General features: G+C 36.0%; 118 protein-coding genes and 5 pseudogenes (1 of these 123 running past the window's edge). 28 read left to right on the forward strand and 95 right to left on the reverse strand.

Going from position 1 to position 115,343, the window contains the following annotated elements; all coding sequences use genetic code 11:
- Positions 1–398 precede the first annotated feature (398 nt).
- From LT143_RS06780 to LT143_RS06830, 11 genes are all read right to left on the reverse strand, one after another.
- Positions 399–758 carry a response regulator gene (locus LT143_RS06780; RefSeq protein WP_336296594.1) on the reverse strand — a complete coding sequence of 120 codons (360 nt, stop codon included), beginning with the start codon at positions 756–758 and terminating at the stop codon, positions 399–401.
- Between the two features lie 82 nt (positions 759–840).
- Entirely contained in the window at positions 841–1,128 is a 288-nt protein-coding gene (locus LT143_RS06785) for an STAS domain-containing protein (protein ID WP_246941562.1), read from the reverse strand.
- Between the two features lie 294 nt (positions 1,129–1,422).
- Positions 1,423–2,886 (reverse strand): SpoIIE family protein phosphatase, encoded by a 1,464-nt coding sequence (locus LT143_RS06790; protein WP_246941565.1) that lies wholly within the window; start codon positions 2,884–2,886, stop codon positions 1,423–1,425.
- Positions 2,887–2,896: 10 nt separating this feature from the next.
- On the reverse strand, positions 2,897–3,304 hold the full coding sequence (locus tag LT143_RS06795) for an ATP-binding protein (protein WP_246941567.1): 408 nt from the start codon (positions 3,302–3,304) through the stop codon (positions 2,897–2,899).
- A gap of 129 nt (positions 3,305–3,433) precedes the next feature.
- Positions 3,434–3,724, reverse strand: a complete 291-nt coding sequence (locus tag LT143_RS06800; protein WP_246941569.1) for a putative quinol monooxygenase — start codon at positions 3,722–3,724, stop codon at positions 3,434–3,436.
- Positions 3,725–3,736: 12 nt separating this feature from the next.
- Entirely contained in the window at positions 3,737–4,300 is a 564-nt protein-coding gene (locus LT143_RS06805) for a polysaccharide deacetylase family protein (RefSeq protein WP_246941572.1), read from the reverse strand.
- A gap of 100 nt (positions 4,301–4,400) precedes the next feature.
- Entirely contained in the window at positions 4,401–5,867 is a 1,467-nt protein-coding gene (dacB, locus tag LT143_RS06810; protein ID WP_246941574.1) for a D-alanyl-D-alanine carboxypeptidase/D-alanyl-D-alanine endopeptidase, read from the reverse strand.
- Between the two features lie 4 nt (positions 5,868–5,871).
- Positions 5,872–8,400: a helicase-related protein gene (locus LT143_RS06815; protein WP_246941576.1), complete on the reverse strand. Its 2,529-nt coding sequence runs from the start codon at positions 8,398–8,400 to the stop codon at positions 5,872–5,874.
- 75 nt (positions 8,401–8,475) lie between these two features.
- Entirely contained in the window at positions 8,476–8,664 is a 189-nt protein-coding gene (locus tag LT143_RS06820) for a hypothetical protein (RefSeq protein WP_246941578.1), read from the reverse strand.
- Between the two features lie 177 nt (positions 8,665–8,841).
- Positions 8,842–9,099, reverse strand: coding sequence for an OsmC family protein (locus LT143_RS06825; RefSeq protein ID WP_272495741.1), 258 nt, complete (start codon positions 9,097–9,099; stop codon positions 8,842–8,844).
- Between the two features lie 24 nt (positions 9,100–9,123).
- Positions 9,124–9,318, reverse strand: coding sequence for a hypothetical protein (locus LT143_RS06830; RefSeq protein WP_246941580.1), 195 nt, complete (start codon positions 9,316–9,318; stop codon positions 9,124–9,126).
- 130 nt (positions 9,319–9,448) lie between these two features.
- On the opposite strand from LT143_RS06830, the gene LT143_RS06835 reads away from it, so the two are divergent.
- A complete protein-coding gene (locus LT143_RS06835; RefSeq protein ID WP_246941582.1) occupies positions 9,449–9,769 on the forward strand; it encodes a hypothetical protein in 321 nt (106 codons plus the stop codon).
- A 62-nt stretch (positions 9,770–9,831) separates the two neighbouring features.
- Here LT143_RS06835 and LT143_RS06840 read toward each other — a convergent pair whose 3' ends face one another.
- Together LT143_RS06840 and LT143_RS06845 are read right to left on the reverse strand one after the other, a co-directional pair.
- Positions 9,832–10,602, reverse strand: a complete 771-nt coding sequence (locus LT143_RS06840; RefSeq protein WP_246941584.1) for a sporulation protein — start codon at positions 10,600–10,602, stop codon at positions 9,832–9,834.
- 40 nt (positions 10,603–10,642) lie between these two features.
- Positions 10,643–11,368: a CBS domain-containing protein gene (locus tag LT143_RS06845; protein WP_246941587.1), complete on the reverse strand. Its 726-nt coding sequence runs from the start codon at positions 11,366–11,368 to the stop codon at positions 10,643–10,645.
- Positions 11,369–11,509: 141 nt separating this feature from the next.
- Here LT143_RS06845 and LT143_RS06850 point away from each other — a divergent pair, with 141 nt between their 5' ends.
- The 3 genes from LT143_RS06850 to LT143_RS06860 all read left to right on the forward strand — a co-directional run bounded on the left by LT143_RS06850 (position 11,510) and on the right by LT143_RS06860 (position 14,715).
- Positions 11,510–12,280, forward strand: a complete 771-nt coding sequence (locus LT143_RS06850; protein WP_246941589.1) for an alpha/beta fold hydrolase — start codon at positions 11,510–11,512, stop codon at positions 12,278–12,280.
- Positions 12,281–12,636: 356 nt separating this feature from the next.
- A complete protein-coding gene (locus tag LT143_RS06855; RefSeq protein WP_418909819.1) occupies positions 12,637–13,671 on the forward strand; it encodes a CapA family protein in 1,035 nt (344 codons plus the stop codon).
- Positions 13,672–13,782: 111 nt separating this feature from the next.
- Entirely contained in the window at positions 13,783–14,715 is a 933-nt protein-coding gene (locus tag LT143_RS06860; RefSeq protein ID WP_246941593.1) for a 3'-5' exonuclease, read from the forward strand.
- A gap of 146 nt (positions 14,716–14,861) precedes the next feature.
- On the opposite strand, the gene LT143_RS06865 is transcribed toward LT143_RS06860, so the two are convergent.
- From LT143_RS06865 to LT143_RS06880, 4 genes are all read right to left on the reverse strand, one after another.
- Positions 14,862–15,461 (reverse strand): alpha/beta hydrolase, encoded by a 600-nt coding sequence (locus LT143_RS06865; protein WP_246941595.1) that lies wholly within the window; start codon positions 15,459–15,461, stop codon positions 14,862–14,864.
- Positions 15,462–15,480: 19 nt separating this feature from the next.
- Entirely contained in the window at positions 15,481–16,452 is a 972-nt protein-coding gene (locus LT143_RS06870; RefSeq protein WP_246941597.1) for a ring-cleaving dioxygenase, read from the reverse strand.
- A gap of 437 nt (positions 16,453–16,889) precedes the next feature.
- Positions 16,890–17,513, reverse strand: a complete 624-nt coding sequence (locus LT143_RS06875) for a CAP domain-containing protein (protein ID WP_246941599.1) — start codon at positions 17,511–17,513, stop codon at positions 16,890–16,892.
- Positions 17,514–17,646: 133 nt separating this feature from the next.
- A complete protein-coding gene (locus LT143_RS06880) occupies positions 17,647–17,808 on the reverse strand; it encodes an aspartyl-phosphate phosphatase Spo0E family protein (RefSeq protein WP_246941602.1) in 162 nt (53 codons plus the stop codon).
- A 253-nt stretch (positions 17,809–18,061) separates the two neighbouring features.
- On the opposite strand from LT143_RS06880, the gene LT143_RS06885 reads away from it, so the two are divergent.
- On the forward strand, positions 18,062–18,823 hold the full coding sequence (locus LT143_RS06885; protein ID WP_246941604.1) for a hypothetical protein: 762 nt from the start codon (positions 18,062–18,064) through the stop codon (positions 18,821–18,823).
- Between the two features lie 33 nt (positions 18,824–18,856).
- Here LT143_RS06885 and LT143_RS06890 read toward each other — a convergent pair whose 3' ends face one another.
- The 3 genes from LT143_RS06890 to LT143_RS06900 are packed head-to-tail and all read right to left on the reverse strand — an operon-like array spanning position 18,857 to position 20,611.
- Positions 18,857–19,195, reverse strand: a complete 339-nt coding sequence (locus tag LT143_RS06890; protein WP_246941606.1) for a nuclear transport factor 2 family protein — start codon at positions 19,193–19,195, stop codon at positions 18,857–18,859.
- Positions 19,196–19,230: 35 nt separating this feature from the next.
- Positions 19,231–19,719 (reverse strand): GNAT family N-acetyltransferase, encoded by a 489-nt coding sequence (locus LT143_RS06895; RefSeq protein WP_246941608.1) that lies wholly within the window; start codon positions 19,717–19,719, stop codon positions 19,231–19,233.
- Between the two features lie 13 nt (positions 19,720–19,732).
- Positions 19,733–20,611, reverse strand: coding sequence for an MYG1 family protein (locus LT143_RS06900; RefSeq protein WP_246941610.1), 879 nt, complete (start codon positions 20,609–20,611; stop codon positions 19,733–19,735).
- 147 nt (positions 20,612–20,758) lie between these two features.
- Between LT143_RS06900 and LT143_RS06905 the strand changes: the two genes are divergently transcribed.
- A complete protein-coding gene (locus LT143_RS06905; protein ID WP_246941612.1) occupies positions 20,759–21,010 on the forward strand; it encodes a transcriptional regulator SplA domain-containing protein in 252 nt (83 codons plus the stop codon).
- A gap of 177 nt (positions 21,011–21,187) precedes the next feature.
- Positions 21,188–23,002, forward strand: a complete 1,815-nt coding sequence (gene pepF / locus LT143_RS06910) for an oligoendopeptidase F (RefSeq protein WP_246941614.1) — start codon at positions 21,188–21,190, stop codon at positions 23,000–23,002.
- Positions 23,003–23,443: 441 nt separating this feature from the next.
- Here the strand turns inward: pepF and LT143_RS06915 are convergent, their stop codons facing one another.
- The 4 genes from LT143_RS06915 to LT143_RS06930 form a co-directional block, all read right to left on the reverse strand.
- Entirely contained in the window at positions 23,444–23,644 is a 201-nt protein-coding gene (locus tag LT143_RS06915; RefSeq protein ID WP_246941616.1) for a cold-inducible protein YdjO-related protein, read from the reverse strand.
- Between the two features lie 271 nt (positions 23,645–23,915).
- Positions 23,916–24,602, reverse strand: coding sequence for a DUF421 domain-containing protein (locus tag LT143_RS06920; protein ID WP_246941618.1), 687 nt, complete (start codon positions 24,600–24,602; stop codon positions 23,916–23,918).
- A gap of 178 nt (positions 24,603–24,780) precedes the next feature.
- Positions 24,781–25,017, reverse strand: coding sequence for a spore germination protein (locus LT143_RS06925; protein ID WP_246941620.1), 237 nt, complete (start codon positions 25,015–25,017; stop codon positions 24,781–24,783).
- Positions 25,018–25,179: 162 nt separating this feature from the next.
- Positions 25,180–26,502 carry a TrkH family potassium uptake protein gene (locus LT143_RS06930; RefSeq protein ID WP_246941621.1) on the reverse strand — a complete coding sequence of 441 codons (1,323 nt, stop codon included), beginning with the start codon at positions 26,500–26,502 and terminating at the stop codon, positions 25,180–25,182.
- A 182-nt stretch (positions 26,503–26,684) separates the two neighbouring features.
- Here LT143_RS06930 and LT143_RS20365 point away from each other — a divergent pair, with 182 nt between their 5' ends.
- Together LT143_RS20365 and LT143_RS06935 are read left to right on the forward strand one after the other, a co-directional pair.
- The gene (locus LT143_RS20365; protein ID WP_272495715.1) at positions 26,685–26,819 is read left to right on the forward strand and encodes a hypothetical protein; all 135 of its coding nucleotides are present in this window, start codon (positions 26,685–26,687) and stop codon (positions 26,817–26,819) included.
- 85 nt (positions 26,820–26,904) lie between these two features.
- Positions 26,905–27,354, forward strand: coding sequence for a cupredoxin domain-containing protein (locus LT143_RS06935; protein WP_246941623.1), 450 nt, complete (start codon positions 26,905–26,907; stop codon positions 27,352–27,354).
- A gap of 55 nt (positions 27,355–27,409) precedes the next feature.
- Here LT143_RS06935 and LT143_RS20370 read toward each other — a convergent pair whose 3' ends face one another.
- The 9 genes from LT143_RS20370 to LT143_RS06965 form a co-directional block, all read right to left on the reverse strand.
- The gene (locus LT143_RS20370; RefSeq protein ID WP_272495716.1) at positions 27,410–27,544 is read right to left on the reverse strand and encodes a hypothetical protein; all 135 of its coding nucleotides are present in this window, start codon (positions 27,542–27,544) and stop codon (positions 27,410–27,412) included.
- A 257-nt stretch (positions 27,545–27,801) separates the two neighbouring features.
- Positions 27,802–30,090 carry an RNA polymerase recycling motor HelD gene (gene helD / locus LT143_RS06940; protein WP_246941625.1) on the reverse strand — a complete coding sequence of 763 codons (2,289 nt, stop codon included), beginning with the start codon at positions 30,088–30,090 and terminating at the stop codon, positions 27,802–27,804.
- 44 nt (positions 30,091–30,134) lie between these two features.
- Positions 30,135–31,712 (reverse strand): peptide chain release factor 3, encoded by a 1,578-nt coding sequence (locus LT143_RS06945; RefSeq protein WP_246941627.1) that lies wholly within the window; start codon positions 31,710–31,712, stop codon positions 30,135–30,137.
- 306 nt (positions 31,713–32,018) lie between these two features.
- A complete protein-coding gene (locus LT143_RS06950) occupies positions 32,019–32,225 on the reverse strand; it encodes a DUF6501 family protein (RefSeq protein ID WP_246941629.1) in 207 nt (68 codons plus the stop codon).
- A 245-nt stretch (positions 32,226–32,470) separates the two neighbouring features.
- Complete coding sequence (locus LT143_RS20715; RefSeq protein WP_418909809.1) at positions 32,471–32,566, reverse strand: putative holin-like toxin; 96 nt, start codon at positions 32,564–32,566, stop codon at positions 32,471–32,473.
- Between the two features lie 118 nt (positions 32,567–32,684).
- Positions 32,685–33,086 (reverse strand): hypothetical protein, encoded by a 402-nt coding sequence (locus LT143_RS06955; RefSeq protein ID WP_246941630.1) that lies wholly within the window; start codon positions 33,084–33,086, stop codon positions 32,685–32,687.
- A 195-nt stretch (positions 33,087–33,281) separates the two neighbouring features.
- Positions 33,282–33,407: a hypothetical protein gene (locus LT143_RS20380; protein WP_272495718.1), complete on the reverse strand. Its 126-nt coding sequence runs from the start codon at positions 33,405–33,407 to the stop codon at positions 33,282–33,284.
- A gap of 298 nt (positions 33,408–33,705) precedes the next feature.
- Positions 33,706–34,695: a F510_1955 family glycosylhydrolase gene (locus LT143_RS06960; RefSeq protein ID WP_246941632.1), complete on the reverse strand. Its 990-nt coding sequence runs from the start codon at positions 34,693–34,695 to the stop codon at positions 33,706–33,708.
- A 150-nt stretch (positions 34,696–34,845) separates the two neighbouring features.
- Positions 34,846–36,057 (reverse strand): MFS transporter, encoded by a 1,212-nt coding sequence (locus tag LT143_RS06965; RefSeq protein ID WP_246941634.1) that lies wholly within the window; start codon positions 36,055–36,057, stop codon positions 34,846–34,848.
- A gap of 141 nt (positions 36,058–36,198) precedes the next feature.
- On the opposite strand from LT143_RS06965, the gene LT143_RS06970 reads away from it, so the two are divergent.
- Positions 36,199–37,563, forward strand: a complete 1,365-nt coding sequence (locus LT143_RS06970) for an MATE family efflux transporter (RefSeq protein ID WP_246941636.1) — start codon at positions 36,199–36,201, stop codon at positions 37,561–37,563.
- A gap of 181 nt (positions 37,564–37,744) precedes the next feature.
- Here LT143_RS06970 and LT143_RS06975 read toward each other — a convergent pair whose 3' ends face one another.
- The 11 genes from LT143_RS06975 to LT143_RS07025 form a co-directional block, all read right to left on the reverse strand.
- Positions 37,745–38,569 carry a deoxyribonuclease IV gene (locus LT143_RS06975; protein ID WP_246941638.1) on the reverse strand — a complete coding sequence of 275 codons (825 nt, stop codon included), beginning with the start codon at positions 38,567–38,569 and terminating at the stop codon, positions 37,745–37,747.
- 110 nt (positions 38,570–38,679) lie between these two features.
- On the reverse strand, positions 38,680–39,336 hold the full coding sequence (locus LT143_RS06980) for a hypothetical protein (RefSeq protein ID WP_246941640.1): 657 nt from the start codon (positions 39,334–39,336) through the stop codon (positions 38,680–38,682).
- Between the two features lie 23 nt (positions 39,337–39,359).
- Positions 39,360–40,136, reverse strand: coding sequence for a nucleotidyltransferase domain-containing protein (locus tag LT143_RS06985; protein WP_272495719.1), 777 nt, complete (start codon positions 40,134–40,136; stop codon positions 39,360–39,362).
- A gap of 27 nt (positions 40,137–40,163) precedes the next feature.
- Positions 40,164–41,234, reverse strand: a complete 1,071-nt coding sequence (locus tag LT143_RS06990) for an undecaprenyldiphospho-muramoylpentapeptide beta-N-acetylglucosaminyltransferase (protein ID WP_246941644.1) — start codon at positions 41,232–41,234, stop codon at positions 40,164–40,166.
- Positions 41,235–41,512: 278 nt separating this feature from the next.
- Entirely contained in the window at positions 41,513–42,220 is a 708-nt protein-coding gene (locus tag LT143_RS06995; protein ID WP_246941646.1) for a CAP domain-containing protein, read from the reverse strand.
- A 404-nt stretch (positions 42,221–42,624) separates the two neighbouring features.
- Positions 42,625–43,179, reverse strand: a complete 555-nt coding sequence (locus tag LT143_RS07000; protein WP_246941648.1) for a hypothetical protein — start codon at positions 43,177–43,179, stop codon at positions 42,625–42,627.
- Positions 43,163–43,558, reverse strand: coding sequence for a hypothetical protein (locus LT143_RS07005; protein WP_246941650.1), 396 nt, complete (start codon positions 43,556–43,558; stop codon positions 43,163–43,165). The genes LT143_RS07000 and LT143_RS07005 overlap by 17 nt, the downstream gene beginning before the upstream one ends.
- A gap of 259 nt (positions 43,559–43,817) precedes the next feature.
- Positions 43,818–44,843: a sporulation integral membrane protein YtvI gene (ytvI, locus tag LT143_RS07010; RefSeq protein ID WP_246941652.1), complete on the reverse strand. Its 1,026-nt coding sequence runs from the start codon at positions 44,841–44,843 to the stop codon at positions 43,818–43,820.
- Between the two features lie 144 nt (positions 44,844–44,987).
- Entirely contained in the window at positions 44,988–45,251 is a 264-nt protein-coding gene (locus LT143_RS07015; RefSeq protein WP_246941655.1) for a hypothetical protein, read from the reverse strand.
- The gene (gene bshB2, locus LT143_RS07020; protein ID WP_246941657.1) at positions 45,244–45,909 is read right to left on the reverse strand and encodes a bacillithiol biosynthesis deacetylase BshB2; all 666 of its coding nucleotides are present in this window, start codon (positions 45,907–45,909) and stop codon (positions 45,244–45,246) included. Before bshB2 ends, LT143_RS07015 begins: the two co-directional genes overlap by 8 nt.
- A 12-nt stretch (positions 45,910–45,921) precedes the next feature.
- Positions 45,922–46,266: a YojF family protein gene (locus LT143_RS07025; RefSeq protein ID WP_246941659.1), complete on the reverse strand. Its 345-nt coding sequence runs from the start codon at positions 46,264–46,266 to the stop codon at positions 45,922–45,924.
- Positions 46,267–46,345: 79 nt separating this feature from the next.
- Between LT143_RS07025 and LT143_RS07030 the strand changes: the two genes are divergently transcribed.
- On the forward strand, positions 46,346–46,600 hold the full coding sequence (locus LT143_RS07030) for a hypothetical protein (protein ID WP_246941661.1): 255 nt from the start codon (positions 46,346–46,348) through the stop codon (positions 46,598–46,600).
- A gap of 64 nt (positions 46,601–46,664) precedes the next feature.
- Here the strand turns inward: LT143_RS07030 and mutM are convergent, their stop codons facing one another.
- Entirely contained in the window at positions 46,665–47,474 is an 810-nt protein-coding gene (gene mutM / locus LT143_RS07035) for a bifunctional DNA-formamidopyrimidine glycosylase/DNA-(apurinic or apyrimidinic site) lyase (RefSeq protein ID WP_246941663.1), read from the reverse strand.
- A 150-nt stretch (positions 47,475–47,624) separates the two neighbouring features.
- Between mutM and LT143_RS20385 the strand changes: the two genes are divergently transcribed.
- Positions 47,625–47,753: a hypothetical protein gene (locus LT143_RS20385; protein ID WP_272495720.1), complete on the forward strand. Its 129-nt coding sequence runs from the start codon at positions 47,625–47,627 to the stop codon at positions 47,751–47,753.
- A 67-nt stretch (positions 47,754–47,820) separates the two neighbouring features.
- On the opposite strand, the gene LT143_RS07040 is transcribed toward LT143_RS20385, so the two are convergent.
- Positions 47,821–48,147 carry a hypothetical protein gene (locus LT143_RS07040; RefSeq protein WP_246941665.1) on the reverse strand — a complete coding sequence of 109 codons (327 nt, stop codon included), beginning with the start codon at positions 48,145–48,147 and terminating at the stop codon, positions 47,821–47,823.
- Positions 48,148–48,325: 178 nt separating this feature from the next.
- Between LT143_RS07040 and LT143_RS07045 the strand changes: the two genes are divergently transcribed.
- Complete coding sequence (locus tag LT143_RS07045; RefSeq protein ID WP_246941668.1) at positions 48,326–49,432, forward strand: DUF2515 family protein; 1,107 nt, start codon at positions 48,326–48,328, stop codon at positions 49,430–49,432.
- Between the two features lie 27 nt (positions 49,433–49,459).
- Here LT143_RS07045 and LT143_RS07050 read toward each other — a convergent pair whose 3' ends face one another.
- Positions 49,460–51,448 carry a penicillin-binding transpeptidase domain-containing protein gene (locus LT143_RS07050; RefSeq protein ID WP_246941670.1) on the reverse strand — a complete coding sequence of 663 codons (1,989 nt, stop codon included), beginning with the start codon at positions 51,446–51,448 and terminating at the stop codon, positions 49,460–49,462.
- 271 nt (positions 51,449–51,719) lie between these two features.
- A complete protein-coding gene (locus LT143_RS07055) occupies positions 51,720–51,902 on the reverse strand; it encodes a YozD family protein (protein WP_246941672.1) in 183 nt (60 codons plus the stop codon).
- 145 nt (positions 51,903–52,047) lie between these two features.
- Here LT143_RS07055 and LT143_RS07060 point away from each other — a divergent pair, with 145 nt between their 5' ends.
- Positions 52,048–52,227 carry a hypothetical protein gene (locus LT143_RS07060; RefSeq protein WP_246941675.1) on the forward strand — a complete coding sequence of 60 codons (180 nt, stop codon included), beginning with the start codon at positions 52,048–52,050 and terminating at the stop codon, positions 52,225–52,227.
- Here the strand turns inward: LT143_RS07060 and LT143_RS07065 are convergent.
- From LT143_RS07065 to LT143_RS20555, 3 genes are all read right to left on the reverse strand, one after another.
- Complete coding sequence (locus LT143_RS07065; protein ID WP_246941677.1) at positions 52,224–52,925, reverse strand: hypothetical protein; 702 nt, start codon at positions 52,923–52,925, stop codon at positions 52,224–52,226. The genes LT143_RS07060 and LT143_RS07065 overlap by 4 nt on opposite strands.
- A 174-nt stretch (positions 52,926–53,099) precedes the next feature.
- A complete protein-coding gene (locus LT143_RS07070; RefSeq protein ID WP_246941679.1) occupies positions 53,100–53,318 on the reverse strand; it encodes a YozE family protein in 219 nt (72 codons plus the stop codon).
- A gap of 116 nt (positions 53,319–53,434) precedes the next feature.
- On the reverse strand, positions 53,435–53,590 hold the full coding sequence (locus tag LT143_RS20555) for a VOC family protein (protein WP_336296595.1): 156 nt from the start codon (positions 53,588–53,590) through the stop codon (positions 53,435–53,437).
- 174 nt (positions 53,591–53,764) lie between these two features.
- Here LT143_RS20555 and LT143_RS07075 point away from each other — a divergent pair, with 174 nt between their 5' ends.
- Positions 53,765–54,823 carry an aromatic acid exporter family protein gene (locus tag LT143_RS07075; RefSeq protein WP_246941681.1) on the forward strand — a complete coding sequence of 353 codons (1,059 nt, stop codon included), beginning with the start codon at positions 53,765–53,767 and terminating at the stop codon, positions 54,821–54,823.
- Between the two features lie 176 nt (positions 54,824–54,999).
- The gene (locus tag LT143_RS07080) at positions 55,000–56,247 is read left to right on the forward strand and encodes an ATP-binding protein (protein ID WP_246941684.1); all 1,248 of its coding nucleotides are present in this window, start codon (positions 55,000–55,002) and stop codon (positions 56,245–56,247) included.
- 58 nt (positions 56,248–56,305) lie between these two features.
- On the opposite strand, the gene LT143_RS07085 is transcribed toward LT143_RS07080, so the two are convergent.
- From LT143_RS07085 to LT143_RS07100, 4 genes are read right to left on the reverse strand one after another with little or no spacing between them, the layout of a single operon-like run.
- Positions 56,306–57,049 (reverse strand): alpha/beta hydrolase, encoded by a 744-nt coding sequence (locus LT143_RS07085; protein ID WP_246941686.1) that lies wholly within the window; start codon positions 57,047–57,049, stop codon positions 56,306–56,308.
- 27 nt (positions 57,050–57,076) lie between these two features.
- Complete coding sequence (locus LT143_RS07090; RefSeq protein ID WP_246941689.1) at positions 57,077–57,811, reverse strand: LutC/YkgG family protein; 735 nt, start codon at positions 57,809–57,811, stop codon at positions 57,077–57,079.
- 3 nt (positions 57,812–57,814) lie between these two features.
- Positions 57,815–59,239, reverse strand: a complete 1,425-nt coding sequence (locus LT143_RS07095; protein ID WP_246941691.1) for a LutB/LldF family L-lactate oxidation iron-sulfur protein — start codon at positions 59,237–59,239, stop codon at positions 57,815–57,817.
- Positions 59,240–59,242: 3 nt separating this feature from the next.
- Positions 59,243–59,965, reverse strand: coding sequence for a (Fe-S)-binding protein (locus tag LT143_RS07100; protein WP_246941695.1), 723 nt, complete (start codon positions 59,963–59,965; stop codon positions 59,243–59,245).
- Between the two features lie 130 nt (positions 59,966–60,095).
- Between LT143_RS07100 and LT143_RS07105 the strand changes: the two genes are divergently transcribed.
- A complete protein-coding gene (locus tag LT143_RS07105; RefSeq protein WP_246941698.1) occupies positions 60,096–61,184 on the forward strand; it encodes an AI-2E family transporter in 1,089 nt (362 codons plus the stop codon).
- A 54-nt stretch (positions 61,185–61,238) separates the two neighbouring features.
- Here LT143_RS07105 and LT143_RS07110 read toward each other — a convergent pair.
- Positions 61,239–61,367 (reverse strand): annotated as a pseudogene (locus LT143_RS07110) (membrane protein insertase YidC); the annotation flags it as partial.
- Between the two features lie 85 nt (positions 61,368–61,452).
- On the opposite strand from LT143_RS07110, the gene LT143_RS07115 reads away from it, so the two are divergent.
- The 3 genes and pseudogenes from LT143_RS07115 to LT143_RS07125 all read left to right on the forward strand — a co-directional run bounded on the left by LT143_RS07115 (position 61,453) and on the right by LT143_RS07125 (position 65,473).
- A complete protein-coding gene (locus LT143_RS07115) occupies positions 61,453–61,605 on the forward strand; it encodes a hypothetical protein (protein WP_246941700.1) in 153 nt (50 codons plus the stop codon).
- Positions 61,606–62,218: 613 nt separating this feature from the next.
- The gene (gene katG, locus LT143_RS07120; RefSeq protein WP_246941703.1) at positions 62,219–64,405 is read left to right on the forward strand and encodes a catalase/peroxidase HPI; all 2,187 of its coding nucleotides are present in this window, start codon (positions 62,219–62,221) and stop codon (positions 64,403–64,405) included.
- A 294-nt stretch (positions 64,406–64,699) separates the two neighbouring features.
- A pseudogene (locus tag LT143_RS07125) lies at positions 64,700–65,473 on the forward strand (MBL fold metallo-hydrolase).
- Positions 65,474–65,982: 509 nt separating this feature from the next.
- On the opposite strand, the gene LT143_RS07130 reads toward LT143_RS07125, so the two are convergent.
- Positions 65,983–66,534 (reverse strand): CBO0543 family protein, encoded by a 552-nt coding sequence (locus LT143_RS07130; RefSeq protein ID WP_246941708.1) that lies wholly within the window; start codon positions 66,532–66,534, stop codon positions 65,983–65,985.
- A gap of 554 nt (positions 66,535–67,088) precedes the next feature.
- Here LT143_RS07130 and kynA point away from each other — a divergent pair.
- Positions 67,089–67,919, forward strand: coding sequence for a tryptophan 2,3-dioxygenase (gene kynA / locus LT143_RS07135; protein ID WP_246941712.1), 831 nt, complete (start codon positions 67,089–67,091; stop codon positions 67,917–67,919).
- A gap of 265 nt (positions 67,920–68,184) precedes the next feature.
- Here kynA and LT143_RS07140 read toward each other — a convergent pair whose 3' ends face one another.
- The 4 genes from LT143_RS07140 to LT143_RS07155 form a co-directional block, all read right to left on the reverse strand.
- A complete protein-coding gene (locus LT143_RS07140; protein ID WP_246941715.1) occupies positions 68,185–68,355 on the reverse strand; it encodes a XapX domain-containing protein in 171 nt (56 codons plus the stop codon).
- 13 nt (positions 68,356–68,368) lie between these two features.
- Entirely contained in the window at positions 68,369–69,040 is a 672-nt protein-coding gene (gene deoC / locus LT143_RS07145) for a deoxyribose-phosphate aldolase (RefSeq protein WP_246941719.1), read from the reverse strand.
- A gap of 42 nt (positions 69,041–69,082) precedes the next feature.
- A complete protein-coding gene (locus LT143_RS07150) occupies positions 69,083–70,297 on the reverse strand; it encodes a NupC/NupG family nucleoside CNT transporter (RefSeq protein WP_246941722.1) in 1,215 nt (404 codons plus the stop codon).
- Positions 70,298–70,500: 203 nt separating this feature from the next.
- A complete protein-coding gene (locus tag LT143_RS07155) occupies positions 70,501–71,445 on the reverse strand; it encodes a sugar-binding transcriptional regulator (RefSeq protein ID WP_246942471.1) in 945 nt (314 codons plus the stop codon).
- A 225-nt stretch (positions 71,446–71,670) separates the two neighbouring features.
- On the opposite strand from LT143_RS07155, the gene LT143_RS07160 reads away from it, so the two are divergent.
- Positions 71,671–72,777, forward strand: a complete 1,107-nt coding sequence (locus tag LT143_RS07160) for a CotS family spore coat protein (RefSeq protein WP_246941725.1) — start codon at positions 71,671–71,673, stop codon at positions 72,775–72,777.
- Complete coding sequence (locus LT143_RS07165; RefSeq protein ID WP_246941727.1) at positions 72,774–74,360, forward strand: glycosyltransferase family 4 protein; 1,587 nt, start codon at positions 72,774–72,776, stop codon at positions 74,358–74,360. Before LT143_RS07160 ends, LT143_RS07165 begins: the two co-directional genes overlap by 4 nt.
- 153 nt (positions 74,361–74,513) lie before the next feature.
- On the opposite strand, the gene LT143_RS07170 is transcribed toward LT143_RS07165, so the two are convergent.
- The 3 genes from LT143_RS07170 to LT143_RS07180 are packed head-to-tail and all read right to left on the reverse strand — an operon-like array spanning position 74,514 to position 77,921.
- Complete coding sequence (locus tag LT143_RS07170; protein ID WP_246941730.1) at positions 74,514–75,692, reverse strand: glycosyltransferase family 4 protein; 1,179 nt, start codon at positions 75,690–75,692, stop codon at positions 74,514–74,516.
- Position 75,693: 1 nt separating this feature from the next.
- Positions 75,694–76,644, reverse strand: coding sequence for an NAD-dependent epimerase/dehydratase family protein (locus LT143_RS07175; protein ID WP_246941732.1), 951 nt, complete (start codon positions 76,642–76,644; stop codon positions 75,694–75,696).
- On the reverse strand, positions 76,641–77,921 hold the full coding sequence (locus LT143_RS07180) for a UDP-glucose dehydrogenase family protein (protein ID WP_246941735.1): 1,281 nt from the start codon (positions 77,919–77,921) through the stop codon (positions 76,641–76,643). Before LT143_RS07180 ends, LT143_RS07175 begins: the two co-directional genes overlap by 4 nt.
- Positions 77,922–78,144: 223 nt before the next feature.
- On the opposite strand from LT143_RS07180, the gene LT143_RS07185 reads away from it, so the two are divergent.
- Entirely contained in the window at positions 78,145–78,975 is an 831-nt protein-coding gene (locus LT143_RS07185; RefSeq protein WP_246941738.1) for a UTP--glucose-1-phosphate uridylyltransferase, read from the forward strand.
- Between the two features lie 344 nt (positions 78,976–79,319).
- Here the strand turns inward: LT143_RS07185 and LT143_RS07190 are convergent, their stop codons facing one another.
- From LT143_RS07190 to LT143_RS07200, 3 genes are all read right to left on the reverse strand, one after another.
- A complete protein-coding gene (locus tag LT143_RS07190; RefSeq protein ID WP_246941741.1) occupies positions 79,320–80,405 on the reverse strand; it encodes a CotH kinase family protein in 1,086 nt (361 codons plus the stop codon).
- Positions 80,406–80,525: 120 nt separating this feature from the next.
- Positions 80,526–81,101: a hypothetical protein gene (locus tag LT143_RS07195; RefSeq protein WP_246941744.1), complete on the reverse strand. Its 576-nt coding sequence runs from the start codon at positions 81,099–81,101 to the stop codon at positions 80,526–80,528.
- 485 nt (positions 81,102–81,586) lie between these two features.
- Positions 81,587–82,174, reverse strand: coding sequence for a cell wall hydrolase (locus LT143_RS07200; RefSeq protein WP_246941747.1), 588 nt, complete (start codon positions 82,172–82,174; stop codon positions 81,587–81,589).
- 209 nt (positions 82,175–82,383) lie between these two features.
- Here LT143_RS07200 and mreBH point away from each other — a divergent pair, with 209 nt between their 5' ends.
- The gene (mreBH, locus tag LT143_RS07205; RefSeq protein WP_246941750.1) at positions 82,384–83,391 is read left to right on the forward strand and encodes a rod-share determining protein MreBH; all 1,008 of its coding nucleotides are present in this window, start codon (positions 82,384–82,386) and stop codon (positions 83,389–83,391) included.
- Between the two features lie 72 nt (positions 83,392–83,463).
- Here the strand turns inward: mreBH and LT143_RS07210 are convergent, their stop codons facing one another.
- The 3 genes from LT143_RS07210 to LT143_RS07220 form a co-directional block, all read right to left on the reverse strand.
- Entirely contained in the window at positions 83,464–83,883 is a 420-nt protein-coding gene (locus LT143_RS07210) for a universal stress protein (RefSeq protein ID WP_246941753.1), read from the reverse strand.
- Positions 83,884–83,896: 13 nt separating this feature from the next.
- Positions 83,897–85,345 (reverse strand): SulP family inorganic anion transporter, encoded by a 1,449-nt coding sequence (locus tag LT143_RS07215; RefSeq protein WP_246941756.1) that lies wholly within the window; start codon positions 85,343–85,345, stop codon positions 83,897–83,899.
- Positions 85,346–85,490: 145 nt separating this feature from the next.
- Entirely contained in the window at positions 85,491–86,228 is a 738-nt protein-coding gene (locus LT143_RS07220; protein WP_246941759.1) for an HAD family hydrolase, read from the reverse strand.
- A gap of 593 nt (positions 86,229–86,821) precedes the next feature.
- On the opposite strand from LT143_RS07220, the gene LT143_RS07225 reads away from it, so the two are divergent.
- The gene (locus LT143_RS07225) at positions 86,822–87,739 is read left to right on the forward strand and encodes a DMT family transporter (protein WP_246941761.1); all 918 of its coding nucleotides are present in this window, start codon (positions 86,822–86,824) and stop codon (positions 87,737–87,739) included.
- Between the two features lie 110 nt (positions 87,740–87,849).
- On the opposite strand, the gene LT143_RS07230 is transcribed toward LT143_RS07225, so the two are convergent.
- The 14 genes from LT143_RS07230 to LT143_RS07295 form a co-directional block, all read right to left on the reverse strand.
- The gene (locus LT143_RS07230; protein WP_246941763.1) at positions 87,850–88,467 is read right to left on the reverse strand and encodes a YesL family protein; all 618 of its coding nucleotides are present in this window, start codon (positions 88,465–88,467) and stop codon (positions 87,850–87,852) included.
- A gap of 93 nt (positions 88,468–88,560) precedes the next feature.
- Positions 88,561–89,202, reverse strand: coding sequence for a bifunctional 2-keto-4-hydroxyglutarate aldolase/2-keto-3-deoxy-6-phosphogluconate aldolase (locus tag LT143_RS07235; RefSeq protein WP_246941766.1), 642 nt, complete (start codon positions 89,200–89,202; stop codon positions 88,561–88,563).
- 4 nt (positions 89,203–89,206) lie between these two features.
- Positions 89,207–90,157 carry a sugar kinase gene (locus tag LT143_RS07240; RefSeq protein ID WP_246941769.1) on the reverse strand — a complete coding sequence of 317 codons (951 nt, stop codon included), beginning with the start codon at positions 90,155–90,157 and terminating at the stop codon, positions 89,207–89,209.
- A gap of 100 nt (positions 90,158–90,257) precedes the next feature.
- On the reverse strand, positions 90,258–91,301 hold the full coding sequence (gene uxuA, locus LT143_RS07245) for a mannonate dehydratase (protein ID WP_246941772.1): 1,044 nt from the start codon (positions 91,299–91,301) through the stop codon (positions 90,258–90,260).
- A 132-nt stretch (positions 91,302–91,433) separates the two neighbouring features.
- A complete protein-coding gene (locus LT143_RS07250; protein ID WP_246941775.1) occupies positions 91,434–91,751 on the reverse strand; it encodes a cupin domain-containing protein in 318 nt (105 codons plus the stop codon).
- Between the two features lie 20 nt (positions 91,752–91,771).
- Positions 91,772–94,069, reverse strand: coding sequence for a DUF4962 domain-containing protein (locus LT143_RS07255; protein WP_246941778.1), 2,298 nt, complete (start codon positions 94,067–94,069; stop codon positions 91,772–91,774).
- Between the two features lie 46 nt (positions 94,070–94,115).
- A complete protein-coding gene (locus LT143_RS07260) occupies positions 94,116–94,880 on the reverse strand; it encodes an SDR family NAD(P)-dependent oxidoreductase (RefSeq protein ID WP_246941781.1) in 765 nt (254 codons plus the stop codon).
- 263 nt (positions 94,881–95,143) lie between these two features.
- On the reverse strand, positions 95,144–97,663 hold the full coding sequence (locus LT143_RS07265; protein WP_246941784.1) for a DNRLRE domain-containing protein: 2,520 nt from the start codon (positions 97,661–97,663) through the stop codon (positions 95,144–95,146).
- 192 nt (positions 97,664–97,855) lie between these two features.
- Positions 97,856–99,688, reverse strand: a complete 1,833-nt coding sequence (locus LT143_RS07270; protein WP_246941787.1) for a cache domain-containing sensor histidine kinase — start codon at positions 99,686–99,688, stop codon at positions 97,856–97,858.
- On the reverse strand, positions 99,685–100,725 hold the full coding sequence (locus LT143_RS07275) for an AraC family transcriptional regulator (protein ID WP_246941789.1): 1,041 nt from the start codon (positions 100,723–100,725) through the stop codon (positions 99,685–99,687). The genes LT143_RS07270 and LT143_RS07275 overlap by 4 nt, the downstream gene beginning before the upstream one ends.
- 169 nt (positions 100,726–100,894) lie before the next feature.
- Complete coding sequence (locus tag LT143_RS07280) at positions 100,895–102,502, reverse strand: extracellular solute-binding protein (RefSeq protein WP_246941791.1); 1,608 nt, start codon at positions 102,500–102,502, stop codon at positions 100,895–100,897.
- 112 nt (positions 102,503–102,614) lie between these two features.
- On the reverse strand, positions 102,615–103,493 hold the full coding sequence (locus LT143_RS07285) for a carbohydrate ABC transporter permease (protein ID WP_246941794.1): 879 nt from the start codon (positions 103,491–103,493) through the stop codon (positions 102,615–102,617).
- Between the two features lie 12 nt (positions 103,494–103,505).
- A complete protein-coding gene (locus tag LT143_RS07290; RefSeq protein ID WP_246941795.1) occupies positions 103,506–104,477 on the reverse strand; it encodes an ABC transporter permease in 972 nt (323 codons plus the stop codon).
- A 188-nt stretch (positions 104,478–104,665) separates the two neighbouring features.
- Positions 104,666–105,904, reverse strand: a complete 1,239-nt coding sequence (locus tag LT143_RS07295) for an MFS transporter (protein WP_246941798.1) — start codon at positions 105,902–105,904, stop codon at positions 104,666–104,668.
- 377 nt (positions 105,905–106,281) lie between these two features.
- Here LT143_RS07295 and LT143_RS07300 point away from each other — a divergent pair, with 377 nt between their 5' ends.
- Both LT143_RS07300 and LT143_RS07305 read left to right on the forward strand, forming a co-directional pair.
- Positions 106,282–106,854 (forward strand): hypothetical protein, encoded by a 573-nt coding sequence (locus tag LT143_RS07300; RefSeq protein WP_246941801.1) that lies wholly within the window; start codon positions 106,282–106,284, stop codon positions 106,852–106,854.
- A gap of 150 nt (positions 106,855–107,004) precedes the next feature.
- Complete coding sequence (locus LT143_RS07305) at positions 107,005–107,175, forward strand: hypothetical protein (protein WP_246941804.1); 171 nt, start codon at positions 107,005–107,007, stop codon at positions 107,173–107,175.
- 169 nt (positions 107,176–107,344) lie between these two features.
- Here LT143_RS07305 and LT143_RS07310 read toward each other — a convergent pair.
- The 11 genes and pseudogenes from LT143_RS07310 to LT143_RS07360 all read right to left on the reverse strand — a co-directional run.
- A pseudogene (locus LT143_RS07310) lies at positions 107,345–107,518 on the reverse strand (YokU family protein); the annotation flags it as partial.
- Positions 107,519–107,531: 13 nt separating this feature from the next.
- Positions 107,532–107,660, reverse strand: a pseudogene (locus tag LT143_RS07315) (lysine 2,3-aminomutase); the annotation flags it as partial.
- Between the two features lie 147 nt (positions 107,661–107,807).
- Positions 107,808–108,096 (reverse strand): annotated as a pseudogene (locus LT143_RS07320) (HepT-like ribonuclease domain-containing protein).
- A gap of 13 nt (positions 108,097–108,109) precedes the next feature.
- Positions 108,110–108,418, reverse strand: a complete 309-nt coding sequence (locus LT143_RS07325; protein WP_246941809.1) for a nucleotidyltransferase family protein — start codon at positions 108,416–108,418, stop codon at positions 108,110–108,112.
- A gap of 167 nt (positions 108,419–108,585) precedes the next feature.
- Positions 108,586–108,873 (reverse strand): YokU family protein, encoded by a 288-nt coding sequence (locus tag LT143_RS07330; RefSeq protein ID WP_246941811.1) that lies wholly within the window; start codon positions 108,871–108,873, stop codon positions 108,586–108,588.
- Complete coding sequence (gene kamA, locus LT143_RS07335) at positions 108,866–110,275, reverse strand: lysine 2,3-aminomutase (RefSeq protein ID WP_246941813.1); 1,410 nt, start codon at positions 110,273–110,275, stop codon at positions 108,866–108,868. Before kamA ends, LT143_RS07330 begins: the two co-directional genes overlap by 8 nt.
- Before the next feature lie 187 nt (positions 110,276–110,462).
- The gene (gene ablB, locus LT143_RS07340) at positions 110,463–111,326 is read right to left on the reverse strand and encodes a putative beta-lysine N-acetyltransferase (RefSeq protein ID WP_246941815.1); all 864 of its coding nucleotides are present in this window, start codon (positions 111,324–111,326) and stop codon (positions 110,463–110,465) included.
- Positions 111,327–111,415: 89 nt separating this feature from the next.
- Entirely contained in the window at positions 111,416–112,618 is a 1,203-nt protein-coding gene (locus LT143_RS07345; RefSeq protein WP_246941818.1) for a Ger(x)C family spore germination protein, read from the reverse strand.
- A complete protein-coding gene (locus LT143_RS07350) occupies positions 112,615–114,210 on the reverse strand; it encodes a spore germination protein (RefSeq protein ID WP_246941820.1) in 1,596 nt (531 codons plus the stop codon). The genes LT143_RS07345 and LT143_RS07350 overlap by 4 nt, the downstream gene beginning before the upstream one ends.
- The gene (locus tag LT143_RS07355) at positions 114,194–115,318 is read right to left on the reverse strand and encodes a GerAB/ArcD/ProY family transporter (RefSeq protein ID WP_246941823.1); all 1,125 of its coding nucleotides are present in this window, start codon (positions 115,316–115,318) and stop codon (positions 114,194–114,196) included. The genes LT143_RS07350 and LT143_RS07355 overlap by 17 nt, the downstream gene beginning before the upstream one ends.
- Positions 115,315–115,343, reverse strand: the final stretch of a protein-coding gene (locus tag LT143_RS07360) for a hypothetical protein (RefSeq protein ID WP_246941825.1). The gene runs 220 nt beyond the window's last position; 29 of the gene's 249 nt are visible here — the last part of the coding sequence; its start codon lies off the right edge, out of view; its stop codon occupies positions 115,315–115,317. Before LT143_RS07360 ends, LT143_RS07355 begins: the two co-directional genes overlap by 4 nt.

Genomic DNA, 115,343 nt, shown 5'->3' on the forward strand with positions numbered 1-115,343 from the left:
AAGAGGTTGGGACATAACTAATTGTGACTTCCTCAAACACGAATATTTAAATGTTCATATATATTTGTTTTTGAATACTTTTGTTACTTATTAATCTGCTTACCTTGAAAAACAAATGCGTTCCATTGCGCTGCAGACCCTCGCTTTCCGCGGGGAGAAAGTCGAGCCTCCTCGGCTTCGCCTGCGGGGTCTCGACCCTTTCTCTTTTTCCCGCAGGAGTCGAGTGTCTTCCGCTTCATTTCACTAATTTATTAAATATAGTTTGCACTAACAAAAAAAAGACCCGAACTATAAAGTGAAAAATCCACTAAATAGTTTGGGTTTTTAATTAACTGGAATACTTATGTCCCAACCTCTCAGCATATTCTTTACGGAAGCAACAATCTATAAAAAGAACCTCATGGAAAAAGCTTCTTTAGTGCATCAGCAATTCGATCAGGAGTAAAAGGTTTAACAATAAAATCTTTAGCCCCCGCTTGTATTGCATCTACTACCATGGCTTGCTGCCCCATTGCGGAACACATAATAATTGTTGCCGTTGGATCAAATGCTTTTATTTCCCTCACAGCTTGTACACCATCCATAATAGGCATAGTTATATCCATTGTAACGAGGTCGGGTTTTAATTGCTTATACTGTTCAACAGCCTTAAGTCCATTCTCAGCTTCACCCACTACCTCGTGTCCCGCTTTTGTTACCATATCTCTCAATTGCATTCTCATAAATGCTGCATCATCTGTTATTAATACTTTTGCCACCGGTTACTCCCCCTCACCCTTAATCTACATATATAGGGAAATTATACTTAGACATCAATGAGTGGAAAATAGTCATCTATTCCTATTTCTCTTCTTGATGGATCTCAAATAATGTATGCAGCCGTGTAATTTGCAAGATATCCATAAGTTTCTCATTAACTTTAGTAAGTCTCAGGTTTTTCTCTTGGTTTATTACTTCATGGTACAGCACCATAAGTATGGATACACCTATACTATCCATATGAGTAACAAGGGAGAAATCAAGTTCAAGTCCTTCTTGATTATTTCTAAGCTCTTCAAGAAGGATTTCTTGGATCCTTCGTTGGTTTGTGTAATTGATATGAGATTCTTGTATTTGATATGTATTCATAACTGACCTTCCTTACAATAGCCTCTTTTCTAAAACTTTGTTGATTTTCAAGCTAATACTATTACCCTTTTTATTCTTATGGCTCTGTTAAAACTTGTTGTTGATTTTCGTTCCAGGACACTCGCTTTCCGTGGGCGAGTCCGGGAGCCTCCTCGGCGAAAACCGTGCCTGTGGAGTCTACAAGGACAAAGTGAACTTCCTTTGTCCGCGACCCGCTCTCCCACAGGAGTCTCGCGTCCTTCCACTTCAATCAACTCTGCTAAAAATCAACACTGTACTTTAACACAGCCATTCTTATAATAAATCAATATGAATGACACAAATATCATCCTTTGGCATATATTGATACTGATCTAATAGCATGTCCACCTTCTTTACCAGTAAGACTTCAGCTAAATCTTCTTTAGTCATCTGCATATGTTCTAGTAATCCGTCTGTGTATAGAACTATTTCTGAATTTACTTCATAAGGAATTATAGATGTCTCAAAGGAAACCTCCTCTAACATTCCAACTGGAATTGTAGTCGATGGAAGAAACAAGAAATCCTCATTATTTTTTATAATAAAGTCAGGATGACCAGCATTTACATACTCAATTTTCTTTTCTCTTGTATCAATCAAGAGATAAACGGCAGTAAAGTAGTATTTTGTCACTTCTAGATCAAGATCATCAGCAAACATATTAAAGATTAATTTATTTAACTGAGTCATAACTTCAGAAGGAGTATATATATCCCTTTGAAGTAACGAGACTATTTCAGTATGCAACGACATAGTCAACAAAGAGGATGAAATACCATGTCCCATAACATCAATGATAAAGACTCCATATAAACCCTCATAAATTTGAAACCATTTATAAAGATCTCCACCTAATTCATGTGAGGGTTTATAAAAGCCTGTAATCGTTATGTCTGTCTCTATAATTGGTTTACTTAGCAGTAATTGTTGGAGGTTCCTCGCAACCTTTAAGTCATTCTCTAGTTCCATCTCTAAAATTTTACGTGTTGTGATATCTCTTTGAATCCCAATAAAATATTCAGTCTTTCCATTTTGTGATGTAACCGGACTAATTGTAAGTTCATTCCAAAAAGTGGTACGGTCTTTCCGATAATTTAGTAATTCTTCATGAACACGAGTTTGACCGTTAATACTCTCTCTTATTTTATTAACCGTTTCGCAGTTAGTTCGTGGTCCTTGAAGAAGTCGGCAGTTTCGCCCTAGGACTTCTTTCTTCTGGTAGCCTGTCATTTTTGTAAATCCTTCATTAACATAGACTATTGGGTTATCTTCTAATTTAGGATCTGTAATTAGAATTCCCACTCCACTTTGATTCATTGCCTGAACTAACAACTCGTTATACTCTAGCAATTCTCCTTTTTCGTGTTCCCATATATACTCTTTTGTGAGATCCCTAAGAATAAGGTATAAATAATCCGTATTATCCTGTTGAATTAGCTTACAATTTACACTTAAAATAATTTCTTCTTCTCTGTCATTGAAGGCTCTAATCTTAATTACCTTAACTGTGCCTCGCATGACCTCTGGGAAAATTTCTAAGCAATACTCTAAGGAGTCTGACGTAAGCTTATTCTTATTATAGAAGTGATGCCCAATTAAGTCCTCCTTTTGTATTCCGAACATTTTTACACTCGTATCATTTGCATACACGTAAAAACCTTGAGAATCTAATATCATAATAGAATCTGGGGAATACTCAATTAATTCATTCACTAATTCCAATACTTTAAATTCCATGATCCTCACCCTATTTTAGTTGAAAAATTAATAACACGTTTCGTCCATTATCTGAATACTGAATCTCATCTGCACATTTCTTCATAATAGCTATTCCTCTACCACGAATTGAAGTAATATGTTGATGAAAATATTGATCAGGATCACCTATCATGTTAAGTCTACTCTTAAAATCAAAACCTACTCCATTATGCGTTAATTCCAAAATTAATTGTTTCTTCTTGATGATAATGGAGAGCGTAATTACTAGAGAATCGTTTGTCTTCTCAGTATGTTCAAACACATTATTGACTGCTTCTACAATTGAAATTATGACATAGTTTTTTAAGGTCGACGAATAGTTGTTTAAGAATTCTTCAAGATTCTTTAAAACTTCGTGAAATTTAGGATATGTTGAAAATGTATATTGAATGTCCATAAATTAAGTTGCACCTATTGGTTACCTTTTTCTCTAGTCTCCCTAATTACCAAATATTTTATGACCCGGTTTAAAAAACCTAACAAAAAAACTGAACGTGAGTAACACTCGTTCAGCTTCTTGTTTTAGTTATTGTTTAACAGCCTCATATTTAACCACTTGAGCTGGCTCTTGAAAATATTCTTTCGCCATCTTCCCAAATTCTTTAAAGTGAGGAGTGTTGAAGTGGAATGTAACAGCTTCTGCATCTTTCCATTCTTCTAACATTACAAATTTATTTGGTTTCGTCGTATCCTCATAGAGTTGATACGAGATATTCCCTTCTTCCGCCTGTGAATTTTCCACTAAGCTTACAACATCTCTTAAAAACTCATTGCGAGATGCTTCTTTCACAAAAATATGTGCGTGAATAACAATCATCCTTTTTCCCCCTTATGATATGAGTTCAAATTCATACCCTTGATTTCTAATTTCATCTATTAATTCTGGTAAGATCATGGTTGTTTGTTTTAACTCATGAAGTAAAATGATAGATCCTTCCTGTAGATGACTTATAATGTTTGTTTTAATACATGTTGGATTCTCCTGATGATTCCAATCATATGAAGTTAAATCCCACATTACAGGTGTAAGATTTAAATCATGAAGTATCTCCATCGTATCTTCATTATATTGTCCAAAGGGAGGTCTAAAGTATTTCACTTGTCCTCCTGTAATCGTTTCAATCTTCTCTACACTGCCTTGAATATGTCGATACTGCAACTCCTTCGTTAAAGAAGTCAAATTAGTATGGTTAGATGCATGAGAACCGATAAGATGACCGTCCTTCAACACACGTTTCCAAGGTCTTCCATTATATAATAACCTTGATTGCCAAAAGAATAAAGCCTTAACTTGCTTTTCCTTTAAAATGTCCAAGATGAGAGGTAAATGCTTTCCGGGCCCATCATCAAAGGTTAACATTACTTTTTTACCAGAAGGTTTTATTTGGTTCAAATTAATAAGCCACCGTTTATCTCCTAGATCGTACACGATCTCCTCTTTAACAACTCATGGGTTATTCATCATACTACTTATCTCCTGTCATTCCATCTGCTTAACTTTGGTTTACAAGAATCTCAATGAAACGATCTTCAAGCTGTTTGCCTTTATCTTCATCTACCAAGTTATTTAGAATGATACTAAACACATATTGTCTTTCTTCATCTATGTGCACATAACCGGATAAAGAGCTCACACTTGTTAACGTACCTGTCTTTGCTCTTACAACTGCTTCATGTTGTACCGTATTCATCCTGTGTAACAGAGTCCCCGCTAATAAACGGTCACTTGTACCTGCTAAGGGTAATGCTTGTAAGAAATCATCATACCATAATTCATTTTGAATGCCATGCAAAAGGCTAGTTAGGTCATTTGCTGAAACCAAATTTACGTGTGAAATCCCAGAACCATCCCTAAGAACCACCTTGGAGGGGTCTATACCCCATTTTTTTATTTGCTCTTTAACAACCTCTATACCCTTTTCCCAGCTGCCTTCACCTTTTTGAACTCTAGCCATTTCTTTTATCAAGACTTCTCCGTGTCCATTATTACTAAACTTTAAGAAAGGAATTAATAGTTCAGATAATGTCATAGATGAGTGAGAAAGTAAGAGGCTAGCGTTCTCCGGAGTTTCACCAAGCAGGATGTTACCTTTCAATATAATACCTTGTGCTTTAAGCAACTCATTCAAATGGTGAATAACATAATGACTAGGTTCCCAAACAGAAATCCATTCCTTTACCCGAACACCATTCTTAGGGATCACGCCCTCTATCATAATTGTATTCTCACCATGTTTCCTTGAGACCTCAAGCGTATTTTCTACATCATCTTTACCGGTGGAGGCTCGATTTTCAAGCTTTAGATAACTTGAAGAAGGTTTAATAGATACAGTAGGCGGTTCTCCGGCTTTAAGAGATGGCTTCACTTCTACAATGACTGTTCCCGCATCATAATCGTCATTTGGAGACAGATTAATAGCAGAAATTTGGGCTCCGTAATATGTAGTTTCATCACTCCATGGAAGATCAACTGAAAGCCTTACTTCATCAAACCATGAATCATCTCCAATAAGGTTCCCTTGTATTTCCGTTAATTCTTTTTCTTTAAGATCAGCAACCATTTGTTCAAGATCACTTGTCAGTAATGTTGGATCACCTTTTCCCTTAAAGTAGAGATTACCTTTTAAGATTCCTTGATTAATTGTACCGTCCATTAGCATTTCTGTATCAAAAGTATGATCTTTACCAAGCACAGATAAGGCGGAAGCCGCAGTAATAAGTTTTAAATTTGATGCAGGGCGGAGTCTAGTAGATCCATTGTGTTCATAAAGTATCTTACCAGTAGCTGAATCTCTAATACTGACACCTACAATGCCTCCTAAAATGGAGGAATCAGTTAATAAAAGTTGGTCAATCTTCTGGTTTAATGTTTGCTGCTCCTCACTAGCAAGTATGGATTGAGGAACACCAAATACTAATGAACTAATGACTATGAATAGGACAAGAATGTTTTTGAACATTTGATTATTCTCTCCTTTTTCGGTTATAGACCCTTTTATACTCATACCTTTTCTGATGACAAGAATCACAAATATGAAAAGTAAAAGCAGTAGGAAGAGCTGCCCCACAAATTCTGCATTTTCGTTGTTTAGTTTGTACATTTGTTCTTAGTGAATCATGAATTTTGTCACTTATCTCCATTCTGATTTTTTCCCAATAAGCGGTTTCAGTCCGTTGATCCAATTTATACAAAAACAATAAATGTAATCCAACAGCCTTGTACGACAGCTCTAATTCTTCTAGATTATCCAGCTTAATGACGGGCTCTGGAAGTTCTCCGCCCTCTACTATAGATTTCAGTTTTTCATACCACTGCTTGGCAAGTACTGGCTCATAGGAAGAGAACGGCAAATGTAAGAAGCCATATAAATCTTGAATTGACATACGTGCCTCAATCATTGTACCTTCCACCATTTGATAAAGTACACGTTCCTCAGCTAGGGTTGCTTTTTTCGTTCCATCTGGACTCTCATAGGAATCCCATAAATAAAAAAAGTCCCCAAGACTTCTGGAATACTTTTGGAATCGTTCAAGCACTTCAAACGTAGGAGCTATAGCAAATGTTTGTATCGGTTCATCCACTTGATTTAAAAGAGCTGACATCTGCCTTATGTCTTCTGAAAATGCTACTCTTCCTACATTATAGAGTCCCTTCCGTCCGGCTCTACCTGCTATTTGCTTTACTTCCTGAGATGTTAATCTTCTCCGTGTCGTTCCGTCAAATTTCTCATTTTCCAAGAAGACAATTCGTCGGATTGGTAGATTTAAACCCATTCCAATTGCATCTGTTGCAACTATTATTGAATTTATACCTTCAATAAACAACTGAATTTGCTTTCTTCTTGTTTCCGGTGGCATACTACCATAAATCATACTTACCTTTTTACCTTCCCTTTGTAGAAGCGAAGCTGTTTCTAGAACCCTTCTTCTTGAAAAGCATATAAGAGCATCGCCCTTTTTGGCGTACTTTAACTTAAATTCTTGATCTTCCACTTTCAAAGGAGTATCCCTTACATATTCCTTTATCGTGATATTAGATTTGCCAACTAGCTGTAAGATCATCGCTCTCATACTATAGCTTCCTATAATATGCACTTCTTTAGCATTGGCCTTTGTAATGGCCTTATACCATGCAAATCCGCGGTCCTTATCCGCAATCATTTGAGATTCGTCAATTACAACAATCTCATAAAAATCCTTTTCATGAAACATTTCCACGGTAGATGCAATATGGTGGGCACCTGGTATAATTTTTTCTTCTTCCCCTGTTTTTAATGAGCACGCGACTCCTTCGTTGTTTAACTTATCAAACACTTCAAGTGCTAATAATCGTAATGGAGCAAGGTACATTCCACTATTGGCAGACATCATTCTTTGCAAAGCCTGATAGGTTTTTCCTGTATTAGTTTCGCCTACATGTAGGGTAAAATGAATGTTACTGTTTAATGAAGAATTGTATACTTGACCAAATATATCTTCTAGCATACGAGCTTCCTCTTCTTTTTGTCGTTCTTGTTCAAGGAGCTCTTCTTTCATTTTAACTTCACGGAGATTAAGATCTCTAAAAAGGATTTCTTTATGTTGACCTTGATCAAATGGTATCTTTTCTAACTCTATTAAGTCCTCTACATATTCATCTAAGAGCTCATCAAATATCTCACTGCTAAAAGAGTGTAGTGTTTGTGCATAATAAACTCGTAATTTCTCAGGAGTAAGCAGTACACCATATCCTTTTTGGTACTTTTCTTTTACTTCACTAGAGAGGAGCGGAACAAGAAAAGAAGGTGAATAATTTAACATGTAGTCATACACTAACGTTCGATATTTATCCTCAGGGTCTACTTCAAACATATAGTCATATGCATTTCTTTGTAAGTTCTCTTCTAATTCTTGATACAGCAGTTTTTCAAAGGTCATTAATTTATGATCTAGGATATAGCTATTTTTGTGTATGTCCATGCTTATTTTTCTTGCCATAAAATAACGAACATTAATGTAGAACTCAATAAAGTGTTCTGTAAATAATTTGTCGAGTTCCTTTTCTAGCAACAAATTAGCATGATTCTTCAATTCGAGTTCTTGTCTCTTTTTTTCACGTTTAAAAAACGCTTCTCTAGCAGTTTTATAACGTGCTTCCCAATTTTCCTTATTGGTGCTAAAGACTTCATTAAGCCAAGACGTAACATCAAAGGCGTGATAATTTTTTATTTCTGTTCGAAATAATTGATTAATCTGTTTCCTACTTAGATTATCTATATCAAGTTGTTGATTATTTGATAAATATGATCTCTTTTCTTTCAGAGAAGTATGACTTGCCGCTATATTAACCCATACATTGCTCCATATTTGGACAATAATATGTTCACGATCAACTAAGTATTGTTCAAACGTTGGTACTGATTCAGACTTTTCTAGGTAGCGATTAAGATCCTCGTATACTTTTTCTTTCGTCTGATGAATAGCTCTACTATGCAGAGAAGATAAATTTGTCACAAGCCTAACCCCTATTTTAAAGAATATATATATAGTAGTGCCCTCAATAGAAGGATTTTACAAAAAAATGATATTTTATCTCTTACTCTGTTTCTGCTTCTTCATCACTTCATACGACTTTTCAATAATGTCTGTCAGTACATCTCCTTTATACACTCTACCGAACTTTAAGTTCTCCTGGTAATAGTCCACAATTTCGTCGAGTTTGTTTGAAGTTTCTTTCGATATTCTAACATTCAACTGCAATCTTTGAGCATCATTCATTGCTACATTCTTCCTTTCATGTGATATCTTTTTGCTAGCACTTTGCTATCTATATAATTATAGTGAAATAAATCATTCTTTCCAAGCATTTTTAATGATTATTGAAACTATACTAAAGGCATTTAGTAAAAAAAGTTTTCTTTTGCTATATAAAAAAAGCCTCTAAAATTGAGGCTTTTAAATCTCTTCGTCATACTCTTCTATGTGCCAAGTGTGTATAAATTCAACACTCCCTCTTAGCGTTTGGGCAACAGGGCAGCCCTTTTCAAATACTTGTAATGCCCGTTCCGCTGCATCTGTTTTTCCAATTGGTACTCTAACTTCATAATGGCACTCCATTTTTGTAATTTTTAACACTCCCTCTGGAGCTTCAATTGTGCCAACAATTGAGGTTTTTACCTTGTTAGGATAAGGTGGAATTTTACGCGCTGCCAGCGCGCCAGATAAAGTACCTGTAAGTCAGCCACCTGCAGCTGCAACTATGTGATCTAATGTGGATGGATATTCTTTCTCTGGTTTAAACCCATAAAAATCCTGTACTCCACCGTGTACACCATAATCAATAGGTTGAGCAAATTTGCCTATGTAAGCCAATCGATGAGGTGGTTTTTCTTGCGTAATAATGATTTTGGTCAGTTCTATTGGTCTACTCATGAGAACCCTCCTTATAATTTATTTATTCTATACACATGAGGAAAAAACCTGTAAGCAATTCCCTACATAAAAACATATGCAATTCTACAAGCTATTATTGAAAAGATATAGATAAAAGGAGTGGGCTTACATGAACATTTTAAATACTATCATTTCACTTTTAACAAATAGCAGCAGAGGAAATGATTGGATGAGCATGTTTACAAAAAAGACAAACCAGCGTTCAGGTTGGTCTATAGTTGGATATATTCTTATAGGTACGGCAATTGGGATGATTACCCGAAATTCAAACCGTACTCAAATCATGGATACGACAAAAGACTTTTTTGAACGAATTCAAACGCAAACAAAGGAAGCGTTGGAACCAAAGATTAATTTAGGCACAGTTGAATTTGGCGAAGAATTAACAAATTTCAAGACGGCCCCTGTACTTGAACCAAAGAAAGATTAATAAAAGGAAAAAGCTCATCTAAAATGATGAGCTTTTTTATGAGGTTGTATCGTAATGATCCTTTAAGAATATCGTTTAATCACATTCGCCAATTTAGATGTCATAGTTGGAATGTCACTTTGATTGACCGTCAATCGAACATTACTCTCGTCCATTTCAAAAGCTTCTGCTAAGAAGCTTCCTAGTCCTCTTGCTTTTCGATCAACCTGCAAGTATACTTCCACTTCCGAACTCGATTTTGGAATGAAGACAACTTCTAATTCATCTAGTTTTCCACGGAATGTCCCACTCGTTGGAATAAATTCAAATTCCTGAACAAACGCTTGAGAAGCTCTCAAATATCTAGGGGACTCTTCACACTCTACTTCTCGTAACCTAAAGCCAAGTTCCTGTACTGAATTTAAAACTGCTTTCATGACCATTAAAGGTTGTACGTCAATAAAGTCTTTATCAGTTGGATCAATCGCATTTTTTATATCAAGACCTGTATGTATCCAAACCCTTGTTTTCCCTTGAGTTACAGGGGTTATAAAAGGTAATGTGAATGTAAACGGAATTTCCTTTTTTTCATTTGGAGAAATTGTAAAATTCTCCAGCACTTTATATTTTCCAATCACGGCAGTTTGTAGATATTTCTTATCATCTGATTCCTTTACATACTGAGTTAATAATGAGAGGTAAATCTCATCAATAGGTTGCTCGATGTTCCCACCGACAACCTCGATGATTCCAGTGATTTCTTCACCAACTACGAACTGACTCTTTGAAAGTTTAGTATCGACCCTAGCTGCACCAATTCCTACACTTGCTAAAACCTTATTAAAAATAGACATTTGTCATCCTCCTATTTGTAAGTAAACATTCTCTAGAAAACTAGTCTAAAGTATAGTCAATTTCAATTAGATCCCACGCTGTAATTAGACCAAGTGGAGACTCATTTGGAGAGCCGTTCTCAGTTATAACAACAGCTTCTAGCGTTTGCTTTTCCTTGTGAGCTAACTCAAAGTAATCCTCTATCTCAAAAATATTAATTGACTTTGAAACAAATTTTAATGGGTGTTCCTTTTCAAATTGCATAATATCACTTACATGAATATCGGATAAGGTAACAATACTATTCACCATATTGGTGGCCATCCATTTAACAATAGATTCTGTTGTTAATAATCCTATACAAGTTTTCCCTTTATAGATTGGATATTGTGAGTAGGAGAACTCCTTAATACCTTGAATTACTTTGACAATTGTATCATCATACTGAAATGCGACAACTTGTTTAGTTGCGATGCTTAAAGCATGATTTGGCTTATTAAAGATTGCGGCAATTTTTTCAATATGATCCACTACATTGTCATGAGGCTCTGCAATATATTGGCCCACTTCTAACTTATCATGGACAAGTGCATTTCTTAACTTCGCATACTGTTCTAAATCATCTTTATATGTATCAATCATTTGATGACTCTTTGCACCTACTCTTACTAGAACAACAAATCGGTCATCTTTTATTTTTACAATTCTCTTTAAAGCATCGTGTATTTGATTAAAGGCCACTTCAAACCGTTCTGCCAGGTTGATGTCTTTACTTGACGTAATCATATTTTATCCCCCTTGCTTACTTCCATTATACAACGTTTTAGTCCCTCATCACTAGATTTTTGAGTTTAACAGGAAATTCATACATGTTATATAAACTGTAAGTAGTGTAAAACTATTAGAAAAATGAGGAGAAGTTATCCTATGAAATCAGTCATCATTAATCAAGAAAGAATGGCATATGAGGATATAGGAACGGGCGAACCTATATTGTTTATTCACCCGCCTGGTATGGGAAGAAAAGTGTTTGAAAAACAGAAACCATTATCAACAAAGTTTAGACTCATTCTTCCCGATTTAGTTGGACAAGGTGATAGTTCCTTTCATGAAGGTTCGGAAGTATCTGTAAAACGGTTCTCGGAAGATCTTGTATTCCTTATGGATGAGTTGCACATAAATAGCTGTATCATTTTTGGTTACTCAGCAGGTGGTATTATCTCACAATACTTAGCCATACATTTTCCTGAAAGAGTAAAGGCATTAATATTATCTGGGGCTTATCCAAATGTAAATAATTTTATATTTAAAACAGAACATAAACTAGGAATTTATGCCATTAAAAAAAATAAACATTTTATATCAAGTGTAATAGCTAAAAGTCATACAAAGGAAAAAGAGTTTCGTCTTGTGCTGAAAGAACATATGATGAAATCGAACGCAGATGTTTGGAAAGAATTTTATGAAGAATCACTCCATTTTAATTGTAAAGACCAAGTCAGAAATATCCAAGTATCTGTACTTCTTATATATGGAAGTAAAGCCGACCAGATTAATACACACATTAAATTTTATAAAAAGCATTTACCTAGTCATCAAATTCATGTCATTAAAGGAGAAACACACCAATTACCTACTCGTCGTTCGAGTGAAGTTAACGATCTCGTTACACAATTTTTAATGAATAGTTTAAATTGAAGGGTTCTGAGATTTTCTCAGAGCTTATTTTTTTCCTCCTTTTCAACATTCAGTTCTAGGCTGGGAACCGAATGAATACAAAAGTAAAGGATATTAATTATAGGCTCTTGCATAATTTGAGAAACAGCTCGAAACACTTGCATTATTTAGCTTTTTTTAGAATGTTTTGACTGCTTTTGTCACCATGAAGGGTTATAGGTATTTAATCCCGTATTACTACAATTAATATCCACCTTTTACTTAAAATGGAATTTAATTGGAGGACTATAATGCGGTCAGCAAAGCTTTTCTTACCTATATTTATTTTAATAATGATTAGTGGTTGTAGTGGCATTACCATTACTAGTATGGGAGAAATGGATCAAAATCGTTCTGAACAATTAATAGTTAAGAACCTCCCTAATACATATTATCCTGCGATTGAAAAGTCAACACCTCCTAAACCTGTCATTACCACACTTACGCTTAGCACGGCTGGAGACTTTACAATTGGCAGTGATGAAAGCTTTGGGTATAATCAGACATTTATTCATGAAGCAGATCGGAATGGACTTGAGTTTTTCGTAGAAAACATTAAAACACTTTTTAGTGAGGATGATTTCACGTCGGTAAACTTAGAGACAACTTTAACCAATTCTTCACAAAAAGCGCAGAAAAAATTTCGTTTTAAAGGTAATCCAGAATATACTGAGATCTTGTCTTTAGGTAGTATTGAGGCTGTCAACCTTGCAAATAATCATACGTACGATTATTTAGAAAAAGGCTATACTGACACAATTGAAAACCTAAATAAACATAATATCGGTCACTTTGGTAACGGTCAGAGCTATCGAACAACGATTAAGGATATTCAAATCGCAGCACTTGGTTACAATGGGTGGAATGATACAAAGGAAATAAGAGATCAGATACAAAAAGATATTCAGACCCACCGTGAGAAAGGCGCACAATTAATTATCGTCCATTTTCACTGGGGAGAAGAAAGAAGCTATGTTCCAAATTCAACTCAGACATCTCTTGGAAGATTTACGATAGACCAAGGGGCGGATTTAGTTGTAGGTCACCACCCACATGTGGTTCAAGGAATTGAAGAATATAATGGAAAATTTATTGTTTATAGCTTAGGAAACTTTATGTTTGGTGGGAATCGTAACCCATCTGACAAAGATACATTTGTATTTCAGCAGGTATTCCATTTTGAGGATGGAGAGCTACTTGACCAAAAAGAAATTAAGGTCATACCGTTTCGTATTTCCTCTACTACCGCAAGAAACAATTATCAACCAACTCCGCTTACAGGCGAAGAAGCAAAAAGAGTGTTATCCAAGATATATAAGTTATCAGCTCAAATAAGCGAACCAAAATGGATTGTTTCAGACACTTCTAATTAGGACAGATAATGTCAAAATTTCTACTAAGCATTATTGGACTAAGGAAAATATTTGTGTCTTCTTCTTTTATCAGTACTCCTTTATAATTTTGTTAAGGAAAGGAGGAGACAAATGGCTAAGATAAAACAATTTGTATTCTTTGATTTTGAAATGCTTTGTTCTAATCAAGGTATGCCTTTTGAAGACATGGAGGCTATTAGACTAGGTGCAGTGAAATATAATCTTCACACAGAAGAAATTGAATTATTTGATCGGTACATTAAACCAGTTAACAACTCTCCACTTAGTCCTTTCTGTAAAAGATTAACCGGGATTAACGATGATAATTTAAAGGATGCGTCTAAGTTTGACGTAGTTATGTTTGATTTTTTAGCCTGGGTAAATGGCATAAAGAAATCTCATTTTTATTCATGGTCACCAAGTGACTTAAGCCGTCTACAATATGACTCTGTACGACACCAACTACCAACTTCAATTTTCAAGAAAATAAATGAAAGATATACCGATTTTCAGGCAGTCGTAACAAAAAGAGTGACGAAAAATCCTTGTTCTGTTGAAAATGCTTTAAAATTATTTGAATTAGAATTTATCGGTGAACCCCATAATCCCATGTATGATGCCTTAAATACTTTTCGTGTATTTCAAGAATTCGAAACAAACAAGAGACTAACCGATCTAATTATGCTCAAACAATTTCTATTCAATGGTCAGTTACCAGAAGACCCTAAAAAGATTAATATACTAATAAAACAAATGTTACGTGAAGATATTGATCTGATAAATAGGGAACATCATGAATTTTTAAAGTTAAAAGATAGCTTAAAATTTTTAAAGAAGGTTAAAGGTATTATAAGTAAATACGAAAACATAGTTATTAACCGTTCTGGAATTTTTTCTATTGAACTAAGACATGATATCAGCCTATTCATAGAATGGTATCGTCAACTTCTATGTTCCTATGAAGAACACTTTCATTATGCCTCTCGTATAGTTATTTGGGACGAACAAATAACTAGAGGACTAAAACAATTATCTGCCCTATGAAGGTTGATTTACTTCTTCCTTCTACATATATAAGTTTTGAATACCATATCTATCGTTTTGAAAAAGAACAACATAAAAAAACCTTTTGTACAACAAAAGGCCTGATCAAAAAGGTTTATAAAGCAACAAAGTTTTTAGGGAAGAGCCTAAATATTTTGTTGATACCATTCCCTTGCTTGTTCAACTTCTTCTCTCGTTAATTCGTGTCCGCCTTCCCCCCAATGTTCTGTTACTTCTGCGTTCGCAGCTCTTAAAACTTCTGCTAGTTCTTTTGTTTCTGGTGCTGGAATTAAAGGATCGCGCTTCCCAGCTCCAATAAATATTGGAACTTCACTTAAATCTGGTAGGTTTATACCTCGAAGTGGAACCATCGCATGAAAAAGAATAGCTCCCCTTAATGCATTTTTATAATGATATAAAAGACTTGCCGCAATATTGGCTCCGTTAGAGTACCCGACTGCAATAACTTGATCACGGTCGAATCCATATGTTTTGGCGAACCCGTTAATTTCTTCATTTAGTTCTTTTGTTCGAAAAATTAAATCCTCTTCATCAAACACCCCTTCAGCTAAACGACGAAAGAACCTAGGCATTCCATTTTCCACTATATTTCCCCTGACCCCAAGAACAGAAGCATTCGGCGCAATCATTTCAGCTAGTGGTAGTAAGTCTCTTTCATTTCCACCAGTTCCGTGTAAAAGCAATATTGTTTGGGGTGATGTTCCTTTTTTAAAGACATGTTCCATCATTTATAACTCCTATTCTTTACTCTTTTGTATCAAGAGGTTTTAATTTTGCTTCTATTATATTTCGTTGATCCTCAAAATAAGGTGGCAACGCTAGTTTCTCACCTAAATGTTCAAAAGGCTCGTCACCTTCAAATCCAGGACCATCAGTAGCAAGTTCAAAAAGAATACCGTTTGGCTCTCTGAAATATAATGATTTGAAGTAGTATCGTTCTACAAACCCGGAGTTAGGTATTCTTTGATCTTTTAAGTACTTTACCCATTTATTTAATTCTTCCTCATCTTCTACTCTAAATGCCACGTGGTGGACACTGCCCCGCCCTGGACGTTCCATTGGCAAATCAGAGCGTTCTAGTAGATGAAGCTCTGCCCCAGTTCCACCCTCACCTGTCTCAAATACTGAAACTTCACTCCCATAAGCTGAGTAACCTCTTTTTTTGCGATAACCTAAAATGTCGGTCAATACTTTTGCTGTATGTTCCTTTTTACTTACGGTGAGTAAAACTGGGCCAAGCCCAACAATAGAATGTTCTGCTGGGACGGGACTGTTCTTCCAAGGGCGTCCTCCTCCAACTCCAACGTTTACCTCATCTGAAACAAGCATTAATCGTTGCCCTTCAAAGTCTGTAAAAGATAAGGTTGCACGACCAGTCTCATGTGAGATGTCTTCATGCTCTACACTTAATTCTTCAAATCTACTTTTCCAATAATGAAGAGATTGATCACTAGGTACTCGTAGTGAGGTTGAGGAAATACTGTTCGTTCCATAATAAGTGTGACCCGCTCTTGGTATTTCAAAAAATGTTAAATCAGTTCCCGGATTTCCTCTTTCATCTGCATAGAATAAATGGTAGACAGACGTATCATCTTGATTGACAGTCTTTTTTACTAATCTTAGTCCTAACGTTTTGGTATAAAAATCATAGTTTCTATTCGCATCTGCTGTGATGGCTGAAACATGATGCTGACCTTTAAGTGGTTTAAGATTCATGACTTATCCTCCCACAGAAAATAGTTTGAATTAAAGATATTTATATTTCTATTGTTGATGATTATTAAACTTTTTGCAACTATAACGATTTGTATTGGTTTTTTACATCCATAATTTCCATACGAGAATTAAGGGCTATATTCTTATTTGGTAAAGCTCGTTTACGAAAATCACAATCTATACAAAAACAGCCTTTGGAAAAAACTAGTTCTTGTCAACCTTTGAATAGGATGTTATATTAATTAAGCGATGAGCTGAATTGTGTAAGTCGATTAGACACTCGCATTTATGCGAAATGCACGATGTGGCGTGCAGTCTTTCGCCTCAATACGCAAAGACGTCTATATGACGTCTTTTTTATATTGAAATCCTTGCATTATTGATTCCCCTCAATAAAAAGGTTAAGCACTCCTTGATCAAGGAGTGCTTTTTATATTTTATCTAGCCTTTATAAACATTTGTACCCAAGCACTATGGTAAAATCCTACACCAATCGTATCAAATTCCGGTTTTAAGATATTTGCACGATGACCAGGTGAGTTCATCCATGCATTCATTACTTCTTGTGGTGTTTTTTGACCTTTTGCAATGTTTTCACCAGCTGCTGTATAACTAATTCCAAAAGTCTTCATCATCTGGAATGGAGATCCATAGTTAGGACTAGTGTGAGAGAAATAATTTGAATTAATCATATCCTCAGCTTTTTTATGGGCAACTGCTTTAAGATCAGCTCGGTGCGTTAACGGTTTTAGACCTTGTTTAGCACGTTCTTGGTTTACAAGTTGAACGACTTGATTCTCAAAAGAATTATGATTGGAAGCTGTTTCCTTTAATCGAATAACCTCGCCTACATGCATATTGGTTGGCTCAACATCAGGATTTAATCTCATTAATTCTTTATAATCTAACCCGTAGCGCTTGGCAATAAACCAAAAAGAGTCTCCTTTTGAAACTTTATAATGGGAAAAAGGTGGTTCTTTAAACATTTTAATCTGAGCGTTTGAATACACTGGAAATAGTAATAAACTCACAACCATTATTGCTAAAATTCGTCTTAACATTTTTTCCCTCCATTTTTCAAAGTAAGTTTTCCGACAAAACTTATTTTGTGGAGTTTTTAATTCTATCATTCAATTTTTTTCATTATTTTTGGGTAAAGGATTAAAAAAAGAAGAAGTCTATAACTTCTTCTACTTATCTTTGTGTAACTTTTATTAATTGTAGGAGATTTAATAACTGATCCAACTGTTGACTGGATTGAATCGTTTCATCATTGGTTAGTCCTTTTTCAACACCTAGTTGTGTCATTTCTGCTCTTTTCTTTTCAATCTCTTGTATAAGCTTCTCTTTATTCATGGATAACCCGTCCTTTTTTCGACTGCGCTATTTCATTATGACAATATTTGAGGCAATTGAAAATCAATTCGACGAAGGTTGTCATAAAAAGACAAAATTCCACCAATGACATTTCAATACAAATTTCTTGCACAAAGACATGTCGTCCACTCATACAATAGATTATTATACCAACACTGACTGTTTTCTTATAGGTAGCAACAAAGAGAGAATTCCCTTTAAAAATTATTACCACACAACAAGGAGTGAGCATATGAGAGCTTATGAAGATGAATTATCTCAACCACCTAAACTATTTACCTCCTCACTTGATCGTTCTCTTTCTAATCAAATTTTATATAAAACGAATTATATAAAAGAATATATGGAACAGCAAAAAGAGATGACTGAGACACTTTCTGCATCTATTTCCAGAGTAAATGATGATATTCATACTACAAAACTAGAACAACAAAATTTTTTTCACCATTTAGTTACAAAACAAGAAAACTCTAACATTCAACTACACAATCGCTTAGGTAACCAAGAAGAAACAAGTAAGTCCATTTTAGATAGAGTTGCTCACGTAGAACAACTTAGCCATGACCTACGAAAAAAAATGACGAATGATGAGCTTATGAATCAAGTTATATTTGATGGTCTTCATTCACAGGACCAAGTGTCAAAAGAGTTAGCCAATCACTTGAAGTCAAATGATCAAACCTTAGAATTTATTCATCAACAGCTAGTAAATCAGGAAGAGTTATGTAAAACACTTTCAGAAAAGCTCGAGATTCAAGAAGCTTTTCACCAAACAGTATTAGAACGCCTAGACAGTCAAGAAGCACTCACTCAAAAGATATCTAGGCAGTTAGAGCATATAAAAGGCGTTATTTTTGAGAGATTTTCTACTATTACTGAGAAATTAGAAAACAGTATTAAATATACTGCCAGCTTCTTTCTTCCTAAATCCGAAACAGCACAACTAAGTCAAGATGAAGTTGACCAAGTGAATAAAGAGTATACAAAACAATAAATCCGAGACAGTGTCTCGGATTTATTGTTTTGACTATTTTACAAACCAAACGTTTTTGATTTTATTTCCTGTTACCTCATAAATTGCAATGGCTTCGATATCTTCACCGTTTTCTCTCGCCGTAACATGTTCATGATCAATTACAATATTTCCTTTTACCGTTCTTGATTTTAATGCCGCATGTTGGTTAGGGTTTGTAGCGAATAGATTCGCATATCTTTCTCTAAATTCTTGCATACCTGACAGAGTAATCCTGTTTGATGGAAAGTCTCTAACGATGACATCGTCCGTATAAACGGAAACAAAGGCATCAATATCTTGTTTGTTGTAAGCATCTAATTGCCGCTGAGCTAATTCTTCTGGGCGTATCATTTTTCAACCTCATTTCATAAGTATAGAATATTTTTTTATAACATTTTTTGGGGTTTATCGTTTGAAAATGTTTGAATAGACCTACGATTTGAATCGTAAAATTCACTAAATTGATTATTACTGTATTCCTTTATTAGTTTCCTCCAAAATGCTTGGGCTCTGTAATTTGTCTCGGTTTGAGTAATTTGCCACTTTCCCTTAAATAAATCAAATATTTTTGTAGCCGCTTTACTTCCAAGTCCCCTATTACCATATTTTTTTAAAATAAAAAATTGATCGATTCGATAGTCGAATTCTTGGTCACTGACCTTTTCCACTATACAAAAACCAATTAACTTCTCCTCTGAAAGGATGAAATATGGATGGTATCGGTCATATGTAAAATAGTCATGAATTTTCGTAAAACCATACTTTCCATTTTTCGATACATCAATTTGTAAAATTGGACTAAATTCATAAACATAATACTCAAACAGATTACCAAGAACCTCTAATTGGTCTTTAGTGACAATCCTTAACTCCACCATATGTTCTCCTCTAACTTTGTAAAGATAGTTCTGCCATCTTCATAATACTTTCCTTTGATTTTGCACCTGCAATGAAGCGTGCGGGATGAGCAAAAATGGCATCTTCAATCCCAATCATTCGATTCAGCTCATCAGCCTCTTTTCCTGCCCACTGTTCTGGAAGATCCTTACGTGCCTCAAATGTATTGCGCCCCACTGGAACTACTTGTATTAAATACCCCTTTCGTGGGTCCTTATATATAACAAACTTTACTTCTCCATCCCGATCAAGGTCTAGCAGGGTCCCTTGCCAAGGACAATGTTGTTCTAGTACAAGTAATTCCTTTCTTTCTCTAGCTTTATAGGCTTCTTTAATGATATCTACAGCTGCAAGCCTTGAGAGTTGGTCATCTAACAAATTATAAAATGAGATTTTGGCATACTCTACAGCTTTAAGAAATTGCTCATTTTCATCTGCTGGCTTATTCCATCTTGGATTAAACCTTTGAATATCTGAGGTTAAATCTGGAACTATAATCTCACGAGTAAACCTAACGCCGTTATCAATGGCATCTAAACCTTGTATGTACTGCTCATCTATATATGTAAAAACTCTATTTATGGACGTTGCATCAAACCCCTTCTTTTCTAGGAGAAGTTTTCCAAAATCCCTCCATACTAATCCTGCTGCTGCATAAGGAATTCCGTTCTCTCTATATTCCTTATTATTTGTATGGTGATCATACTTCCCACCACCTACATCAAAGATCAGATCACAGTTTGACAGTTCTTCCTCATCCCGTGACCTAACTAACTCTAAGGGACCGTATAATCCATCTAATATAACAAATGCTATCACATCATCAGCGTGGAAACTGCCGCTATGTGTCCCAACTTTTTTAATACTCATTTAAAACCCACCTTTTAATCATAATTTCTTGTTGTATTTTTCCCCTATCACAGTGATTTTTAGCTAGTGCCCTTTCTGCCCAATATTTCCTCTTATAATCTCATATACAGAAACAAAAGATAGTAAAAACTAAAGGAGAGTGCAAAAATGGAAACCATTGATCCAAAAGACATTCAAGCCGGGGATGAAGTCTATGTTATTTATCATAACCCACACACGGCTTCTGTTGCCAATGTAAAAAAAGCTGAAATTGTTCAGCATCCTCATAATCCTGATGGAGTGGCTTTATTTCTACATGAGACCTTCCATGTTATAGAGGATGACGATGCTTTGTTTCAAACAGAAGCAGCCGCAGAAACAGCTTATCAAGAGTTATATGGAGATCAACCTTTATTATAGTCATTCATCTAAAGAGACATTTTGTCTCTTTTTTTTGGCTCTTATAAACATATAATCCCCTTCAAGTTTAAATCTTTTTTTACCGAAATTTTTAAAAAATACTGACTTTACCTGCTAGTTTGTTCTATAATGTAATTTAATTAGTAACACGAAATAACTGTTAAAGGAGAATTACTTATGGAAAAAACTGTAGCGAAACGACCTAGTCGTTCAGAAGTGCCTGTACAATCAACTTGGAATCTAGAAGACTTATTCCCTACTTATCAAGACTTTGAAAATGCAATTGATCTTGTTCTTCAAGAAATTCCAACTGTTACACAGTTCAAAGGAAGATTAGGTGAAAATGCCGAGGCTTTGCTAAACTGCATAAAAGCTCAGGAACAACTACAAGAAAAGGTTGTCAGAATTGCAACTTATGCTAACTTACGTATTTCTGAGGATGGAACAAATCCTGTAAATCAGTCTGATACCTCAAGAATTGGATCTGTATTAGCGCGCGTAAATGCAGCTGTTTCCTTTGTGAATTCTGAGATCTTAAGCCTACCAGATGGTAAAGTAGAACAATATTTATCTGAGAATAATCAATTGCATACATATCGTAAACTTTTAGTTGATGTGCTTGAAGGGAAACCACATCAATTATCTCCTGAAACAGAAGAAGCACTTGCCTTGTTAGGTGAAGTACAAGGTGCTCCTTATATGATTTATCAAAGAAGCAAATCATCAGATATGCAGTTCAATTCTATACTTGATCAAGAAGGTAATGAACAGCCCGTTTCCTTTGCTTTATTTGAAGATCATTATGAGCTATCTTCTAACACTGATTTACGTAGAAAAGCATTCGATTCATTTACTTCTACATTAAAACAATACAAAAATACATTCGCAGCGACTTATGCAACAGAGATTAACAAACAAGTAACGCTTTCCAAATTAAGAGGTTATGACTCTGTTACAAGTATGCTTCTTAAGCCTCAACAAGTGTCAGAAGAGATGTATAATAATCAATTGGATGTAATTCAACAAGAGTTGGCTCCGCATATGCAGAGGTTTGCAAGATTAAAAAAGAGAGTCCTAGGGCTTGATACATTAAAGTTTTGCGATTTAAAAGCACCATTAGATCCTGATTTCAACCCAACAACTACCTATGAAGAAGCATCAAAAATAATCCTTGAATCACTTCAGGTAATGGGACCAGAATATGTTGAAATTATGGAAAAAGGATTAAAAGAACGTTGGGTTGACTTACCAGATAATATTGGAAAATCTACCGGTGCTTTTTGTGCAAGTCCTTTTGGTTCTCATCCATTTATACTAATGACGTGGACAGATACGATGAGAGGAGCATTTATCCTAGCACATGAACTAGGTCATGCTGGACATTTCTATTTAGCTAATAAAAATCAAACAATTTTAAACACTAGACCTTCTACGTATTTTGTGGAAGCACCTTCTACCATGAATGAACTTCTACTAGGACAACATATACTTGAGAATACAAGCGATCCGAGAATGAGACGTTGGGTAATCCTTCAGTTCCTTGGAACATATTATCACAATTTTGTTACTCACCTACTTGAAGGAGAACTTCAACGTAGAGTGTATCGCCTAGCTGAGGAAGGTAAGTCCATTACTGCCACTACTTTAAGTGAACAGAAAGCAGACGTACTTTCTTCATTCTGGGGAGATACAGTAGAAATTGATGAAGGTGCTTCTCTAACTTGGATGCGACAACCGCATTATTACATGGGATTATATCCATATACCTATTCGGCAGGTTTAACGGTTTCTACCGCAGTGGCTCAGCTTATGAAGGAAGAAGGCCAACCAGTTGTGGACAGATGGCTTGATGTATTAAAAGCTGGAGGAACTAAAACGCCACAAGAATTAATTGAGTATGCAGGTTTAGACATGACAAAACCAGATGCTATTAAGAAAGCTGTCGCTTATGTTGGAACACTAATAGACGAGCTTGAAAAAAGTTTCGCATAAGTATGATAGTATATAAAAAAAGCCCTTTTTCAGCTTCCTGAATAAGGGCTTTTCCTATTAAACTTTAGGGTCTTAGTAAAATGCTCTTTCCGTATAAATTGTTACTTGTGTTAAAATCCCAAAACCCGGATTTTTACTTACTAGTATAATGCGTTCTACTTTATGTCTAGAAAACCGCTGTTTTCTAACGTTTAGAATAGGTATAACTTAAGATAAAGTAGTCCAAGAAGCAACAAAAAGTTTTAGAAAAGAGCCTAGTAAAAATAAAACTCGATCCTTTGTAAATCCTAAAACAATGAAAGCCCTACCTCTCCTCCATCCTTATGACTCCTAGGTCATGCCAGTGAGAATTAGGAAAGAAAAAAATTCCTTAAAAAGATTTTGTTTGTTTGGTCATGGAAAAGATTTTTACGTTTGATGCGGAAACATTGAAGGGAAAATTTATTCTGCAACGGAGTGATTATGAATAACTTGGAGTTCTCTTTCTGTAGCTTCCATCTGACTGCTACAAATTGGACATGTTGAAATATTTTTTGTTTTAAAATTATCTCTTACCCAGCAATTACATGTATCTGACGTACACTCCCACACTTTTGTGACAGCCATTTTAATTTCTTCCACCGGTTTTTTACCAAATACCATTTACTTTGCCCCCTGTACGATTAGAGTAAGAATAACCCTAACGTTTTTTATTAGAACTAGTACAATACTTACACTTCAATCATTCCCTCTAATAAAAACCTCCAATATTTATAGTATATGCTCATTACCCATAAAAAAATTCACATATTGTAAAAAAGTACCAAATCATGATCACTTTTTACAATATGTGAAACTAAAAAGTAATGTTTAGCTTAAATTAAAATTATATACCATTTCCTAAATAAATGCAAGTAGTTTTTTTCATCTTCTACTACTGAAAATAACTTGGTGGTTCTTCGTTATGACCTTTATTCTTTACCTCTTGAAACAAATCTACTTCAGCAGTCTCCTTGGGACGGGATGATTTTGTTGGCAGGATAAAAGGTTTGGAGGTTACATTTTTTCCGACTGTTTTATAGACAACTTTTGTTTTTGGTAGTAAAGAGTCTATATACTGTCTTAATTCTTGAATATCCGTCCTAATTGTGTCCAAATCTTCTTTAGTTGCATTTTGTTTATTCTGTTTTAACAAGAATCCAACTTGGCCGTTTGGTTCCAGTGTTGCATATTGTACGTCAGAGATATTAGTGACATTCTTCTGTCTTAGTTGCATTTCTAGTAGATCAACTGTCATTCTTAATTTTGCTAAATTTTTATACTTGATGGTACCATTATCAATTAGCATTTTAGATTGGCCAGTAATAAACTTTTCTACAAAATCAAACTTTAATTGTAAGTATTCAACCAATACAAGTGTAAGGACTAAAATTAGACCTACTAATATTGTCATCCAGACATTTTTCCCAACCACAGGTTGAACAAGGAGAGATCCTAAGCCGATCATAATCACAACTTGCGCTAGTGTCATTTGGGAGATTGATTTGCGACCTGCAATACGTAACAAGATGGTTCCCCCAAGGACAATTAGTGACGCTTTCCAAAGCAAGCTCCAATCCATACTAACACCCCTTCTTCCTCTATTTAGATAGTATTAAAATAACTCATATAGATAGGGAATATGCATTAGTGGTTAAAAGTGAGTTAATTAAGATATGCCGTTAAATTAAGCCACATAAAAAAAGAACGCCCGTTTTTAGCGTTCCTACTTTTGTTGAGTCGGTATATTTAAACGACGTTTAAAAATTAATAATAAAAGGCTTGAATGAAGAAGTCACATTGTCACTGATATCAACATCTGTTGCTCCGGTACTACTCTTTTTATTTGAGATCCTCATAAACGAACCTGTATTAAATGTACCTGCCCCACCTTTGTCTTGTGCAGATCCATTAGGAGAAATTCTAAAAGCATCTCCTACTGTAAAGGCACCATCCCCAACACTGTCTACATAAACTCCACCTACGAAAGAAGGCATATTTTACACTCCTTTTTCCTTATAAATAATGCTTTTTCCGTATAAATTGTTGCTTTCGAACTATTATAAAATCTACTACTTTATCTAGAAAACCGCTAAAGAGCCTTAATTAATTACTTGTAGTAGGTTATGAGCCTACAAGGAAAAAGGTGCACTCCCTTATCAACCTGTTAAAACATCTTCACTCGGGTATTTAATTTTTTCTTTCTTAGGATTACCTAATGAATACACCATTGTTAAAGGACCTAACTTCCCTAAAAACATGATGACAATTATCACTAACTTTCCTATTGGCGTCAAGGAATAGGTTAATCCTAGAGTTAGACCGACTGTTCCAAAAGCTGATACTACTTCAAAGAATATATACAATAGAGGAGCCTTTTCGGTAATACTTAAAATAAATATTCCTACCACCACAAATAACAGTGATACCACTGTAATAGCAAGTGATTTTACAATTAAGCGCTCCTTAATTGTTCTTCTACCAATAACAAGATCTTCTCGTCCCCTTATAAATGAGAGAACACTAAAAATAATTAGAATAAAGGTTGTTAGTTTAATTCCCCCACCAGTAGAAGCACTTCCTGCTCCGATGAACATTAGAATAATGATTAATAAGATTGTCGGCTCTTTTAACGCTGCCAAATCCACTGTATTAAACCCCGCTGTTCTTGGGGCAACCGCTTGAAAATAAGATGCCCAGATTTTTTCTCCAAAGGAAAGTAATCCAAATGTATGAGGATTTCCATACTCGATAAGGAAAATGGCAAGCATAGCGAATACATTAATACATAAAGTACCCCAAACCATAAGTTTTGTATGAAGACTTAACCGCTTTAAGCTTCTCTTACTTTTAAAATCTAATAAGACAGTAAACCCAATTCCACCAATTATAAATAGTAGGGAAATGACGATATTAACGACAGGATCCCCTACGTAACCTATTAAGTTATCGGGCCATAATCCAAATCCAGCGTTATTGAACGCTGAAACAGAATGGAAAAGGCTGTAATATAACCCCTTTCCCCAACCGTATTCAGGAACCCATCTAAAAGATAAAAGCATCATGGCGATTAATTCAATCGAAAAAGAAAAGATGAATAAGTACTTTACCAGATTAACGACTCCACCCAATGAGGTTTGATTAAGAGCCTGTTGCACTAGAAGTCTTTCCTTCATACCGATTTTCCTACCTAACACAATAAAGATGAGGACAGCAAATGACATAATTCCTAAGCCACCTGTTTGAATGAGACATAATATAACCACTTCACCAAAAGTTGTGTAAACTGTCCCCGTATCAAACACCACTAAACCCGTAACCGTCATAGCAGAAGTGGAAGTAAATAAAGCATCTAGCCATGTAATGGAGGTATGTGTGGAAATCGGTAGTTTCAGTAAAATCGTACCCAGAATAATAAATACGCCGAAAACTAAAACAAGTAGTTGAGAAGGATTCAATTTTATATACTTGTTATTCTTCATACAGCATCTCAATTCTTTAAATTATTAAGTTTCTGTCAGATATCATACTCCCGTTCAAATAACTTGTAAAGAAATATTTAACATAGTACAACTTAGGTCAATTGTATCTTAGTGTAAAGGTCATTATTGTATAGATTGTCACTTTTAATACTGGAAAGAGTCCAAATTGGGGGGCGAGAAGAATGAATCATATAGATTGGCAGTTTGTTTGCTTTGTAGGTGGTTCTCTTGTACATGAAGCTTGGCAATTACTCGGATTACCTCAAGTACAGTATTGGGAATTTAAAAACACTTCTCTTTCTGATAAGACTAAATAAGTTTTTAAGTAGAATACTTTAAAAAGTAGGACAATTCCCTTTTCCTCTCACATAGATATATAAAAGATGGAAAGGAGGACAAGGGATGAAATTTGTCATTATTAAACGTTCTTGGATTATTTATAGTGCGTTATGTTTCGTGTTAGTCATGTGCAGTTTACTGTTTTTTAGGCCGAATGCATTACCCGTTGATGGGGAAACATCTCCTACTCATGATTTATATACCTTTCATATGGTAACAGGGGAATTCTCTTCAGAAGATGACTCAGGAAATGAGATTGAATCATATCGATTTGATCCAGGGACCATTGTTGTACCAAAAGAAGAAGAGATTAAACTAAGTATTCTTGGCGTGAATGGAAAAGAACATCCTTTTATCATCGAGGGGACCAACGCAAAAGGTGTAGTTGAAAAGGGAAAAGAGACCATTCTTACATTAAAATTCTCAAAAGAAGGCACTTATCGATTAATCTGCACCGCTCATCCAGATGCAGATCATAACGGACCAATGATAGGTTATATTGTAGTAAAGTAACTTAACATATTCTATCACATGGCTAAAAGGGACAAATCAACTGTCCCTTTTTGTGTTACTTCTTCTGAGCTCTTAAAGCTTTTAACGCTACCTTTTCAAAACCATTTCCTCTTTCCTCTGCAAACTCAACATCAGCTTTAGGGAGTGCAGTATTATGCTGTTTTGATTTGTTTTTCTTATTTTCAGCCATCTTTTTCACCACCTCACTGCTCCGATTAAGAATTAGAATTAATTCTTACTGAGTAGTCTGCATACTTTTCTTGCTACTATTCCGGTTTATTGAGAGATCTAACACTCCATATTCCCCCAAAATTATGTAACTTAAAATATAGACCTCCGACTAACAAAGCAAGGGTTTGATGCAATTAAAAGAATAATAAATAAGTGGGAGGTATTCCCTCCCACTTATTTCGTTTCTCTTTGCAAAAATGGATAATTGAACTGTACTCACACTACATTATCTATAAGCTCATTGTCTATCCAATTTATTAAAAGATTCTTTTTTTCCTTTGCCAACAGAGTTAAACGGTGTAAAGGTCTTGTCATTGCTACATATAGTAGTTTAATATCAACATCTGTCTCTGTAAACGGATCTTCAACACTCACCACAAAAACACTATCAAACTCTAACCCCTTCGCAATATAGGAAGGAACAATGACGACCTTACTAGTTTCCATTGTCTCTATTCCAACTAATAAACTAGTTTCTACTTGACCACGCTTATTAAACTCAACATGAAGTGCCTTCGCATCGCGTTCGGACTTCGTTATGATCGCAAAGGTTTTATTATTTTCTAGAAGCTGTTCGTTAATTTTCTCTACTATTGACTCTACCATACTAAGTTTATCTACAACTTGTATAAATAATGGTTTTTGGCCATGTCGAACAACCGGTTCAACCTTTGGAATACTTTCTGGCATGAGACCAAGAATAACATTCGCAGCCTCCATAATTTCAACTGTTGTTCGGTAGCTTTTTTGCAATAACTTATAGTTAGCTCGCGGGAAAACTTTCGTTACTAATTCATTCCAATCTGTCATACCACGATACGAATGAATTCCTTGAGCAAGGTCACCAACAATCGTAAACATATCGGTCCCTAATAAAGCTTTTAACGCTGAGAATTGAAAATAACTATAATCTTGAGCTTCATCAATTACAATATTTTTGGCCTTTAATTCGGGATTAACCCCATATAAATAATGTTGCAAGTATAATAACGAAGCTAAATCTTCCATTTCATATGTATTCTTTTGTAAGTATTGGCTTTGGTAATCAAGGAATTCGAGTGCTTGCTCGTCTGATAAGATTCCTTTTGATAATGCTAAAAAATTCTCCGGTTGAAAAAATTCTTGGTAATAGTCAAATAGCGTTTTTTTAGGATAGTGTTTCATAAAACTTGTAACAGCTGTTCTAATTTCTTTATTTAATTGAACAAGCCTCACTTCTTTTTCATCCATACAAGAAGAAACCGTTATTCTTCGTTTTAATGGATTTTTTATCGATAATGCAACATCTAGTTTATGTTCATATATGGACTCAACCTTGTGCAGCATTTGCTTTTTCTTACGTCTCACATCACCTTGCAGTACTTGCTTGATTCTATCAAGTCTTCTGTAATAAGGTAAATAATGATATTCCCTTTGAAAAAGATAAGTAAGTTTCTTGGCGGTCATTAATCTAAATTTTTCAACAGAAAAATCAGCAGTTGGGTAAAAACTACTTTTCACATCGTTCATATATTGATCCAGCATCTTTTGATATTGAAAAGATCCTTTAAACTCAGAAATCCATTTTATCTTCTCTACCGTTTCTTTATCACTCTGTACCATTGCTACTAATTTCTTTTCTTGAGGAATGACCTTAATTTTCTTACCTACACATTGCTGCACATAGTCAATATAGGTCGTTTGTCTAATTTGGTCTACCCCAAGTTCAGGTAGCACCTCAGAAATATAATCAATAAATAAACGGTTAGGTGCAATAACCATCATTTTTTCAGGATCAAACTCTTGGCCAAGTGTATAGATAAAGTAAGAGATTCGATGTAAAGCAATGGTTGTTTTTCCACTTCCTGCTGCCCCTTGAACAATAATCGGGCGGTTTAAATCCGCCCGAATAATCTCATTTTGCTCACCCTGTATAGTGGAAACAATTTCGCTAAGGCGATTATCAGAGCTTTTCGCCAGTGAATCTTGAAGCAATTCATCATTTGTTGTTAGATCAACATCACGGTAACTAACAAGTGTACCTTCCTCAATTTCATATTGCCTTTTTAAAGAAAGATAACCTTCGTATGTTTCTCCTTCAGCCAAATATTCTACTTGCCCCAGTCTTCCATCATAATATACATTTGCTATCGGAGATCTCCAGTCTACAATAATAGGCTCTTGAGTTTCCCGGTCAAACACAGAAGCTTTACCTATATATAGAATTTCCTCATCTTGTCGATCTTGATGTTTAAAGTTGATTCTCGCAAAATACGGTTTTGGTCGAATTTTCTTTAAGTTTCGCACCTCTTCAGCAGAACGTTGTAAGAACTGAGCATTAGTTAGGATGTTGGTGTAATTTAGACTGCTGTCCATCCAATCAAGATCTTCAAATGCTTCAGTAATCTTTTCACGGTAGTTTTCTTTAGAGGATTCTGTCGCAATGATTATTGATTCAATATAGTTTCTTGTAAACAATAAACGCTTAACTTCTTTTTGATAATCCGGGTGTTCCGTTAAGGACATGAACGATCTCCTTTCAGCATTTTGAATGGAAAACGAAAGGTTGGTTAAACCTCCATTGGGTTATAGAGCTTTACATCTGGATTCTTTTCTTGGAACCATCTAAGTGCAAAATCATTTTCAAATAAGAATGCCTTATTCTCATAGCGATCCCGTACTAATAAACTTCTAGAGCTAGATAGATTTTCAGAGACTTCTCCTTCCACCCATCTTGCTATTTTTGAACCCATCGGCTGGATCGTAATATCTACGTTATATTCACCTTTCATTCTGTGCTCAAATACTTCGAACTGAAGTTGACCAACAGCCCCCAAAATATATTCCTCTAAGTGTAAAGAACGGAAGAGCTGGATGGCTCCTTCTTGTACAAGTTGAGTAAGTCCTTTTTGGAATTGCTTTTGCTTCATAACGTTCTTCGCTGTAACTTTTATATAGAGTTCTGGTGTAAACTGAGGAAGTCGATCATATTGAAATTGCGCCTTTCCTCCTCCAATTAATGTATCACCAATTTGATACGTTCCTGGATCATATAACCCAATAATATCTCCTGCCACAGCCTCATCAACCGTATGACGGTCATCTGCCATAAATTGAGTAGACTGAGATAGTTTAACCTGCTTGCCCGTTCTTGCAACGGTGACATTCATTCCTCTTTCAAATTTACCTGAGCAAATTCGTAAAAAGGCAATTCGATCACGGTGGGCTGGATTCATGTTTGCTTGAATCTTAAAAATAAACCCAGAAAACGCTTCTTCTGTGGGCTCGATTTCTCCCTCAGTTGAATGACGTGGTTGAGGTGGAGGCGCTAGCTCGACATACGTATCCAAGAAGGTCTGGACACCAAAATTAGTTAATCCACTACCAAAGAATACAGGAGTTAATTCACCATTTAGAATTCTTTCCTCAGAGAATTCATTACCCGCTTCGCTTAATAATTCAATTTCCTCTAAACATTTGTCATATAGACCTGACTGTGTAATTGCAGCTGACTCAGGAGCTCTACCCTCTTCATCAAGATCAATGTATCTATCTTTCTCTTCTACACGAACTTGTTCAATTCGGTTATAAAATCGATCATATACTCCTAAGAATTCCTTCCCCATACCAATTGGCCAGTTCATTGGATACGATTCAATTCCAAGAACTTCTTCAAGCTCAGCCAACAGTTCAAGAGGATCCTTACCAATACGGTCAAGTTTATTCATAAAGGTGAAGATCGGTATTCCACGTTTACGACAAACTTGGAAAAGCTTAATCGTCTGGTCCTCAATCCCTTTTGTTGAATCAATGACCATGACTGCACTATCAACCGCCGTTAAAGTACGATAAGTGTCCTCACTAAAATCCTGATGTCCAGGTGTATCTAATATGTTAATGTTTCTATTTTTATATTGAAATTGCATGACACTGGATGTAACTGAAATTCCACGTTGCTTTTCAATTTCCATCCAATCTGATGTTGCAAATTTACCTGTTTTCTTCCCTTTAACCGTCCCCGCATCGCGAATGACACCACCAAACAACAGTAACTGTTCAGTTAAAGTTGTTTTCCCTGCATCCGGGTGGGAAATGATTGCAAAGGTTCTTCTTGACAATATTTTATCTTTAGTAGATTCTGTTTTCATGCCGTCCCTCTTTTTACAGAATATTTAAAACCAGAATGATAATAATACCAAAAAATGTGTAAAAAGTCAATTGTAACAACACTTTACCACATGAAAGACTACCGATTTGTCCGGTAATCTCAGTTGGTTAAGTATAAAAAACTAAGGCTAGGAAAGTGGAGAAGATAAACTCTTACTGGAGAAATAACAATGTAATTGTATAAATTCCTAGTTTTTTTAAGCAAAAGGCATATGCTCCCTAGTTAGTTCCAAGTTGCTCAACAAATAACAACAAAAAGCTACTGACATAGTCAATAGCTTCTCGATTTATTGAACATCCTCAAAATAATCTTTATAAAAACCGCCAACTGTTCCTGTGTTATCTACAAGAAAATAAAATTCTTCGGTTTCATTCTTAACTTCATACACCTTGTCGACTGTTAATACATTTGACACCATATATTTTTCAGCATTTGTATGTATGCATCTTACCTTTTTTACAGTTTCTCTCTCTTTCCAATCTAAATGAATCATATTCATCCTCCTGAAAAATCTATTCATTAATTTATCATACACAAAAGTTAAGTAATTTAAAAGAAATAGCTGCACTCAAAATTCGTGTCAAAATTGATATTTTATGTTATGATTACATATAATTAGAATACAATAAAAAAGACCATAAGTGTTGCTGCACTTACGGTCTACAACATTCGGTCCAAAATGGGATCGGCCATTACTCTAAAGAATAGACCTCACCCTCTTTAACGGATAAGGGAGGTCTATTTTTTGTTGTTGTTCGAAGAATTTAGTATCGCAACAACTAATGACGCAAAAGAAAGCATGATTACCAAGCTTTCAAAAATTGTCATAGGCATCACCCCCTTTCATGTTGGGGTTAGCCGACCGCCCTTTTAGAACTAAAATGTTGTATAAATAGTATATCACACCAACAATCAGAACACACGTTCCATATAATAAGATAGGACAACTAGACTATTTTATTTTTTTTACAGATATTGCCTGGGTAGATTTACTTACTTTTAACTCATTTATTTTCTTGTCATTCAGTAAGCCTAACTGAATAGCGGCATCTATCTTTTGTTCATCCGGTCTTTTGACAAGCTGTATACATTCTTTTAAATTTTCTTCTTCAAGATATTGAACCGTCCTTGCTTCATCATAACTTTCAGATATACGGATTTGACGTTGGATAAAGTAATCACCAACTGTAACCTCTGCTTTGCAATTCACTCCCGTTTGCTCATCGAAATAAGAATGGAACACCTGTTTTATCTTGTCCATTTCTTCTTTAGCAGCTTTAGATTGTTTAATAAGTAATACATATCTTTCCAACAGTTCCTCCGATAGATAACTCTCCCTGATCCCTTCTGTCATCTAATTCCCTCCTCCATCTTCCTGCTTCATCATATGATGGAGAAATTGAAATCATTCTGTCTTCTTCATGCACGTTTAAAGTTTTCTTCTTATGGGGTTGTTGACGGCGTGGGCTTTGGGCTGGAATAAGGTGTACATAATAAAAACCTTATAATTTCTTATACAAAAAAAGACCGGAATTTCCCCGGTCAGATGTTATTGAGGTCTTGTTTTCTCAACAGCTTTATTGGTATCGTTTGTTAACTCTTTTGAGAATTCAGGACTAGTAATAGACTTCGCACTTTGAAGACCAGATTTCGTTTTAATGTTACGCTTTGTCATAGGATCGCCTCCTTGTCTGAATTACTTTTAGTATGGATTAGACCAACTAAAAATATCTTCGGAAAAAACTACTAAAAATAAGGCTGTGTTAAAGGATATTGTTGATTTTTGCACTGTTGATTGAAGTGAAGGGATGCGAGACTCCTGCGGGAGAGCGTGGTAAGGGAGACCCCACAGGCGAGAAGCGCCGAGGAGGCTCCAGAACCCGCCCGCGGTAAGCGAGTGTCCCGAAACGAAAATCAACACTGAATTTTAACAGAGCCAAAAATAAAAAAAGAAACCCTCGCCCTGAGAGCTTCTATGGTACATTTCCTTCAACTAAAATATTTGACCAGCTATTACCGTAATTAGTTGTCGTCCAAACATTCCCTTTATCAGTAGAAAAGCTAATCTCTTCTTCATTAATTGGACTTACGGCTAAATAAAGAATGGATTCATCCTCTTTTAATGAGGGTAGAGGTATCTCTTTAGTATCATCAGATTCTAATGGTTGCTCTAAAAGCATGCGATTGTTTCCATCCTCTACAACATACAGTATAGACTCTTCTTTAATGAATACAGCCCCTACCGGAATCTCTTCTGATACTAGTGAAAAAGAGTTCCCCTTGTTATGAGAGAGATAAAGCCCTTCTGGCGTTGAGATCCCTACTGTTTTTGCCAATCTGGGGTGTGTTGCGATAGAGTGAGCTGAAGTTAGCGGAAGACCCTCTAGCCGACTATTTTCCCAACTAGTACCACCGTCAGTTGAATAATATAATCCCGTTTCAATCTGACTATTAGGAACCGTGTTTACAACATAAATACTTTGCGTGAAGTATCCCGCTGATAAGTGATGAAAGTCTGATTCTCCGTAGAAGCTTACCTTTTCTAAGGTTTCTCCTAGATCCTCACTTTTCATGAGTCCTATCGGATTCGCAAGTTCGGTTCCTTCCTCTGGGTGACCACTTGTATAAAAGCCATCAGCTGTAGCTTGGAAACCCATGTAATCATGGTTATTCCCCCGAGTTTCTAACCATTGTCCGTTATAAAAAACCTTTAAACCGTGATGAGTGGCAAGAAATAATGCACCTTGGTTATTGGGATAACCTAACCCATGTAAGTGGAAAATCGGTTCTTGTAAAGGCTGAAAAAAGATATGTTCACTGAATGGTATACCAGAAGCTTCCATACTCTTTTCATTTTCTATATTTATGTCTTGTCTTTGAGGTTGATTTGTATTGTCACTGCTTGAAGCGAAGAAGAAAAATAGAACAGCTCCTAAACCTAGCAGAAAGATGATGTATTTCAATAATAAACACTCCAATAAATAATCTTGTCTTTCCCATTATTTCATATACCACACCATTTAACAAATAAGAAATGGTTATCATTTTAGGGTATAACTCTTTAATTCTGAGATAAAAAAATCCCCTAAATTAATTAGGGGAAACGAGCATGTTTATAATTGTTGTTCCTTTAATCTAGGTTCACTAACTACTGATTTGGAATGTTTTATAGAGAAATAAGCAATTAATCCTAAGGAAAGTGTACCAAATACTAATACCATGTAATGGAACCCGATCGTATCAAGGAATAATCCAGTCGCAAGGAGAACAACTTGGAACATCACTCGGTCTAACATGTTTCTAAAGGAGAAGAAACGTCCATGAAATTCCTTTGGAATTTTTGTTTGGAAAATGGTCGATGCAATTGGAAAGAAAAATCCAAGAGCAAAGCCAAATACACCAAATGAAATTAATGATAGCAATTTACTATCTGCAAAATAGAGCGACAGCTGAGTAAACGCAACAAGCGTCGTAAAAATAAACATGAGTGTAACAGGATTAAACTTTTCCGTGACTCTCTTTACTAAAAAAGCTCCCAGCATAAAGCTGATCCCCTCTGCCGTATAGATTAACCCTTTTATCGTGGAATCGTTTTGCAATTCACTAATTTCAATGACCATTAGGTTAAATCCACCTAGAAATAGCATAGGTATGACTGTTAAAATTAACGCAGTCATAGCTATTGGTGTGCCCTTTAAGATAGGAACTACTTCTTTAAAGCTGGCAGCTTTTTTGTTCTTTTTATTCTTGTCGCTTTCTGTGTTTTCTTCATCAACCTTTAGCCAAAACGTAGATAATAGTAATAACCCATATGCGATAAATGAAGCCAAGTATAATGAATAAAGACTTATCACTACAAGCATTGCACCTGCAAGTGCTGTACCAATAATTCTAGATATAGTCGTTACATTCATATGTGCACCGTTCATCTGCAGGAGGTCTTTTTCTGCCACAACAATTGGAACTAATGCTTGAATGGTAGGAAAATAAAAAGCCGCAGAGAGTTGGATCGCGATCATAAAGCAAACCATCCACCAAATAGACTCATAATGAATCGCTAAAAACATAAATAAAACACTAATCATTCTACCAAAGCCCGAGTATATGAGTACCTTCTTTTTATTTGATGAATCTATTACTCTACCTGCTAAGGGTCCAACTATTACCCCTGCAAGCAGGCCTGTAAATAAAATAAGGGACTTCATGAAATCAGATGGTACATGCATTTGCATAAACTCAAGATTTCCGATAATTCCCGTCCACAATCCGATACCTGCTATAAATTCCCCTATGAGTAATATCCAAACATTTCTGTTTTTCCACATTATTCTTTCCCCGTTCCTGTAAACTTTCTTCCATATTAAATATAACACCTCGAAAATTATTTCGCCACACGAAAGTTTATTCAACTACATGTTTTATGTTATAATTCAATTTATTTGAGAAGAATGAATGAAGGAGCGACTATGTACCAGACTAACAGTTTAAGAGATAAATCCTTATTATTTAGCAAGATTGTGTATCCAATCTTAATTACACAACTTGGACTCTTTGCCATGAATTTCCTTGATGTGATGATGTCTGGACGAGCTGGTTCTTCTGATGTAGCCGGAGTAGCAATTGGTTCGAGTTTATGGGTGCCAATTTATACCGGTTTAAGCGGAATTTTACTAGCCATTACCCCCATTGTTGCTCAATTAATTGGTGGAAAAAAGGGAAAAGAAGTCCCTAATACCATTGTACAAGGTCTATATTTATCAATAATCATTCCGTTTATTATTTTCTTGGTTGGAGCCATTGTATTAAAGCCTATATTGCACGGAATGAAGCTTGACCCTGAAGTTAGTAGAGTTGCTTTTCATTATTTAATTGGTCTTTCTATCGGTATGATTCCATTATTTATGTACTCGGTGCTCCGCTCATTTATGGATGCCCTAGGTCAAACGAAAATGACCATGTTTATTACGTTAACCTCACTACCTATTAATGCGATCTTTAATTACATATTAATTTTCGGCAAATTTGGATTTCCTCGCCTTGGTGGAGTAGGAGCAGGATATGCTTCTGCTATTACGTATTGGTGTATTTTTGGAATTGCCATCTGGATGATTGCAAAGAGATCACCGTTTGTGGAGTATCAAATTTTCAGGACTTTTTACAAAATATCTTTTGCGAAATGGAAGGAAATATTACTTATTGGAGTGCCTATAGGCTTTTCTATTTTCTTTGAGACGAGTATCTTCTCAGCTGTAACATTACTTATGAGTAATTATGATACGATTACGATTGCTGCCCACCAAATCGCGTTAAACTTCGCTTCTTTTCTTTATATGATCCCATTAAGCATTTCAATGGGACTAACGATTTGTGTCGGATATGAAATTGGAGCTAAACGAACAGGGGATGCCAAACAATTCAGTTATATGGGGATTGGCCTTGCCATTGGATTTTCAATACTGACAGGTATTATCTTAGTTTTATTTAATGATTCGATTGCAGCAATGTATAGTAATGATCCGGAAGTAATAAATTTGGCTAAGCACTTTCTTATATATGCGATTTTCTTTCAATTATCAGACGCAATCGGCGCCCCTATTCAAGGTGCCCTGAGAGGTTATAAGGATGTCAATACCACCTTGGTCCTTTCTCTTATTTCGTTCTGGGTTATCGGACTTCCATCTGGGTATGTCTTAGCAACGTTCACGAACTTTGCTGCCTTCGGGTATTGGATAGGATTAAGCTCTGGATTAACAGCAGGAGCCATATTACTGTTTATCAGATTGCGATTCATCCAAAGAAAGTATGCAACTAAATTATCAAAAGCAGTTTAGTTAGGCTAGAATTTTGTTGCTTTTCAAACTAATAGATCAAACCGTTATAATTGTTAGAAAAGAGCAACTTTCTCCATTTAAAGGACCGACCTCTGTACTACAGTGTAGGGATCTGGTTTTTGGAGTTTTTATGGGTTTCAAGTTTTGCTATTTCACTATTGAAATAGCTTTTTTTATTGGTTTACTCTTGTTGGAAACTTCGAATATCCTTAATTTCCTGACCGTGATCCTCTGTTGGTGTTTCTAATATAAATGGTAAATCTTTTACCTCATCGGCACGAACCAAGTTCTTAAGCGCTTCGGATTTAATTTTACCTGCCATGATCCCAGCATGTCGGTCCTTTCCAGAATTGAGACCGTACTTAGAGTTATTTAAGTGTATGGCTTTGACATTGGAGAAATAATCATGTTCTAAACCCTTCTCAATAAATGCTTGGTGAATGTCTCCATCCCATACTCCACTTGCAAAAGCATGACATGTATCAAAACAGAATCCAATTTTTTCAGAGTAGTCGGTAAGATTTCGGATTTGAACTAATTCCTCAATGGTGGTCCCCATTGACCCTGGTTTTCCTGCTATATTTTCAATTAAAAGCAAGGTTTGACCATCCCACTGTTTAAGTACCTCATTTAGGACACTTATCATTAACTGATATGCCTTTAACGGATCGTTTGGATCAATTTGAGAACCAAAGTGAACAACAACTCCAATGGAACCGCATGCTTCAGCAATAGATAAATCATTTAGCAGGGATGTAACAGTTAACTCTCTTTTCTCTTCAGAAGGGGTTAAGCTAGTTGGATAAGGAGTATGTGCAACAGACACAATGTTGTATTCTTTACAAAATTGCTTACATAACTGAGCATCCTGCTGATTATAATCTTTAATCGACAAGCTCCGTGGATTTTTAGGGAAATATTGAAATGCATTGGCACCTAATTGATAGGCAACCTTAGCAGCACCAAGATACCCTTCTCTTATGCTAACGTGACAGCCGGCGAACATAAAAACCCCCCTTGTTTATGAAGTTATAATTTACAAGAATCCTCTATTTCATGTATAAAAAGCACACCTGTACTTTTCTATATTGAAGAGTCAGGTGTGCTCTGATGGACTTATTTAACATCTGGGTAAACGATTTCATGTTTATGCACAATATAGGAAGAATCATCTGCACAGCCCAATGCCACATGTTCTCCTTGACGGTCGGAGACAAAGCAAATTTGTTCATCCTCCAACAGAAAAGGTTCCACAGCTTCCGATTGATTAGAAATTTCTACTTTATACACTGAAGTGCCTTTTTTAATAACGACAGGCTGGATCACCATCGCCTGCTTTTCTAAGGAGTAAAGCTGTGTGTCAGATTCTTTGATCCACCCTTTCATATTGACTGGATTATCAAAAACTGGAATCCCTGCATATAACCAAATTTCCCCATTAACATCAACGTAATCAAAGACTTCTACAACAGTCCCTTTATTAACCTTATTAATGGCAATAGAGTCATTATGAGGTATTAATTGGAGTACAATCTCATCTGGGATAAACCGATAAGTTTCTCTTTTCTCTAAATAGGAAAGAGTGAGAGTTCCATTCAAGTTAGCTAATTTTTGTGTGTTTTTGCTGAGCTCGGCAACCTCTTGTTCTAACACTTGAACTCTTCTTTCCAACTGATTTCTTTCGTTTTGTAGTAATTCCAGATCTTCAGAAGTACATCCTGAAAGGAACAAACTGAAAAGAAGTAACTTTACACTTATTATAAATAGCTTCATAGTACCCCCCCTTAACAAAGGCCTTACTCCCTATATTTATTCATTAAGAAAGACTGATATAAGGTATTCATTTCTGATGTAAAGTCTCGATTAGAATAAGAGGGTGATGGATCTATTGTTTGGATGTCTTCACTCAATTGATTGAGTTGCTCTAACATCCAGTCCTGTAAGGTTGAGTCCGGGTGGTTGACATTCAACTGACCTTGTTTTTTATTCATTATCATATTTATGATCTTATGTCTAATTTCATCTTGCAAGTTGCAAGATAATAAGGTCTTGATAGACAGTGGAGGGAATTGCTCTGTTTCTAACAACCATTGGCAAACTAAAATAGGTCTAATAATATTTAGTTGTAGCTTTATAGAATGATTAGATCCTTTACATAAAGAATGATAATTGCCTTCCGCCATCTTGTAATAGTGATAGAGCAACGGTTTTATATGAAAAAACCTTTTATGCAAATAGGCTAGATCTTCTTTACTATTATTTTTATTTACGTAAATCTGAGGACTATGAATCCATTCTAGTATGGAGGGGTTTTGTTTCCTTAATAACCTCAGACCCTTGCCCAGCTCCCAACCCACATACTCAACCTGGTGGTAGGATTGTTCAAAGGTATCCTTCGGCTGATCTAATTCTAAATATTTATCCAATGAATAGTGGTATAGAAACCTAACATCAAAATCACTTTCATGAGAATGGGTGCCCCATATACGACTTCCGGCCTCACATGCATAAATAATTTGGAACCCGTTCTCTAGTTCCATAGCTTTTAGGTCCATTAGGATAGCTTCTCTCATATCATCACCGTTTCTTCACAGTTCTGTCTATTCAGAGACCTCTTTTATTAACGAAATTATTGAGTCAGTCGAAAAGTCTCCTTCATATTTGTTCATATTCAGTAAGTAATCTTCTTTTTTCTTCCACACATCTGTCAACGTTTGAACTAATTTTTCCTTAGATAATGTATCTTCCTGTAGAACCTCTGCATAACCTTCTTTTCGGAAGGATTCAGCATTAATGATTTGATCGCCTCTACTTTGTTCCTTTGTAAGAGGAATTAAAATCATTGGCTTTTTTAAGGCTAGAAATTCAAATATTGAATTAGATCCAGCCCTCGAGACAACTATGTCAGTCATCGCTAACACATCAGGTAGTTCATCTGTTACATATTCTACCTGTTTATATCCAGTTTGATGTAACGAATGTTTAACGTTTCCCTTGCCACATATATGAACAACTTGAAATAACGCTAACAATTCTGATAGGCTGTTTCTAATTATCTCATTAATCTTCTTTGACCCTAAGCTCCCCCCCATAATTAACAGAACAGGTTTATTGGGGTGAAAATGATAAAGCTTACGCCCTTTCTCTTTATCTCCTTCCCGGATTTCTTTTCTAACAATGGCACCAGTATGTACCACTTTGTGACGATCTTTAATATAGTGTGCTGTATCCTTAAAGGTTACACAAACCTTTGTTGCAAAAGGAATAGCTATTTTATTCGCAAGACCAGGAGTGACATCAGACTCGTGAATGATCGAGGATACTTTGTTTAGTTTCCCTGCCAAAATAACGGGTACTGACACGAATCCTCCTTTTGAAAAAATAATAGAGGGCCTTAACTTTTTCATAAGACGGTGAGCTTGATAAGTTCCTTTTAATACGTTAAAAGGATCTTTTAGATTTTTCAAATCAAAATATCTTCTTAACTTTCCCGTGGCAATAGGATAATAGGTTACTCCCTCAACTTTAGAAATTAACTCTCTTTCAATGCCGTTTTCAGAACCTATGTAACTAATTTCCCATCCTTCCTTTTTAAAGTATGGAATTAGCGCTAAATTTAAGGTGACATGCCCCGCGGAACCACCACCAGTAAACACAATTCTTTTACTCATATATATACCTCACTTATGGAATTATTTTGTTAGGTTCTTTTCTAACACTTTGTTGCTTTATAGACTACTTATCTGAAGTTAAGCTTATTCAGTGCAATAAAATGACGTATTTATCTTTAGGAAAGAGCCTTTTTTTATGTCTACCCTCATTATATAAGGAAATAAAATGGAATAGTAATGATTTCGTATGTAGGATGGTGAAGTTATTAGTTTACTAATGTATATCCCGAAGAAAAAGAGTACTCATTAAAGAGCACTCTTTTCTCAACCATTTGTGGTTATTTCCCAATAAACAACTGTGTCCAGTAATTTCCTTCTACATGTCCTACACCAATATGAGTAAAGTTTTGACTCAGTATATTTTTTCGGTGTCCCTCACTGTTCATCCAAGCTTGTACAACTTCCTGGGGAGAACGTTGACCCTTGGCAATATTTTCACCAGCCGCTCGGTACTGAATGCCGAATTGCTTCATCATATCAAAAGGTGAACCATACGTTGGACTATTATGAGAAAAGTAACCTTTTTGTTGCATATCAGAAGACTTTTTCCTTGCAACCTTACTAAGCTCTGAATCTATTGATAAAGGTTTTAGCCCATACTTAGCACGTTCTTGATTAGTTAAATCAACCACTTGTTGTTCAAACTGACTAATTGTATAGGTCGCGACTTGCTTTGTAGTTGGTTTAGCCTGTTGTGTTGGTGAAGGCTTACTTGTTTGATTAGTCGGTTGTTGTTCCACCTTTGTTTGTTCTGTTTGAATTGGTACTTGTTGAGTAGCATTTTGCTTTGATTGTGTTACAGTTGATTGATTTGCATAATACTGTTTAAGCATTCTTTGAATGAGCTCATTCCAATTTGATACGGAAACCTCATATCGAGATTGTACGGTGACTTGTTCTTGTCCGTTATGCTGTGCAGCACCTAAAATTGGACTTGCCACTAGTACTGACCCCGCTACTACTAAAGATAACACTGTCTTTTTCATCAGAATTCCTCCTCATTTGCTGTTGCTTGTTCTTACGCATTCATCATAGCACGAGGATTTTTGTAATAATTTTGGTCTATTTTTCCATCTGTTTAAAAATAGACCTGCATATTTTTAGGGAAAAGCGTAAATTCCACAATATTATTATTCTTTCATTATAGCTGTTTTCGCACACTTTTATTGTGTTTTTTTACATTAGTCACACCTTATGTGCATTGTGTTTCAGAAGAATGATTGGGACGTATACGAAAACAGTTTTTCTGCCTATCATAACCAGTACTGGGTATAATTACATGAATATACATATTGACAACTTTAATTAGGAAGAAGAAAATGACAATTATTAATAGTATGTAACAAAGATTTCGAGCCGCTTACTTAAATAATTAAGTCACGATAGAGACCTATAAATGAGGATCGTGATTTAATACATTCAATCTCTTTTCGATAAACTTGGTTAGCTTTTCGTAATACAGTAGATTAATGATCATGACTAAAAGATAGAAAAAGAATGAATAATATAATTTCCAATTATTATAGGTGTATAGATGAAAAATATATACGGCTATAACTTCAAGCACGAATAAAGTTAGGGCACTTAGTAATATAAAAACCACTTTATTGGAAGAATTTTTTTTATAGAAATGGATAAAGCAAAGTATTGTCCCAGGATAGACAATATTTTGAAGAAATATATCGAACAACTCTCCACTATTGAGATCTATTGTGTCATAGAAGTCATATGGAGGCATTGCTAGAAAATAGTCCCCCAATGTTGTCAACTGTAAGTTTAATAGGTAGACACAGATAATTTGTGACCAAAGAAGAGCTCTACTTTTCATTGTAATATAATAGACACAGGCTATAACTAGTAAGGTAATAAATATTGTAAACCATTCGTTTTCATCAAATTTTTTAGGTAGGATCGGCTTAATCACTTTTTCATATATCTCCATCATCTGTAAGCACCTTTTCTTTCTTTAATAGCGGACGTAAAATTTCCATGAAGGTTATACTAATAACAAGAACAATCATGGCTAAGACAAAATCAATTGAAGGGTACCAACTCTCACTATTCGACACAAGAACACCTAAGAGAAGTAATATCTTTTCAATTAAAACTCCACCTGCTACCCAAGAAAAACATACTGTAATTTTGAGAGAAAGCTTTATTTCAGTTCGTAAAGCATACATGACCCACAATAAAAGGATAGGGAATATAATGCCATATTGAAGTCTAACGGACCAAAATGGAAGATGCTCTTCTACAACTCTTAAACGTTGATAAGGTGATGAGAGCAAATAAAAAAAGTTTTGGCAATTATAGGAAGTAAACATGAATAGAATAAATACCTCAAAACTGTCAAATCTCTTGGTAAGGTACTTAGTACTAACTATAAGTAATATGGAGAGCAATAAAAACAAGCTAAAAATAGAAACCATTGGGCTTACAACCTCTTTATTAGAAATATCCTCTTTAGTATGGTTTACTATCATGTTTAAATCTATCCTAAAGTTGCCCGAGGCTATTAAAGTGAGTAAGTAGCATCCTCACTCTTTCGGTCCATTCAAAATAAAAAAACGCTCAAATGAGCGTTTATAATTTGAAATGAAATTTGATAATCCCTGCTTTTTTTAGCGTGTCAAAGATGATAACAACAACAGGACCTAATATTAGCCCCAAGAAACCAAGCACCTGAAAACCTAGATACATGCTTATAAGTGATGCTATTGGACTAATCCCCATGTTTGAAGAATAAACTTTCGGTTCAATGACACGACGAACTACCGTGATCACTACAAATAATATTAATAATCCAATTCCAGTATCCTGTTGATTCGTTATCAAGCAATACACAGCATATGGGACCAACACGGACCCTGTACCTAATACAGGTAAAATATCAACAAAAACAATTACAATGGATAACAGTATTGGATATTCCACTTTCAATAAAAGTAAACCACCATAAGCCAACACAAAGGTTAATACACTAAACAAAAGCTGCGCCTTTAAAAACCCAATTCCAGCTCTATTTAATTGATGATACATAAGTAAAAACTTATCGCGGGTTTCATGTGAGAAGAAAGAGATTACTTGCACCTTCATTTTTCTTAATTCTAAGCTGAACAGGAAAAAAGCAATTAAGTAAACTAATACTTCAATGAGTAATTGAGGTATTGTCGTAATAAACACCAGAATGGATTGCGTTAAGCTAGAAGTAGCATTTAAAATCGAATCTTCTAATGAACGAAAGCTTCCTTCTATACTATAAATAACATCTTTTGGCACTGTAGCGGAAAAAACTTCCCACTGGTTCATATACATCGCCATAAGAATATTTAATTTTGCCAGTAAGAAAGGAAGATTCTTAGAGAAAAAGAGGAACTGTTCAATAAGCTTTGCTAGCACTAGATAACTTAGGAATCCTGTACCGGAAAGAAAAAACAGAAAAACAATAATTACCGCAACAAGCCTCTTCATGCCCCATTGTTTTTGTAAATATATCACCAATGGCTCAAAGAAAATGGCAGTAAGCAATGCCAATAAAATAGGAATACTTTTCGGTAATAAATATATGACTAATGCGAGAAGTAAAAGTATAACCAAATATTTTTTCATGAGTGCGCCTGCTCTTTCTCTACCTAGTTTATATATATCTCTAAAGTAACCTTTTTACATAGAGTTTTTCAAGCATAATAACTATTTTCTATTAATATTTTTTAAACAAAATTAAAAAAGAAAAAAATCCGTCCTAGGACGGATTTATAGATGTTCTAACTCTTCTAAATATAAGGATATAATTTGAAGTTGATCTTCTGCCGAAAGATTTGTTTGAGTGATTCGTTTAATAGCTAACGAAAATTTTTTATGTGGTGTTGAGCGTACTCTGGGATGGGAAAGCTCATCTTTTAAATCTGTTTGAATGGTTCTCTTCATAACGGCAAGTACGTCCTCATGATCCTCAAATACTCTATTTGACCATAACTGCTTAAATACTTGAAAAAGTTCTTCGCTAGATTTAGTCATTGAAATGATACGTCCAGAATACTTCTTGTGAAAACCAACGCTTTGTATCAGGATCCCCAGCCTTAAGCTTTTCTTGGATACCGCTCATCATTTGAGTTGTTTGGCTCTTGTGTGCGGCTAACGCTTCTATTTTTTGAGTAGCAACTTCTTCAATATTAATCGTAACATCAGGTTCACCTAATTTTTCACGGCAGTCCTTTGAGAAGGCCATTCCGTAAACTGTTGGTCTTTTTTCCTTTGGTAAACGGGATACAGCAAGAATCGTAGCGGCACCACATGCATCGTGATCTGGATGAACTGCATAACCAGGATAATGAGTAATAACAAGGCTAGGTTCTAGCTCCACTAGTATTGCATGAATTGTATCTGCCACATCTTCTGGTTTTTCAAATTCAAGGGTTTTATCCCTGTACCCTAATAAGCGCAAATCTTGAATTCCCATCGCTTTACAAGCTTCTTCTAGTTCTATTTTTCTTATTTGAGGCAAAGTCTCACGGTTAGCAAATGGAGGAACCCCCATATTTCTTCCCATTTCACCTAAGGTAGCGCACGCATATGTGACGGGCACTCCTCTTTTTGTATAAAGAGAGATTACTCCTGCTGCACCAAATGCTTCATCATCTGGATGAGGTAATACAACTAAAATTTGCTCCTTCACTGTTCTCACTCCTTATTCAAATGGTGTCAAGCTAAGTTGAAATGCAACGGCAAGCTTCCCGTCTGCATCATGACCAGCGACTAATAATCTTCCATGTGGGTCTATTTCCCAATCTGTTAATCCTTCAGCATATACCCATCCTATGGCCATCTTTAATCCAATCCTGTATGGACCTTCCCCCGTCATTTTGCCATGCTCAATATGTATCTTTCCATTTCGAATATAAGCACCTACCACCATTTTCTCATGTAAATGGCTTGCATAAGCTCCGTTAGTTGTTTCTAAGTGTAAATAAACGTCTTTTCCCGAGAATAAATCTAGTGATTGTTGAACTTTTTCTTTTATGATTGGTTCCATTTCAAGCCTCCATATTTGATGTATGTATTTTCTCATACAAGGAAACGATATTAGTAAATCTTAACAAAGGGTGAGAATATTGGAATTACAAGAAGATATGATTTTCTCTATTACTGAAAAGTTTATCCCTAATTTTAGTAAAGCACAAACATTACGCATTATCCAACTAAATGAAAAAACAGTCAAAATTGAAATGGATCAAGCTAAAGCTAGAGGGGCTTTCCCAATCGATCAATTTAAAGGATTAATAAGAGATGGTTCGTTAATTTTAGACTCAAATGATTCTCTACGAAATGAAGTAAGAAGAATGTCGGCTGAAGATACTGCTTCATGACAATAATTTTCCATACATAACTTACTAAGGATACTAAGAAGTATCCTTTTTTGTGTTAAGGTTTCTATAGTTGACATCCTGGACAATAGAAACACTTTCTAGAAGAAAGTTCAATCTTGATGATGTTTGTTCCGCACCGACTACATGTTTCACCTTCTCGGTCATAGACAAAACAGTTTTCATTATATCCTCCTGTCAACTGATCCATCCTATAAAGTGGCATCTCCATATAGCCACCAAGTTCAAGTGCCCGATTTAAGACAAACTTGATGCTAGAGAAGAGTTGTCGAACTTCCTTATCGTCTAGTTCGTTCCATTTTCTCATCGGGAGAATCTGTGCATGGTAACAAATTTCATCTGAGTAACAGTTCCCAATGCCAGCTATAAACTTCTGATCCACGAGTGTTGTTTTTAATTTTCCTTTTTTATTACCAATTAACTCTTTAAACACCTCAAGACTAAATTGTTCGTCTAACGGCTCAGGTCCCAGATCCTTAAATTCTTGTTCCACTTCTTCTTTTGTCAGTAAATGAAGGTAACCTAAACGTAACCCGATAAAAAACAGCTCACTATTCGGGAAATCAATGATTACTTGTTTTGTTCGCTTCGGTTGATCTACCTCTGAACCTACGTACATGGTCCCACCTAACATTAAATGCAGAAGTAAACGGTAGTCGTTTTGTAGATTAAATATTAAATGCTTCCCCCTACGCTCAATCTTACTAATGGTCTGTCCGATTACTTTGTTTTGAAATTCAACAACCCCGACGTTGATTGATTTTTCACGATTGATTGTTACATTAACAATTGGTTTATGCTGTACTTGCTTACTGAGAAGTCTGCGGTAATTTTCCATTTCTGGTAATTCTGGCATGCTTTTCACCCTTTTTTACCTACTATCATTTGTAACATATCACTTAAACATTACACGATTCTGCATGAATAATAAGTACAGTTTTTACCATCTATTTTCTTAACGGATATAAGTAAGAATAATAATGATTAGAAGAAGGAGGGACTTTCAATGGGTAAAAAACATCGAAACCGCATTAATCAACCAAAGAAAAATAATCATATACCACCAGAAGGTATTATTGCTGAGGATGAAGCACACGGAAAAGAGAACTCAGCTAGGGAAAGAAAAAACTCTTAATTAAAGGTTAAAATAGACTAATAAAAAGAAAACAAGAAAAAAGAAGATCTTTTTTCTTGTTTTCTACTCACCTCACATGAACCCGACCAATTTTTTTCCATCCACCAGGTTGGAGCTGATAATAGGTCATACCCTCTAGCCCTTCATCAAAATACAAAATATCCCATGTTCTTATAAAACGTGCTTCCGTTTGTTTAGGCATCATTTCTTTTACATTAAATAACCTAAAAACTTCATACATTGCCTCGTCATGACTCTCTGCATAAACATCTAAACGATAGACAGACCTATACCCCTTTTTCTGACCTATGCGAGGAGTTTGCATTAAGGTAATATCATAACATTGCACTATTTTGTTTTTTTTACTTGGTGAAATTGTCAATGGATGGCTCATTTATCTTCACCCCAGGACATGCTTTTGTACTATTGTACAAAACATAAACTGAGAAAAATGTCAAAAAACGTCAGTTAAATACAAAACTTTTGTCAAAATAGTCAAAATTTTAATTTTCTTTGTGAAATATACACTCACTCGCTATTTCCTCATAGTTTGTTAATGAGGAGGAAAGTAGATGCAGCTACTTAAAAATATTTTAACTTCACTGCTCCCCATTTCACTGACCAGAGATAAAGAAGTAACCACCATGAAGAATTCAGAGTTTATTACCTTGAAATCAGAACTTCTTTCCGTTACAACTAATGAACCCAAAAACCTAAAGGAAGATGAATTACAAATTATTATAAAGATAAAGAAAGAAACAACAGCTTTTAACAGAAATAATCTCACACGAACAGAAGCATATCTTCAATATTATCATGATCATCCTGAGATTCATTGGTCTTTTTTGGCCCATATGGTTTCAAGGAATGGTGGTTGGAATATGACTGATTTAAAAGGGTCGTTAATTCAACCGTTTTTACCAAAAAACAAGACCAAGATCTTTTTTGAGTTCTTAGAAAAAGCCAATGCATTAATCTTTCAGGACGCCTATCCACAATTACTTCTTTATCACTTTAGTAAAAAATACAATAAGAATTATTTTCACTTGCTTTCATATTTTAATGTGTCTACATTTATGGTACCTATTTGGAACTACTTCTGGAAGACTCAGAATTCACCCCTTTTAACTGTGGCTCTAATCATTAATGAACAAAATTATATTCAATCACGAATTATGACGGAGGAAAAATATAAGGAAGAAGTTTTACAAACTATTTTGTTTCAAGCACAAGAGCGACTAGGTTTTACCGATGTGTTATTCCCGATTCATGGTAAAAAAATAAAGCTTGCTGGTGTCACGGTGCAAGAATTTAATAACGTGTTTAATCGTATTGAAACCGGAAAAAAATTATACGGTATTCTATTTCATAAGATTTATAACGGTGCTCATACCTTTGCAAACCGAACACCTCACACTGGTTCTAGACTGGATATTTGGCCAGACGTTTTTACAGCAAATCGTGGTGGAAAAGAATTAATATACAGTCCCTATTTAAGGGATGTTTGGCCTGATTTTGCGCATACTTTTATTCACGGCAATGACTGGTTTCAATCTGATGATATGATTACACAATTAAAGACTTACTATATACCGAGAAGATATATGTTAACAAAAGATTATCAGAACGATTTACATTATTTAAAAGTGTTAAAAACGGTAAAAGAGGTTGTAACATAGCAAAAAGCTACCGAATTGGTAGCTTTTTTATGGTAGAAATAATTGTTTTACTTTAGGAACAACATAATGACTGCCATCCCTTCCTTTTACGTGTTCAATCATCATCGCGATTAAGAGGTTTGGTTGATCGTTATTCATAGCAATAAACCAACCATTTTCTTGAGCTTCGACATCTTTAGAGGCTTTTAACTCCGCCGTGCCGGTTTTACCTGCAATATTAATACCTTCCACAAGTGGTGTATGCGCAGTACCAAGTGGGTTTTCCACTACTTGAACTAAACTTGAATGTATCAAACTTGCGTGCTCAGGACTCATTACCTGGTCCTTCCAAAACGAAGGCTGCTGTTCGATTATTTTCTCTAGATAAGGTTTAATCATATTGCCTTCGTTTACAAATGCTGAGTAAGCACTAGCTAGATGGATTGGACTCATTTGGATTTCTCCTTGCCCATACCCTGAATCCGCCAGAAGACCTTCAGAGGTAAAACCATTATTTGTGATTGTTGAGGTTCTTGTTGGAAATTCAAATGGAATCTCCTCATCAAACCCAAACGTCTGTAATCCTTTTGTAAAGTTGTCATTTCCAAGCTCAAGAGCAGTCCTAGCAAAATAAATGTTATCTGACGTGACAAGAGCATCGTTAAGATTTAGATCACTTAAGGTGTCTGATACTCTCGTTATTGATTTATCAACCCATGTATCTTTTTTCCATGTCTTGCCGGTAATCTTCATTTTTAAAATGGGATCTAGTGTTCCAGATTCTAAGCCAATCGCTGCCGTAATAGGCTTTAATGTAGAACCAGGAGAATAGGTTTTATTAAACCGGGCTAATAATGGCTTTAACGGATTCTCATTAAGTGCAGTCCACTGTGTTACTGACATCCCAAAAATGAAATCGTTTGGATCATAAGAAGGAGCACTAACTAACGCTAACGTTTCACCTGTTTTAGGGTTAATAGCAATGGCAGTACCAGCATCTGCTTGTATTTGCTCAAATGCTTTTTGTTGTAAGTCTGACTGTATGGTTATATAAATATCTTCACCCTTAATCGCAGGTTTTTCAGCAATGACATCCCCTTCAGGGATATAGATTTTCCAACCCGTTTCCCCGCGTAAACGTGACTCATATACTTGCTCCAACCCAACTCTTCCAATTGCAGACTGTTGTGTATATCCTTTGTCCTTTAATTCCTTAAGCTCGTCAGCATTGATATTTTGGATATACCCTATTAGATGGGCAGCCGCTTCACCTAAGGGATAGTAACGTGATTCAACATTCGTCATAAAAGTTACGCCATCAAGCTCACTTAGTTTATTAATTAATTCTTGGTTTTCTGGATTTACCTTTTTGATGGGAACGAAGGAATCTTCCTTTACCCAACTTTGAGTTAACGCCTTCTCAATTTCATTGACTGTTAAGCCAAGTAGACCTGCTACTTCTTGAATGATTTGATCTCGAGCCGCTCCTAATTTTCCTGGGACCATACCTGCTTCTTTCACGACCCCATTTTCTGCAAGTGGTTCTCCGTCGGCATCAAATATTTGCCCTCTAACTGGTTCAATCGACGCTACTTTTATTTCCTGTCCTTCCTTTAACTGAGGAAAAATGTGAGTAGAATCCCATTTAATAAACCAATCCTCACCTTCCTCTGTTTCCTCTCTTACCAGTACCGCTTCATGTTCAAAATCAACTGGACCGGCAATCGTCTCCATTGTAACGGAATACGGAAATTGAACTTCATCAAGATCATCAATATCCGTTTCCTCCTCAGGTTTTGTAAATTGTATCTGAACAGAAGAAGCACCAATTGCCTCATAGATTAACTGATACCTTTCACTAAAATCTTTCTCAGTATAAGTTGCTCTTGTATCGGTTGAAAGTTTTGTATACATCTCCTCAAACTTCTGCTCATTCCATAATGCTATGTACGCAGCAAAACGATCCTCTGGCCTCGGGTTCTCGGAACAGCCCACAAGGAAAAAAACCAACACACTAAGAATCATCCATTTTCTCATTCAAACCACCCTTATCATAAGAGTCATAATCATCAAGATATAAGTACCATGACAAACAGACCCTTAATTAATTCATATAGAAAAGGATGCCCCTCTTCAAAAATATCCCAATTCTATATTAACACAATTTCCAATCAATTCCCATTTTAATAGATTACAAGTCTAATCCCCACACAGACGACAGGTGACAGGCACTTGTCGATTTTTGTCGTCCTTCATTCCCCTATATTCCATTCCATATAAATGAAAAAACGACGAGCTTCGTCGTCGTTTATGAATCCGCTTCCTCATCCCACACTTCTTCTACTACCTGCTTTGATAATAAATAATCGAAGACCACATCGGCAACCTCTTCCACTTCTTCGTCACTAGGGACATAACCTCTAAGAAGAAGTTGTTCATAAATAAACTCAGCAAGTTCCTCTGTATCTATCACCACTTCAATCTCTTTCATGTTATCACCCCTTAATTCGGTTTATGTTGTCCAATGTCCTTTTATGAATAAAAGTTTTACATTGGTAACGAATAAATAGGTTCTAAACGAAAACTTGGCTCATAGAATAGTAGTAGAAAATGGACAAGCCCAAGGAGGATTTATTATGGAAAAAACCTATCACTTACCTGTTGAACATGTTGAAACCTCAACGGATACTATTGTTGAACATTCTTCCTTTGACGAAATCATGGAAAAGATTACAAATGGCATGTTTAAAGTTATACTAGTAGGTGGCATTCCTTACTTTTTATGGATTTTTCTTCAATTTATGTTTACCGTTTAATCCGTTTCTTCAGATTTACCAGTTGTAAACTTAGTTAAGTTATCCATCACAAGGTCCATCACATTTTTATATTCCTCTTCTTCAAAGATTTCATAAAGAGTTTTGTAGTCATTATATACATCTAATAAACCATCAATAATTGCCTTTCTTTCACGTTTCAATCGAAGGAGTTCTTTTTCTGTTTTACGCTGCAGATTCATAGTCTGTAACAACTCCATCACCTTAGATTCTTTTGATTTTAAATAAAAAACCTCAAGTTTCTGTATAAACACGGGAGCCTCTTCATGGTCGGCAATCAACACGATTTCATCCTCGTTTGCTTCTAGCCATTCACCATCAGATATTCTCGATAATTCATAGACGATATCTTCCCATGCATCTTTTTTATATCTCCAAATTTCTGTTCGAAGACCTACAATTTTGAACACTTCTTGTTCGTACCCTTTTACTTGAACTAGATCCCCAAAGAAATACTTAAACTCAATGTTAATGCTTTCTTTTTTGGGAATTGTTTCATCATATTCACGTATGCTTGTAAGTGTATCTTCTAAGTAAATTCCTTCTCGATTACTAAGTTCATACACATACATTCCATCTAATGTAAGGACTTTTGAAATTTTACAAACAGTACCAAAAAGTGTGATCACGACGATGTCCCCAACCTTAAATTTTGGCTTCTTATTTTTCAAGGTTCTCACTCCTTTAGACATCGTAATAATTGTTAATGTAGTATATGCAATCTTGGCTAAAGCGCGAATAGAATGTGCCTATTTCCTAAATAAATTGACCCCACCTGACTAAACTATCATTACAATACAAGCTACTAAATAACCGAAAAAAACGCCCAAAAAAAGTGCTCAGATAACTGAGCACTAACCATTCTGCTTATATAAATCCCATACCCTGTCAAAGGTAGACATACTTTTTAAATAAGTACCATTGAGTTCTAAGTAGTTCGTTAACTCATAGTAATCCTTAGATTGTTTCGGAAAACCATGATCCTCATATGCTGCATTTGCAAATTCTGATATTTCATCGTTAGGTTTAAAGTCTCGGTAAGTTAATAAGAAATGATAAAATGATCTCGCCAACCGTAATGCCCCCTAAAATATCGTTCATGTTCACTGTAATTAATCATTATAGCAGAGAGCATTTCAATGTCCAATTCCAACTTAATAGAATGTAGTAAAAACTTACCTAGTAAACTCTACAATTCAATTTTATTTCCAATAGGATCCTTTATAATTAAATACCTTCCAGGTGAACATGGTTTGGGTTCGTCAAAGAGCAACTTTACTCCTTTTGCACTTAGCTGATTATAATCCCTCTCAATATCCTCGAAAATATATTTCAAGCAAAACATGCTGACTATTTTAGTCTTTAATAATAACGCAACTCTAATATTCCATTCGCTACGTCAGAATCCTTCTACTATTCACCTATAGGTCTTATGAGTGCATAAAATGGGAAAGCTGTTATAAAATAAGGATTTTCTTATTAGTAATAAGAAAAATTATAAAAAAAGGTTTGTCTAATGATGATAAAAAAGCCATTTACTTTCGTCGGCGGTAGAATAATAAAAACAGGAATAGCGGTTTTCGTTACCGCGCTAATTTGTCATCTCTTACAATGGCCAGCGATCTTTGCTGTCATTACAGCGATTGTCACTATTGAACCGACGGTAGCTGATTCTATTAAAAAGGCGTTTGTTCGGTTTCCTGCTGCCGTAATCGGTGCTGCACTTGCCGTATCATTTACCTTTTTACTCGGAGAAACCCCCTTCACATATGCACTTGTGGCTTTTACAACCATTATCGCTTGCCATAAGTTAAAGCTTCATGAAGGAACACTAGTAGCCACTTTAACAGGTGTAGCTATGATTTCAACTGTTCACGATCATTATATAGCTTCATTATTTATCCGATTAGGTACCACAACAACAGGCCTACTCGTATCTACACTTGTAAATTTCTTTATCCTGCCACCTAACTATTCAAAGACGATATCTAGTGAAATTCAACAACTTTTTGGAGAGACCGGTCAACTCATTCAACAGCGAGGACAAGAGTGGTTTCATCATCATTCAGGTGATAAAAAGCTACGTCAGGAGTTTCAAGATTTATTAAGAAAAATAGAGAAAGTGGATACAATATGTCGTTATCAAAAGAACGAATGGAAGTATCATCGAGTAAATCGCAAGGACATTCGATTGTTTCATTATGAATACAAAAAATTAATTCTATTACGTCAATTTGCTTTTCATACTGGTAATCTTATGTATATACCGGTAACTCGCCTAAGACTAGAGACTGAACAACTTGCTACAATAGAATATGCCATTCAATCCATTAAGCACACTCTAGCAAGCCCAACCTTCTCTTGTGATCAAGACTTTCATTCTTGTATTGAGAAAATTAATCACATTTTTACTTACTCTAATTTAACTAACAGTTTGGATGAACCGAGCAGTGACGGGTATCATCACATCACACCAGAAACATCTATTTTATATGAATTACTCGCTTTATATGACCTAATTGATGAGCTTTGTAAAATTCAGTCACTAGAAACTAAATATATAAAACAGCATAATTAGATACGCATGTGTCTACTAGATCCTTCCTTTGTCAGGAAGGATTTTCTTTTAAATACTAACTCGCATTAGCAAACAAGAATAAAAAAAGGGATCATCTAAAAGGTTTTTCAATATTTGCATTGAATATATAAAAAATGAGTAGTTTTTACTAGATTTTTGAAAGGATTGGTCTAACTGTGTTGCATTTAGTTGAACAAGCATCCTACCATATATTAGTCGTGATTATTCCATATATTATTTATCATCTTTTTATTAGAGAAGAGGAACAGAATAGAAGTAAGCTGTTTTCTAAACTGCTAGGTGTATCATTCGTTTCAATAATTTTAACAATGTCAAATCCAATAGAATATTCGGAAGGATATTTGTATGATTTTCGAGTTATTCCAATCATTTTTGTGTTTTTATTTGGAGGTATACGGCCAGGACTTATACTTATGATTAGTATGATCTTATTTAGATACACTCTAGGTGGAGATGGTTTTCTTGTCAATCTGGTTAATTATTCAATTGCTACTTTTTTACTAATATTACTAAAGAATAAATTTAATACTTACACGTTGAATAAAAAAGTTTTCATGATTAGCCTGTTGTATTGGGGTATTACTCTAACAAGAATTATCTCTCTAATTATCAATGGTCATTTTCATGCAATCTCTTTTATTCTCACTTTCTGTTTCTTAACATGGAGTACTCTCCTGTTACTGATCTTTCTAATAAATAGTCTAGATCAGCAGATTATTTACTACAATCAGATGCAACAGTCGGAAAGAATAAATGTAGTCAGTCAATTAGCGGCCTCCGTTGCTCACGAAGTAAGAAATCCTATGACATCAATCAAAGGGTTTTTACAGCTAATTAAAAGAGAAAGTAACCTAAATGATAATCAAAGGAAGTATATTGAAATTTCTTTAGCAGAGTTAGAGAGAACAGAAGCCGTTATTCATGATTACTTATCACTCGCTAATCCCTCTAAGAAGTCTGTGATGAACGAGTTAGATGTTACGAATGAGTTACACTCCGTTATAGATATTATTACATCTTATACTAATACCCACAGTATTGTTATTAAATCAAATGTTGAAGAAGATCTCTATGTGAAAGGGAAAGAAAATGAATTTAAACAAGCTATTCTTAATATAATGAGAAATAGTGTAGAAGCCATAGATACAAATGGAACATTAGAGATACTCGGCTATAAAAAAGAAGATAAAGTACTTATTGAAATAAAGGATGACGGGGTTGGAATGTCTACTAAACAGTTAGCAAAACTTGGAGCACCCTATTATTCTACTAAAGATAAAGGAACCGGCGTTGGCTTGACCATTACATATAAAATAATTAAAGACTTAAAGGGAAAAATAACCGTTCACAGCAAGCCTGATATTGGAACTAGATTTATAATAGAGCTACCTTCTATTAAGTAATTTACATAGGATGGTAAAAAGCCTTCTCCTATATTTTTTAGGAAAAGGCTTTTCTGCTTTATATATTCTTCTTAATAAAATCTAACGTTTTTTCAATAATCCTTTCTTGATCATGATCAAGTGTTGCAACATGGTAGCTTTCCTTAAGGTGGTGAATTTCTTTAACTTTAGAACTAATATGATCATAGATGTATTGAGAATTACCTGGAGGAACAACGTGATCTTCCTCTGAAACAAATAGTAAGGTCGGACAAGTAATGGTTGCTAAACTGCCTTTTACCTCTTTCATAAGTTGCAAAAGTTCTTTAATTGATTGAACAGGCGTCTTCTCATAGGCGAGCTCTATAACTTCTGGCCTCTTAATATCAGAACCAATAGCGTCTAAAAATCTAACTCCCTCTAGCTGAATGACAGGATCCATAGCGGGTACTTCTATCGCCGCATTAATAAGGATGATAGAGCGAATTTCCGGATACTTTTCAGCCATGTAAAGGGCCAATGTCCCTCCCATGGATAATCCCGTAACGAAAATCGTATCACATCTTTCTTTTAACCTTTGATATCCCTCTTCAACTGAATGAATCCAGTCCTTGTAGGTGGTTTGCTCCATATCCTCATAATGGGTTCCATGTCCTTTTAATCGGGGGCCACAAACGGTATAACCCGCTTTAGCATAGGCTTCACCTAAAGGTCGCATACTTTGTGTTGAACCTGTAAAACCATGAGTCACTAAAATCCCTATCTGATTTCCTTCAAAATAAAACGGTTCAGCATCTCTTAACACTGGGTATCGTTCCGACATGTTACTAACCTCCATTTTATTAGTTATTTATACATCCTTAGGACCGTCTTCCACAATAATATAAGTTGCCTTAATAGGTCCGTGTACCCCAACAACGAGATTTAGTTCAATATCTGCACTATTACTTGGACCAGAAATAAAATTTATACAAGAAGAAATTCTTTCCTTTGACTTTACTTTTTGACTTATATAATCAGTCGCTTGGGTCATCCTCTGAACGATTGTGCTTTTTGGAATAATGGCAATATAAGTTTTGGGAAGTAGACTTACAGACCTACCTTTGTCTGCGCTACTAAATAATACTACTGTCCCTGATTCGGCCAATGTGATATCACTAAATGTGATACCAACATCGGCTTGCTCTGCAAGTTTAATATTTTCATTGCCACGAGTCCTATCCCATTTATGTACATGAAGTCCCTCAACCGGTAAGTCATTATATAGAAAGTGATCTAGTTGATATTGGCTAAATCGTTGGTCATCCCAAGTAATGATTGAATTGGCATCATACTTCTTCAATGTCAGTCTTAACCTTTCGACTAATTCTTCCATTGAGACTTCATAAACATCTGTATGAATAACTTCACATTGTTTTTTTAAGACATGAACTAGATCATCAAGAGTAGCATTCTTTAAAACTTCTAATTGAGGACTACAATTCCAATTTGGTTTTACTACTTCTTTCGTTCTCCTATTTCGGCCTAATTTTGACGCTACTTGGTTTAAAAAGTAATCTTTATTATAGATTTGTCCTGTTTCCAAAGCCTATTCATCCTCCTTTCGATTCTTCTTATACCAATCTCGAAATCTTTCTTTTGCTGGAGCTGGGAACTCACGGACATCTGTCCATGGCTTAATGGGACCCGGACCTCTTTTTATGGAATCGTTTTCAGAAAAGGATGACATAAGGACATTCGCTGATTTAGTTCCCACCTTGTACAATGTTGGAGAACTTACTGCTAGTTGATATCCTTTCATGGCTAACTTCTCACCAAAGCTCGATTTCCCCTCAACTTCGACTAGTTTTTTGCGATGTTTGACTAGGAGTTCATGCAAAGGAATTTTTACTGGACAAGCTTCCGTGCAGGCAGCACATAAAGTAGAAGCGTAAGGCAGTTCCTTATGATCCTCGTATCCACCAAGTAAAGGAGTCAAAACCGCACCAATAGGTCCTGAATAGATGGAACCATAGGAATGACCACCAATATGTCGATAAACTGGACAGACATTAATACATGCTGCACATCGGATACAATGTAAGGCGCTTTGAAATTCAGTTCCTAGAATATTCGAACGTCCGTTATCTACTATTACGAGGTGAAATTCCTCAGGACCATCTACATCTCCTTCATTTTTAGGACCTGTTAAACTTGTAATATAGCTAGTCAACTTTTGACCTACGGCACTTCGACAAAGCAAACTTACTAATATATCAAGTTCTTCCCAAGTAGGTACAATCCTCTCCATCCCCATTACGGTTATTTGAGTTTTGGGAAGAGTCGTAGTAAGGCGGGCATTTCCTTCATTGGTTACAAGGCAAATTGAGCCTGACTCCGCAACCGCAAAGTTACAACCAGTAATGCCAATATCAGCAGTTAAAAACTCTCCACGAAGTTGATGACGGGCAAACAAGGCTAATTCTTCCGGAACCTCGCTTCGATCATAACCTTTTTTTGTTTTAAACGTATCTCTAATTTGTTCTTTATTTTTATGAAGTGCAGGCACAACGATATGTGAAGGTGGATCATGATCATCCAATTGTAGGATATATTCACCGAGGTCCGTCTCTATAACTTCACATCCATTCTCCTCTAGAACCTTATTTAGATTAATTTCTTCCGTTACCATTGACTTTGACTTTACAATTTTTTTTGCTTCCTTCTTTTTTACAACTTCGGCAATGTACTGATTTGCTTCATCCGCTGTTGTTGCAAAGTACACATGTCCTCCAAGCTTACTTACATTTTCACTCAGCTGGTCCAAGTAATAGTCAAGATTGTCTATCGTATGTTTCCTTATTTCCTCCCCTAGCTCACGCCATTGTTCCCAATTTCCTAGTTCATCAGCTGCATCTAATCTCCTACCTTGCATTCTTTCTTGTGCAGATGCCACAGCATTCCTCATAAAATGATTATTAATCCCATCATGTACCCTTTCAAAGAAATCCTCATTCCCTATCTTCATCGGCATTATTTAGTTCACCTCACTGTTTAGGACTTCAGCAATATGCATAACTTTCAAAGACTTACCTTGACGTTTAATTCTTCCTGCAATATTCATTAAACACCCACAATCTGAACCTATTAAAAGATTAGCGCCAGTAGTTTCAATGTCTTTTATTTTCTCATCCACCATCTGCTCCGAAATCTGCCCCATTTTGACTGAAAATGTCCCTCCAAATCCACAGCAGTTCTCAGAGTTTGGAAGCGGTAACATTTCAAGTCCTTCTACCTGACTTAAGAGCTTTAGCGGGGCTGCTTTCACTCCTAAAAGTCGCGTCATATGACAGGATTTGTGATAGGTTGCTTTCTCTCTCAAACAAGCATTTAAAGATTCTACTTTTACTACCTCTACTAAAAATTGTGTTAATTCATAGGATTTATTCGCAAGTTCCGCGGCTCTTTTTTGCCAGTTTTCATTACCATGAAACAGATGAACATATTCACGAAGCATAGCAATGCAAGAACCAGAAGGTGAAACCACATACTCAGAATCTTCCAAAGTTCTAATCATATGCTTAGCAACTTCTATGGTTTCTTTATGATACCCACTGTTAAAGGCAGGCTGACCACAACAAGTTTGGCTCTCAGGAAAATGAACCTTACACCCCACCTTTTCTAACAATTCAACCGTAGCTCTCCCAACATTAGAATAAAAAAGATCCGCTAAACATGTGATAAACAATGACACTTTCATCTAGCAACCCCCACAATTTATTTTAGTGCTTACCTATTCTCGTTATCATAATTTTAAAAACATCATTGTTTCTAGTTAAACATATTTGATATAATCATATTCAACTCAATTCTCATAAAGAAGGTATTTTATGTCAAAAAAAAGTTTGCAATATTGGCTTATACAAATTCTATTAATTGTATTGATTGTATTTGTTTCAACCAAAATATCATTTTTGTTCCAACCTATTAGTATTTTCATTACTACCTTGTTTTTCCCCATTCTAATTACACTTTTTTTATATTTTCTACTGAATCCAGTTGTTAACTTCATTCAGCGATTCAAAGTACCTAGAATTATTGCAATTGTAATCATCTATGTTTTGTTTACTCTGGTGTTTGTCCTCTTAATTGGAAATCTTGTGCCAACGATTACAAAACAGTTTACTGCACTTGCCAATGATTTACCAGTGTATGCAAACCAAGCATTTCAATATTTCGAAAAATTCTCACAATCTGCTCAATTTCAAAACTTTATGAATGAACAACAAGAACTATTGGATTCCGCAAGGCAACGTCTTGTTACCTTTGCTAATGAGCTGCCAAATTTAATCACAGGAAGTTTCCAAGATATTCTTAGTTTCGTTGCTAATATAGCAGTCATCCTAGTAACTGTTCCATTATTGCTATTTTATATGTTTAAAGATGGACACAAATTCCCACACGCAGTTTCAAAATTTTTACCTTTGGATTATAGAAAAGAAGCACTCACCATCCTAAAAGAAACGGGAAGTACACTTTCCACTTATATTCAGGGACAGGTGACTGTTGGATTATTTGTCGGAATACTATCTTTTATAGGCTATATAATTATTGATCTTCCTTATGCGCTTGTTTTAGCTATTACCGTGGCCATTACCAATATTATCCCTTACGTTGGTCCTCTTATTGGCGGAGCGCCAGCGGTAGTAGTAGGACTGTTTGACTCTCCTACAAAGGCTTTACTAGTTTTACTTATTCTTGCCATTGCCCAGCAAGTGGAAGGAAACATCCTTTCTCCCCTTATTCTTGGAAAAAGTCTTGATACCCACCCTGTAACGATTATTATTTTGTTACTGGCTGCTGGGAATATAGCTGGGGTGTTAGGAATGGTCCTAGCTGTACCAACATATGCAGTGATTAAGACCATTGTATTAAACTTAATAAAATTCTTACGTGCCAGAAAAGAAGCGATTACCTAGACGCAAAAAAGAGACTGTTCACTAGAGCAGTCTCTTTTATTTGATTAGCTTTCTTCAGGATTTAGGATAAAGTCTCCTAATAAACAACGTTTGTATAACTAGAAAAAGCCCGCCCACTCCCCAGTATAAAGGTAAGGCTGCTGGGGCACTAAATGAAAAGATTACAATCATTATTGGTCTAAGACTTTTGACTGAAAAAAGACCATTCTAATGGTCAATAGGAAAAACCCTCCAAGATTATATACTTAAATTACAGGAGGTGATGGTCATGGATCTTAATATGTTTTTAAATTATGAATTAGCAAAACAAAAACAATCAGAATTACAAAGACAGTTAAAATTCAATGAAACGTATCATATTCAACATAAACAACGTGAAAAGTTTTGTATGTATATAATAGGGAAAAAAATTTGTTTTTAGTTTTATTGTAAATGTTTTACCATTTAGAACAATCCTGGCACTCCTCACCACGGGAGAGGAAATGTTAAATGAATGAGTTTTCGTTGATAAATTGGTATATTTGGTAGATAAAATGCACATTTCGTTGATAAAAGAGATTAATTGTTAGATATATTCAAGATTTCGTTGAATACCTTTAAATTTCGTTCAAATAAGATTGTTTAAACCTTGCCCAAACATTAATTTATAGGTGGGATTTCTACTTTTTGTTGTTTTGTTTGGTATATAACAAAGAAGAGCGCCCTGAGGCACTCTTCTTTCGTATTTATCTATTACTTTGGCATGGACTTTTCCTTTTATATCTTATCATAAGCCCCACTTATCACCTAAGTCACTAGTTGAAATGTCAACTTACTATTGGAGAGTATTTTCATTTGAACTTCCCCTATTATCAATAAGATGTGAACAAAAATCTACTGTCATTAAAAAGTTTTATAAACGCGAGTTATATTTCTTTCATTTTAAGTAATAGTTTAATATAATGATAACATAATAATTATTATTATCTAGTTGTGAGTATTATGAATCTAGATACATAATTATTTTACCACATTTAACCAAAGGGGATGTACATATGAAAGGTATGGACAATGCAAACGTTGGAAAATGCCCATTTAATCATGGGGCTGCTACTAGTCCACAAACTAGTGGTACAACAAACAAAGATTGGTGGCCAAACCAATTAAACTTAAATATTCTTCATCAACATGACAAAAAATCTAATCCTTTGGGAGAAGAATTTGATTACGCAGAAGAATTTCAAAAGCTAGACTATCAAGCTCTTAAAAAAGATCTTCACGATTTAATGACAGACAGCCAAGAATGGTGGCCAGCTGACTACGGTCATTATGGCGGATTCTTTATCCGTATGGCATGGCATGCTGCTGGTACTTACCGTACTGGTGACGGACGTGGAGGCGGCGGAACTGGAAATCAACGTTTTGCTCCACTAAATAGCTGGGCTGACAACGGTAACCTAGATAAGGCTCGTCGTTTACTTTGGCCGATTAAGCAAAAATATGGTAACAAAATCTCATGGGCTGACTTATTCCTTTTAACAGGAAATGTTGCTATTGAATCAATGGGTGGAAAGACTTTCGGTTTCGGAGGCGGACGTGCTGACATTTGGCATCCAGAAGAAGATATCTACTGGGGTACTGAAACTGAAATGCTAGGTGACAACCGTTACACTGGCGATCGCGAGCTTGAAAATCCACTTGCAGCTGTTCAAATGGGGCTTATTTACGTAAATCCAGAAGGGCCTAACGGAAACCCAGACCCTGTTGCTAGTGCTCGTGACATTCGTGAAACGTTTGGACGTATGGGAATGAACGACGAAGAAACCGTTGCCTTAATAGCTGGTGGACATACTTTTGGTAAGGCTCATGGTGCGGGAGATGCTGCTCATGTTGGTCCAGAACCAGAAGCAGCTCCAATTGAAGCACAAGGTTTCGGTTGGTTAAGCACGCACGGCAGTGGTAAAGGTCGTGACACGATCACTTCTGGTATTGAAGGTGCTTGGACAGCTAACCCAACACAATGGGATAACGGGTATTTTGAATTATTATTCGGATATGAGTGGGAGCTAACAAAGAGCCCAGCAGGCGCACACCAATGGATCGCTGTTAATGTTGCTGAAGACCATCTAGCACCAGACGCTGAAGATGCATCTGTTAAGGTTCCGACAATCATGACAACTGCTGACTTAGCATTAAGATTTGATCCTGAATATGAAAAAATTTCTCGTCGTTACTATGAGAATCCTGAAGAGTTTGCAGATGCATTTGCTCGTGCTTGGTTTAAGTTATTACACCGTGACATGGGTCCTCGTGTAAGATATTTAGGGCCTGAAGTTCCAGAAGAAGAGTTAATCTGGCAAGATCCAGTTCCGACTGTTGATTATGAATTAACTGAAGAAGAAGTTGCTAAGATTAAGGTGTTAATTTTAGACTCTGGACTTACAATCAGTGAGCTTGTTACAACGGCTTGGGCTTCAGCAAGCACATTCCGTGGTTCAGATAACCGTGGTGGCGCAAATGGTTCACGTATCCGCCTTGCTCCACAAAAGGATTGGGAAGTAAACCAACCAGAACAACTTGCAAAAGTGCTTTCAGTTCTAGAAGATATTCAAAGTCACCTAGATAAGAACGTTAGCCTTGCTGACTTAATCGTACTTGGTGGAACTGCTGCCGTTGAAAAAGCTGCTCAAGATGCAGGTTTTGATGTAACGGTTCCGTTTGCTGCAGGACGCGGTGATGCAACACAAGAGCAAACAGATGTAGAAAGCTTCGAAGTTCTAGAGCCTGTTGCTGATGGTTTCCGTAACTACCAGAAGAAGCAATTCAGTGTAAGTTCAGAAGAGCTACTTGTAGATAAGGCTCAACTTCTAGGCCTTACCGCGCCTGAAATGACTGCACTTATTGGTGGTATGCGTGTTCTAGGTACAAACTATGCTGGTACAAAGCACGGCGTATTCACTGATCGTGTAGGTACTTTGACAAATGACTTCTTCGTTAACTTACTCGACATGGCAGTTGAGTGGAAGCCTGTTGACGGTAGCGTATATGAAGGCCGTGATCGCAAGACAGGTGAAGTCGTACGTACAGCAACTAGAGTTGACTTAGTATTCGGATCTAACTCAGTACTTCGTGCAATTGCAGAAGTGTATGCTCAAGAAGACAACCAAGAGAAGTTTGTTCGTGACTTCATTGCTGCTTGGGTAAAAGTGATGAATGCAGATCGCTTTGATCTAAAAAAATAAGGGTAAACACCTTCTAATATCAAGAGGACCGACTATTTTTTAGTCGGTCTTTGTTTTGATAAAGGATGAATCTAATCCCCCACTCCCTTCAAACAGAAACACACTACTACATCATGATTTAGCATGTTAAAACGGCTGAAATAACAAATATTGGAGGATATTATGACAAAGAATCCCTATTCTAACCTAGATAATATTGAAAATGCCAAAACCTTCATTGATTTTCGTAGCTGGCAGCGAAGAAATAATAAAAAAGATTTGAGCATTCAACTAGAGTAGGCACCATTTAAGGAAATAAAAAAACTATTTAGTAATCGGACGAATACTTCTATTACATGGATTGGACATTCTGCATTTCTTATTCAGATGAATGGTCTGAATATGATAACCGATCCTGTTTGGGCTAATCGAATGGGTGTTCAAAAACGACTAACCGCACCAGGAAACGCATTACCTGATTTACCTGAAATAGATGTCGTGTTATTTCTCATGGTCATTATGACCATTTAGATTTTTCGACAATAAAACGACTGAAAGGGAGTCCGATTTATTACGTATTGGCTTAGGTCATGTATTTAGAAAACGGGGATAAAAAAAAGTAGTAGAAAGTAATTGGGATGATTCGTTCGAGAAGGCTAATATGACCTACTCGTTTGTTCCAGCACAACATTGGACGAAACGTACACTTACTGACACGAATACGTCTCATTGGGGCGGCTGGATTATAGAAAATAACAAGCAATCTGGTTATTTTGTTGGGGACACAGGTTATTTCCGTGGTTTTAAAGAAATCGCTATGAAATTTAACATCCAAACAGTTCTAATGCCAATTGGTGCTTATGAACCAGAGTGGTTTATGAAGGTTAGTCATATTAACCCAGAGGATGCGGTGAAGGCTTTTTTGAGTGAAACGCAGAAACGTTTATCCCGATGTATTACGGGACGTTTCGTTTGGCGGATGATACAGATCCAGAAGCGCTTTAAAGATTAAATGCAGAGTGAAATCGATTTCAGTTAGATGATTCACAGTTAAAGAAACTGCTAATTGGTGAGATGTACTGGTTGTAAAAAACTAGAATACTTCAAGAAGAAGTGTGTGTTCCGTTTTTAACTTAGTTAGTTTAGGTGACTACCCTTCCCCCTACACTTTTGTGTAATAAAGTGCAACCCTTGTCGTTATATCGGAACATAGCCTCTTGGGTAGGGCACTGATAAACTTTACTTTTGTATCATCTGGTTCTGTCCAAGTTTTTTAGAGAAAGTAATTTTATTTATAAGTATCTTTGTTTTTTAAGTGATCTCTGATTGCTACAAGTCCCCCATTATCATTTGTACCCCGTTTTCCTGGTAGTTTATTTTGAATGCTCAAAGAAGAATTCATAAGGTGTAAAATTTAGACGTGCCCAGCTTACTAGTACCTTAACACCATAGATATTTTTGTTTTTAATTTTATCTTAGGCTAATCATAATGTAATCGTTCCTTATTAATGAAAATACACAATTGTGCCTGCAGCTATAAAAACCTTAGACAATTCCATTTGTTCAAATTAAGGAACCATTACATCAAGAACACTTTATTAAGCTAAGTATAAATTTTTAAATTTTAGTACAATAGTTCTTATTATTATTCCAAGAAGAATGTAGTAAATAAACGAGTACATATATTTCCATTTAAAATATATTACCAGCTCTAAATAGTGTGATATTGGTTCACCAATAAAAGCATATATTCCTGCCATACATACTAATGCCACAACAAATGTTTTCCATGTATTAAAATATTGATACATTAACATATATGCCACAGGAACCATAGCCATATCAAAAGGAATTGCTCTTGGTGTTATAGGCATTAATTGAGTAGGATATGACCAAAATCTTAAATCGTTCCCGATAGCATCAAGCAAAGTAGTTGGTATTATAACCAATGCACCGAATAAAAAGGTTTCCAAAAATTTAGTTCTATCAGCAAATTTAAACCAAATAACCCAAGGGAAAATAAGAAACACAACAAGGATCCACCAGTAAAAAGTTAAGAACTCATTATTAAACCATGCTTCAATCTCTTTCCTTATTAATAAATCTTGTATTTCTCTTAATTCCCAAAGACTTTTAAATTTTTCACTCATTGAAAACTCCCACCGTTCAACTATTATATAGGTAAATTTCCCAAACCCTTTCAAAACTATCCTTAATAATCTATAGCATATGTAGTTCTTAAAAAATCATCTTTACATGAAGGTTCTAATTGAGCTGGTATCTTTCATTAATAACAAAAAACGTATTGGGTGTAAAAAATGCAACTACACGTATGCCAAAGTAAATGGCTCTTTTCGTATAAATTGTTGCTTTCGGTCTAGTATAATGTCTTCTACTTTTCAACTAGAAAGTCGCTCTTTTCTAAAACGATAAATACTTCATTTTATCCTTTAGAATAAGATTAACTTCGGATAAAGTAAGTTAAAAAGCAACAACGTTTTAGAAAAGTGCCAAATAAAAAGAAATAGTCAATATTAAGTCATACCATTCTAGTCTATTTTCGAGGTATGGTAGTAAATTTATTTTAATGATATGATGTAGCCATTAACCGGTATCTTTAAACATTATTACAAGATTTCTACAATATATTATGTTTTAAAATCTTGTGAGGACTAAATATAATGAATGCCTAGGGGGAAAGCTTATGTCGTCCAATCATCACGATCATGGTTTACATAACAACTTTGAGAAAGAAATGAGCTACGGGGATTACCTACAGCTTGATAAAATTTTATCGAGCCAGCAATTAGTATCAGGTCACCACGATGAAATGATGTTTATTATCATTCATCAATCTAGTGAATTATGGATGAAACTGATTCTCCATGAGATGACAGAAGCAAAAAAGTTTATCTTGCATAATGATTTAGAGCCAGCATTTAAGATGCTATCAAGGGTGTCCCGTATTCAACAACAGCTTATTCAATCTTGGGATGTATTATCAACATTAACTCCAGCCGAATATATGGAGTTTCGGGATAAACTTGGACGATCATCTGGTTTTCAATCCTACCAGAATCGGCTAATAGAATTCTTATTAGGACATAAGAGGATAGACGCATTAAAGGTATATGAGCATGATAAGGAATTACATAGCACCCTCTTGAAAAGTCTTAATGAAAAAAGCATTTATGATGCAGCCATTTTAGCCTTATCTGTTAGAGGTTTACAAATAGATAAAGAATGTTTAGAACGTGATTGGTCACAGGAGTATACTTTGAACGAAAGTGTAGAACAAGCGTGGCTAACTGTTTATAAAGATGTATCGAAATATTGGGATCTATATGAGCTAGCTGAAAAATTAGTCGACATTGAAACAAGACAACAACAATGGCGATATAATCACATGATGACCGTTGAACGAATTATTGGTCATAAAATTGGTACCGGAGGATCAGCAGGAGTTGACTATTTAAAGAGGGTCATTAATCACCGTTTTTTCCCTGAACTTTGGAGTATTCGAACGAAGTTGTAAGCTTCTTTGTAACACTTATATGTAGAGATATTACGAAGGCACTTTCTCTCAAAAAGTGTCTTCTTTGTTTAATGTTCCTTTAATATAAGTATGAGGTATGGTTGTCTTCACTCTCCTCGTAAGTAAACTCAAAAGGCTGTTCTAAGAATAGGACACAAAAAGAACCCCTTAGGTTCAGTACCTAAGAGGTTGCTTAAAAATATTATTTAGTAGGTTAATAATCTAGTAACCTTATATATCCGCATACTTTTGCAAGTTCCTTAACCTATTGTTGAAGAACTTTGACAATCCAGTCAAACACAACTCCACCAAAATATACACCGAAGACACCAAGTACTCCTGCTAAGACGGGTGGTGCTGGTAAAGGAAGCTTTAGCAGTTTAAAGCTCATACCTATTATGATCCCTGTTAATAAACTTAAAAATAGTTCTTTCATTTTATTCCCTCACTTAATAGCTTTCGGTACCAATTTGTCCTCGAACAATTGAAACACCTGAACTAGCTCCAATTCTTGTTGCTCCTGCTTCAATCATGCTCTTAGCATCCTCCAGGCTACGCACCCCGCCTGATGCCTTTACACCAACATTCACACCAACTGTTTTTCTCATTAATGCTATGTCTTCCACCGTCGCTCCTCCAGTAGAGAAACCGGTCGATGTTTTAACAAAGTCAGCCCCAGCCTTTACAGCTAGCTGACAAGCACGAACCTTTTCTTCATTTGTTAAGAGGGAGGTTTCAATAATTACTTTTGTTAAGGCTTTCCCTTCTGCTGCCTTTACAACTGCGCGGATATCTTCTTCCACAAACACATCATTACCATTCTTTAGTTCACCTACGTTGATCACCATGTCCACTTCTGTTGCACCATTTTTAATTGCATTTGTCGTTTCAAATGCTTTTACCTCTGGTGTCGTTGCGCCTAGTGGAAATCCAATCACCGTACATACTTTTACGTCAGGCGTATCTTTTAACATTTCTGCAGCTAGTGAAACCCATGTTGGGTTCACACAAACAGATGCAAATGTATACTCTTTTGCTTCTTCAACCAATTTAATGATTTCTTCTTTTGTCGTCTCTGGTTTTAAGGCTGTGTGATCAATATAACGTGCAATATCTTTCATATTTCTTCACTCCTTCTATCTTTCTATATAACTACTTAATTTTTATAAAAGCATTCCCGCTATTGAAGCCGATAATAATGATGCAAGCATTCCTGCAATAATTGCTTTAACTCCTAATCTTGCAATATCACTTCTTCTCTCAGGCGCTAAGTTACCTAGACCTCCAAGTAAAATTCCCATGGATGAAATATTAGCAAAACCACATAGAGCAAACGAAATGATCGCAACCGTTTTTGGCGATAACTCAGCAATTTGCGGGGCAAATGAAGAATAAGCTACAAATTCATTTAGTACTAATTTCTGTCCGATAAATCCACCAGCTCGAATCGCTTCTTCCCAAGGGACACCGATCGCGAACGCAAGCGGAGCAAAAAGATAGCCAAGAATTAACTCAAGTGATATTTCTAGTCCAATCCAACCGCCAATCCAACCAAGTACCCCGTTAATTAAAGCAACAATGGCAATAAACGCTAATAGCATTGCTCCAATATTTAGCGCTAACTGTAGACCGACAGATGCTCCTTTTGCAGCTGCATCAATGACATTAACGGAATCAGAATCCTTCTCAATATTAAGTGCATCGTTTGTCTGTGATACTTCAGTTTCAGGTATCATAATCTTTGCAATGATTAGACCAGCAGGCGCAGCCATAAAGCTTGCCGCTAATAAATACTCAAGCGGAACCCCTAACAAGCTGTACCCAACAAGAACAGAACCTGCAACGGAAGCAAGTCCCCCTACCATTACAGCAAACAGTTCAGATTGAGTCATTTTAGATATAAATGGCCTTACTACCAACGGAGCTTCCGTTTGACCAACAAAAATGTTCGCTGCTGCAGATAATGACTCTGCTTTGCTTGTACCAAGAATAAATGAAAGTCCTCCACCTAAGAATTTAATAACCTTCTGCATAATTCCCACATAATAGAGAACTGAAATTAAAGAAGAAAAGAAAATGACGATAGGTAATACTTGAAAAGCAAAGATGAATCCAATACTTTCACCAGCGAAAATCCCACCGAACAGGAAGTTAATCCCTTCGTTAGCATAACTCACCACATCGTTAACACCTAGTGCAACTCGCTCCAAGGCTTCTTTCCCTTTTTCCCATTTCAACACAACTAGCGCAAACGTAATTTGGATCGCCAGTCCACCTAATATCGTTCTTAATTTAATCGATTTACGATTTTTTGAAAAGATAAAGGCAATAGTTAGTACAACAATTATTCCAATAATTCCCCATAGAATGTTACTCATGCTGTTCACCTCTTGAAAAATTTCATTGTTAACGCTTTCAGTTTCTTTCTAGCAAGATAATCATAGCAAGTATATGAACAAATGTAAACACTATATTTTACATTTGTAAAATGGATTTATTTCCAATTTTTCTACTCTCAATGAAACAACAAAAAACCCACGTTTGTGGGCTTATACCTTAATTATATATACCATTTTTATACTTATGAACGTTTATCTAGTAAAAATTTTGCCGTGAATTGATCTGTCACCAATACATTTGCATAGTTTCCTTTAAGCGCACCATATATTCCTGAAATTTTGTGAGCACCGCCGGCGACAAGTATGCTTTGTTCCTTCTTTTTTAATTCTTCTAATTCTATTCCAAGGGTTCGCTCATTCAGTGAGTTGTTCACCACTTGTCCCTTTTCGTTAAAAAATCTTGAACAAATGTCTCCAACTGCATGCGCCTTTAGCATATCTATATCATCATCTGTAAAATAGCCTAATTGAAACAGCAAGGATTCACTTTTTACTGGTCCGATTGTAAAAACGGCAATATTTGCATCCTTTCCTATATCAAGCACTCTTTTTATATGACGGTCTGCTTGCATGGCTTGTTTGACCACCACATGATCTACAATGGCCGGCAATGGTAGATGTAAAGGGGTGGAGTTAAAAGCTTTACCGAACAAGTACAGTATTTCTGAAGCATACGTGTTGGTTTCAGAGTGACTCACGCCCCCTTTTAACTGAACGACTTGAACATCTTTCACGTATTTCTGTTTTAGAGCTACTGCGATATGATACAAGGTTGTACCCCACGTAACCCCTACTATATCTTTATCTTTCAACGTGTTATGTAAATAAGCTGCCGCTTTCTCACCAAGGTATTGTTTAATCATATTGTCTTCATATTGAGGAACTGATGCAACGATGGCTTTTTTCAAGCCGAACTTTTCCTCTAACTGCTTTGACAATTGTTCACCATCCTCAGTCGGATCCATAATCTTAATTTGAACAATTCCTTCTTCTTTTGCAATTTGTAAAAGTCTAGAAACCGTAGGACGAGAAATACCAAGGTTCTTTGCTATATCTGATTGATTATAATCTAATAAATAATACTGCTTTGCCGCTTCAATGACCTTCTTCAGCTTCTCCTGTTCCATCTCTTCACCCCATGGTCTTTTCAATTTACTAATAAGATAACGTTTTCTTTTACAAATGTAAACAGTTGGGAGAAATAATGTCATATCATACAAGAAAGCAACATTCTATACAAATAGAGCCTTCATTTATAAACGTTTACCTATTCTTGCTTTTATTTGGTTATATGTCTATCCTGTTTCCCCCTAGATGAATACACTATATAGACTAAATACTCAGTGAAGGGAATGAACATTTTGGGACAACTGATTATGCCATGGGACGAGGATGAAACCTTAGGTGATTTTTATGTTCCTCCATATATAGAGGAAATGGCTGATGAAGTGATAAAGCAATATGATTTCTCAGTTACTAGTAGAGAAGTAATTACAACAAAGGCAGATAAAGGTGGGCTTATTTGGAAAATCCAAACGAACAAAGGGCCTAAAAGCTTAAAGATTCTCCACCGTAAACCTACGCGAAGCTTATTTAGTATAGGGGCGCAGGATTATTTAGTAAATGAGAAAAAAGCTCGTGTACCTGCCATTATTAAGACCAAAACAGGAAGTAATGTCGTACAAATGGGAGGTAAAGTGTGGTTTGTCGCTGAATGGATTGAGCCTCTTACTCAAGTTTCAGCAGACATTGAAGGAGCAAAACTACTAAGTCATGCTATTGGCGAGTTTCATCAACTTTCAAAGGGTTATGTTCCACCCGAAGGAGCTGAAGTGGCTTCGAGACTTTATCGTTGGCCAAAAACATATAAAAAAGTTATCAAAAAAATGACATGGTTTAAAGATATTGCGACAGCCTATTCCGAAATGCCTGCTAGTAAGACGATCTTAAATACAGTAGATATGTATGAGGAACAAGCAAAAAAAGCATATACCATGCTAGAGGAATCTTCTTATCATCAGCTAGCTGCTATGGGGAATGAAGAATGGGGATTAGTTCACCAGGATTACGGATGGTCAAACGGACAAATGGGGCCTGGAGGAATGTGGATTATTGACCTCGATGGAGTTGCCTATGATATTCCGATTCGAGACTTACGAAAATTAATTGGTGGATCGATGGATGACCTTGGTAGATGGGATATTAATTGGATTGTTGCCATGCTAGATGCCTATAACGAGGCCAACCCAGTTTCGGATGAGTTGCTTGATATTTTATTAATCGATTTTTCACTTCCTAACTTGTTCTATAAAAATGTTAAAGATATCTTATTCGAACCATCCATTGCTTTAGACCAAGAGCTGGATGCTGTTGTCCAAAGGATTGTAGAAATTGATCAGACTAAATGGTCAGTTCTTGAACAACTACGCAAAGAATGGAGAGGTGGAAATAGAAAATGAAAGTACTCATCGTTTGTACAGAAAAGCTTCCAGTCCCACCGGTAAAAGGTGGCGCAATTCAAACGTACATTGCTGGAGCTGTTCCGAAGTTAAAACAAAATCATTCTATAACAATTCTAGGCCGAGAAGATGAAACGTTACCAGATAAGGAAACAAAAGATGGCATTCAGTACGTAAGAGTTCCTGGTGGATTACTTGAAACCTATCGGGACGGGGTAGTCAACTATATTAAGGACAATCAATTTGACTTGATCCACATTTTTAATCGCCCACGCCTTGTTTTACCAATTAGAGAGGTCGCACCAAACTCACGGTTGGTCTTAAGTATGCATAATGACATGTTTAAACGTGAGAAGATTTCACCTGATGAAGCGAAAGAAGCCATTCTTCAATTAGATAAAATTATTACCATCAGTAATTACATTGGTGAAGAGATTGTGAAGCTGTTTCCTGAGGCAGAAACGAAAGTAAAAACAATCTATTCGGGTGTGGATTTAGATCGCTTTGTTCCTGTCTATTCGGATAAAGGAAGAAGCATTAGAGCTTCCATGCGTCAAAAACACCAGCTAGGTTCAAAGAAGGTTATATTATTTGCCGGGCGGCTCTCAGCAAACAAAGGGGCAGATATACTCTTACGTGCTATGGATGATTTATCTAAAAAGCATCCAAATATTGCTTTGGTGTTAATGGGAAGCAAAGGCTTTAGTGATAATCGAATGACCGATTACATTGCCTATCTTAAAGCTCTAGCTGAACGACTCTCAATACCTGTTATCACAACAGGATTTGTTCATCCAAACGAAATTCAAGACTGGTTTGTAACTGCAGATATATTCGTTTGTCCTTCTCAGTGGGAAGAGCCACTAGCTCGCGTACACTACGAGGCAATGGCTGCAGGTTTACCAATCGTGACAACCGCTCGCGGAGGAAACCCAGAAATTCTTGAAGTCGGAAAGAATGGATATATTGTAGAATCACCAGAGGATCCTCAAGAATTTGTGACTCATCTATCTAAATTGCTTTCTAACCCTTCCCTTTGTAAGGAAATGGGCCAATACGGACGTAAAATCGCAGAAAAAAATCACAACTGGAATCGCGTCATCGGAGACATTTCTGATGTATGGAGTGAGATAGAATACAAGATCAACAATAATATCTCCATTGGTACAGAAGAGAAGCTAGAAGAGATTGAAGATACTCAAGTGGTTGAATCAGTAGAGGTAAATGAAACAGAAATAACAACAGAAGAAATCCCTGCTTTAGATAGCGAGGAACAACCAGAAGAAGAAGCAAACACAAATAGACGACCTTTAACTGTCGCCCAAAAGTTCAACTTCCTATTTAGTAATCCTAGGAGACGTCCAGATTTTACAGAGAAAAAAATAGCTGAATCTGAAAAGGATATGAGCTTTAATAGCGAAAAAGAAGAGAACAAAGAGGTGACAGAATCCGTTTCACCTGCAGCAACAATTGAATCGGAAAAACCTATGGAAGAAGCCGTTGCACCACAACCGAAGAAGAAAAAAATAAAGATTGAACCTAAAGAATCTATACCTTGGATAAAGGTAGAGGCCCTAAAGTAGAGGCTTTGGAAAAACCTTATACGAAAAAAAGTTGGAACGTTATCTATTACGATTAGAAAACGTTCCTATTTCATTTCACGAAAAAAGAAGATGAGTATAGGGTGTTTAGTTCCCTTTACCTCATCCTCTTCAAATTGATTTAAGGTTAGTTGATTAGGATCGATCAAATAGTCTATGAATGAATGGTTCTTTACGCTTTGGTTTCAGTTCTTCATAGACATCTGTTAATCGCCCTGCAACATGATGAAATTGAAAATTTGATTCTACGAACGCCCTAGCCTTTTTCGTTATTCGTTCAACAGCATCAGGATTCGTTAAATAAAAGTGCATTCCTTTAGCAAATTCACTTACACGTTGGTATTCGTCAATAATGTACCCTGTCTCTTTATGTGAAACGACTTCTGCATTGCCTCCTCTATTTGTTGTAATGACAGGAATGCCTGCAGCAAAGGCTTCGTAGTGAACGCGAGCTAGTGGCTCTTGCCATTGAGATGGACATACAAACATATCACTCATTAAGAAGATGTTTGGAATTTCACTCGCAGGGATGAACTTTGTAAAAATTACTTTGTTACCTAATGGTTCCGCTAATTTTCTCAAGTAACGAATATAGTCATTAATACCGTTATCACTAAACCACTTTCCTCCCGTAATGACAAGGACAGCGTCAGGATGTCTTCTAGCTATTGCTTTAAAGGCAGCTATGAGAAAATGAGGACCCTTATTTTTCGTTATTCTCCCCACAAACAAAATTACCTTTTTATTCTCAATGTTATATTTTTTTCGATATTCATTTCGAATATTTTTGCCTTCATCCGTCCAAACAGGAGGATATTCTTGCAAATCCACTCCAGAGTAAACTACTTTTATTTTAGACTTTGCTTCAGGAAATCGGTCTAATACGGTACGTTTTATATAATCGCTTACGGTCACAATCCGTTTAACTGCTTTTACAATTTCCTGTCCTTTCTCTTTTGGCACTTTTTTTTCAGCAAGCATATCATTATGAAGTCCTAAGATAAACTGACTGGACGGCGAAGCTTTCTTATAGAGTGGAATGTTTAAGGGCCGGTTGAAGACATGGATGATGTGAAACGATCTATTAGATAATTTTTTGACAATATTTACGGCATAATTCTCTTGGGGAACTCGGATATATTCCACACCATTTCGCACCTCATATTCAGGAAGAGTTGGATCTGTAACTGAAAAAATGGTTAATTGATAGTTTTGACTTAGGTACGGTGAGACTCCGTCAATCATCATTTGGATGGCTCCTCCCTTTACAGAAGGAGAAGGAAGTTTTTCTGTGCAAATAAAAGCAAGTTTCATACTACACCTCCTTATATAAATCTAGTAAATCCTTTAACTCAAGTTGGAGCCCTTCTTTTAATGACACTTTGGGCGAATAGTGAAGCAATTGCTCAGCTTTAGAAATATCCGCCCATGTATGTCTAGGTTCCCCTCTCGGCTTTCCAATAAAGTCTATGGTCAACTTCTGGCCTGTCAGCTCTTCCAATAGATTAATAACTTCTAAAATGGAAGCCCGCTCCTTCCCACCTATGTTGATCGTTTCTCCAAGGAGATGATCCCCATGAAGTGCCGAAACTGTTCCTTCTACACAATCTGCTATATACGTAAAATCACGCGTTTGTTTGCCATCTCCATAAACCGGTATAGGCTTTTTCTTTACCAAACATTCAATGAATCGATGGAATGCCATATCAGGTCGCTGCCTAGGTCCATAAACCGTAAAATATCGAAGAATAGTAATGGGAATTCCATCATTTTCACTATATACCTTACATAAATGCTCTCCTGTTAGTTTCGTTACTCCATAGGGGGAGAGGGGTGAGAGATCACTGTCTTCTGTTACCTTGCCTATTTTCTCTCCATATACAGAGGAGGTTGAGGCATAAATAAGCTTCTTTATTGGAATGGTTTTACACGCTTCTAGTAAGCGTTGAGTACCTAGAATATTATGATCTACATACAACTGGAAGTTTGTACCCCAACTAGAACGAACACCAGGGATAGCTGCCAAGTGAAAAATTACATCATTTTTCAATAACACCTTATTCCAATCCATATTCAATAAGTTTTCATCTAACCATTGGAAACGAGGATGATTCAGTAATGTTTTCATATTTCTAAGCTTTATGGATCTTTGCGTATGGTCTATACATCCATCAATACCAATGACTATATTCTTTTCTTCTTGTAAGAGCCTTTCACATAAATGTGAACCGATAAAACCAGCGGCTCCTGTAACAATTATTCTCATTGTCTAGCCACCCCAATATATTGAAATTGATAGCTTTCTATCCTTTTAGGATCAATGATATTCCGACCATCCACTAGGATATCTCCCTTCATTAAATCCTTAACCTTTTTCCAGTCAACTGTTTTAAATTGATTCCACTCTGTGGCAATAATTAATACATCTGCTCCTCTAATCGATTCATATATATCATGATGAACTGTTATCGACTTTTGCGGCAATTGGACGATTGGGTCATATGCTTGAATGTGCGCTCCTTTAACGAGCAATTTCTTTATTAACACGAGAGCTCTTGATTCACGAGTATCATCTGTTTCTGGCTTAAAGGCTAAGCCCCAAACCGTTATTTTTTTCCCTTCAAGCTTCGTAAAATGTGTCATTAATTTTTCAATATAAACATCAACTTGAGTATCATTTACATGTTGGACGGCAGTTAATATTTCTGGAACAATATTCTTCTGCTTTGCAGCATATTCTAATGCCCTTACATCTTTCGGAAAACAAGACCCACCAAATCCTAACCCCGCCTGAAGAAAGTAGGGAGCAATTCGTTTGTCCTGTCCTAATGCGTTTGCAATATCAGTGATTTCTACGTTGTAAGCATCGCAAATACGTGACAATTCGTTGATGAATGAGATTTTTGTAGCTAAGAAGGCATTGCTCGCATATTTAATCATCTCCGCGCCGGTTAACGAAGTAATGATATATGGAGCATCTAATTTCTCATACAATTCTTCTACTATTTTCATAGATTCTTTTCTCTTAACCCCTACGACTATTCGGTCGGGATGAAACATATCATATACAGCATTCCCTTCCCTTAGGAATTCTGGGTTTGAAATAAGATCAAACATACTAGAGTCGATTCCTTTATCAATTAACGTTTCAATTATTTTTTCATTTGTTCCTGGAAGTACCGTACTTTTCGTAATAATGGTTTTATGTGAGGTAATCTCCTCTGCAAGTGTCTTGATTACTTCATTGATCGCTGTAAGGTCTTGACTACCATCTTCATTTGCTGGTGTACCAACTGTTATAAAAATAACGGGGCATTTCTGAATTGCACGGCGGATATCGGTGGTAAAGTGAAGAAGCTCTCTATCTTTATTACGGACAATTAGCTCCGACAATCCGGGTTCATAAATGGGCACTTCTCCCCTAGCTAATGTCTCTATTTTCAATTTATCTTTATCTACACAGTAAACCTCATGACCTAGATCAGCTAAAACAGTACCTGTAGTTAATCCAACATATCCTGTCCCAATGACACAGATTTTCATAGTTAACCATCCTTATTCATTTATATATGTGTGTAAAAATGATGTGTTATATTATCCTATTTAGCTTAGTAGGAAACGTGAGGATGGGATAAGTACTATTGGGAAAATGGGTGTAAAAAAACAGGAGTGATGCGTTGTTTACGCACACTTTCTTTCTAAGACAAATTACCAATCCCAATATGTTGGATTAGTATATATAAAGTGAGTGAAGAGGAGGTTTACGATGAAGAGTATAAAAAAAGCCATAATACCTGCTGCAGGTTATGGTACGAGAAGTTTACCTATAACAAAGGTTTTACCAAAAGAGATGTTTCCCATTGCTTGTAAACCAGCTATCGAGTATATCGTGGAAGAAGCAATAGATTCAGGTATTGAAGAATTATTAATTGTGGTTTCGCGACATAAAAATCTTATCTTAGATTATTTCGACCGTTCTCTAGATTATGAAGCATTCTTAGAGAAAAAAGGAAAGCATAACTTATTAGAAAAGATTATGAACCCAAGGATTAACATTCAGTATGTTCGTCAACCCTTTGCCGATGGACTAGGTGCCGCAATACTTTTAGGAAAGAAATTTGTAGGTAATGACCCGTTTGCAGTTCTACTTCCAGATGATTTATTTGTAAAAAAAGAGCAGTCCGCTTTACAGGAGCTAATCAACGTTTATGAGAACTATCACTCTTCTGTCATTGCTCTTGAAAAAGTGAAAGAGGAATTATTGAAGAATTACGGGGTAGTAAAAGGAAGTAAACTAAAAGATCGTTCGTATGAAATAAATGATATTGTGGAAAAACCTCGTTTTAATGCACCTTCCAATCTAGCAGTAAGTGGAAGATATATTTTTACTCCTTCCATTTTTTCATATTTAGAAAAAATTAATAAAGGCGTTGGAGGAGAATTACAACTAACCGATGCGATTAAAGAATTATTGATATTAGAAAATTGTTATGGCGTGCAAGTCACTAGCAAACGTTATGATATTGGGACAGAAGAAGGATATTTTAAGATTCTACAACACTTCATGAGCAACCGCAAGGAACAGGAAGATAGATAGAAAGTCTTTTATCTAGGTTTCGTCTATGCAGCGATTATTTCTTGTTCCCCTGTTACCCTAATGTTTGTGATTATTCATTGAACATATCCTCCTCATGAAAAGTTAACTTCCCCTCTTCCCTTTCTTTACTTCCCAACCATACTAGTAAGCAACTTGGGAGGCTCTTTTATAAATTTCTGGTAGACCTCCTGAGTTTCCTCTCTTTCGTTTACAATTTATCATCTTTCTCAAAGTAAAACCTTTTTTCTTACCAATTCTACTGAGTCCCCCTACTTTATTTAACAGTAAAGAAATGGCCACAAAAATAACTCTCGACAAAAATGTCGAGAGCGTTGATCAATACTTTATATCAGATTATTTAAATTATTACTAATATAATCGCTTCGGTTTTTAATAAACTGTATAATATACTCCGGCTCTTGATCAAATAGCGTAACAGTATCCTTTTTATAGGGGTCTTTTGCTAGATATGGACGTAATTGATGATGGAGATTTAGAATGGTTGGCTCTAACTCTGAGGTCGTAAAATAGGTATTAATTACTTCTTCTAGGAGTAATTGATATTGAACGCGGAAGTCATATACATCAAGAATTCGTGCAGTTAGTGTATTGTACCCTTCAATGGGAACTCTGTCATACTTCATTACATCTCCGTTCCAATTTCTCCCGAAAGTCGCATCGAAATCCCATGGAATCATTTCATATAATCCAGTTTGACCATTTCGATATAAAGCATAATTCTGAATAAACGCATCATAGTTTTGGGTACAAATCACTCCACAAAGCCAGTTCAAATATTTTTTAACGTCCACGTATTTTACAATTTCTCTTTTAAACTCATGACGGGGAATGCTATTTATTTTTGCTATAAACTCTTCTAAATCAAGGTCATCTTCATCGTTTCCTACCTTACGATTATACCCTGAAATAAGGGATTTTTTTAATTTGCCCTTCGTCGTTAGTAAAGAAAAATTGGTTTGATGATTGGTTGCATAATAAATGGGACCATGAGAAAGTTTTCTATTTTGTAAAAATAACTCATCAACAGACTCCAGCTGCAAGTAAATTCCTGATGGCTTGCCATTCACTTCAATGAAGACAAAATTGGATTCAGGAGCCATGCACCCTAGCTTCTTAAAAAACTCAAACGATAGCCTATTTCTGATTAAAGATGGATCACAATATTCGGCATTAAGATGAAGTTCTCGTGCTCTAAAATCCTCATTCACTGAACCAAAGTCAATACGGTAAGATTTCTTTGGGAATTTTCTCGTGTGATGGCCTCGGTACGTAATACCCATGTCGTAGCTATGTGTATCTACAGTTAATTTGGCAGGAATTAATTCTTCTTGCCATATATCAGTCTCTAATGATTCTAGAAGTTTTGGCTCAACCTCGATACGTAACGTCGATAAATTATCCACTTTCATCTAACTCACTGCCTCCCTTGCATTTACACATTATGTTATGAATAAAATTGTGCTCTTGCTCATAAATTAGTGAACATTATTTAGAACCAAAAAAATTCCTATAACATAAAATACAATACCTTAATAATTAAGGACATTATTGATAAAGGTGGTTGTATTAATGAGAAGACATGATATGTCAAGATTACTAAGTAATGCACAAGGCTCAGGACTTGATGAATTTCTAATGCGTAACCCAGGTTCAAAGAAAAAACATGGTTCTGGTTCTGGCTCTGGTTCTAGCTCTTGCTCTGGTTCTGGTTCTGGTTCTGGCTCCGGCTCTGGCTCTGGTTCTGGCTCCGGTTCTGGCTCTGGTTCTGGCTCCGGTTCTGGCTCCGGTTCTGGCTCTGGTTCTGGTTCTGGCTCTGGTTCTGGCTCTGGTTCTGGCTCTGGTTCTGGCTCCGGTTCTGGCTCTGGTTCTGGCTCCGGTTCTGGCTCTGGTTCTGGCTCCGGTTCTGGCTCCGGTTCTGGCTCTGGTTCTGGCTCCGGTTCTGGCTCTGGTTCTGGCTCCGGTTCTGGCTCTGGTTCTGGCTCTGGTTCTGGTTCATAATCCTTCTTGATGCCAGTGTAGATAACAAAATTGGTACTACGATTTATTTGCCTATTTAATTCTACGAATGTACCCTCTACAGATTTTCTGATTATTTGCCGGAACATCTTTGTTTTGTACGAGACTTGAAAACGCTAATTTTAATTTATTGATTCGCTACTTATTTACCGGAAGTGATGTATTAAATTAGCGTTTTTATTTTCCTTTCTGAATTTCCATTAGAATATCCTTTTAGTACCCTCAAGCTATAATTACTATATTCTCTATTGAAATACATTTGCTTGGTAGCCAATAATTTTTTCTGAATGCATAAGACATGAACTGGTTTTTCAGTTTGTACGTTACGAGTAAAAAAATAATCTGAATGCACATTAAATATTGTATAACCCAACTACAATATTCAATGTGCATTTTAACTTACTATACAATATTACTCGCAGATAATTGGACAACAGATAAAGGACTTTACTTTTAAAGTAAAGTCCTTTTTAAACATAGCTACCTAACTTATTTACTGTACAGTGATAATTGACGAAACCAAACCCCTTCACAAAGAAAAATCGACAAGTGACAGGCACCAAGCATTTAATATTTAGTTTGCGAAGACGTGGTTTCCGATTTTGGTGATGACTTCTCGATCTCGGATCCAGTTATCAGAAGCGGTGTCAGGGTTGTAAAAATAAAGCGCTTCTGTTTGGTTCTCTTGTTCATGTAGTGCCTCTTCAACTGCTTTTATTGCCTCTTGTCCAGCAGGTTGCTGGATTGAGTTATTACGAACAGGTTCAAACTGATTTTCTTCATAGATGACTTCCTTGATTGAATCCGGGAATTGCTCGTGTTCTACTCGGTTTAGTACTACTTCTGCTACTGCTACTTTTCCTTTATATGGCTCACCTTTTGCCTCTGCTGAGACAAGGCGCGCAAGTAATTTCTTTTCTTCATCCGAAACTAAGATATCTTGGTTTCTAGCTTCTTCCTCATTAAGATAATGATTAGATAATTCTTGTGTTAAGAACTGATAGGTAGGCATTTCTTCTCCCGCTAAATCTTGTTCATAGAGTTGTTCCAACACTTTTTTTGTTTGTGTATCTATAACTGCTTCATTATTTATATGATCTGATGGGACGGTAAATCCGATTCCCATCGTAACTATAGTAATCATACGAATGAATAGATTCATCTTGTATACCTCCTGTTATGTTTTAGTAGCAGAACAGGCCTATACATAGGGTAACAAGGTTCAATCTTTAATTCCTTAGTAAATTATTGGTCCCAATATGTCAGAAGTATGACAAAGATGACGTTCTTTTATCAAAACAACAAAAACCCTCAGAAATCAGCAAAATTCTACAAATGGTATAACAAGTAACAAGAAATGAGGTAATAATTATGTTTAATTCAACTGAAATTGGAATCGATTTAGGAACTGCCAATATATTGGTTTATAGTAAAAGTAAAGGTATTGTGCTCAATGAACCTTCTGTAGTTGCGATTGATATCAATACAAAAAAAGTAGTAGCACTTGGTTCTGAGGCAAAACGTATGATTGGTCGTACGCCTGATAATATTGAGGCTATTCGCCCATTAAAAGATGGGGTCATCGCCGATTATGATATTACAACTTCCTTGCTTAAAATGATTATGAAAATAACATCACGAAAACTTGGGATGTCGTTTAAAAAGCCGAATGTAGTGGTTTGTGCACCGTCTGGAGCAACATCTGTTGAAAAAAGAGCGATTCAAGATGCAATTCGAAGCTCGGGAGCAAACCAAGTTTTCTTAATTGAAGAACCGGTTGCTGCAGCCATAGGTGCAGATTTACCAGTGGATGAACCCATTGCTAATGTGGTCGTGGATATCGGTGGAGGTACTACTGAGGTGGCGATCATTTCGTTCGGTGGAATCGTATCCTGCCACTCTATTCGGATCGGCGGAGATCAGTTTGACGATGATATCATTCAATATGTTCGTAAGAAGTACAACCTATTAATTGGAGAGCGTACAGCTGAAGAAATGAAGATGGAGATTGGGTATTCCCTCCTCAAACACGATGAAGTCAGCATGAATATTCGCGGCCGCGATTTAGTAACCGGTCTGCCTAAAACAATTACTGTTTCATCTTATGAGATGCAAGAAGCAATGAGGGATTCACTACTTCAAATTCTCGAAGCCATTCGTGCAACATTGGAGGCATGTCCACCAGAATTAATTGGGGATGTCGTAGATCGTGGAGTGTTATTAACCGGTGGTGGAGCATTATTGAACGGACTTCAAGAATGGTTACGCGAAGAAATCGTCGTACCGGTCCATGTTGCACCAAATCCTCTTGAGTCAGTTGCAATTGGAACAGGTAAATCGTTAACCGTTATTAACAAGCTTTTAAAAGCAGCCAAATAAATAGTTAATGCAGCAAATCAAATTTTATCTATACAATTGATTTGCTGTTTTTTATATGTATGGGCTTCATACCTACTTCACAATTAAAACTGGACAATTTGCCCTTTTCGCCACTTTATGACTTACACTTCCTAATACAAATTCTTGTAATCCATTTAATCCTCTACTCCCGATAACGGCAATATCAATATTATTTTTATTAATGTAATCAACAATCGTCGGGCCTGGTTCACCGTGTAGAATAGTTAGTGTATAGGAGACTCCTACTTCTTTTGTCATCCTTTCGACTTCTTTCATCCGTTCTTTTCGTGTGTCACTTAGATCCGCAGAGTTCCAATTACGTAACACTTCAGATTTAGCTTTACCCATATCTACCACATACACCACTTCAATCATGGAGTCTTGACTACAAGAAGCAATATGAATGGCATTCTCCGCTGCTCGCTTCGAGTGTTCTGAACCATCAGAGGCTAGTACTATTTTTTTATACATCTTTTCCTCCCCCTTAATGAGATCCAAGTCTATTTGCCAATTTATTCACTAAATCGCTACTCTCTTCATTTAATCCTGTTACTTGAACGACAATATTGTTTTCTTCAAACCTACTCACAATCTTATCTACCGCAGCAACAGCCGAATCATCCCAGACATGAGAACGACTCAAATCAATTTCAACTCTCTTCACATCTTCCGTAAAATTAAATGAGCTAACTATTTCATTGACAGATGCAAAAAACAGCTCACCATTTATCCTATATTTTCTTGTATTACCCTCTAAGCTAGTTTCTACTCGTACCTTAGATATTTTAGAGACAAAAAAGATTGCACTTAGTAGAATTCCCGTAAATACTCCGATTGCTAAATTATGAGTAAAAACAACCGTTGTTACCGTAACCACCATCACAATTGCGTCACTTCTAGGAATAAGAAGTAGTGTTTTAATGGAGTTCCAATCAAAGGTACTAATTGAAACCATAATCATAACACCAGCTAAAGCACCCATCGGTATTTGAACGACAATATCACCAAGAACGACAATGAGGAACATAAGAAGCACACCAGCTACTAGTGATGAAAGTCTCCCCCGCCCACCTGATTTTACATTAATCACTGATTGTCCAATCATCGCACATCCTGCCATTCCCCCAAAGAAACCAGTAATCATATTGGCGATACCTTGACCTCTACTTTCCATATTTTTATCACTATCCGAATCTGTCATATCATCCACAATTGTTGCAGTTAATAATGACTCTAATAAACCTACCACTGCGAGAGCTACTGAATAGGGAAGGATGATGAATAAGGTTTCAACATTAATAGGGATATTAGGTAGTAAGAAGGCCGGTAATGTTTGCGAAATGGCTCCCATGTCACCGACGGTTCTAACCCCATAATCCATATATATTGCCAGTGCAGTAACCGTAATAATAGCAACTAACGTAGATGGAACAGCTTTTGTGAGATAAGGAAAAAGATAAATAATGGCTAGCGTTAGTCCTACTAAAAGATAGATGACTCCCTTTTCATTGTAAAAGTGTTGTAATTGAGAGGTAAAAATAAGAATGGCTAAAGCATTTACAAAGCCGATCATCACAGACCGTGGTATAAACTTCATATATCGAGCTAAACGAAAGACTCCAAATATTATCTGAAGAATTCCTGTCAGGATTGTTGCTGCTAATAAATATTGAATTCCATAATTGGAGACTAGGTCAATAAATAAAAGTGCCATAGCCCCTGTCGCAGCAGAAATCATTCCTGGTCTTCCACCAATAAAGGCAATCGTCACCGCTATTGTAAAAGAAGCATATAACCCAACCATTGGGTCAACTCCTGCAATAATAGAAAAGGCAATGGCTTCAGGAATTAATGCCAATGCAACAACCGTCCCCGAAAGTATGTCACCCTTAATATTTCCGAACCAAGACTGCTTGTATGTTGTGTACTCCATCACTCTGCCTCCTTTACCAGTAGTATGACCTACTCCTAAAAAGACATGAACGCAAAAAAGCTTAGAGATTGATCTCTAAGCTGTCTTATGTAGTCGATTATTTAACTTATCTGGTTCTAATAATAGATCACAATATGTAGGTTCTTTAGTCAAACGTTACTGAATTTGATTTAGGATCAATTTGATAGATGACGTCTTTTCTCTCCACGATAATTCGAATCTTATTTTTTAGGTCTTCCTGTTCTGTAATAGCTGTTAATAGTTCCTTTGCAGGGTTTATCGCAACAGGATTTCCTACATATTTAAACATCGTTAAATCACCATTCGTATCACCATACGCGTAGCTTTGTGTTAAATCAATATCATGCTTTTCCGCCATTTCAATAATGGTCTTTTCTTTATTTATAGAATCCCACATAGGTTGAACCTTACCGTTAAAGAATCCTTTTTCATCAATATGGTAGGTTGAACCACGATAATCAGTGGCATGATACTTTTCTGCCATTTTTGATACAAGAAAGTCTGGGCTACCCGAAATGAAAATAACTTTGTCTCCATTTTCTAAATGCCATCGTATTTGTTTCCTAGTGTATTTATACACTCGATCAGCCTTTAGACGGATTACCTGTTTTGCAATAAATTCAATATCCTCTTTTGAAACATTGGTTAAATGTTCAACGTAAATTTTACTTACATCCAATAGATACACATCATAATTCCCTTGACGCTTATCCCAATCTTGAAATGTATGCTTGACTTGTTCGTGCCATACTGAAGGCGATATAATTTCATACTTAATCATTCTTTTAAAATGTTCAATTAGTAATGAGTCACGGTAAAACGTTCCATCAATATCAAAGAACGCTGCTTTATTCTTGGTCATTCATTTTTCTCCTTCTCAGCTATTTATATCTAGTATTTACCTCTATTTTAAATGACGATCAACGTTTAGTCGAATGCTAGTATTATTTATCTACTAAATTCCTCCATCTAAAATAGAAATTCATTCGTAATACTCCCATCAATGTATATACAACTTACGATGAAAGTAAGATTACATTTCGAGAGATTGGTGAGTGAGAATATAGCTTTCTTATACAAATTTATAATCATAAGACTATAAATGGATTAACTGGAATCTTAGTGTCATCAAAAGAATAATTAAAGAGTACCATGATATAATTATCTTGCTATTGGAGCATTATGAAGTACCTAAAAATTTAACCTTCTACTTATCGACTAGAAAGCTTTGAGGTTCAGATCACTCAAGTATAAAATTCTATCTTATTTTTACATTCAAGTAGTGAAGATTCTATTATTATTCCTAATAGCAGTTTGTTTTTAAATCGTGAAAAATAAATGACCTAGACTTCTTATAAAGAGCTACAATATGATAGTAGGTAAACTAACATTTAGTTGATTTAATAATGAGGGTCAGGTTTCATAAAATTACTAGTGTGAATAAAGGTGGACTTAATGAATATTAAATTACCATTGATATATATAGGTGTAGGTGCTTCTTTATGGGGGATTATAGGAGTCTTTGTAACATATCTTTATGAATTAGGGTTTACACCAATCCAGGTTGTTACTATTCGTGCTATGTCGACATCATTATTTTTAGCCGTCTATGTCATGATGAAAAATCGAGAGCTTTTTAAGATTAAGATAGCGCATAGTAAGTATTTTATTGGAACTGGCGTTATTAGTATTGTCTTTTTTAATTGGTGCTTGTTTAGTGCAATTGAAGAAACGTCTATTTCAATTGCATTTATACTACTATACACAGCACCAGCATTTGTTACGATTTTATCAAGATTTATTTTTAAGGAGGCTTTTACAACTCGAAAAGTTATAGCTTTAATTGTAACGTTTATCGGGTGTTCATTTGTTGTTGGTATTCTACCTAATCTTAATGAACTGTTCTCAACTTTTGGGTTAATTCTTGGACTTGGATCCGGTTTATTTTATGCACTTTACAGCATCTTTGGAAAGTTTGCACTCAAGAAATATGATTCTATTACCGTGACAGTCTATACCTTTTTGTTCGCAACTATAGCAGTGACACCATTTAGTGACATCTGGAACGTTATCCCTTTATTTTCAAATCTCAATGTCTGGTTGTATATAATCGGTTTAGGCTTTCTCTCGACAATGCTTCCTTTCCTATTGTATACAAAAGGGCTAAGCACGATTGAATCTAGTCGTGCGTCAATCATAGCAACAATTGAGCCAGTGGTAGCATCCCTAACCGGTTTCATCATATTTAACGAACAATTAAATCTATGGCAATACTTTGGAATTATTTTAGTTATCTTAGCTGTCATTCTTGTTCAAGAGAAATCTTTAAAGGTTAAAAAACAGCCATTGTTATCTAATGAGCCCTCCCTTTAAGTTAATCGTGGTAGAAGAAAAGATAGCTAGTTACATCCAGCTATCTTTTCGGTACTTATATGCTTAATCTTTCAAGAAATATGTACCCTTAATCACTTGCTTTAACAGTACTAATGTTGAGAAGTCATGCGTTGAAATACTTTGAAGCTACACCACATACTAAGAAAGGCATACACGGCAATAGAGAAAAATGGTATAAGTCCTGGTAGAAAAGCTAGTATTTTATAGAGAATAAAATATCCAATAATTATTACTACTGTTAAACTGGGTGATGCTAAACTAAAGAGAAAACTATTTTTAATATAATCCTTAAAGGAAAAAGAGAAATGAACATATACAGGAAAGAAGAACAGTACCGTTAAGCCATATATTATAAGTAAACTTAAAATTATGAATCGAATGATTGTCGATATTCCACTCTCTCCAAACTTAAAAATCATTAAGTCAACTAATAAAATGAAACCAATGGCAGCTAGTAGCCATCCTAATCCATTGATTTTCCAAAAATCTTTTTTATAGGCAGATTTAAATGTAGGATAGATTGAAATATCCTTTTTACCCATAACCCACTTTCTAATAACGGAAAAAAGAGCAGAAGTTGCTGGAAATGCACCAAGAAAGACAGCCCCAGCTATTGTAAAAACAAACCATAGAAATTGGACATAGGCTAATTTCATGATCCATTCACAAATACTATAAAATCCCCCAGATATCCCTCGCATTTCCATAACAATCTCCCCTTTCTTTAGAATTATGAGTAGCTCTAGCCTAGCAGTTTATATTCACTTGAATTAATCCGTCCACGCTTGCTAATAGACATTCTATTCTCTTCTTAATGCATTCAAGTAAGATTCAACTTTAATTTTTATAGAAGATAAGTCCCCAGTTTTTGAAGCCTGTTTGGTTAAATCACTTCCAATACCTATGGCAAATGCACCTGCATCCAGCCAATCCTTTATATTATCCAAGTTTACTCCACCCGTAGGCATGACTTCCAATTGAGGTAAAGGACCTTTTAAATTGTTAATCATGGACGGTTGAAATACATCTCCTGGAAAAAGTTTTACAATAGGACAATCTGCTTGTAAAGCAATGACTGCCTCATTCACTGACATTACACCTGGTAATATAGGAACTTGGTATAAATGACATTGTTGTACAACACCTTGATCGAAAGAAGGGCTTACGATAAATTCAGCACCATTTAAGATCGCAAGTCTAGCAGTCACAGAATCTAGTACAGTCCCAGCTCCAATAATCACCTGATTATCATCCTGATATTTTTGTGCCACTTCCTTAATGATATCTAGTGCAAAAGGTGTTGTCATCGTAACTTCAATAAGCTTTATTCCCCCAGCTATAATTTCATCAATATATTGCAGAGCTTTTCTGGAACAATCCGAACGCACAACAGCAATTAGTTTTCGTGAGCGAATTTGCTGGATAATTTCTATCTTTCTCATCTATTTACCTCTCAATCTTCCTATCATTCGTATTGAAGTACTGTATTTGTCTTTTTGTTGGTAGACCTTCTACATCGCCCTTAAATTGAATAACATGTGCTCCGACAGCATTGGCAAATTCAGCAGCTTCTTCCTCTGATTTTCCATTAGTAATAGAATAGAGGAACCCTGCACAAAATCCATCCCCTGCGCCAACTGTATCTACAACTTTTTCAACAGTTAATCCATCAATAATTTTAATTGTTTCTTGGTTTACAATCATACAGCCGTCTTTCCCCAGTTTTATAATCGTTGTTGGTATATTCAGCTTTTGCACTTCTTGAATTAATTGATTATTATCGTTGGAATCAAACAGCAATGTTAATTCATCTATTCCAGGTAAAAAATAATCACTTAACATAGCAAGTTCTAATATTATCTTTCTTATTTTTTCAAGAGATAATAGCTTTAATCGAATATTGGGGTCGAAACATACCTTTACTCCATGCTTTTTAGCCAATTTTATTGCCTCTATGGTGGTTGCATAACAGCTCTCACTTAAAGCTGGCGTAATCCCTGTAATATGTAGTATTTTTGCCTGTTTTATATACTCTTCATCTAAGTCTTCAGGCGTCATACGACTGGCAGCAGAATGTTTTCGATAATAATAAACATTAGGGTTTCCTATCCCAGTTATTTCTTTAAACATTACCCCAGTTGGGTGCGTTTCATCAATATTTACCCTAGATACATCGACTCCTTCTCCACGTATGGAGTTTATAATAAACTCACCAAATGGATCTGCTCCTAAACGAGAAAACCACCCAACCTTCACACCTAGACGGGCAAGACCGATTGCTACATTAGATTCTGCTCCACCAAAGGATTTCTCAAACAAATGTGAATGATTGAGTAAACCTTCTTTTTGGGGAGTGAATAACATCATACTTTCGCCAAAGGTTACGATATCGTTCAAGTTCCTTCCTCCTATCCTGCATTCTGCTATACTAGTGAGACCTCTCTTTTTCCTTGTAAGCTTATACCTACTTGAAGACAACTGCTCTTCTATTTCTTTATCAGTTCGATTTATGAACAGCTTCATATAGTCCATTTAAGTAAACTGCTCCTAATGCGCGGTCATATAACCCATAACCTGGCCTTCCTGTTTCTCCCCAAATCATTCTTCCATGATCTGGACGTAATGGGCCCGAAAAACCAATGTCATGGAACGCCTTCATGACTTCATACATATCTATAGATCCACTTTCTGAGAGATGGGGGGACTCTTGAAAAGACTTATTTCCAATCCGCTTAATATTACGAGCATGTGCAAAATGGATTCTTCCTTGCTTTCCAAAATGACGAATGAGAGCTGGAATATCATTCTCTTCGTTTGCTCCTAGAGACCCTGAACACATTGTAATTCCATGATTTTGACTATCGACTAACCTTACAAATCGATCCAAATTTTCTTTATTTGTTATAATTCGTGGAAGTCCAAATATTGGCCAAGGTGGATCATCGGGATGAATCGCCATTTTCACATTGACCTCGTCTGCGACTGCTATTACTTTCGTTACGAAGTATTGCAAGTTCTCCCAAAGCTCCTCTTCCGTAACAGACTGATATTGCTCTAATAGATGTTGTAAACCCTCAGGGTGATAGCTTTTATCCCAACCTGGTAAATCAAGTTCTCCATATATTGGATTCATCTTTTGCACGGTTTCTTCAATATAAGTTAGAGTAGTAGAACCATCTGGTAGTTCATAATCTAGCTGGGAACGGGTCCAGTCGAAGACAGGCATAAAGTTATAACAAATTAAATGAACCCCAGCTTCTGCTAAATTACGAATCGTTTGCTTATAATTTTCTATATAATACTCACGAGTAGGCAGACCTAATTTAATGTCCTCATGAACCGGTACACTCTCAATCCCTTCTAGTACCAATCCTTTCGATTCGACGTTAGTCTTCAACTCAATAATCTTGTCGACTGGCCAAACCTCGCCAACGGGTACATCATAAATAGCTGATATTACACCTGAAACACCAGGTATTTGTCGTATTTCATCTAACGTTACTTTGTCGTCTAGCCCAAACCATCTTAACGTCATCTTCAATGTAAAATCCTCATTTCATGTATGTTGTCTTACTAGCTAGTAGACAGTTTTCCATATGCAGAATACCCCTATGTTCAATAGGGGTATTCCAGCTCTAACCTACTTTTATTGTGTCTATTAAGAGCTCGCCAATTATCTATTAAGCAGATCCTCACGAAGAGGAGTAAAAGTATCTATGATAGCACCTGCTTGCAGTGCTTTAGCCCCGTGCTTTGCACCTCCTGGAATGAAAATCGTTTCACCAGGACCAATAATATGCGTTTTACTGTCGATTGTGAATTCAAATTGACCTCTTAAGCAATACGTAAACTGCTCGTGTGGATGACTATGCTCATAACCGACGGCTCCTTCTTCAAAGTGAACCTCCATCATCATGATAGAATCACCTGGAGGAAAGATTTTTCTTTTTACACCTGGTTCCGCTTGTTCCCATTGCACGTGAGTACTCATCTATATCCCCCTTACTAGAATTAATATGCTTTCGTTACATCAACACAAAATGTTTTACCATCTTCCGTTAAATATATATGAACACCATGATCCTGGTCATCCATAAAATAGGATACGTATTTGTTTTCTCCTTTACGGTTAGGAGTTAAAAGAGTAACAATACGGTGACGTTTAGACTTTTTGGTAATTGCTTCTAAGTGAAATTCTTTAGGTAAGCCCTCTACCTCGGTAGGATCAACGTCTTTAAATTCATCAGATTGATTTAAAAACAAGTCACCGGAAGAGCTATAAATGAAGCGACCTTCAAGATCAGCTTTTTCACCAGAAATTTTAAATACTTGGTCGTTAATTTGCATCTCGTGTAAGGAATGCAATAACCAATTAACACTTCCTTCTTGAGTTAAATCAACACTGTCCACTACGACAAAATAGGATTGATTGACAAAATAGATTTCTCTCTCAAACTTTTCTAAATAAGGGACTGTTTCTGAATAAGCTCTTGTTGCATCTTCTCTTACATAACTATATTCATCATTTGAGACAACCTCTAGTATCTCTCCCTGTGCTGACTTATTAAGTATTTTATTTGAATCCGAATACTGGCCAACACCATCAATTAATAATGTATTATGTGATTGAGTTTGTCTTCTCCATTTTTTGTGCATTGTACTATTAAATCCTATATAGTAGCCAGATTTAATAGCAAGTGGCTCACCATATGCATGAATGAGAAAACTATTTTGGTCACCATGACTATGACTTAATGAACCATAAGGGCTACTCTTTGTTAATAGCATGATATGTTCATCTGGTTGGTCCATCTTATGATGAAACGCAACCCAACCAACATCTTTAAACCATTTTACTGGCTCTGCCTCTGTTGGTGGTGTGGCTTCAACATGAGGGAAATCATGAGAATAAATCATATCGTCAAACGGAAAGTCCCACCATCCGTAATTAAAAAACTTTTGATCAGCATCCGTGTCCCAAGCCTTAACCTGCTCATAATACCATTGATACAAGCCATTTCCTGTTACACCAGCAAACTGTCTAATATTAAAAGCTGTTTTTAACCCTGGTCGTTCACCAAGATTAGACTGATCACCAAAGCTTGCTCGTCTAGTATCTTGACTATAACAATACAATGGGAAATCTCCTGTTTTTTGGAAGAACGGTCGTTGATAGAAATCTATTTTCATATAGTTCTTAACAAGATTTAGCGCGTCGATAAGATAGGCCATTCCTGTCGTCCAATACATGCCACCTTCAGCCCAACCACCATCTTTACCTCCCCATGGAGTATAGATGCAAGCGTAATATTCTAACGTATAATCAAGCCATTCTTTTGCTTCTTCTGCATCGTTTAATAGTGCAATGGAGCATGGAATGAGGACAGATGATAAGGAACGTACAGCATGGCTATCATATGGTACTTGGTGAATTTTGGAACGTTTAATATTGTGATCAGCTACCTGTTCCGTTCTTCTTAAAAGAGAATGTCTAACTAATCCTTTTTCTTCAGGCGATAATTGGTGGTATAGCCAATCATAGCCCCATGCTAGTCCAGCCACAATACGGAAAGCGCATTCATCATTGTAATCTCTTGACGTTGTCCCTTCTGTGTCCCATTTGGCCACATGAACCAGCCATTCCTTAGCACGATTAATAATTTGTTGATCTTCAAGGATCACACCAGCAACACTTAAGTGACGAATTGCGTAAAGAGTTTCTTGGCAGTCCATATACATTTGTCTCCAGAGCTTAATGACACGTTTGTTTTCAGGGTAAGGACTTGGTTCTGAAATTAGCTCGCGTTCAAGCCATGGTAAAACGGACTTTTCATAGAATACATTCCAATTACAATGCGTAGAGTCTTTCTTTATATTTTCTTGAAATTTCTCTAGTTGCTCTGGACCTAACCATAGCCTTGGATGAGCAAGGCTTACTCTTTCATATCGTTCCTCTCTACTAGGCAGTGATGTATCAGGAAGATTTTCCGGAATATCAAACCTTCTTGTTTCACTCCACGTCGAAAGGACGGAATCTGTTGTCGAATCGATTTGACAATAGCGCCAATAATACGTTCCAGGCTCCAATGCTTGATTGGGTGTATAAAAGTTATATGGAATCGGTTGAATGGTTTCGGTATCTTCAGGTGAAAAAACTGAACTTCTAGAAATCTGTAAGCAATACTGGTCATTCTGTAATTGTACAGGCATCCACGTAAATCTAGGTGGATTCTCAATATGTTCCGTGTTTTCATCTGGTGCATACTTAACATCTAGAATACCACTAGCAGGTTGATAGATTGTTTGCATCTCATTTCCTCCTTTATTATTAGTTGTAAAACTATCGACACAGATTTTATTTCATAAATAGGCCACCATTAATCTCAATCGTTTCTCCCGTAATATAGGAAGCAGCAGGGGATATAAGGAATAGAACGGCACCACTTATATCCTGAGGAACTCCGCCTCGTCCAAGTGGAACTCTAGCAGCCGTAGCTTTTCTTCCCTCTTCCGTATTAAACGTAGTATGGAATTTCGTTTGGTCAATAAAGCCAGGTGAAATGGCATTGACTCTAACTCCAAATGAGGCTAATTCCTTTGCCAATCCCTTTGTAAATGTAATAATCGCCCCTTTGGATGTAGCATAAGGTACTGCACCCGGTCCACCACCATCATGTGCTGCAAGCGAGCTTAAATTAATGATGGAACCGCTTCCTTTTTCTTTCATACCAGGGATTACGGCTTTACTCATAAATGCAGCAGAAGTTACATTAACATCAAATACTTTCTGCCATAAATCGAGCGTCATTTCAGAGATTGGTCTTCTCTCTACTAAATGCCCTGCATTATTTATTAAAATATCAACTGTTCCTAGTTTTTCTTCTACTTCAGAAACAAGCGATTCTATTTGAGAAAGGTCGGTTACATCTGCTTGGATCATGACCGCCTCTCCACCCTGTTCCTCAATTAACCTAACCGTTTCCTCTGCACCTTGACTATTACTTAAATAATTTACAGCTACCTTCGCACCACTTGCAGCTAGTTCAATCGCAATGGATTGCCCAATACCTCCGCTTGCTCCCGTAACTAATGCGACTTTATCTTTCAGATCAATATTCATATAAGCCCCCTATTCTGATAAATGATGCTACCGTGTAATAATGCTATTTTATCACCCAGTTCCTCCTACAATCGTCGGAATAGTTTTAGACTCTGTTGTCTTTTTTTTAGTATTTACTATGATTAATCTCTGTTTCATGAATATAAAACGTCTAGAGAATTTGATCACAGAAAAAATAACCCCCTTTTTAAAAGGGGGCACTATAGAAAACTACTATATAGATTGGTAGGGCGTAAGTAGCCAGATAGGGTAAGCAGGAAGTTTTACTTTCCAATAATTAATGCCGGCCACCTTGACTCGTTACTTTCATCTTTGGAATAGATGTTAACGTTTCCATTTTGCCCTATGGTATCTACAACCATAAGAGTTACTTTCCCGTCCGATTGGGCTTTCACAAAGTCAGTTACATCGATATTTATTTTTTCAGTTTCTGATGTAGCCACATTAATATGTCCAAGAAGGGTTGCCGTTTCACCAATTCCTGTCACTTTTACTGAATCTGTTGCCAAATTAGGGGCATTCTCCCAAGTAATGGTTTCCTCATTCCACTGATCATTCGTTAAGCCATAAACGTCAAGCTCAACACTTGTTGTATTACTTCCAATTTTACCAGAGAGTTCAAATAATACATTTCGAATTTCATTCAGATTATTTACTTCAAACTTAAAGAAGGCTACACGACCTTTACTAAAGTCCGAATTACTTTTTACGTTAAAGTATTTATAGTAGTTTTTATCAGATGAACCTGCTGCTGTTAAATTCGGATCTTCTAAACCATAATTTGATGTAGGTCTTTCTATATCAACAATTGCGTCAGCAGAAGGAATGACGACTTCCTCTTCTCCTAGAATGTCTTCATCTTGTTTTGTTTGTTGGAAGTTAAGATAATAATCATTTTCTACACTTTTACTGACATCATTATCATTCATAAAGATATTGCTGCCAGCTTCCACTCTTATTCCATTCGTATTTCCTTTTATTTGATTTCCTGAGATTGTAATATTAGTAGGATCACCAGAGCCAATGTTGTTTGAGTTACTGTCACCATTATCATGAGCTAATAAAATGCCAACAAACCCTTCAGCCTTGTTGTTCATAATCTTATTATCTTTAATAATTGTTCCTGGAGCATTTAAAATATAGATTCCCTTCGCATTACTTGGTTCTGTAGAATTCATAATGGTATTATTTTCAATTATTGTATTTGGAGAACCTAAATACACCTTGATCCCTTCACGGGAGTTCGTAATTTTATTATCATGAATATAGTTATATGGGCCAGATGCATCATGATTACTTGGCGCAGTACCACCTGTGTTCCCCACACCGATTCCTGCACCTGTAATAATACCTGAAATCGTATTTTGATAGATTTCATTTAAGTATTCATCTTCACCATGTAAATCAATCGCATCTAATACGGTGTTCTCAAACGTATTATTATAAATCTCATTATTATGAGCATAATACTGAAGTAATGTGCCATGACGTATATATGGCCCTTTAAAGACACTGTTACGAACTACATTAAAGCGAGTGTCGTTTTTGTACCCTGTACGGTCGACTTTTGGTACTCCCTGGATACTCACCCCATATCCAGCTCCACCGCCACCAACATCTGTAGCATTTTGAAAGAGAGCATGCTGTACAACTATATCATGACTATTTTCAATTCGAACCCCCATTCTTTGGTATTTTTCAATGGTTACATGTTCAATTAAAATGTTAGAAGACGGTGTATTTCCAAATCCATCGGCAATATATATACCATAAACTGGACCACCACGATCTGGATTGTTCTGCTTTGAATCAGAAGAATAGTTGCCATTGAAAGTAGATGTAATGGTCAAATGCGATATCACAATATTATTCATTCCATAAGCCCGAAATACTTTACCGCTTGAATCATCTGCATCGAAATCAGAAACTAAAAAGACATGTTTTTGGCTCTCTCCTCTTATATTCACTCCTGACTTCAAGGCAATATGGGAAGAGCCATCATTAGGTAAAGTGCTTTTAAGATTATATGTTCCTTTTGGGAGAAACACTTCATCTCCAGCACTTGCGGCTTCAATTGCTGCTAAAATAGCAGGAAGGTCATCTTGACCACTGTCTGAAGGATCTGCTCCAAAGTCAATAACATTCCACCTTTTCCCTACCACTTTATTTGCTTTATGAATAGGATGCTTGGAACCATCTGGATTTACGAGTCCTGGTACCGTATATGTAACATCCTCGCGTTCTTCCGGCTTAGGAGGCACTAGTTCCATAAGTAGTAAATCACCACTTTCTGATGGACGATAAAGATGTGTCACTGTCAAACTATTCCAATCATTAGATGTATTGCCTTTCCCAACAATTTTGACATATCTTGCTACCGAATCTTCTATATCATAAGCAACTAATCCGGCCTCACCCTCTTTACTTATGCCATCAGTTAAAACCGTACTCCAATTCACTCCATCAGTGGATACTTGGATATCAAAATAAGATTGCCTTGAATCTCCTTTGTAAAATGCGAGACCTACATAGCCCACCTCTTTTGAAGAGCCTAAATCATATAAAACCCATTCAGATCTCCCTTGAGAAGACCAACGTGTCGATAAATTATCATCTAACGTATTCTCAGGAAAATTTCCGTCATGCCCACTTGCCGTTACATCTACAACTGTATGTTTACTCGGCTGTTCTTGTTCAGAATGTACTTGGATGCTAGGAATAACTAAAATGAACACCAGCACATACAAAAAGATCGTAAAACTCTTACCTGGCTTTCCCCTCATCATACTCCTCCTTCATTATTGTTTTGTTTAAATCTAAAAAAAGAAACTAAACACACCTTTAGGTCATAACGATATTGTAAACGCTATCAATTAAAGGGATTTAGGTTTCTTTTTTTATTGTATAAAGAAGATTAAGAGTATGTCTGTTGTTTTCTTTATATTAGTTTATGTATTTTTTAGAATATTTAAAATTTAACTGGATGGTTTTGTAGATTCAATGTGATTTTTCTGAAATGGGATCGTAATTGTCACCGTTGTCCCGATATCTTCTTGACTGCTTATCGTTACTCCATACTCATCTCCAAATAGCAACTGTATCCGTCTATTCACATTGGCTATTCCTATTCCTAAATGACTTCCAAGCTTGGATTCTTTCATTCTATTTTGTTTCAGATGCTCCATTATTTCATGTACTCTTTCATTTGTCATTCCCTTCCCATTATCTATAACACAGACTTTTAAAGAAGAGCCAGAAATTCTGGTCCGAATCTTAATCGACAACTCTTTCATTGATCGTTTCATCCCATGCTCAATTGCATTCTCTACTAATGGCTGCAAGCTTAACTTTACCATTGGAACTTCATAAAATGTAGGTTCAATTTCAAGATCTAGATTAATGGACTTTTTGTTTCTATATTCATGAATAACAAGGTAGTTCTTAATATGTTCAATTTCATCTCCTATTGTAACGAGTTCTAAGTTTCTTACAGAATATCGAAACATTGTTGCCAAACTATCAGCCATTTCTGAAATCTCATCTATCCCATTAATCATTCCGTAGGCACCCATTGTCTCAAGCGTATTATATAAAAAGTGCGGGTTAATTTGAGATTGTAGTGCTTGTATCTCTACCTTTTGTTTCTCAAGCTCCCTCTCTTGTAATTCAATTTTAACTTGTTTATGATCTAATTCAGCTTTATAAACTTGATCAACAAGCGTTGATAATCTATCTACCATACTATTATAACTAATTAATAGACTACTAATTTCATCGTTCCGGGCCAAATTAGGTAGTTTCTTCCATTTCCCTTCTTCAACACTTTTCATTGTTTTCTCTACCAATCGTATAGGAAGAACAATCTGTTTGATAAAGTTAATCGATATACCAAAAGCAAGAAGTAAAACAAAAAATGCGGATAAGAATGCCGTTAAACGTACTCCCGAAATGGGAACGAAAAGTTGAGATTCAGGAACTGCTGCAATAAGCTTCCAGTTCGTATACTCAGATGTGGAAAAATGAAAGAAAGTAGACTCGTTATTCCAATGGTCAAAGAAGCTTCCTTGTTTATGTTGACTAAGTTCCAGTCTTCCTGCTTCATTAAGTTGCTTACCAATCAAATTGAAGTCTGGATGATATATGACTTTCCCTGTCTCATCAGCAATCATAAAGAAACCCTCATTACCAAGGTTTGCCTCTTTCCACATTTCTCCTAATTGTGAAGCGCTAATTTCTATTGCCAGTATACCATTTGGGACAAATGACTCCATTCCTCTTATCTTTCTTGCTATTGTAATTGATATATCACCAGATTGATTAGAAGGTTGAATAATAATTTTTCCACTTTCTGGTGTTATAGATTTTAAACTTTTGTATTTTTCTAACCGTTGAGAAGTAATCCCTTCATTTCGTAAGGATATGTGTCTACCATTATCACCAATGATGTACATTCGGTCGATTTCTGGATTTTGTACAACGATATTTTCCATCATCGTCCATATGGCTTGATAATATTGGTAACGAATATGCTCCTCAACGTTACCATTATTTAAATCGAGAAAGTACTTAACATTTGGATTTGAGACGAGCGGCAAAGTCGCTAACTCATAATCCTTAATAAAGCGGTCAGATTGAAAAGCTAGATTGGTTACACTTTGTTTAAGAAAGTCTTCAGCTTGCTGCTCAAGTAACTTAGCTGATTGCATATAAATGATACTAGCAACAATGATAAGTGGCAAAATCATAATAATAGCAAAATATAGTAGCAGTCTTTGAAACAGGTTTAATCGAAGAATCCACTTTTTCATGCTTCAATTCCTAATGATTTTCGATATTCAGTAGGCGAAAAGCCAGTGTATTTCTTAAATGTTTTCGTAAAATGTGGAGCATCATCGTAGCCAATTTCACTGCATATATCAATGATTCTCATTTCGTTACGCTCAAGAAGCTTTTTTGCCACTTCCATCCGTAAATTAATTCTATACTCTACGAATGTTTGACCTGTTTCTCGTTTGAATAATTGACTAAAATAAGACGAATTGAATCCGAGTTTCTCGGCTACATCATCTAAATTCACCTTTTCACCGATATTACTTATCATATACTCTTTCGCAGCTTCAATAGGGTCTATCATTTTACCCTTTCTTTGATATCGAATAGCTTCAATCATTGTTTGACAGTGGTCAATAAATGCATCTGTCGTTTGTTTAAACGTATTTCCTTTTACATCAAACGTTAAGTCAAGGTGGATACTTCCTTTTTGATCAATCCGATCAACTAATGTTTGTAATAGATGGTTCAATACATGCTGATAATAGGATTGATGTAGCTGCTTTTTCTCAATTTTATTTGCCCAAGCAGTCATTGTATCTTTCATCATATCTTCATTTAATACCCATAAGGCTCCTTCAAGTATATCTAAGATTTCATCCATCTCATTTACTTCAATAAAATCAAGTTGTCTTTCTCTATAATTAGTAACTAAGCGTTCAAATGTTGTGGTTAACTTCTTCCTTGTAACCGGTTTCAAAAGATAGTCTCTTGCACCATGAATAATGGCCTTTTGCGCATAATGAAAGGAATCATGTCCAGAAATAATTACCCATTGTGTGTTTTTATGTAACTTTTCCCACTTACCAAGGAGAGTTAAGCCATCCATATCAGGCATGTTAATATCCGTAAAAACAATATCAAAAGTGTGAGAGACTAAGAGTTCATCAGCTTCAATTCCATCCTCTGCCTCCCATATATTTTCAATATGAATGTCTTGTAAGTCCATGTTTTCCAATTGATGACGGATACCTTTACGTATCATAAACTCATCTTCGATAATTAATATCTTCATCAGCGCTTCTCCTTCTAAAGATAATAAGTATTCAAACTCTTTCTAAAATTAATAGAATTATAGCACAAATCATAGATTCGTAGGAAAGTAATAATATTTTAAAGCATATAGAAAATATAGAATACAAAGAGGCTATCCTAAATGTAGCATTTAGGACAGCCAAATCATTCTATTTTCTTGGAGCTTGATAGTCCCCGTCTTTATAACGTTTTGCAGCCTCTTCTAAAGCTTTATTTCCTCCTCTTTCCTTCCATTCTTCTACTACTTTCGGCCAATCGCTAATAGGTTCAACACCTGTAATCATCTTAGCCATATGTCCCATTAGTAGTTTTGGAGGAACATCGGAACCAGGTTGCAGATCTGGTAACGTATCTAAAGCCTCTAATGGTGGGTCAAAGCGAATACCATCTCTTCCTTCATTTGCAAGAACTGTATCATAAACTTTAATAAGCTCTTGTCCCTCTGGAGTCAGTTGTAGCAATCCTTCAATATAGGTTGTATCCTGAACCATCCATAAAAAGGCTGTACGGTAGCGTTCAATGTTTATATCATCAATCGATTCCGGTGTATTGTAATTAATTTGACCATTGCTTTCTGTGTAATCTTTTCCTTCAATTCCGTAAGTAAAGTACTTTTGTGCTTCTTCAGAAAGCATCCAATCAAAGAATTTCACAATTCTTTCTGGATCTTGAGCATCTTTATTAATTGCGTATGCACGTGTGACATCACCGTATAGATAATAACCACCGCTACCATCTGGCCCAACTGGGGATGGAATAAGTGCAATTTCAGCATCAGGAACATTTTCCTTTAACTGCTGCTCCCACTGTAATAATTCATTTGCATTCATAACCCACATACCAATGTTTCCGTTAACCGCTTCGTTCTTATATTGCTTCGAATCGATTGTTAAAAATTCTTTATGCAATAACCCTTCATCGTACATTGTTTTATATGTTTGAAGGGCAGCTTGCATATTTTCTGAATCAAAAAACTTTGGTACTGGGTTTCCATTATCATCCAATTCCCACATACTTACATATGGTTGAACATCATATGAGCCAAAGAATGTATCAGAATACTTAAATTCTGCACGTCCACCATAAGGTTGTGGCACGCCCATTTTCTTGAACTCACGTAAAACATTTAACGTTTCTTCTACAGTTTTAGGTACTTCAAGTCCAGCCTTATCTAGCAAGTCTTTACGAATCCAAGTCGCACGGCGGGATGGGTTCGATAAAAATTCAGGAATGGAATATATCTTTCCATCTGTATACCTTTGCTGCTCCCAAGCCTCTTCTGGAATATACTTCTTTAAATTAGGTCCATACTTGTCAATTAAATCATCAAGTGGCAAGAATACGCCTGCTTCAACTGCTTGCTGAAGAGATTGACCACTTCCTTCACCAAACCCACCAGAGGTTTGAACTACATCAGGAATATCACCAGATGCAAACATTAAATCCATTTTTGTCGCATATTCTTTATGAGGTAATAATCGTATGTCTAAATCTACATTTGTTAGCTTTTCTAGCTCAAGTACGTATTCATCCTTATTAATATCAGGAGAATTCTCTACATGTGTAAATGCTAGGGTCCTCATAGAGATTGACATTTTTAAAGGATCTTCATTAGCAACATCAGTTGGTTCATTTGTGTTATCTTTTTCCTTTTCTTGCGTTTCTTCTTGAACGGGTTCAGCTTGACAGCCTACCACTAAAAAAAGTGAAAATAATGCGACAACGAAAACCTGAAGAACTTTCTTAAAATCTTTCATTCATTCTATCCCCCTTAAATTTAAGCGCTTTCACAAGCTTGAATTTATTATATTCTGAATATTAACAGGTCAACTATAGGTTAACTTTAGTACACTTGTCATTTTTTTGTGGTTATTCTTTTATGGAACCAATCATTGATCCTTTAACAAAGTGTTTTTGTAAAAATGGGTATAATAACAATATTGGTAGAGTTGCCACAACAACAGTAGCCATCTGAATACCCTCTGGTGAATTTAATGCCATAGAAGAAAACACTGAATTTGCTTCAACTGCCATTTCATCGTTTACAATCATTTGGCGCAATTTTACCTGTAGCGGATACAATTTCGGATCATTTAGAAAATACAAAGCTGACTGATAGTTATTCCAGTGACTTACACCGTAAAAGATACCAATGGTAGCTAAAACAGGCTTGGAAAGCGGTAAAACGATCCTAAATAAAATACCTAATTCGCCAAGTCCATCAATACGAGCAGCGTCAATTAAGGTGCTCGGGATATTCTGAAAGAAGGATCTCATTACAAAGAAATTAAATGCACTAATCATACTTGGAATAACTAAAGCCCAAAGTGTGTCAACCATCCCAAAACTCTTTACAACTAAATAAGAGGGGATTAATGGAGCTGAAAAGATCATTGTAAATAATACGAGAAATAAGATTATTTTTTTACCTTTATATTCTGGCCTTGATAGAGGGTACGCAAGCGAAGTAGTCGCCAATAGATTGATTAAAGTCCCTCCCACTGTAATCAGTACTGAGATGAAAAATGCTCTCCAGATGGAAGCGTCATGGAAGACATATTCATAGTTTATAAGAGTAAATTCAATGGGCCAAAAGTAAACCTCCCCTTTTGATATGGCTTCTGAACTACTAAAAGACTTAGCAATTACAGAGATAAGTGGAAGGAGCATACTTAATGAAAGTAAAGCTAGAAATAGGATATTAAATAAATCAAAAATTTTGGAGGAAAGACTTACATTCTTTTTCATTCAGTTCAACTCCTAATATAGACTATTACCAGAGATTTTTTTACTCATAAAATTAGCAAAAACCAACAATACAAGCCCAACTATCGATTTAAATATTCCTATGGCTGTCGTGAAGCTATATTGAGCATTTTGCAAACCTACTTCATAAATATACGTATCTAATATATCTCCATTTGCTTGGTTTAACGGATTTAGGAAAACGTAAACCCTTTCAAATCCGAAATCAAGAAAATGTCCGATATGAAGAAGAAATAAAATACTAAACGTAGGAAGTATAGCAGGCACCGTCACATGTATCATTTGATGGAAACGATTTGCCCCATCAACTTTCGCTGCTTCATAAAGTTCAGGATTAATTCCAGCAAGTGCAGCCATATAGATAATTGTTCCCCATCCCACACTTTGCCATAGATATGTGAATACAAGAATTGGTCTAATGAATTCTTCAGATCCCATAAAATAGATAGGCTCATGACCTAACCACTCAATAAAATGATTAACAAATCCTGTAGTAGGAGAAAGAATACCAATAAATAATCCACTTATAATAACCCATGAAAGAAAATGCGGCATATAAACAATCGTTTGTATTAAACGCTTATAAATTACTAACCGTAATTCATTTAATAATAGAGCTAGTAATAAAGGTGCTGGAAAAACCAAAATATCATAAAAACTTAGTAGTAGAGTATTTTTTAGTACACGAATAGAATCAGGGTTTACAAAAAGTGCTTCAAAATGTTTGAAGCCAACCCAAGGGCTGTCCCAGATTCCAGCGAAGATATTATAATCCTTAAATGCTATGACAGAACCCATTAGTGGTACATATTTAAATATAATAAAATAAAGAATACCCGGAATTGAAATCAAGTATAGCATCTTATGCTTGTTAAGTTGACCTAATTTATGACGTAAGTTCGTTTTTCTATGAAGTATGATCGACTTATCAGGATCTATTTTTTCTGTTTCAACTATCGTTTTCATCCCTCTTCTTCCCCCTTATGAAGACCCTATATGTATTTCTTGTTCTATGTGATATAAAGCGATAACCTCCTTAGCAAGTTTCGTTCAAATTCTCCGTTGTTTTTAAAATTCTCTATTTTTCGTAATCTCATTTTATCAATCAAGTTTAATAAGTTCTTCGGTTACATTTTAGTTGCTTTGTGTTTTTTTTAGGTTTTCAGATGTAATGGAGTAGGTTTTTTTTCTGATGTTCTATCTATAAAAAAACTAATTGAAATCACACAACTAAATAAAAACAAAATAACCCAAGGGATAAATGTATAATCCTCTTCTAATTTGAAATAATCATGGAGAAATCCCCCACCTGTATTCCCTAGTAATCCACCTAAAGCAAAGCTCCATCCCGTAAAACCAAAATAGGTTGCAAAGGATTGAGGATCAGCATATCGAGAAATTAAGTGATTCATAGTAGGGACTACCATCATTTGTCCTACTGTAAATAATAGGACCGCAAATAACATGGACCATAGACCTTTTGTAAAACCGAACACCAACATACTTGTACCAAGAATAATTGTCCCTATAGCCATAACGGTTAATTGTTCAAGCTTTTCCGACAGCTTTTGTAGCAACGGGATCTGAAACACGACCATAAAAATGGCACCAGCCATATATAAATAAGCTACTTGATCAACATCCTTTAACAACACCTCAGCTCTTACTGGAACGGCAAGGTAAAGTTGTACGTTTAAAGCCCATACACCAATGATTAACAAACACAATAGTAGAAAACGGGAATTTTTCATGATTTTCTTTACAATTGGCATGATCTCTTGCTTCATCGGTGAACTTCCCTTCATCTCGGGCAACAAAAGCCAAGATAGTAGAAAAGCTAAGATAAACACAAAGGCTGAACAAAAACTTACAAAGGTAAAGTCAAATTGTAGTAAAAACATTCCAATGACAGGACCTAAGATAAAACCAATATTACTTAGTGTCTCACGGATACTAAATATCTTTGTCTTCATTTCTTCAGACGTTATTCTAGCGTATGCCCCAAAGCTTGCTGGATGAAAGAAGGCCCCTCCTATACCTGATACGAAGGCAGCAATTGCAAAACCAACGGTGTGACTGACAACCCCATACAACACAAAACCGACAATACGAATACCGACTCCTAATAAAATCGCTCGTTTATAGCCAATTCGATCTGCTAATATTCCACAAAAGAAACGTAAACCATTTTGCGATATGCCACTGACAGCAAGGATAAAACCCGTAAGAGAAATACTCCAATGTAAATGGTGAATAAAATAAACACTTAATAATGGGACAAGCATATAAAATCCGATTGCCATTAAGAGCGTATCCACATACATGGCTAGTAAACTAGGACTCAAGTAGCCTTGAACAGCTGTACCTTTATTTCTCTTCAAACCTCTAATCATTAACGAATCACCCTCTGTTCTATCACATAAAATGCTTAACCATATACATTTCTAAATGCTATCACTTTAATTAAATGAAGGATATTGGTCTATTTTAGGTTGAAGTCGTTTTTTTGTAGGTTAGGAATAGTTTAACTTAACAAGTCTAATAGTTAAGTTGTGTCTGCGTTTTTTGTAAGTAATTTATCAATACAAATAACAGCAACCAATTAGATAACCTTCATTGCTGTTAATTGATAATTTATTTCATTTAAAGTCAAGTACTTTTTATAAATCTCAAATGTTGAACTTGAATAAATAGAAACGATACGAAGAAACTATTAACCAGCAATATTAACACGTATATCCTTTCCAAAATAAAAGGAGTTAATTAGATCATGAACAAGAAAATAATCATTTCCGATCGAAGTAAAATACATATGGAAGCTCATAAAAATGATTTTTTTTATGATTGGCAAGAAATAGTAAAGAACTATGAGCAAGAAGGCTACTTTAGTGACCTTTCGAATCAATCTGAAAAGCTCATTATTCATTCACCTGAACCTATTGGAATTTCATCATTGGTAGGCACGGATGAGAATTCAGAAATCGTTTACGCTAAACGTAAAGAGCGAAAGATTTATACCAGGTTTGTAAAAAACAGAGTAGGAAGTAAAACCAATTCCTTTGTTGTAATCCTTAACAGAACTAGAAATAACAACAACCATTACTTATTAGTCACGATGTTTCCTGGCACTGGGGCTTATAAAGAACCTGAAGATCCTACCATCTTAACCAAACGAGAACTCATTGAGTCTTTGCTATTTTGGGAAAATCACGCGTTGGTGTTTGATAAAAGTACAATTGATTACACTACAATAACCCCTATATGTCCATATAAAGATCTATATAATGGACTTCCAATAAACAATTTTAGAAAGTTGAACATATTTAAGGGTGAACAACATTAAAGTATGTTAAAGTTCACCTTTTCTGTTCTTTAAAAGTCTTCTATATAATTGACAGTTTTTACGATAAAAGTATTATCAAGCTTGTCTGAGTATTTATGGTACACTAAGAATAGTTCTTATGATCAAAATACAAAATGAGAGTGAGATATAATGAAAAATACGAATAAATTCAGTCACAATCAAAAAGTGCGTATAAAATCAACCGGAGAGTTAGTTACAATTAACAAATGGATGTATGTAAAAAACATGAAGCGCTTCTCCTATATCCTCATGGAATACCCAAATACCTTCTATTTTGAAGAGGAAATGGAAGAGAACTAAAATATCTCAAAGAATACCTTATCTGTTACCTCCTTACCAACCAGGGATTAATGGTCTTAATCCCTTAAGGTGTAAGTGCATCATTACAAAAACTTCCACAAACCAAGCTGTATTTCACGTATGATAAAGGCACCCATTTCTGAGTGCCTTTTAAATATTAGAAGTATCGTTAAGAAGAAAAATCAAAGTAATTCCTCTTCAACAATCGAGGCAATTCCATCAATTCCTTAAAGCCTATTGAACTACCAATCTTCTTCGTATCCACCAAAAACAACTGATCTTCAATCTCCTTCGTCACCACTTCTGTCTGATACACCATCTCACAATCAGAACAGACAACTGCAGGAGCCTCCGACTGGATAGGAAGTATTTACCCCTTCAAAATTCCTCAACACCACTTTATCTGCACTCTGTGAAATTAAATAATTCGGTTGCAACGAAATTTTGCCTCCTCCACCAAGAGCGTCGCACACGAAGGTTGGGACTCCGTTTTTTAAAGTAAGTATAAAAAAACAGCTAACTAAAGCAGCTGAAGGTTTTTCCTATAATAATGGTTAACACTATCACATACATTCTTATCAATCTCTTTACATATAAAAATCCTTTGGTAGGAACAAAGTCACTTTAACTTCCTATGAATCCTCAAGCAAATCAATGATTCTTTCTTTCAAAGGAGGAATTTCTTTTTCTACTACATTCCATACAATCCCATTATCAACTCCGAAATAATCGTGAATCAACACGTCGTCCTGCCATTTCTCGCCAAGGGACATTAGGGTGTTGGTCTTTAAATTCTCTCGATATTCGTTTAGTAGCTTCTCCGATAATCTCTAAATTACGAATAACAGCGTCTTGAATTAGTTTCGAGCTAAAAAAATCCGCTTTACCATTTGGAATATAAGATTCAATGTTGTTATACATTCTAAAATATGAGTCAAGTAGAGTTGGTCATTTTTCGTAGCTGTTTTGCTCCGTCTAGCACATCTTCTTTCATAGTCCAATGAATCGAATTTTCTGTCACAACATCAACATTAACATTCAATAAATCCTCTATTTCCTGTTTGAATCGAATTAAATCAAATAAACTTCTACCAGTATCAAAATCGACAAGTAAATCAAGATCACTATTTGGCTTATCCTCTAACCTTGCAACCGATCCAAAAACGCGTACATTGTTAATGCCATGGATTTTTGCTACTTTTAGTATTAAATCACGTTTCTCTTGAAGAATATCGTATAACACAAAACATCCCTCACATTCTTCTTAACTTTAATTCCATTATAGCAATTTCTAAATTTAGTTAATAAGTAATTTCAATCTAAACTTTTCCGGATTGCTGACAGTATTTCCTTTTAGATTTTCCTCATGACAAAAGGCACCCATCCCTGAGTGCCGAATTAGCCTTATTTTTACGAAGAAAAATCAAAATAATTCCTCTTCAACAACCTCGGCAATTCCATTAATTCCTTAAAACCTATCGAACTACCAATCTTCTTCGTATCCACCAAAAACAACTGATCCTCAATTTCCTTCGTCACCTCATCAGTCTGATACACCATTTCACAATCCGAACAGACAACTGCAGGTGCCTCCGTAATTTCAACCGCTCTTGTTCCATCAGGTAACTCCCAATAAACAGTCCCGCTACCGGTTTTCGCTTCAGCTCCACACCACTCACAAGTTATTTCCTTACTCATTTGCAGTCGGCCCTTCCGTGTATTTCTGCTGCTCGGCCTTAAACTTTCTCTCTTTCATCTCATCTCGTTTATCACGTTTATCCTTTAATGATGAATGAGACGGATCCTCTTGATACTTTTCTCTACGATCAAGTCGCTGTAATTCTTCTGGCACCAAATTAAACTTCTGATCGTTCATGACTCCAGCTATACCCACATTTGATTTGTATTTCTCATATTCTGGATAGATCCCTTTGAAGTAATCATCTGCAGTACCTGGTACATAATTCTGTGGCTCCGGATAGGAAGTAATCACCCCTTCAAAGTTCCTCAACACCACTTTATCCGCACTCTGTGAAATCAAATAATTCGGCTGTAATGAAATTTTGCCTCCTCCACCTGGAGCGTCGCAAACGAATGTAGGAACGGCATAGCCTGAAGTGTGTCCTCTTAACCCTTCAATAATTTCTAACCCCTTAGAAACCGGCGCACGGAAATGTCCAATTCCTTCCGATAGGTCACATTGATAAATATAGTAGGGTCTCACTCTAATTTTAACTAAATCATGCATGAGTTTTTTCATGATTGGGACACTGTCATTTATACCTGCTAGAATAACAGATTGGTTGCCAACTGGTACCCCTGCATTTACTAGCATCTCACAAGCTTTTTTCGCTTCCTCAGTGATTTCAATGGATGTATTGAAGTGGGTGTTTAACCATACAGGATGGTACTTCTTTAGAATTTCACATAACTTCTCTGTAATTCTTTGTGGAAACACTACAGGTGCTCTTGTACCAATTCTGATAATCTCTACATGAGGAATCTCACGTAAATTTTTTAAGATATATTCAAGAATTTGATCATTAATTAATAATCCATCTCCACCAGAAATTAATACATCTCGCACTTCTGGAGTGTTTCTAATATAGGATATGGCCTGATCCAATTGTTTCTTTGGGACACCCATTCCAATCTGTCCTGAAAAACGTCTTCTTGTACAATATCGGCAATACATGGAGCATTGGTTGGTTACTAGAAACAATACCCGGTCCGGATAACGATGGGTAAGACCAGGAGTTGGTGAATCCTCATCTTCATGAAGTGGGTCTTCTAAGTCATACTTTGTCTTTAAGATTTCCTTTGAGAGTGGAACAGATTGCATACGGATGGGACATCTCGGATCTTGTGGATTCATTAGGGAAGCGTAATAGGGAGTAATATTTAGTGGGATGGTTTTCGTTGCAATCTTCACACCTTCTTCCTCATCAGGTGTTAAGTTAATGACCTTTTTCAAGTCTTCTAAAGTCCGGATGGTGTTTGTTAGTTGCCACAGCCAATCGTTCCATTGCTCCTCTGTTACATCCTTCCAGAGCTCAATTTCTTTCCAATGTCTTGTAGGTTTGTAAACGTCATGTTTCAAGTGAAACCCTCCTCTTTCACAAGATTTACATCAGTATATGTGAAGGACGCCTAAACGGTTATCACAACGAATACGCTTACAACTATTGGTAGTCCGGTATCTAAATAAATATTAGCTTTTGAGGAGATACTCGTGGAAAATAAGAAGGGTAAAGAATGGCAGAGTGATCGTTTATATGTTTAATGAATTAATCATAAGCCAAATCCTTTACCCATACATTCATATCCTCGAGCTTATTATAAATATAACAATTATTCGTCATTCTCCCCTTATACTTATACCGTAGTTGCTGGAGCGCTGCATTCATCCCATAGGATAGAGACCTTGCCATTGAATAGGCACAGAAAATCTTTTCATGACGAAGTTCTTCTTCTAAATGAATGATTAAGTGTTTCATTATACCGTGCTTTCGATATTCAGGTAATGTAGCACAGTCTGAAATTTCAGCATTATGGTAAAGGCGATCTAAATTGGCAGAAGCAGCTGATATCAACTTAGATTCCTTCTCGATCAAATAAAAGATTGAATCAGTTTTTATTAATTTCTTTATATAATTGGGGTCGTTTAGAGGTGTTGGATAGATTTCAAATACATTGCTATACAATTCTTTTAGAGCCTCAGCATCGTTTATTTCGGCTTTTCTTAACACACAGTCTTTAGGCAGCTCTTGCTTGGATTCAGACGACACCCCTGTCTTTATTACCTTGTGAAGAATTTCGTCTTCCTTCATCCATTGGTTATTTTGTTTTCTTTCTTGGTCAAAATACATGGTTAACGCGTAGGCATGACTACCATTATAAAAACCTTCAAAAATAGCTTCAAGTAAAAAACCCTTTTCTACATAAACATGTACATGCTCTCTTCGTGCATAGATTATTGCCTTTGAATACTGATGCTGTGTAGCTAGAGTAATCATTTCATTCGCGATTTCTATTACATTGCCACGATAATCTAGGACACGCAATCGACGATTAAAATGATCAAAGCAAACAGATAGGTAGAAGTTATCACGAAAAAGTTGCTTTTCCTCGTAGAAAGATGAAGCTTCCATGAAGTCCCCCCTTTTATCATTCTTCTTACATTTTACGAGCAGACCTAACTATTTATGAGTATTCAAAAAAACCGACAACATGGCCGGTTTTATTCTTCTCCCTCGTTTTCCGTTCTGAAACTTTTATTTCGAATTCCCGATCTCCTTATGTGGATATCGACATCAACATCAATAGTAGCTTCAGCAAAGTAATGGTCCCAGTCACCCTTTAACTTTTGGAAATCATCATAATGTTGTCTTTCTAAGGCTTCACCGAATCCAAATACATCCGATTCATATTTTTCTTGTAGTAGCTGTATAGTTCTAGTTACATCATCTTTCACAAATTTCTCCGTAGCCTCTTCGAAATCCTGATACGTATTAATTTTTTCCAGATTCTCTATACATTGAGTAGCTTCTATCTTCCCTTCTGCTTTCATCGTAACTTTAAAATATGGCTTTCCGTTTTTCATAGAAGACTCTATAGAGGATGATGAGCGTCGAACTCTTACACCTATAAATTTTCCTTCCTCTTGACATGGGACGGTTAAACTTGTTGATTCCAATCCTTCAAGCCATAAATAATTCCTTGCATCTATCACTCCAAGGGTGCCCACGTATTTATCATCTCTGAAGATAGCAAGTCCAGAAACTTCGATTAAAGCATCTTGTTCCACCGTTTGCATGTTTTCAACGGTCTTACCCTTTTCTGGATCACCTTTTACTCTAATGGTTGCTAGTACAGGTTCTCTTCCCTTTGAGGAAAGCGCCGTAATAAAATCTGTCAACCGTATATCGGGATCTCCTCCCCAATTCTGATAAAACGTTTCAATTTGACGATTAACTTTCAAGGAGGAATTTTTTTGAAGAGGATAGGTAATCTTTAATGCCTCCGCAGCACTTTCTCCTTCATAAATAAGGATATTAAAATCATTACGAAACTCGCCACTTCGCTCTAAATAATCAATAAAATCAAGGAGCCCTTCCTCTGCAATTTCCTTGGTCAGTACAACAATTCGAGTATGGGAATAGATCATTTTCCTAGTCATACCTACATTCATCTTATTCGCTAACTCTGAAAGAGAATTCCCTTCCTGAGAGTATGTAATGGACGGAGCAAATCCTTGGGCTTGCTGCTTCGCATTCTCAGCCGCATTTATTAATTCAATGGTTAGTTTATATTTCTGTTCCTCCCCTTTATCAATAGCTATCCCTGTTACAATGGAAACGTCATTTAATTCCACGCGGTCCCAACACCCGGTCATAGATAGAAGGATAACAATTATAAAATAAACTTTAGGTAAATGATTCATGAGGTTTCTTCACCTTCTATAGGAGGACTTGGTGAATAAGAGGACTTCTGTCGAAGAGGTGCCTCTGGTTTAATAAAGGTAGGTCTTTTTTTATTTGACCAGAATGGGAATCTAATAAATACATCTGTTTGATCTTCCATAATGAGTGGTGCCACTGGTGCTAAATAAGGAACACCAAACGATCGTAAACTAACCAAATGAATAACCATGAGGACTAAAAATACTAATACACCGTACAGACCAAAGATAGCTGCAAAAAATATAACGACAAACCGTAGAAGTCTTGTTGAGATAGAAAAATTATAAATAGGTGAAACAAAGCTAGCAATCGCTGTAAATGCTACCACAATGACAAGTACATTGGATACTAATCCCGCTTCTACAGCGGCCTGTCCAATAACAAGTGCTCCTACAATTGATACTGTTTGTCCGACTGCTCTCGGCATTCTGACTCCAGCTTCTCTCAGAACTTCAAACGTTAATTCCATTACAAGAATTTCTACAACAGCCGGGAACGGAACTCCTTCTCGTTGTGACTGAATACTGATTAAGAGTGGTGTTGGCATTAATTCGTGGTGAAATGTTGAAATAGCCACATATAGAGAAGGGAGAATTAGAGCAATCATAAAAGATATATACCGAATAAAGCGTATAAATGACCCCATTACGAATGGTTGGTAGTAATCCTCGCTCGATTGAAAAAAATCAGTAAAAACTACAGGAGCAATTAAGGCAAATGGACTACCATCAACAATAATGATGATTTTACCTTCTAATAAATTTGCACATGCGCTATCCGGGCGTTCCGTATTGTGTAGAAGTGGAAATACTGTAAAACTTTTATCCGTAATAAACTCGTCTATATTTCCCGAATCCAAGATATAGCTTGTTTCAATTTTATCAAGACGTTTTCTAACCTCGTCCACTAATTTACTGTTCGCAATTCCATCAACATAACCTAATACAACCGTCGTCTGTGTGTCTTTTCCTATATACTTTGATTCAAAGCGTAAATGAGGATTTTTAATTCTTCTTCTTATTAAACTTACATTCGTTTCCATGGATTCTGTGAAGCTATCCTTAGGTCCACGAATAATCGTTTGAGTACTTGGTTCTGTAATACTTCTATACTGTATATCAAATATTTTTAAGGCAAGAGCTTCTTTTATACCATCAATAAAAAGCAAGACATATCCTGATAAAATATACCAGATTGCGTCATGCTCACGTGATACAAATTCATATGGTGTTCCTGTGAAGTAGTTTTCTCGAAACTCATCAAAAGAAGGATAATCCATCATTTCTACTTTATCATGATTGGCCTTTCCAAGTGGTTCCATTACTTTCTCTGCTAGTTGTTTTGAATCAATCATGCTGTCGAGGTAACAGGTAAATCCGTTCATTTTTCCAATGTTAATTTTGGATTGAGTAAAATCAATGGTTCCTTGAAAAGCTTTTCTCACGACTTCATAATTAGTTACCAAATTGGAGGACAGGCTTTTTGCTTCTTCACCAGCTGATAATAACTCATCACTTGTTGTAGACCCCGTTGGCTTTTTTTGAGATGAGAAAAGTTTAGTTAGGTTGATCATTTTGTTTCACCCTTTTCCCTTTTGTTCTCCATAAGAGGATAGGAAATATTAGTAGTGGTATCCCTAATTGAAATGGTAGGTGTAAATAGTAAGGAACAAATGTTAATCCCTCCTCCATATGCTCAGCAAAGTTGTCACTAATTGTGACAGATAAATAGGAAATAAGCATACAGATTGGAAAGATAAAATAACGATAAGGACGTAAAAATACAAGCTCAAGTCCTTTTAGTCCACCATAAGTAAAGACCGCGACTTTAATAATGACCCCAAACATCATGATAAATACGATTAATAAGTCTATTCGTTCAATAAATTCTAGTAGTGAAATTTCTCCTGCTGCTGAAAGCATTGGAAAGGTGGCTCTATTTTTCATATTGGCCCCAAGAGTCGTGATTTGAATGATTGAAGAATATACAAGCAATAGCCCGGCAGCAATGACAGAAACTACACTTACCTTACCTACATATTTTGCATTTGAAACGTAAGGGAAAATGAGAGTAAACACAATAAGTTCTCCAAATGGAAACGTAAGCAAAGACGGGAAAATAGCCTGCGCAATCGGTGTAATTCCCTCTGGCATAATAGGTAATAAATTTTTAAAATGAATTTCCCCCGAAACTAAAATTCCAAGGCCTATTCCTGAAATAAAGAGGATAACATATGGGAAAAAGATTTCCCCTGTTCTACCGAGGACCTCGAGCCCTAGGTATAGTACATAGCTTATAATCAGCATGATGATAATCATGGTAACTTCAATTGGTGTCGTAGGAAGAATAGAGGAAGCTAATAGTTCACCGAAATCACGTAGTACTCTTGCGGCGATATAGATGAAATATAAAACATAGAGGCACGTAATCATTCTGCCAATCCATTTCCCAACCGTCCACTCCAATATCTCAAATAAATTTTTACCTTCCATACGGGCAGAAATTTGGTAAAAAAACAGAACCAACCCTACACCCAACAAGGTCGCAATCGAAACAGCAATCCAGGCATCTTGTTTTGCATCGTTACCAATCCCTACTATAATGGCACTTCCCATTTCAAAGATAAAGATGAGGATGAACAATTGCCATAATGAAATTTTTTCAACTAATTGATTTTTCACGGTTGCTTCCCCTCAGCTTGTTTAG

Source organism: Bacillus pinisoli, assembly GCF_023036475.1.
Taxonomy (GTDB): Bacteria; Bacillota; Bacilli; order Bacillales; family SA4; genus Bacillus_BS; species Bacillus_BS pinisoli.

Bases quoted from the DNA above. Each gene is read 5' to 3' on its own strand.
- LT143_RS07040 (WP_246941665.1), bottom strand. From the start codon at position 48,147: ATGAGCCATCCATTGACAATTTCACCAAGTAAAAAAAACAAAATAGTG.
- ablB (WP_246941815.1), bottom strand. From the start codon at position 111,326: ATGGAAGCTTCATCTTTCTACGAGGAAAAGCAACTTTTTCGTGATAAC.
- LT143_RS07260 (WP_246941781.1), bottom strand. From the start codon at position 94,880: ATGAATATTGATCTGAAAGATAAAGTCGCATTAGTTACGGGAGCAAGC.
- LT143_RS06795 (WP_246941567.1), bottom strand. From the start codon at position 3,304: ATGGACATTCAATATACATTTTCAACATATCCTAAATTTCACGAAGTT.
- deoC (WP_246941719.1), bottom strand. From the start codon at position 69,040: ATGAAAGATATTGCACGTTATATTGATCACACAGCCTTAAAACCAGAG.
- LT143_RS06985 (WP_272495719.1), bottom strand. From the start codon at position 40,136: ATGAGAGAAGCTATCCTAATGGACCTAAAAGCTATGGAACTAGAGAAC.
- LT143_RS07165 (WP_246941727.1), top strand. From the start codon at position 72,774: ATGAAAGTACTCATCGTTTGTACAGAAAAGCTTCCAGTCCCACCGGTA.
- LT143_RS06925 (WP_246941620.1), bottom strand. From the start codon at position 25,017: ATGCCTTCTTTCGTAGGTGGAGTTTATGTAGACAGTGTTGGGGATGGT.
- LT143_RS07105 (WP_246941698.1), top strand. From the start codon at position 60,096: ATGTCAAAAAAAAGTTTGCAATATTGGCTTATACAAATTCTATTAATT.
- LT143_RS06980 (WP_246941640.1), bottom strand. From the start codon at position 39,336: ATGAAGCTATTTATAATAAGTGTAAAGTTACTTCTTTTCAGTTTGTTC.
- LT143_RS06905 (WP_246941612.1), top strand. From the start codon at position 20,759: ATGGAAACCATTGATCCAAAAGACATTCAAGCCGGGGATGAAGTCTAT.
- LT143_RS06875 (WP_246941599.1), bottom strand. From the start codon at position 17,513: ATGTTAAGACGAATTTTAGCAATAATGGTTGTGAGTTTATTACTATTT.
- LT143_RS07220 (WP_246941759.1), bottom strand. From the start codon at position 86,228: ATGACCAAGAATAAAGCAGCGTTCTTTGATATTGATGGAACGTTTTAC.
- LT143_RS07075 (WP_246941681.1), top strand. From the start codon at position 53,765: ATGATAAAAAAGCCATTTACTTTCGTCGGCGGTAGAATAATAAAAACA.
- LT143_RS07130 (WP_246941708.1), bottom strand. From the start codon at position 66,534: ATGAGTGAAAAATTTAAAAGTCTTTGGGAATTAAGAGAAATACAAGAT.
- LT143_RS20365 (WP_272495715.1), top strand. From the start codon at position 26,685: ATGAATCATATAGATTGGCAGTTTGTTTGCTTTGTAGGTGGTTCTCTT.
- pepF (WP_246941614.1), top strand. From the start codon at position 21,188: ATGGAAAAAACTGTAGCGAAACGACCTAGTCGTTCAGAAGTGCCTGTA.
- LT143_RS07305 (WP_246941804.1), top strand. From the start codon at position 107,005: ATGAAAAATACGAATAAATTCAGTCACAATCAAAAAGTGCGTATAAAA.
- LT143_RS07255 (WP_246941778.1), bottom strand. From the start codon at position 94,069: ATGCAAACAATCTATCAACCTGCTAGTGGTATTCTAGATGTTAAGTAT.
- LT143_RS07195 (WP_246941744.1), bottom strand. From the start codon at position 81,101: ATGTTCCGGCAAATAATCAGAAAATCTGTAGAGGGTACATTCGTAGAA.
- LT143_RS07060 (WP_246941675.1), top strand. From the start codon at position 52,048: ATGGAAAAAACCTATCACTTACCTGTTGAACATGTTGAAACCTCAACG.
- LT143_RS06785 (WP_246941562.1), bottom strand. From the start codon at position 1,128: ATGAATACATATCAAATACAAGAATCTCATATCAATTACACAAACCAA.
- LT143_RS07265 (WP_246941784.1), bottom strand. From the start codon at position 97,663: ATGAGGGGAAAGCCAGGTAAGAGTTTTACGATCTTTTTGTATGTGCTG.
- LT143_RS06845 (WP_246941587.1), bottom strand. From the start codon at position 11,368: ATGATTACGTCAAGTAAAGACATCAACCTGGCAGAACGGTTTGAAGTG.
- LT143_RS07285 (WP_246941794.1), bottom strand. From the start codon at position 103,493: ATGAAAAAGAATGTAAGTCTTTCCTCCAAAATTTTTGATTTATTTAAT.
- LT143_RS07025 (WP_246941659.1), bottom strand. From the start codon at position 46,266: ATGGAACCAATCATAAAAGAAAAAGTTCAACAATCACTAGATTTATTC.
- LT143_RS07160 (WP_246941725.1), top strand. From the start codon at position 71,671: ATGAACATTTTGGGACAACTGATTATGCCATGGGACGAGGATGAAACC.
- kynA (WP_246941712.1), top strand. From the start codon at position 67,089: ATGTCGTCCAATCATCACGATCATGGTTTACATAACAACTTTGAGAAA.
- LT143_RS06855 (WP_418909819.1), top strand. From the start codon at position 12,637: ATGGATCAAAATCGTTCTGAACAATTAATAGTTAAGAACCTCCCTAAT.
- LT143_RS07230 (WP_246941763.1), bottom strand. From the start codon at position 88,467: ATGGAAATGCGAGGGATATCTGGGGGATTTTATAGTATTTGTGAATGG.
- LT143_RS07235 (WP_246941766.1), bottom strand. From the start codon at position 89,202: ATGAGAAAGATAGAAATTATCCAGCAAATTCGCTCACGAAAACTAATT.
- LT143_RS06935 (WP_246941623.1), top strand. From the start codon at position 26,905: ATGAAATTTGTCATTATTAAACGTTCTTGGATTATTTATAGTGCGTTA.
- LT143_RS06930 (WP_246941621.1), bottom strand. From the start codon at position 26,502: ATGAAGAATAACAAGTATATAAAATTGAATCCTTCTCAACTACTTGTT.
- LT143_RS07055 (WP_246941672.1), bottom strand. From the start codon at position 51,902: ATGAAAGAGATTGAAGTGGTGATAGATACAGAGGAACTTGCTGAGTTT.
- LT143_RS06835 (WP_246941582.1), top strand. From the start codon at position 9,449: ATGAACATTTTAAATACTATCATTTCACTTTTAACAAATAGCAGCAGA.
- LT143_RS07350 (WP_246941820.1), bottom strand. From the start codon at position 114,210: ATGATCAACCTAACTAAACTTTTCTCATCTCAAAAAAAGCCAACGGGG.
- LT143_RS06860 (WP_246941593.1), top strand. From the start codon at position 13,783: ATGGCTAAGATAAAACAATTTGTATTCTTTGATTTTGAAATGCTTTGT.
- LT143_RS07170 (WP_246941730.1), bottom strand. From the start codon at position 75,692: ATGAAACTTGCTTTTATTTGCACAGAAAAACTTCCTTCTCCTTCTGTA.
- LT143_RS07250 (WP_246941775.1), bottom strand. From the start codon at position 91,751: ATGAGTACTCACGTGCAATGGGAACAAGCGGAACCAGGTGTAAAAAGA.
- LT143_RS07200 (WP_246941747.1), bottom strand. From the start codon at position 82,174: ATGAATCTATTCATTCGTATGATTACTATAGTTACGATGGGAATCGGA.
- dacB (WP_246941574.1), bottom strand. From the start codon at position 5,867: ATGTTCAAAAACATTCTTGTCCTATTCATAGTCATTAGTTCATTAGTA.
- helD (WP_246941625.1), bottom strand. From the start codon at position 30,090: ATGTCCTTAACGGAACACCCGGATTATCAAAAAGAAGTTAAGCGTTTA.
- LT143_RS07095 (WP_246941691.1), bottom strand. From the start codon at position 59,239: ATGCCGATGAAGATAGGGAATGAGGATTTCTTTGAAAGGGTACATGAT.
- LT143_RS07150 (WP_246941722.1), bottom strand. From the start codon at position 70,297: ATGAGTAACATTCTATGGGGAATTATTGGAATAATTGTTGTACTAACT.
- LT143_RS20370 (WP_272495716.1), bottom strand. From the start codon at position 27,544: ATGGCTGAAAATAAGAAAAACAAATCAAAACAGCATAATACTGCACTC.
- LT143_RS06885 (WP_246941604.1), top strand. From the start codon at position 18,062: ATGAGAGCTTATGAAGATGAATTATCTCAACCACCTAAACTATTTACC.
- LT143_RS07210 (WP_246941753.1), bottom strand. From the start codon at position 83,883: ATGTATAAAAAAATAGTACTAGCCTCTGATGGTTCAGAACACTCGAAG.
- LT143_RS07290 (WP_246941795.1), bottom strand. From the start codon at position 104,477: ATGAAAACGATAGTTGAAACAGAAAAAATAGATCCTGATAAGTCGATC.
- LT143_RS07115 (WP_246941700.1), top strand. From the start codon at position 61,453: ATGGATCTTAATATGTTTTTAAATTATGAATTAGCAAAACAAAAACAA.
- LT143_RS07085 (WP_246941686.1), bottom strand. From the start codon at position 57,049: ATGTCGGAACGATACCCAGTGTTAAGAGATGCTGAACCGTTTTATTTT.
- LT143_RS06820 (WP_246941578.1), bottom strand. From the start codon at position 8,664: ATGAATGATGCTCAAAGATTGCAGTTGAATGTTAGAATATCGAAAGAA.
- LT143_RS06920 (WP_246941618.1), bottom strand. From the start codon at position 24,602: ATGGATTGGAGCTTGCTTTGGAAAGCGTCACTAATTGTCCTTGGGGGA.
- LT143_RS06990 (WP_246941644.1), bottom strand. From the start codon at position 41,234: ATGAGTAAAAGAATTGTGTTTACTGGTGGTGGTTCCGCGGGGCATGTC.
- LT143_RS07175 (WP_246941732.1), bottom strand. From the start codon at position 76,644: ATGAGAATAATTGTTACAGGAGCCGCTGGTTTTATCGGTTCACATTTA.
- LT143_RS07155 (WP_246942471.1), bottom strand. From the start codon at position 71,445: ATGGAACAGGAGAAGCTGAAGAAGGTCATTGAAGCGGCAAAGCAGTAT.
- mutM (WP_246941663.1), bottom strand. From the start codon at position 47,474: ATGCCAGAATTACCAGAAATGGAAAATTACCGCAGACTTCTCAGTAAG.
- LT143_RS20555 (WP_336296595.1), bottom strand. From the start codon at position 53,590: ATGTTTTGCTTGAAATATATTTTCGAGGATATTGAGAGGGATTATAAT.
- ytvI (WP_246941652.1), bottom strand. From the start codon at position 44,843: ATGAAAAAATATTTGGTTATACTTTTACTTCTCGCATTAGTCATATAT.
- LT143_RS06970 (WP_246941636.1), top strand. From the start codon at position 36,199: ATGTACCAGACTAACAGTTTAAGAGATAAATCCTTATTATTTAGCAAG.
- LT143_RS07270 (WP_246941787.1), bottom strand. From the start codon at position 99,688: ATGAAAAAGTGGATTCTTCGATTAAACCTGTTTCAAAGACTGCTACTA.
- LT143_RS20715 (WP_418909809.1), bottom strand. From the start codon at position 32,566: ATGCCTATGACAATTTTTGAAAGCTTGGTAATCATGCTTTCTTTTGCG.
- LT143_RS06945 (WP_246941627.1), bottom strand. From the start codon at position 31,712: ATGAAAACAGAATCTACTAAAGATAAAATATTGTCAAGAAGAACCTTT.
- LT143_RS06850 (WP_246941589.1), top strand. From the start codon at position 11,510: ATGAAATCAGTCATCATTAATCAAGAAAGAATGGCATATGAGGATATA.
- LT143_RS07015 (WP_246941655.1), bottom strand. From the start codon at position 45,251: ATGACTAAATCTAGCGAAGAACTTTTTCAAGTATTTAAGCAGTTATGG.
- LT143_RS07180 (WP_246941735.1), bottom strand. From the start codon at position 77,921: ATGAAAATCTGTGTCATTGGGACAGGATATGTTGGATTAACTACAGGT.
- LT143_RS07185 (WP_246941738.1), top strand. From the start codon at position 78,145: ATGAAGAGTATAAAAAAAGCCATAATACCTGCTGCAGGTTATGGTACG.
- LT143_RS07330 (WP_246941811.1), bottom strand. From the start codon at position 108,873: ATGAGTAAGGAAATAACTTGTGAGTGGTGTGGAGCTGAAGCGAAAACC.
- LT143_RS06840 (WP_246941584.1), bottom strand. From the start codon at position 10,602: ATGTCTATTTTTAATAAGGTTTTAGCAAGTGTAGGAATTGGTGCAGCT.
- LT143_RS06790 (WP_246941565.1), bottom strand. From the start codon at position 2,886: ATGGAATTTAAAGTATTGGAATTAGTGAATGAATTAATTGAGTATTCC.
- LT143_RS07050 (WP_246941670.1), bottom strand. From the start codon at position 51,448: ATGAGAAAATGGATGATTCTTAGTGTGTTGGTTTTTTTCCTTGTGGGC.
- LT143_RS07280 (WP_246941791.1), bottom strand. From the start codon at position 102,502: ATGAAAGATTTTAAGAAAGTTCTTCAGGTTTTCGTTGTCGCATTATTT.
- LT143_RS07100 (WP_246941695.1), bottom strand. From the start codon at position 59,965: ATGAAAGTGTCATTGTTTATCACATGTTTAGCGGATCTTTTTTATTCT.
- LT143_RS06915 (WP_246941616.1), bottom strand. From the start codon at position 23,644: ATGGTATTTGGTAAAAAACCGGTGGAAGAAATTAAAATGGCTGTCACA.
- LT143_RS07005 (WP_246941650.1), bottom strand. From the start codon at position 43,558: ATGTTTACTTCCTATAATTGCCAAAACTTTTTTTATTTGCTCTCATCA.
- LT143_RS07000 (WP_246941648.1), bottom strand. From the start codon at position 43,179: ATGATGGAGATATATGAAAAAGTGATTAAGCCGATCCTACCTAAAAAA.
- LT143_RS07295 (WP_246941798.1), bottom strand. From the start codon at position 105,904: ATGATTAGAGGTTTGAAGAGAAATAAAGGTACAGCTGTTCAAGGCTAC.
- LT143_RS07275 (WP_246941789.1), bottom strand. From the start codon at position 100,725: ATGAAGATATTAATTATCGAAGATGAGTTTATGATACGTAAAGGTATC.
- LT143_RS06870 (WP_246941597.1), bottom strand. From the start codon at position 16,452: ATGAATCTTAAACCACTTAAAGGTCAGCATCATGTTTCAGCCATCACA.
- LT143_RS07215 (WP_246941756.1), bottom strand. From the start codon at position 85,345: ATGGAGTACACAACATACAAGCAGTCTTGGTTCGGAAATATTAAGGGT.
- LT143_RS06880 (WP_246941602.1), bottom strand. From the start codon at position 17,808: ATGAATAAAGAGAAGCTTATACAAGAGATTGAAAAGAAAAGAGCAGAA.
- LT143_RS20385 (WP_272495720.1), top strand. From the start codon at position 47,625: ATGGGTAAAAAACATCGAAACCGCATTAATCAACCAAAGAAAAATAAT.
- LT143_RS06965 (WP_246941634.1), bottom strand. From the start codon at position 36,057: ATGTGGAAAAACAGAAATGTTTGGATATTACTCATAGGGGAATTTATA.
- mreBH (WP_246941750.1), top strand. From the start codon at position 82,384: ATGTTTAATTCAACTGAAATTGGAATCGATTTAGGAACTGCCAATATA.
- LT143_RS06950 (WP_246941629.1), bottom strand. From the start codon at position 32,225: ATGATTCATTTAGATTGGAAAGAGAGAGAAACTGTAAAAAAGGTAAGA.
- LT143_RS06800 (WP_246941569.1), bottom strand. From the start codon at position 3,724: ATGATTGTTATTCACGCACATATTTTTGTGAAAGAAGCATCTCGCAAT.
- katG (WP_246941703.1), top strand. From the start codon at position 62,219: ATGAAAGGTATGGACAATGCAAACGTTGGAAAATGCCCATTTAATCAT.
- LT143_RS06865 (WP_246941595.1), bottom strand. From the start codon at position 15,461: ATGGAACATGTCTTTAAAAAAGGAACATCACCCCAAACAATATTGCTT.
- LT143_RS07345 (WP_246941818.1), bottom strand. From the start codon at position 112,618: ATGAATCATTTACCTAAAGTTTATTTTATAATTGTTATCCTTCTATCT.
- LT143_RS06900 (WP_246941610.1), bottom strand. From the start codon at position 20,611: ATGAGTATTAAAAAAGTTGGGACACATAGCGGCAGTTTCCACGCTGAT.
- LT143_RS07045 (WP_246941668.1), top strand. From the start codon at position 48,326: ATGCAGCTACTTAAAAATATTTTAACTTCACTGCTCCCCATTTCACTG.
- LT143_RS06995 (WP_246941646.1), bottom strand. From the start codon at position 42,220: ATGAAAAAGACAGTGTTATCTTTAGTAGTAGCGGGGTCAGTACTAGTG.
- LT143_RS06975 (WP_246941638.1), bottom strand. From the start codon at position 38,569: ATGTTCGCCGGCTGTCACGTTAGCATAAGAGAAGGGTATCTTGGTGCT.
- LT143_RS20380 (WP_272495718.1), bottom strand. From the start codon at position 33,407: ATGACAAAGCGTAACATTAAAACGAAATCTGGTCTTCAAAGTGCGAAG.
- LT143_RS06955 (WP_246941630.1), bottom strand. From the start codon at position 33,086: ATGACAGAAGGGATCAGGGAGAGTTATCTATCGGAGGAACTGTTGGAA.
- LT143_RS07140 (WP_246941715.1), bottom strand. From the start codon at position 68,355: ATGAAAGAACTATTTTTAAGTTTATTAACAGGGATCATAATAGGTATG.
- LT143_RS07190 (WP_246941741.1), bottom strand. From the start codon at position 80,405: ATGAAAGTGGATAATTTATCGACGTTACGTATCGAGGTTGAGCCAAAA.
- LT143_RS07300 (WP_246941801.1), top strand. From the start codon at position 106,282: ATGAACAAGAAAATAATCATTTCCGATCGAAGTAAAATACATATGGAA.
- LT143_RS06830 (WP_246941580.1), bottom strand. From the start codon at position 9,318: ATGAGTAGACCAATAGAACTGACCAAAATCATTATTACGCAAGAAAAA.
- LT143_RS06890 (WP_246941606.1), bottom strand. From the start codon at position 19,195: ATGATACGCCCAGAAGAATTAGCTCAGCGGCAATTAGATGCTTACAAC.
- LT143_RS07225 (WP_246941761.1), top strand. From the start codon at position 86,822: ATGAATATTAAATTACCATTGATATATATAGGTGTAGGTGCTTCTTTA.